General features: G+C 44.4%; 93 protein-coding genes and 2 pseudogenes (1 of these 95 running past the window's edge). 26 read left to right on the forward strand and 69 right to left on the reverse strand.

Annotation, left to right across the window (positions count from 1 at the left end; all coding sequences use genetic code 11):
• Window positions 1-390: 390 nt before the first annotated feature.
• Together BMW59_RS09960 and BMW59_RS09965 are read right to left on the reverse strand one after the other, a co-directional pair.
• Window positions 391-1,212 (reverse strand): S1C family serine protease, encoded by an 822-nt coding sequence (locus BMW59_RS09960; RefSeq protein WP_177174275.1) that lies wholly within the window; start codon window positions 1,210-1,212, stop codon window positions 391-393.
• 180 nt (window positions 1,213-1,392) lie between these two features.
• On the reverse strand, window positions 1,393-2,922 hold the full coding sequence (locus tag BMW59_RS09965) for a sodium/proline symporter (RefSeq protein ID WP_093051128.1): 1,530 nt from the start codon (window positions 2,920-2,922) through the stop codon (window positions 1,393-1,395).
• 577 nt (window positions 2,923-3,499) lie between these two features.
• Here BMW59_RS09965 and htpG point away from each other — a divergent pair.
• Window positions 3,500-5,386, forward strand: coding sequence for a molecular chaperone HtpG (htpG, locus tag BMW59_RS09970; RefSeq protein WP_093051131.1), 1,887 nt, complete (start codon window positions 3,500-3,502; stop codon window positions 5,384-5,386).
• 854 nt (window positions 5,387-6,240) lie between these two features.
• Window positions 6,241-7,257, forward strand: a complete 1,017-nt coding sequence (locus BMW59_RS09975) for a M14 family zinc carboxypeptidase (RefSeq protein ID WP_218141982.1) — start codon at window positions 6,241-6,243, stop codon at window positions 7,255-7,257.
• 345 nt (window positions 7,258-7,602) lie between these two features.
• On the opposite strand, the gene BMW59_RS09980 is transcribed toward BMW59_RS09975, so the two are convergent.
• The 3 genes from BMW59_RS09980 to BMW59_RS09990 all read right to left on the reverse strand — a co-directional run bounded on the left by BMW59_RS09980 (window position 7,603) and on the right by BMW59_RS09990 (window position 9,967).
• A complete protein-coding gene (locus BMW59_RS09980; protein WP_093051134.1) occupies window positions 7,603-8,259 on the reverse strand; it encodes a GGDEF domain-containing protein in 657 nt (218 codons plus the stop codon).
• Window positions 8,260-8,299: 40 nt separating this feature from the next.
• The gene (locus BMW59_RS09985) at window positions 8,300-8,452 is read right to left on the reverse strand and encodes an aspartyl-phosphate phosphatase Spo0E family protein (protein WP_093051137.1); all 153 of its coding nucleotides are present in this window, start codon (window positions 8,450-8,452) and stop codon (window positions 8,300-8,302) included.
• A gap of 483 nt (window positions 8,453-8,935) precedes the next feature.
• Window positions 8,936-9,967, reverse strand: a complete 1,032-nt coding sequence (locus BMW59_RS09990; protein ID WP_093051140.1) for an LLM class flavin-dependent oxidoreductase — start codon at window positions 9,965-9,967, stop codon at window positions 8,936-8,938.
• Between the two features lie 130 nt (window positions 9,968-10,097).
• On the opposite strand from BMW59_RS09990, the gene BMW59_RS09995 reads away from it, so the two are divergent.
• The 6 genes from BMW59_RS09995 (at window position 10,098) to BMW59_RS10020 (ending at window position 17,872) form a co-directional block, all read left to right on the forward strand.
• Window positions 10,098-10,688, forward strand: a complete 591-nt coding sequence (locus tag BMW59_RS09995) for a molybdopterin-dependent oxidoreductase (RefSeq protein WP_093051143.1) — start codon at window positions 10,098-10,100, stop codon at window positions 10,686-10,688.
• A gap of 480 nt (window positions 10,689-11,168) precedes the next feature.
• A complete protein-coding gene (locus tag BMW59_RS10000) occupies window positions 11,169-12,713 on the forward strand; it encodes an AbgT family transporter (protein WP_093051146.1) in 1,545 nt (514 codons plus the stop codon).
• A gap of 82 nt (window positions 12,714-12,795) precedes the next feature.
• Window positions 12,796-14,001, forward strand: a complete 1,206-nt coding sequence (locus tag BMW59_RS10005; RefSeq protein ID WP_093051149.1) for a M20 metallopeptidase family protein — start codon at window positions 12,796-12,798, stop codon at window positions 13,999-14,001.
• Window position 14,002: 1 nt separating this feature from the next.
• Entirely contained in the window at window positions 14,003-15,328 is a 1,326-nt protein-coding gene (locus BMW59_RS10010; protein ID WP_093051152.1) for an amidohydrolase, read from the forward strand.
• Window positions 15,325-16,572, forward strand: a complete 1,248-nt coding sequence (locus tag BMW59_RS10015; protein ID WP_093051155.1) for a M20 family metallo-hydrolase — start codon at window positions 15,325-15,327, stop codon at window positions 16,570-16,572. The genes BMW59_RS10010 and BMW59_RS10015 overlap by 4 nt, the downstream gene beginning before the upstream one ends.
• 1 nt (window position 16,573) lies before the next feature.
• The gene (locus BMW59_RS10020; RefSeq protein WP_093051158.1) at window positions 16,574-17,872 is read left to right on the forward strand and encodes a hypothetical protein; all 1,299 of its coding nucleotides are present in this window, start codon (window positions 16,574-16,576) and stop codon (window positions 17,870-17,872) included.
• Window positions 17,873-18,325: 453 nt separating this feature from the next.
• Here BMW59_RS10020 and BMW59_RS10025 read toward each other — a convergent pair.
• Both BMW59_RS10025 and BMW59_RS22255 read right to left on the reverse strand, forming a co-directional pair.
• A pseudogene (locus BMW59_RS10025) lies at window positions 18,326-18,579 on the reverse strand (reverse transcriptase domain-containing protein); the annotation flags it as partial.
• Between the two features lie 67 nt (window positions 18,580-18,646).
• A complete protein-coding gene (locus BMW59_RS22255; protein ID WP_255717014.1) occupies window positions 18,647-18,769 on the reverse strand; it encodes a hypothetical protein in 123 nt (40 codons plus the stop codon).
• Window positions 18,770-18,953: 184 nt separating this feature from the next.
• Here BMW59_RS22255 and BMW59_RS10030 point away from each other — a divergent pair, with 184 nt between their 5' ends.
• On the forward strand, window positions 18,954-19,838 hold the full coding sequence (locus tag BMW59_RS10030) for a helix-turn-helix domain-containing protein (RefSeq protein WP_093051164.1): 885 nt from the start codon (window positions 18,954-18,956) through the stop codon (window positions 19,836-19,838).
• A gap of 52 nt (window positions 19,839-19,890) precedes the next feature.
• On the opposite strand, the gene BMW59_RS10035 is transcribed toward BMW59_RS10030, so the two are convergent.
• From BMW59_RS10035 to BMW59_RS10040, 3 genes are all read right to left on the reverse strand, one after another.
• Window positions 19,891-20,409, reverse strand: coding sequence for a hypothetical protein (locus BMW59_RS10035; protein ID WP_093051167.1), 519 nt, complete (start codon window positions 20,407-20,409; stop codon window positions 19,891-19,893).
• Between the two features lie 59 nt (window positions 20,410-20,468).
• Window positions 20,469-20,672 carry a hypothetical protein gene (locus tag BMW59_RS21350; RefSeq protein ID WP_143051215.1) on the reverse strand — a complete coding sequence of 68 codons (204 nt, stop codon included), beginning with the start codon at window positions 20,670-20,672 and terminating at the stop codon, window positions 20,469-20,471.
• Window positions 20,673-21,094: 422 nt separating this feature from the next.
• A complete protein-coding gene (locus tag BMW59_RS10040) occupies window positions 21,095-21,658 on the reverse strand; it encodes a hypothetical protein (protein WP_093051170.1) in 564 nt (187 codons plus the stop codon).
• A 787-nt stretch (window positions 21,659-22,445) separates the two neighbouring features.
• On the opposite strand from BMW59_RS10040, the gene BMW59_RS10045 reads away from it, so the two are divergent.
• The 3 genes from BMW59_RS10045 to hcp all read left to right on the forward strand — a co-directional run bounded on the left by BMW59_RS10045 (window position 22,446) and on the right by hcp (window position 25,719).
• On the forward strand, window positions 22,446-22,865 hold the full coding sequence (locus tag BMW59_RS10045) for a hypothetical protein (RefSeq protein ID WP_093051173.1): 420 nt from the start codon (window positions 22,446-22,448) through the stop codon (window positions 22,863-22,865).
• 603 nt (window positions 22,866-23,468) lie between these two features.
• Entirely contained in the window at window positions 23,469-23,600 is a 132-nt protein-coding gene (locus BMW59_RS10050; protein WP_093051176.1) for a GapA-binding peptide SR1P, read from the forward strand.
• Between the two features lie 466 nt (window positions 23,601-24,066).
• Window positions 24,067-25,719, forward strand: a complete 1,653-nt coding sequence (hcp, locus tag BMW59_RS10055) for a hydroxylamine reductase (protein WP_093051179.1) — start codon at window positions 24,067-24,069, stop codon at window positions 25,717-25,719.
• Between the two features lie 170 nt (window positions 25,720-25,889).
• On the opposite strand, the pseudogene BMW59_RS21355 reads toward hcp, so the two are convergent.
• From BMW59_RS21355 to BMW59_RS10070, 3 genes and pseudogenes are all read right to left on the reverse strand, one after another.
• Window positions 25,890-25,976, reverse strand: a pseudogene (locus BMW59_RS21355) (SEC-C metal-binding domain-containing protein); the annotation flags it as partial.
• Between the two features lie 3,432 nt (window positions 25,977-29,408).
• Window positions 29,409-30,224 (reverse strand): S1C family serine protease, encoded by an 816-nt coding sequence (locus tag BMW59_RS10065; protein ID WP_093051181.1) that lies wholly within the window; start codon window positions 30,222-30,224, stop codon window positions 29,409-29,411.
• A gap of 191 nt (window positions 30,225-30,415) precedes the next feature.
• Window positions 30,416-31,261, reverse strand: a complete 846-nt coding sequence (locus tag BMW59_RS10070; RefSeq protein WP_177174276.1) for a GAF domain-containing protein — start codon at window positions 31,259-31,261, stop codon at window positions 30,416-30,418.
• Window positions 31,262-31,501: 240 nt separating this feature from the next.
• Between BMW59_RS10070 and BMW59_RS10075 the strand changes: the two genes are divergently transcribed.
• Entirely contained in the window at window positions 31,502-31,825 is a 324-nt protein-coding gene (locus BMW59_RS10075; RefSeq protein ID WP_093051188.1) for a rhodanese-like domain-containing protein, read from the forward strand.
• 86 nt (window positions 31,826-31,911) lie between these two features.
• Here BMW59_RS10075 and BMW59_RS10080 read toward each other — a convergent pair whose 3' ends face one another.
• Window positions 31,912-32,814, reverse strand: a complete 903-nt coding sequence (locus BMW59_RS10080; RefSeq protein ID WP_177174277.1) for a Gfo/Idh/MocA family protein — start codon at window positions 32,812-32,814, stop codon at window positions 31,912-31,914.
• A gap of 169 nt (window positions 32,815-32,983) precedes the next feature.
• On the opposite strand from BMW59_RS10080, the gene BMW59_RS10085 reads away from it, so the two are divergent.
• Window positions 32,984-33,616, forward strand: a complete 633-nt coding sequence (locus BMW59_RS10085; RefSeq protein ID WP_093051191.1) for an RraA family protein — start codon at window positions 32,984-32,986, stop codon at window positions 33,614-33,616.
• A gap of 133 nt (window positions 33,617-33,749) precedes the next feature.
• Here the strand turns inward: BMW59_RS10085 and BMW59_RS10090 are convergent, their stop codons facing one another.
• Entirely contained in the window at window positions 33,750-39,491 is a 5,742-nt protein-coding gene (locus BMW59_RS10090; protein WP_093051194.1) for a GH32 C-terminal domain-containing protein, read from the reverse strand.
• 637 nt (window positions 39,492-40,128) lie between these two features.
• On the opposite strand from BMW59_RS10090, the gene BMW59_RS10095 reads away from it, so the two are divergent.
• Both BMW59_RS10095 and BMW59_RS10100 read left to right on the forward strand, forming a co-directional pair.
• The gene (locus tag BMW59_RS10095; protein WP_093051197.1) at window positions 40,129-40,596 is read left to right on the forward strand and encodes a hypothetical protein; all 468 of its coding nucleotides are present in this window, start codon (window positions 40,129-40,131) and stop codon (window positions 40,594-40,596) included.
• 143 nt (window positions 40,597-40,739) lie between these two features.
• Window positions 40,740-41,252, forward strand: coding sequence for a VanZ family protein (locus BMW59_RS10100; protein WP_093051200.1), 513 nt, complete (start codon window positions 40,740-40,742; stop codon window positions 41,250-41,252).
• Window positions 41,253-41,430: 178 nt separating this feature from the next.
• Here BMW59_RS10100 and rbsB read toward each other — a convergent pair whose 3' ends face one another.
• From rbsB to BMW59_RS10215, 22 genes are all read right to left on the reverse strand, one after another.
• Window positions 41,431-42,357 (reverse strand): ribose ABC transporter substrate-binding protein RbsB, encoded by a 927-nt coding sequence (gene rbsB, locus BMW59_RS10105; protein ID WP_093051203.1) that lies wholly within the window; start codon window positions 42,355-42,357, stop codon window positions 41,431-41,433.
• A gap of 16 nt (window positions 42,358-42,373) precedes the next feature.
• Window positions 42,374-43,318, reverse strand: coding sequence for an ABC transporter permease subunit (locus BMW59_RS10110; protein WP_093051206.1), 945 nt, complete (start codon window positions 43,316-43,318; stop codon window positions 42,374-42,376).
• A complete protein-coding gene (locus BMW59_RS10115; protein WP_093051209.1) occupies window positions 43,305-44,804 on the reverse strand; it encodes a sugar ABC transporter ATP-binding protein in 1,500 nt (499 codons plus the stop codon). Before BMW59_RS10115 ends, BMW59_RS10110 begins: the two co-directional genes overlap by 14 nt.
• A 17-nt stretch (window positions 44,805-44,821) precedes the next feature.
• Window positions 44,822-45,211 (reverse strand): D-ribose pyranase, encoded by a 390-nt coding sequence (rbsD, locus tag BMW59_RS10120; protein ID WP_093051212.1) that lies wholly within the window; start codon window positions 45,209-45,211, stop codon window positions 44,822-44,824.
• Window positions 45,208-46,098 (reverse strand): ribokinase, encoded by an 891-nt coding sequence (rbsK, locus tag BMW59_RS10125; RefSeq protein ID WP_093051215.1) that lies wholly within the window; start codon window positions 46,096-46,098, stop codon window positions 45,208-45,210. The genes rbsD and rbsK overlap by 4 nt, the downstream gene beginning before the upstream one ends.
• A 13-nt stretch (window positions 46,099-46,111) precedes the next feature.
• Window positions 46,112-47,080 carry a LacI family DNA-binding transcriptional regulator gene (locus BMW59_RS10130; RefSeq protein ID WP_093051218.1) on the reverse strand — a complete coding sequence of 323 codons (969 nt, stop codon included), beginning with the start codon at window positions 47,078-47,080 and terminating at the stop codon, window positions 46,112-46,114.
• A 355-nt stretch (window positions 47,081-47,435) separates the two neighbouring features.
• Entirely contained in the window at window positions 47,436-48,227 is a 792-nt protein-coding gene (locus BMW59_RS10135; protein WP_093051221.1) for an endonuclease/exonuclease/phosphatase family protein, read from the reverse strand.
• Between the two features lie 150 nt (window positions 48,228-48,377).
• Window positions 48,378-49,478: an ABC transporter permease gene (locus BMW59_RS10140; RefSeq protein ID WP_093051224.1), complete on the reverse strand. Its 1,101-nt coding sequence runs from the start codon at window positions 49,476-49,478 to the stop codon at window positions 48,378-48,380.
• The gene (locus BMW59_RS10145; protein ID WP_093051228.1) at window positions 49,475-50,746 is read right to left on the reverse strand and encodes an ABC transporter permease; all 1,272 of its coding nucleotides are present in this window, start codon (window positions 50,744-50,746) and stop codon (window positions 49,475-49,477) included. Before BMW59_RS10145 ends, BMW59_RS10140 begins: the two co-directional genes overlap by 4 nt.
• Before the next feature lie 11 nt (window positions 50,747-50,757).
• Window positions 50,758-51,690: an ABC transporter ATP-binding protein gene (locus tag BMW59_RS10150; protein WP_093051231.1), complete on the reverse strand. Its 933-nt coding sequence runs from the start codon at window positions 51,688-51,690 to the stop codon at window positions 50,758-50,760.
• Window positions 51,691-51,931: 241 nt separating this feature from the next.
• A complete protein-coding gene (locus BMW59_RS10155) occupies window positions 51,932-52,567 on the reverse strand; it encodes a response regulator transcription factor (protein ID WP_093051234.1) in 636 nt (211 codons plus the stop codon).
• A complete protein-coding gene (locus BMW59_RS10160) occupies window positions 52,560-53,735 on the reverse strand; it encodes a sensor histidine kinase (RefSeq protein ID WP_245733050.1) in 1,176 nt (391 codons plus the stop codon). Before BMW59_RS10160 ends, BMW59_RS10155 begins: the two co-directional genes overlap by 8 nt.
• Before the next feature lie 358 nt (window positions 53,736-54,093).
• Window positions 54,094-55,275, reverse strand: coding sequence for a phosphopentomutase (locus BMW59_RS10165; protein WP_093051240.1), 1,182 nt, complete (start codon window positions 55,273-55,275; stop codon window positions 54,094-54,096).
• A 6-nt stretch (window positions 55,276-55,281) separates the two neighbouring features.
• Window positions 55,282-56,442, reverse strand: coding sequence for a YhfX family PLP-dependent enzyme (locus tag BMW59_RS10170; RefSeq protein WP_093051243.1), 1,161 nt, complete (start codon window positions 56,440-56,442; stop codon window positions 55,282-55,284).
• 20 nt (window positions 56,443-56,462) lie between these two features.
• Window positions 56,463-57,590: an aminotransferase class V-fold PLP-dependent enzyme gene (locus BMW59_RS10175; RefSeq protein WP_093051246.1), complete on the reverse strand. Its 1,128-nt coding sequence runs from the start codon at window positions 57,588-57,590 to the stop codon at window positions 56,463-56,465.
• A 10-nt stretch (window positions 57,591-57,600) separates the two neighbouring features.
• Window positions 57,601-58,515, reverse strand: coding sequence for a phosphotriesterase family protein (locus BMW59_RS10180; RefSeq protein ID WP_093051249.1), 915 nt, complete (start codon window positions 58,513-58,515; stop codon window positions 57,601-57,603).
• A gap of 37 nt (window positions 58,516-58,552) precedes the next feature.
• The gene (locus BMW59_RS10185) at window positions 58,553-59,836 is read right to left on the reverse strand and encodes a YhfT family protein (protein ID WP_093051252.1); all 1,284 of its coding nucleotides are present in this window, start codon (window positions 59,834-59,836) and stop codon (window positions 58,553-58,555) included.
• Window positions 59,837-59,858: 22 nt separating this feature from the next.
• The gene (locus BMW59_RS10190; protein WP_093051255.1) at window positions 59,859-60,221 is read right to left on the reverse strand and encodes a DUF2620 domain-containing protein; all 363 of its coding nucleotides are present in this window, start codon (window positions 60,219-60,221) and stop codon (window positions 59,859-59,861) included.
• Window positions 60,221-60,604, reverse strand: coding sequence for a PRD domain-containing protein (locus tag BMW59_RS10195; protein ID WP_093051257.1), 384 nt, complete (start codon window positions 60,602-60,604; stop codon window positions 60,221-60,223). Before BMW59_RS10195 ends, BMW59_RS10190 begins: the two co-directional genes overlap by 1 nt.
• A 63-nt stretch (window positions 60,605-60,667) precedes the next feature.
• Window positions 60,668-61,600: a GntR family transcriptional regulator YhfZ gene (gene yhfZ, locus BMW59_RS10200; RefSeq protein ID WP_093051260.1), complete on the reverse strand. Its 933-nt coding sequence runs from the start codon at window positions 61,598-61,600 to the stop codon at window positions 60,668-60,670.
• Between the two features lie 246 nt (window positions 61,601-61,846).
• The gene (locus BMW59_RS10205; RefSeq protein WP_245733052.1) at window positions 61,847-63,436 is read right to left on the reverse strand and encodes a serine hydrolase; all 1,590 of its coding nucleotides are present in this window, start codon (window positions 63,434-63,436) and stop codon (window positions 61,847-61,849) included.
• 855 nt (window positions 63,437-64,291) lie between these two features.
• Complete coding sequence (locus BMW59_RS10215) at window positions 64,292-64,555, reverse strand: hypothetical protein (protein ID WP_093051266.1); 264 nt, start codon at window positions 64,553-64,555, stop codon at window positions 64,292-64,294.
• 173 nt (window positions 64,556-64,728) lie between these two features.
• On the opposite strand from BMW59_RS10215, the gene BMW59_RS10220 reads away from it, so the two are divergent.
• Window positions 64,729-65,985, forward strand: a complete 1,257-nt coding sequence (locus tag BMW59_RS10220) for an Nramp family divalent metal transporter (RefSeq protein WP_093051659.1) — start codon at window positions 64,729-64,731, stop codon at window positions 65,983-65,985.
• Between the two features lie 324 nt (window positions 65,986-66,309).
• Window positions 66,310-66,666: a protein YmzB gene (gene ymzB / locus BMW59_RS10225; RefSeq protein ID WP_093051269.1), complete on the forward strand. Its 357-nt coding sequence runs from the start codon at window positions 66,310-66,312 to the stop codon at window positions 66,664-66,666.
• 78 nt (window positions 66,667-66,744) lie between these two features.
• Here the strand turns inward: ymzB and BMW59_RS10230 are convergent, their stop codons facing one another.
• The 9 genes from BMW59_RS10230 to BMW59_RS10265 form a co-directional block, all read right to left on the reverse strand.
• Window positions 66,745-68,271 carry a BCCT family transporter gene (locus BMW59_RS10230; RefSeq protein WP_093051272.1) on the reverse strand — a complete coding sequence of 509 codons (1,527 nt, stop codon included), beginning with the start codon at window positions 68,269-68,271 and terminating at the stop codon, window positions 66,745-66,747.
• 730 nt (window positions 68,272-69,001) lie between these two features.
• Window positions 69,002-69,142 (reverse strand): hypothetical protein, encoded by a 141-nt coding sequence (locus BMW59_RS21675; protein ID WP_177174279.1) that lies wholly within the window; start codon window positions 69,140-69,142, stop codon window positions 69,002-69,004.
• Window positions 69,143-69,671: 529 nt separating this feature from the next.
• A complete protein-coding gene (locus BMW59_RS10235; RefSeq protein ID WP_093051275.1) occupies window positions 69,672-71,525 on the reverse strand; it encodes a bifunctional metallophosphatase/5'-nucleotidase in 1,854 nt (617 codons plus the stop codon).
• Between the two features lie 605 nt (window positions 71,526-72,130).
• A complete protein-coding gene (locus BMW59_RS10240) occupies window positions 72,131-72,667 on the reverse strand; it encodes a GNAT family N-acetyltransferase (RefSeq protein WP_093051278.1) in 537 nt (178 codons plus the stop codon).
• Between the two features lie 234 nt (window positions 72,668-72,901).
• Entirely contained in the window at window positions 72,902-73,573 is a 672-nt protein-coding gene (locus BMW59_RS10245) for a (2Fe-2S)-binding protein (RefSeq protein ID WP_177174280.1), read from the reverse strand.
• On the reverse strand, window positions 73,542-74,363 hold the full coding sequence (locus BMW59_RS10250; protein WP_093051281.1) for an ABC transporter ATP-binding protein: 822 nt from the start codon (window positions 74,361-74,363) through the stop codon (window positions 73,542-73,544). The genes BMW59_RS10245 and BMW59_RS10250 overlap by 32 nt, the downstream gene beginning before the upstream one ends.
• Before the next feature lie 21 nt (window positions 74,364-74,384).
• Window positions 74,385-75,419, reverse strand: a complete 1,035-nt coding sequence (locus tag BMW59_RS10255) for a FecCD family ABC transporter permease (RefSeq protein ID WP_093051284.1) — start codon at window positions 75,417-75,419, stop codon at window positions 74,385-74,387.
• On the reverse strand, window positions 75,416-76,429 hold the full coding sequence (locus tag BMW59_RS10260; protein WP_093051287.1) for a FecCD family ABC transporter permease: 1,014 nt from the start codon (window positions 76,427-76,429) through the stop codon (window positions 75,416-75,418). The genes BMW59_RS10255 and BMW59_RS10260 overlap by 4 nt, the downstream gene beginning before the upstream one ends.
• 19 nt (window positions 76,430-76,448) lie before the next feature.
• Complete coding sequence (locus BMW59_RS10265; protein ID WP_093051291.1) at window positions 76,449-77,429, reverse strand: ABC transporter substrate-binding protein; 981 nt, start codon at window positions 77,427-77,429, stop codon at window positions 76,449-76,451.
• Between the two features lie 426 nt (window positions 77,430-77,855).
• On the opposite strand from BMW59_RS10265, the gene BMW59_RS10270 reads away from it, so the two are divergent.
• The 6 genes from BMW59_RS10270 to BMW59_RS21360 all read left to right on the forward strand — a co-directional run bounded on the left by BMW59_RS10270 (window position 77,856) and on the right by BMW59_RS21360 (window position 85,264).
• Complete coding sequence (locus BMW59_RS10270; RefSeq protein WP_177174281.1) at window positions 77,856-79,886, forward strand: ATP-binding protein; 2,031 nt, start codon at window positions 77,856-77,858, stop codon at window positions 79,884-79,886.
• 6 nt (window positions 79,887-79,892) lie between these two features.
• Window positions 79,893-81,248 (forward strand): sigma-54-dependent transcriptional regulator, encoded by a 1,356-nt coding sequence (locus BMW59_RS10275; RefSeq protein WP_177174282.1) that lies wholly within the window; start codon window positions 79,893-79,895, stop codon window positions 81,246-81,248.
• 167 nt (window positions 81,249-81,415) lie between these two features.
• The gene (locus BMW59_RS10280; protein WP_093051295.1) at window positions 81,416-82,456 is read left to right on the forward strand and encodes a TAXI family TRAP transporter solute-binding subunit; all 1,041 of its coding nucleotides are present in this window, start codon (window positions 81,416-81,418) and stop codon (window positions 82,454-82,456) included.
• 46 nt (window positions 82,457-82,502) lie between these two features.
• A complete protein-coding gene (locus BMW59_RS10285; protein ID WP_093051298.1) occupies window positions 82,503-82,973 on the forward strand; it encodes a DUF1850 domain-containing protein in 471 nt (156 codons plus the stop codon).
• A 4-nt stretch (window positions 82,974-82,977) separates the two neighbouring features.
• Window positions 82,978-84,948 carry a TRAP transporter permease gene (locus BMW59_RS10290; RefSeq protein WP_093051301.1) on the forward strand — a complete coding sequence of 657 codons (1,971 nt, stop codon included), beginning with the start codon at window positions 82,978-82,980 and terminating at the stop codon, window positions 84,946-84,948.
• Between the two features lie 115 nt (window positions 84,949-85,063).
• Window positions 85,064-85,264 carry a hypothetical protein gene (locus BMW59_RS21360; RefSeq protein ID WP_143051216.1) on the forward strand — a complete coding sequence of 67 codons (201 nt, stop codon included), beginning with the start codon at window positions 85,064-85,066 and terminating at the stop codon, window positions 85,262-85,264.
• A 1,142-nt stretch (window positions 85,265-86,406) separates the two neighbouring features.
• On the opposite strand, the gene BMW59_RS10300 is transcribed toward BMW59_RS21360, so the two are convergent.
• From BMW59_RS10300 to gnd, 23 genes are all read right to left on the reverse strand, one after another.
• Window positions 86,407-89,100, reverse strand: coding sequence for a glycoside hydrolase family 2 protein (locus BMW59_RS10300; protein ID WP_093051307.1), 2,694 nt, complete (start codon window positions 89,098-89,100; stop codon window positions 86,407-86,409).
• A 17-nt stretch (window positions 89,101-89,117) separates the two neighbouring features.
• Window positions 89,118-89,942, reverse strand: a complete 825-nt coding sequence (locus BMW59_RS10305; protein WP_093051310.1) for a carbohydrate ABC transporter permease — start codon at window positions 89,940-89,942, stop codon at window positions 89,118-89,120.
• A 13-nt stretch (window positions 89,943-89,955) separates the two neighbouring features.
• On the reverse strand, window positions 89,956-90,900 hold the full coding sequence (locus tag BMW59_RS10310; RefSeq protein ID WP_245733054.1) for a carbohydrate ABC transporter permease: 945 nt from the start codon (window positions 90,898-90,900) through the stop codon (window positions 89,956-89,958).
• 62 nt (window positions 90,901-90,962) lie between these two features.
• Window positions 90,963-92,243 carry an ABC transporter substrate-binding protein gene (locus BMW59_RS10315; protein WP_093051313.1) on the reverse strand — a complete coding sequence of 427 codons (1,281 nt, stop codon included), beginning with the start codon at window positions 92,241-92,243 and terminating at the stop codon, window positions 90,963-90,965.
• 132 nt (window positions 92,244-92,375) lie between these two features.
• Complete coding sequence (locus tag BMW59_RS10320; protein WP_093051316.1) at window positions 92,376-93,305, reverse strand: ArsR/SmtB family transcription factor; 930 nt, start codon at window positions 93,303-93,305, stop codon at window positions 92,376-92,378.
• Window positions 93,306-93,520: 215 nt separating this feature from the next.
• Complete coding sequence (locus BMW59_RS10325; protein WP_093051319.1) at window positions 93,521-94,795, reverse strand: TRAP transporter large permease; 1,275 nt, start codon at window positions 94,793-94,795, stop codon at window positions 93,521-93,523.
• Window positions 94,773-95,312: a TRAP transporter small permease gene (locus BMW59_RS10330; RefSeq protein WP_245733056.1), complete on the reverse strand. Its 540-nt coding sequence runs from the start codon at window positions 95,310-95,312 to the stop codon at window positions 94,773-94,775. Before BMW59_RS10330 ends, BMW59_RS10325 begins: the two co-directional genes overlap by 23 nt.
• Before the next feature lie 66 nt (window positions 95,313-95,378).
• Window positions 95,379-96,491, reverse strand: a complete 1,113-nt coding sequence (locus BMW59_RS10335; protein WP_245733058.1) for a TRAP transporter substrate-binding protein — start codon at window positions 96,489-96,491, stop codon at window positions 95,379-95,381.
• A 27-nt stretch (window positions 96,492-96,518) separates the two neighbouring features.
• A complete protein-coding gene (locus tag BMW59_RS10340; RefSeq protein ID WP_093051322.1) occupies window positions 96,519-97,802 on the reverse strand; it encodes a Zn-dependent hydrolase in 1,284 nt (427 codons plus the stop codon).
• Between the two features lie 217 nt (window positions 97,803-98,019).
• Window positions 98,020-99,798, reverse strand: a complete 1,779-nt coding sequence (locus tag BMW59_RS10345) for a helix-turn-helix domain-containing protein (protein WP_177174283.1) — start codon at window positions 99,796-99,798, stop codon at window positions 98,020-98,022.
• Window positions 99,799-99,924: 126 nt separating this feature from the next.
• A complete protein-coding gene (locus BMW59_RS10350; RefSeq protein ID WP_093051328.1) occupies window positions 99,925-100,458 on the reverse strand; it encodes a macro domain-containing protein in 534 nt (177 codons plus the stop codon).
• An 894-nt stretch (window positions 100,459-101,352) separates the two neighbouring features.
• The gene (locus BMW59_RS10360; RefSeq protein ID WP_093051334.1) at window positions 101,353-102,867 is read right to left on the reverse strand and encodes a M14 family zinc carboxypeptidase; all 1,515 of its coding nucleotides are present in this window, start codon (window positions 102,865-102,867) and stop codon (window positions 101,353-101,355) included.
• Window positions 102,868-103,356: 489 nt separating this feature from the next.
• Entirely contained in the window at window positions 103,357-104,349 is a 993-nt protein-coding gene (locus BMW59_RS10365; protein WP_093051337.1) for a C-terminal binding protein, read from the reverse strand.
• Window positions 104,350-104,367: 18 nt separating this feature from the next.
• Window positions 104,368-105,069 (reverse strand): ribose-5-phosphate isomerase RpiA, encoded by a 702-nt coding sequence (rpiA, locus tag BMW59_RS10370; protein WP_093051341.1) that lies wholly within the window; start codon window positions 105,067-105,069, stop codon window positions 104,368-104,370.
• Window positions 105,070-105,116: 47 nt separating this feature from the next.
• Window positions 105,117-105,746 (reverse strand): bifunctional 4-hydroxy-2-oxoglutarate aldolase/2-dehydro-3-deoxy-phosphogluconate aldolase, encoded by a 630-nt coding sequence (locus BMW59_RS10375; protein ID WP_093051344.1) that lies wholly within the window; start codon window positions 105,744-105,746, stop codon window positions 105,117-105,119.
• A 46-nt stretch (window positions 105,747-105,792) separates the two neighbouring features.
• On the reverse strand, window positions 105,793-106,773 hold the full coding sequence (locus tag BMW59_RS10380) for a sugar kinase (protein WP_093051347.1): 981 nt from the start codon (window positions 106,771-106,773) through the stop codon (window positions 105,793-105,795).
• Between the two features lie 59 nt (window positions 106,774-106,832).
• Window positions 106,833-107,981: a galactonate dehydratase gene (gene dgoD / locus BMW59_RS10385; RefSeq protein ID WP_093051350.1), complete on the reverse strand. Its 1,149-nt coding sequence runs from the start codon at window positions 107,979-107,981 to the stop codon at window positions 106,833-106,835.
• Window positions 107,982-107,996: 15 nt separating this feature from the next.
• The gene (locus tag BMW59_RS10390; RefSeq protein WP_093051353.1) at window positions 107,997-108,251 is read right to left on the reverse strand and encodes an HPr family phosphocarrier protein; all 255 of its coding nucleotides are present in this window, start codon (window positions 108,249-108,251) and stop codon (window positions 107,997-107,999) included.
• Between the two features lie 39 nt (window positions 108,252-108,290).
• The gene (locus BMW59_RS10395; RefSeq protein ID WP_093051356.1) at window positions 108,291-109,571 is read right to left on the reverse strand and encodes a TRAP transporter large permease; all 1,281 of its coding nucleotides are present in this window, start codon (window positions 109,569-109,571) and stop codon (window positions 108,291-108,293) included.
• A gap of 12 nt (window positions 109,572-109,583) precedes the next feature.
• Window positions 109,584-110,159 carry a TRAP transporter small permease gene (locus BMW59_RS10400; RefSeq protein ID WP_093051359.1) on the reverse strand — a complete coding sequence of 192 codons (576 nt, stop codon included), beginning with the start codon at window positions 110,157-110,159 and terminating at the stop codon, window positions 109,584-109,586.
• Window positions 110,160-110,239: 80 nt separating this feature from the next.
• Window positions 110,240-111,352 carry a TRAP transporter substrate-binding protein gene (locus tag BMW59_RS10405; RefSeq protein ID WP_093051362.1) on the reverse strand — a complete coding sequence of 371 codons (1,113 nt, stop codon included), beginning with the start codon at window positions 111,350-111,352 and terminating at the stop codon, window positions 110,240-110,242.
• A gap of 96 nt (window positions 111,353-111,448) precedes the next feature.
• Entirely contained in the window at window positions 111,449-112,345 is an 897-nt protein-coding gene (locus BMW59_RS10410; protein WP_093051365.1) for a dihydrodipicolinate synthase family protein, read from the reverse strand.
• Between the two features lie 32 nt (window positions 112,346-112,377).
• Window positions 112,378-113,280 carry a phosphogluconate dehydrogenase (NAD(+)-dependent, decarboxylating) gene (gene gnd / locus BMW59_RS10415; RefSeq protein WP_093051368.1) on the reverse strand — a complete coding sequence of 301 codons (903 nt, stop codon included), beginning with the start codon at window positions 113,278-113,280 and terminating at the stop codon, window positions 112,378-112,380.
• 292 nt (window positions 113,281-113,572) lie between these two features.
• Here gnd and BMW59_RS10420 point away from each other — a divergent pair, with 292 nt between their 5' ends.
• Both BMW59_RS10420 and BMW59_RS10425 read left to right on the forward strand, forming a co-directional pair.
• On the forward strand, window positions 113,573-114,430 hold the full coding sequence (locus tag BMW59_RS10420) for a MurR/RpiR family transcriptional regulator (protein ID WP_093051371.1): 858 nt from the start codon (window positions 113,573-113,575) through the stop codon (window positions 114,428-114,430).
• Between the two features lie 28 nt (window positions 114,431-114,458).
• Window positions 114,459-115,343 carry the 5' portion of a gluconokinase gene (locus BMW59_RS10425; RefSeq protein ID WP_245733059.1) on the forward strand. 648 nt of this gene lie beyond the right edge of the window, so the window shows 885 of its 1,533 coding nt (coding positions 1-885); the start codon lies at window positions 114,459-114,461; its stop codon lies off the right edge, out of view.

Here is a 115,343-nt window from a genome sequence, read left to right on the forward strand (position 1 = left end):
GCCTCGTCCGCCTTTTTTTAAAATTAGCCTAAAAAACACATTACATATATTAACATTAATGTATTTATTATACTTACGTGCAATCGTTATGGGTCAGACCCCCCATTATTTCCCATCCCCCTCCTTCCGGCGGCATCGTTCCTCATCTGAACCGCCTAATGCAACTTGCGAAAACGTTTGCACAAAAGGTTAAAAAAATACTTTTTCTTAACTACAGTGTATCGTCTATCTTGTGCAAGCGCTTTCTCCAATCTACTATACACGGAATTTTCTTGAAAATCATCCGACAATCAGACTATGAAATTTTTCCAATTAATCATAAAACAGCAAAAACAGGCACAGTTACCCATGCCCATTTCCTCTCTTGCGTTCAATTAAAATTTTATGTACCTAACTATTCATCAGCTCGTCAATTAACGAACTGATTTTATAGAAGGGAATACTAAACCCTATAGTAGGGTCATCGAGACTCTTTGCTGCATTTATAGCTATGAATTTCTCTTCATTTTTTGACAGCAGAGGCCCGCCGCTGTTCCCTTCAGAAATATGCGCTGAAATCTCGTAAAGGTCTTCATATCGGTAAGTCCCTATCGTCAGATCTCTATTTGTACCTGTTATATGCCCCATGGTCGCTGTATTCCTGACACCTTTGGGGCTCCCTAATGCTACTACCTCTTCTCCCGTTTTAAACTCTTTTTCTTTTTCTAGCGGAAAAGGTTCTTCCCCTTCCAATTCTTCCACATGCAGTACAGCCACGTCCATATGCTCTGAAGAGCCTTCCAGAGTCGCTGTATATTCCTCGCCTTCATTAGTAATAACAGTGGCTGTCGCACTGTTTCGCATGACGTGTGCATTAGTAATTACAATCCCCTGTTCATTATAGAGAAAAGCCGATCCCTGCTCACCGGGAGCTTCTATTGTATACACACATTCCTGTGCTTCAGCAATCACTTCTGTCAAGTCTCTCGGTGCGTCCCTTTCTTCAATAAAAGCTGGGACAGCAAATGTTTTCAGCTCTTTCACTGTGTCGGATCTCTCAGCACCAGGCGCCGTCGTTAAAGGCGGGGAAGCCACAGCTGACTGATACATAACTCCTCCCTGGATACCTGCAATCAACCCGATCACAAGCGCAAGAATCACAGCCGTAAGAAACTTTTTTCGGGAAGGAGGCTGCTTTGATCTGCAGTTAGGGCAGGCAGGATCTGATCTCATTAATTGAATTCCGCATTTATAGCAAAACATTCCTTCTCCTCTTTCTATATTATTTTAACTTCATTATATAACAATCAGAAACTATAAAACAGAGACTTTAAAATTGCAGATAATATCCAGGCAGCCTCCTTTTAGACTGCCTTTATTTCCAGTCATATCCATAATTTCCGAACCGATCTCCTAACCCGCTTTTTCCATATTATCAATCATCTGCCCTGCGTTCTCTGGCTTTTTAGTAAATAAGCTGACAACTACAGTGAAAAATGTCGCAATGAGAAAGCCAGGAACAGCCTCATAAGTAATCCCAAAGAAGTAAGTATTCAAAAATTCGTGGACATCAATAAAACGGTAAGTCCACTCCGGTTGACGCTGGACCATGACGACCGTAAAAAGCCCTGTGATCATACCTGTCAGTACACCTGCCCTGGACAGCCCTTTCCAGTAAAAAGTAAGAATGAGCGCAGGACCAAAGCATGCCCCCAGCCCGCCAAACGCAAACAGAACCATCCAGAAAACGAACTGTTCAGCTGCCATTGCCAGCCATAGAGACAGCCCCATAATAACCACAATCGTCAGCCGGCTGTACATAACAAGCTTCTGCTGTGAGAGCCTTTTATCCCTCGTAATAATTTTATCTATAATATCTCTCACAACGGCGCTCGAACCAACTAGCAGCTGGCTGTCCGCACTGCTCATAATCGCTGCAAGAACGGCCACCAGTAAGATGCCGGCAAAAAAAGGATTCATCACTTCGGCACCAAGTGACGTAAAGATCTGCTCATTATTTTCTCCAGGAAGCTGTTCCACACTCGGGAAGTAAACACGGCCGATTAAACCAGTTAATATCGCCCCCCAGCCCATAACCACATTCCAAACGGTTGCAATCATGGCAGCCTGCCTCATCTCCCGGACGTTCTTCAGACTCATGTATCGCACGACGATATGCGGGTTGCCCGGACTGCCGAATCCTATTCCTAAAAGACCGATAATTGCCCCAAATGCAAACGCAAAAGGACTCGTGAAACCGCCGCCTTCAGCAGCCATCACATCAAGAACCGGCCCGAAACCGCCAAGCTGAATAAGAGCTGTGACAGGTAAAATAATTAATGAGAAAAACATAAATAAAATTTGCAGCACGTCTGTTTTACTTACCGCATGAAAACCACCCAGAATAGTATAAATAAATATGATAGATGCCGTAAGCCACATACCCTGGGTACTCGTTATACCGAGGCTTCCCGAAAAGGCTGTCGCCCCTCCTACAAGCTGGCTGCCTACATACGCGACCATGAAAAATAAGATAATCAGAGAACTTACCAGACGGACAATTTTCCACGGGTCGCCCAGCCTGCTTTCAAAAATATCAGGAATGGTAATGCTCCCAGTCTTTTCACTGAACTGCCTGAACCTCCGCGCTACAAAAAAGAACATAAAAACTTCTACTGTTATGTAGCCGGCCACAGCCCAGACAGCATTTAATCCCGTTAAATAAGCGGTCCCTGTCACCCCTAAAATCAGCCAGGAACTCCTCCCGGAACTTACAGCTGAAAACGCCACCGTCCATTTACTTAATTTCCTTCCAGCCAGGAAGAAATCTGTTAAACCTGCCGAACTTTTTCTGGAGCTGTAAATACCAATAATTATTAGTAAAATTAAATAAGCGATTAACACACTGACTGTCACCGGATGCGCCGAAATATCCACTTTCATCCCCCCTAAGCTAATAATTTTCTTTTTCTTCCTTTTTGCCCGTTATAAAATAACAGACAACCCCTGTTAGTATAATCATTGCCGGGACAATGACCATCCCGAATAAAATGCCGAAAGTCATACTCTCCCTCCTTTACATTAGAATCAAGTTTTCACTTTTACACTATTTTAATTTTTCTGAATTATCAATACTTCTTTTCAATTAGGAAATTATCCTCCTTGAAACGTTGACATCACGTATAAAATTAGTAAAATAAAGATTGGATTAGCACTCGGCATACGAGAGTGCTAAAAATAATTTTTACATAGGCGCTTCTGTTAAAAATGAGCTGTTAATACGGCAAGCATTCCTAGGGGTTTTGAGGAAAACTAGAACGCCTCTCCTTGTCCCCGGAATTTTAAAGACCAATGTAGATTTGAATGTATACGAGACGCCTGCGGGAAAAGCAAGAGCTGAAGATCCATCGGGGTGGTTTTCCCCGATTAGCTGAAGCCTTGCCCGCGGCAAGCGAGTATATATTAAAAAATCAACAACTTTAACAGCGCCATGACATTACAAGAAAAAGGAGACATGAAGATGGCTAAGAAGGAATTTAAAGCAGAATCAAAACGGCTTCTGGAAATGATGGTTAATTCCATCTACTCCCAAAAAGAAATTTTCCTCCGTGAGTTAATTTCCAATGCCAGCGACGCCATTGACAAGATGTACTACAAAGCACTTACTGATGATTCAGTAACGTTTGACCAGGACAACTTCTACATTAAAGTATCCACAGATAAAGTGAATCGCACGCTTACTATTGCCGATACAGGAATCGGAATGACGAAAGACGAGCTGGAGAAAAATCTTGGGACAATTGCTGAAAGCGGCTCTCTCGCCTTCAAAAAAGAGAATGAAATTAAAGACGGCCACGACATTATCGGTCAATTCGGAGTGGGTTTTTATTCTGCTTTTATGGTGGCAGACTCAGTTAAAGTGATCAGTAAAGCTTTTGGAACAGATGAGGCTCATCAGTGGGAATCCAACGGAACCGACGGATACACAATTGAACCTGCTGAAAAAGACACCACTGGCACGACTATCACTATTAAGCTGAAAGAAAATGCTGAAGAGGAAAATTACGACGACTTCCTTGAAGAAAACCAGCTGAAGTCTATCATCAAAAAGTATTCCGACTTCATTCGCTATCCTATTAAAATGAACATCACTGTCCACCAGCCTAAAGAAGACTCTGAAGACAACGAAACAGAAGAGGTCCTTGAAGAACAGACAGTTAACAGCATGGTGCCGATCTGGCGTAAAAATAAGTCTGAGCTTACAGACGAAGATTATGAAAATTTCTATCAGGAGAAACGCTACGGCTTCGACAAACCGCTTAAACACATTCATATTAATGTAGACGGGACTATCCGCTACAATGCGATCCTGTTTATCCCGGAAACCATGCCTTTCGACTATTATTCTAAAGAGTTTGAAAAAGGTCTTGAACTTTATTCCAGCGGCGTTCTTATTATGGACAAAAGCCCGGATCTCCTGCCAGACTACTTCAGTTTTGTAAAAGGAATGGTCGATTCTGAAGATCTGTCTCTGAACATTTCCAGGGAAATTCTTCAGCATGACCGCCAGCTGAAGGCTATTGCCAAGAATATTAAGTCAAAAATCAAGTCCCAGCTGAAGTCACTGCTTAAAGAAGACCGTGAAAAATACGAGAAGTTTTACGACTCATTCGGACGCCAGCTGAAATACGGCGTATACAGTGATTTTGGCGCGAACAAAGGCGATCTGCAGGACCTGCTTATGTTCTATTCATCTACTGAGAAAAAACTTGTTACACTTGATGAATATGTGTCGCGTATGCCTGAAGACCAGAAGTATATTTATTATGCAACCGGCGATTCCTATGACCGTATCGAAAAGCTTCCGCAAACTGAAATGGTTGCAGATAAAGGCTACGAAATTCTTTTCTTTACAGAAGATGTAGACGAGTTTGCCATTAAAATGATGCGCGAATATAAAGAGAAAGAATTCAAGAACGTCTCAAGCGGCGACCTCGGACTCGACACAGATGACGAAAAAACCGATGAAGACGACAAAGACGCCGGTGAAAATAAAGAACTGTTCGAAGCTATGAAGGATATTCTAGGCGACAAAGTAACGGATGTGCGCATTTCCAAACGCCTGAAATCCCACCCGGTTTGCCTGACTACCGAGGGTGAGGTCACCATTGAAATGGAAAAAATCCTTCAGCAAATGCCTGACAACCAGGGCGTTAAAGCTGAGAAAGTACTTGAAATCAACCCGAACCACACCGTCTTCCAGTCACTTAAAGACGCACAAGGCGCCGACAATGACAAACTTCAGGTCTACACTAACCTGCTCTATAACCAAGCTCGCCTCATCGAAGGCCTGCCGGTAGAAGACCCTGTCGAATTCACTAACGACATGTGGAAAGCCCTTGGCTAATTAGTGTATCCCCATGGTGGCCAGCGAGCCATCGTGGGGTTTTTATATTGTATCGGAAGAGCCGTTAGCAGAAGTTGCTTTGGATTGTGGTTGAGTTTGTCGATAGTGCGGGCGGGGATGGATTGTTGCACATTCTGACGGGATTGTTGCATAATCGCAAAGGATTGTTAGGATTTTTGTCTTTATTGGGACACAAGGAAGTTGGATTGTCGCAGATCGGCCGGGGATTGTGGCAGACCACCGGGAACGTTAACAAAAGTGCCCGCTATTGTCTCATATCGCTTCTGGTTTTTCGCTAATAGCGGATGGCCTCCCAGTCCTCTTTTTACCCGCACCAAGTTATAACCTTATGCTCATCCCTAAAGTATACGGCGTACTTGGAAACCACGTATCGCTGTCCGATACGGCGTAACCTCTTATCCTACAGCCTTTTTCAGGTTGGATGTATCGCTTTCCACCCTTAAAAATACTCTTCTTTCATAAAAATTTCTGTCAAAAAGTAACACTGCTTATAATCTAGTCTCTATCAAATTAAATGCAATCGTCCTGGTTCACTTTGGCTATCTTTTCAAGATTAAATTTTCTGGTCCTAAGTCTATCCTTGTCTGTTCGTGATTCAAATGGCAGGCAATAAATAAAATTTAGGTAAAACCATCTACTTATAGCTGACTTAGAAAGCATTCGGAAGGGCTATTACAAAAGTTGTCACAAACAATTACAATGAAATTATCGCAGGAAATGACACATTTTCATCATTTTCATTGAAGGCGGGTATTACACACAATGGGCTTAGCTCGCTTATCTATTTCGCTTTGCAAAATTTTAGAGAAGGGAATGATTTTTTGAGAAAATTAATGATGTTAACTTTAGCAATGGCAATGCTGTTATCCGTATTTCTTCCGGCCCAAACGGGTGCTGTCGGAGAAGGACCGAACTACAACGGAAATGAAACAATTAAGAATGAGAGGCTGACAAGCTACGAGGACATGGCTGATTTTTTACATAAAATGGATGATAGGTCTGATCTTCTTGAAGTAGAGGTGTTTGGCCAGTCTGTTCAAGGCCGTGATCTCTTTTTAACGAAATTTGGAAACAACCCTGACAATCCGACTGTCCTTTTCTTGACCCAGCAGCATGGGAATGAAGCGCTTGTTACAGAAGCAGCGCTTGATGTGATTCGCAAACTGTCCCGAAATACGCCACAAGTTCGTGAATGGGCTGACCATGTTAACGTGATGATTATCCCTCGCCTTAATCCGGACGGTGCCATGGGAGACGTTAACTTCGATATTTCGGATTACGTCGCAGGCGGACAATCAACCCGCTTTAATGCAAACGGGGTCGACCTAAACCGTGACCACGTGGATCGCAACGAACCAGAAACTTACGCTTTGCATACAAACGTTTTGCAGGTTTACGATATTGATTACTTAGTAGATTTTCATCACCAGGGTACACAATCAGCAGTAGATGACAGATATGTTTCAGGGTCTATTCTATACCCGACTAACCCTGACGTTAACGAAACAGTTGTGGAAATGTCCAAGCAGCTTGGCTCTGTAATGTATGACGCAGTTGAAGACCGCGGCTTCGGCCATTTAGGTAAATACCGAGGCGGAGAGGCGACAACTATTTCTCGTAATGGTTTAGCTTATGAATACGATATTGCGACGCTTTTATTTGAAATGCGCGGGATGACTGACCACTCAAACCCTGACATGGTTCTTGGCCAAAAAAGCAATGGTTACCTGATTCAGCAGGGTGTCATCTCTATGGAAGCAGCTATCTCTGCGATTGCTGACCGTTCCATCGAGGAAGCAGATATTACTTTCTGGGATGAGCTCCCTTTCCAAGGCAGAAAAAGTGAATAATTAACATTGCCCCCTTTCAGACTCCGGTTACAGCAGAAGCACCTGTATCCGGGGTCTTTATTATGGTTTACAGCTGTCTCATCGGCGTCCGGCCGTGCGTCTTATAAGCAGTATTATGTATTTTTCAACGATCGGTCCAACATCCGGATTAGAAATGCACTTCTCATTTACGGAAAACTGTGTTCTATAGTCAATTTCTCCTTTTTCTCAGGGGAATTTCTCATCTCTATCAGCGATTTTTCTATTCTATCGGCGAAAACGACCTCCCTATCAGAGAACCCACTCACTTCCCACCTCCCCCCTTTTCTCCACACAAAAAAAACATGCGGACTGTGCCGCATGGCTTTACCTGTGAGCAGGATACTTTTTCGAGTTCTTGTTTTCATACATATTGTCATCGGCTTCTTTTATAAGGTCGCGTATGTCCGTTTTACCGGGTTGCTGAATACTTGAGCCGATAGAGACCGATACAGATTGTTTTATTTCCGGAATAATCAAATCTGCCAATTGCTGCTGAAGATCTCTCGTAAACCTGTCTATTTCTTCATCATTATGACATGCTCCAATGATAATAAATTCATCTCCGCCCCAACGGGCAGAGGCATAAACTTTATTATTATACTGCATCAGCATCTTTGCGATCTTTATTAATACAAGATCACCTGCGGAATGGCCCCAGGTGTCATTAATTTTCTTAAAGTTATCACAATCCAGGAGCAGAACAAACAGCTTATAATTATTTCTGTTTGCTTTTTTAATATATTTAGAGAAATTCTGTTGGATATAACGCCGGTTATAGAGGCCAGTTAAACTGTCCTTTTGAGAATAAAATCTGGCTTTGTCAAACTGGTATCCTGTCCAGTAGCCGATCGGCAACAGAATTGGGTAACCGAGCCAGCCGCCTATACTGATAAAACCGTCCCTGTAAAAATAATATAAAATATAGGCTGTCTGGATAACAATGACTAGCAGCAGACTGAATATTCTTCCGGAAATATCCATTCAAGAACGCCTCTTTTCATCTATAAAATAGGGTATGAGGTTATAGACTTGCCGACGCGAGATATTGCTTTTGGAAGATTATAATCAGTTGATCGAGTTCCTGACTGCAGTTGATCGTAACTTCTGAGTTTAACCCGTGTTTAAGAGCTAAATTCATTAGTTCTTCCCTTTTTTCTGAAATTTCCTTTAACATAAATTAGCCCCCCTAACGTTAAAGTAGATCAATTATAACATGATTTTCCCTCTATTTGTAAATTGTTTTATTAATGTCATAATTTGTTTATAGTGTAACAATTTACAACAACCTTAGTACCAATGTGTTATTCGAGTGATATCCCAGTTTTACCAGCCTATCCTTAGTTTAATTCCCTCATACAAATTCTAAAAAATCCCAGTTTTCTAACAAAGTTTCAGTGACTTTTTAATATACTGAAATAAATTCAATTTTTAACACCATGAGTCTATTCACCTATGAATTAAGATTCATGAAAATGCAAGACTGACATAATTAGAATTTAAAACAGCTTATAAAAAGTCCTGGAGGCTCCGGATTTTTCTTAGACTTGCTATCTTCAATAAAAAATCAACAGCCTCAAATTCAGCCTGTAACCACCACAGAATACTTTAACAAAAATCCGCCTGAAGGGAACCCCTCAGACGGAAAATAGTCAGTTATTTATCTATTTTTTCTTCCGGTTGCTTCTGCCACAATTTCAAAAGACTTCAATCTGGCCGCGTGGTCGAAAATTTGCGAATGGATCATCACTTCGTTAGCCCCTGTCTCATTCAAAAAGCTCTGAAGTTCCTCTTTCACTTGATCGCCTGTCCCTACAATAGCTGAACCGAATTGTTTTTTAAGAATAGACCGTTCGTAATCAGTTGCCAGTTCATCCATATTTTTTACAGGAGGCTGAAGCTTGGAAGGCTGGTTACGGATTAACCCGAGAAACTGCTGCTCCATTGAAGTAGCCAGAAACTGGGCTTTTTCCTCCGTATCAGCTGCTGCCACATTGGCTGCTACCATGGCATACGGCGCGTCCAGCACCTCTGAAGGCTTGAAATTGCTGTAATAGAGATCAAGCGCCGGCAGCGTATTTTCCGGAGAAAAATGGCTCGCAAACGCAAACGGCAAACCAAGCTGCGCAGCAAGACGGGCGCTGAATCCGCTTGAACCGAGCAGCCAGACAGGAATGTCGAGCCCTTCACCCGGTACGGCATGCACAGGGACGACTCCTCCAGCGAGATCAGGATTGAAATAAGCCCGTAATTCTTCTAGCATCTCCGGAAAATCGTCTCCCCCTGACCCATGCCCCCGCCTTAAAGCATAAGCCGTACGCTGGTCAGTGCCCGGTGCCCGTCCTAACCCAAGATCGATCCTTCCCGGGTAAAGCGACTCCAATGTGCCGAATTGTTCGGCTATCATTAATGGGGCGTGATTAGGCAGCATAATGCCTCCCGACCCGACACGGATTGCCGTGGTCGCCTCAGCCACATGCCCAATCAGCACAGATGTCGCCGCACTGGCAATTCCCGGCATATTGTGGTGTTCTGCCACCCAATAGCGGTGGTAGCCCCATTTATCTGCATGCTTTGCCAAATCCCTCGTATTTTTGAATGCCTCTGTGGCAGTTGCCCCTTCTGTAATCGGTGCAAGATCAAGCACCGACAATGGAATGTCTTCTATTTGTCTGCTACGATTAGTAGACATGGGAAACTCTCCCTTCTTTTCATCTAAAAATTAATTGTATATTCCTTACAAAGTAGTCTAACAATATCAGCCGCTGATTCACACTATTATGCTTCGCAAACCGAACTAACCTGTAAAGGAGATGGTTATTATGAAAAATCAGCTGCCGCCCGGACAATTCGAAACAGAAAAATGGCCGGTTCTGCATCAGGGGGACGTCTACGCGTTTAATAAAGAAACGTGGAAATTCAGGCTTTTTGGCGAAGTGAAGGAAGAAGTTTCACTCAGCTTTGATGACGTGATGGCGCTTCCTAAAACTGTGTCAACGATTGATATGCACTGTGTCACGACCTGGTCGAAATTCGCTACGACATTCGAAGGCATCGCTCTCCGGGAGTTCCTCTCATTAACATCTCTTAATGAAGACGTTAAATTTATAAAAATATATGGCTATTACAATGGCGACCCTTTCGGCTATTCAGCCAACCTGCCGCTTGACAGGCTCCTCGGAGATGACGCCCTGTTCGTTTACAGGTGGAAAGATAATGACCGGGATTGGGAGGATATTTCCCCGAAACACGGGTTTCCGCTCCGCTTCATCCCTCCCGCCTCCTTTTATTTATGGAAAGGGACGAAGTGGGTGTCCGGCATTAAATTCATGAAAGAAGACGAGGAAGGGTTCTGGGAAGAACTCGGCTATTCCATGACAGCCGATCCATTTAAAGAAGACCGTTACAGGTAAGCCTGTGAACCCGTCCTTCACCAGCAGACATAGAGAACATAGGTCCGCAAATTAACAGGCATATTAATTTTTTACGGCAAGGAGCCTTATTAAGCTCCTTGCTTTTTGTTTGGTCCCACATCCCCTGTCTAACTCGCCCTCCTGAGTCCTTCCCCGAATGTAATTCCTGCGAATTAAAGAAGAATCCCAAAATCACTTTTTCTATCATTGTCCGAAAATATCCGTAAATCGGAAGCTGCCCTGAAGCATTTCAATTGACTGGATAATTTGTTAAAGATTACCTATAGATCCTTTTTTTATAGGATAAATATTTTCATAATATTCCCAACTCCCTAAGTTTGGTATATTTTCTGACACAGATTTTATAATTTTCAGATAAAAGAGGGAGACAAATATGTAAAAGTGTGATAGGTTATTTATTAACGGAATAATTAAAGACATTTTCCGTAAATATGATACTATAATAAAAGGAGGATCATGATGAGTCAGTACGAATACAGTAACGAGAAAAAGGGATTTTTTCTAAAGTTTCTTGATATCGTTGAAAAAGCAGGAAACAAGCTTCCTCATCCCTTTATGATTTTTGTTTATTTAGCAGTAGCAATTATTCTCTTCTCATCCGTCATCAGTTTATTAGGTGCTTCCGTCGTCCACCCAGGTACACAGGAGGAAGTGGCGATCAGAAGCATGCTCTCAACGGACGGTCTGGAATTTATGTTGTCGTCTATGCTGACGAACTTCACGGGATTCGCTCCTCTTGGACTTGTTCTCGTCATGATGTTCGGGATAGGACTTGCACAGAAGGTCGGTCTTATTGAGACTTTCATGAAAAAAACGATTCTTAACGCGCCGAAACGGCTCGTGACGTTCGTGATTATTGGAACAGGGGTCATTGGTAACTTAGCATCTGATGCAGCGTTCGTTATTATTCCGCCCCTCGCCGCTATGGTGTTTTACGCATTAGGACGCCACCCGCTGGCAGGTATGGCAGCAGGTTTTGCCGGGGTAGGTGCAGGATTTACAGCCAACATCATCATCGCTGGAACAGATGCTCTTTTATCAGGGATCTCAACAGAAGTTGCCCAGAGCATCGATGAAAACGTTATTGTCACCCCAGTAGACAACTGGTTTTTCATGGCTGCATCTGTTTTGATGCTTATGGCAGTGGGAACATGGGTTACAGAACGGATAGTCGAACCGCGGCTTGGAAAGTTTGACAAGAAATACGCAGAGGAAGACGCTGTCGACCAGAAAGTAGAAGAGCCGTCAGCACTCGAGGTCAAAGGCCTGAAATATGCCGGGCTTGCGGGTCTCGCTTATCTTATTCTCGTTTCATTAACAATTGTGCCGCCAAACGGAATCTTGCGGGGTGAAGAAGGCACCATCGTTCCATCCCTTTTCCTGGAGAATATCATTCCAATCATTCTTTTCTTATTCCTTGTCGTCGCCATCACCTACGGGGTTGTGACACAAGTAATCAAAAAATCATCGGACGTCCCTGAATTTATGGGTAAAGCCATGAAAGATATGTCCGGCTTTATCGTCCTGATTTTTGCCGCGGCCCAGTTTATCGCCTACTTTAACTGGACAAACATCGGTGTGTACATTGCCGTTAGCGGGGCGGAAATACTCCAGAACCTGAATTTCACAGGCATGGGTGTCATCGTAGGATTCATTCTGCTTACAGCCGTCCTGAACTTGTTTATTTTCAGCGGATCTGCCCAGTGGGCACTTATGGCGCCGGTCTTTATTCCGATGTTTATGATTCTTGACTACAACCCTGCTTTTGTCCAGCTTGCTTATCGTATCGCCGATTCATCCACAAATATCATTACCCCGATGAATCCTTATGTGCCGATGGTACTGGCGTTTATGAAAAAATACGATAACCGTGCAGGATTCGGAACGTTGTTCTCAATTATGCTTCCATACGCCCTCCTGTTCCTGGGATTATGGATTCTTATGTTTATTATCTGGACATTTATCGGTCTCCCTATCGGACCGGGGGTTACTCCAGGTTTGTAAAAGTATTTAAGGAAAGAGGCTGGGGCGGATGCCGTCCCTCTGCCCTCTTTCCTTCAAGTAGTTATAAGAAGGTGTGAGGTAAATGAAAGAGATAACTATTAGAGAAGAAGCCAAAAAAATAGAAGAAGAAATTATCCGGATTCGCCGGACGCTTCACCGGAATCCTGAACTGAGCAATGAAGAATTCGAGACATCAAAGCTGATTCAGGATATTTTGGATATAGAAGATATTCCTTACTCCACAGGCTACGCAGGCACCGGAGTTCTCGGTGTGATCCGCGGTGAACTACCCGGAAAAACCATTGCGCTCAGAGCTGATATGGATGCCCTGCCGATAAACGAAAAAAATACACACGATTTCGTATCCAACTTTGAAAACAAAATGCATGCGTGCGGACATGATGCCCATGTAGCCATGCTCCTTGGTACAGGTATGCTTTTAAATAAATATAAACACGCCCTCGAAGGTACCGTCCTTCTCGTATTTCAGCCGGCGGAAGAAAATGCGCCCACTGGAGGGGCCGTCCAGATGATGATAGACGGTGTCTTTCATGAGTTTGAACCTGAAGCTATTTTTGCCCAGCATGTCTGGCCTGATTTACCTGTCGGCCAGATTGGTGTGCGGGCCGGAGCGATGATGGGGAATTCCGACAGGTTCAAAATAGTTATTAAAGGGTCATCCGGGCACGCGAGTATGCCACATCAAACGGTCGATGCTATCGTCGTTGCCAATCAGGTTATTTCGTCGTTGCAGACGATTGTAAGCCGGAACACCGATCCTCTGGAATCTGCCGTTATCACTATCGGAAAAATTGAAGGCGGTTCCCGGTACAACGTCATAGCTGAAGAAGTGACACTGGAAGGAACGGTCCGGACATACAAAGATGGTGTGAAAACAATGATTAAAAAGAAAATGGTTTCGATAGCTGAAGGTGTGAGCTCTTCTATGGGAGCCAGCGCAAAAGTGACATATATGGACGGCTACCCTGCCACAGTAAACACCGGCGAATGGGCTTCTCTCGTAAAAGAGACCGTATTGTCCACTCTCGGAAGCGAAGCGGCACCAGAGATTCAGCCAAGCATGGGCGGCGAAGATTTCGGGCAGTTTCTGCAGCATTACCCAGGTGTTTACTACTGGCTCGGCACCGCCATCCCGTCCCGGGAAGTCCAGCGCCCTCTTCACGATCCGGAATTCGATATTGACGAAAGAGCGTTAACTATCGGCGTTGAATGCATGACGGAAGTAGCTTTCTCAGCACTTGCATCTCTGAAAAATAAGGAGGAGTAAAATGGCCGGCCCAATTGATCTTCCCCCTGAGGAAAGAGAAATAACAGAACGGCAGGTAAGCAGATGGCGAAGGAAATTCCACCAGCTGGCGGAGCCTGGCTGGTGTGAATACCAGACAACTTGCGCGATTGTAAAAGAACTGGCTGATTTGTCGTTTGACATCTTTACCGGAGAAGACGTGACGTGGGAGGAGGCAAGAATGGGCCTCCCCCCGGAGATCATCGACGACTATTTTTTTAAAAAAGCCGAAGAGAATCAAGTTCCTGAAGAGTTGCTTGAAAAATTGAAAGGTGGTCGGACAGGTGTTATTGCTGTGATGGACACAAAGAAACCTGGCCCGCATACCGCCTTGCGGTTTGATATTGATGCTCTCCCGATTACTGAAAGCGCAGAGGATGACCACTTGCCGGCAAGGGAGCAGTTCCGGTCCCGCCAGGAAGGGTCGATGCATGCGTGCGCCCATGACGGCCATACAGCCATCGGTATCGCTTTAGCTCACTTGCTGCATGCCCTCCGTGACCGCTTGTCCGGTAAATTCACGTTAATTTTTCAGCCGGCTGAGGAAGGGAGCCGCGGGGCAAAGTCTATCGTTGATAAAGGGTGGCTTAATGGTGTTGATTATTTTCTAAGCGGACACATCGGCATCCAGCCGATGGAGGTTGGGTCAGTTGCGGCTACAGTCTCCGGACTTTTGGCCACTACTAAAATTGACTGCCGGTTCGAAGGGAAATCCGCTCATGCGGGCCTTAACCCTCATGAAGGAAAAAACGCTCTTCTGGCAGGCGCTGCTGCTGCTCTCCATTTAGAGGCGATCCCACCCCACCCGGAAGGAACGACCAGGCTAAATGTCGGAACCTTTCACGCGGGCCGGGGCAGAAACATCGTAGCTGATGAAGCCGTCCTTGAAATTGAGACGAGGGGAAGTACGAACAAACTGAACGAGTATGTCGTCGATCAAGCGGTTAACATTTTAAAATCATCGGCAGCAATGTACGGAGTGAAAGAACACATCACCATCACTGGAGAAGGCGTATCTGCGGTGTGTGATACCGAATGGATCGAAATTGCCAAACGAGCGGCCGGGAGATCTAGCCGGGAAATAAAAATTATAGATTCTCTTCCATTTGGAGCGTCTGAGGATGCGGCCCATATGATGAACCGCGTCCAGGAACAAGGCGGAAAAGCGACGTACATGCTTTATGGAACCCCCCTCCCCTACAGCCATCACCATACGAAATTTGATTTTGATGAAAAGACGCTGCCTTCAGCTGTCGACACACTTATCCATATGATTCTGGACATAAACGCACAGGAGGACCTGATATGAAGACTTGGCTTGAACACAATTTATTAAAATTGAATTTTACTGATACAATGGACCAGCCGGACGGTTTCACAAGGCTTTCATTCAGCCCGGAAGAATGGGAAGCGAGAGACGAATTTATTCAAATTGCTAAAGAGATGGACCTCACTATCCGTGAAGATGAAGCGGGCAACGTCATTGCCAGGTGGATACCCGGCAGTGCAACGGAAGAAAAGCCGGCTATTGCTCTCGGCTCGCACGTTGATACCGTGACTAATGGCGGCGGTTATGATGGTGTAGCCGGTGTGCTTTGCGGATTAGGAACGGTCTATCAGCTTAAAAAAGAAGGTTTTACTCCAGACCGTCCTATTGAAGTTATCTGTTTTGCTTCAGAAGAATCAGCCAGGTTCGGTGTTTCAACGATTGGCAGTAAAGCGATGAGCGGCATGCTTGATACAGAAGCTCTCGCAGAAGTGCCCGACAAAGACGGCGTGACGATTAAACAGGCTATGGAAGAACGGGGCCTGAATTATGAAGAAAGCCCCAAAGCTGAAAGGGATGCAGGTGACCTTTCCTCGTTTGTTGAACTCCACATCGAACAAGGCACCCGTATAGAAAAAGCAGGGGGCGAGGTTGGTGCTGTGACAGCGATTGCCTGTCCGATCCGCCTCAACATCGACATTTTCGGCAAAGCCGGACACACCGGCACTACGCCTATGGCAGACCGGCAAGACGCACTTGTGAGCGCAGCCGAGCTGATCAGTTTTATTTACAACCGGGCACTTGCATTTAATGAAGAAAATGACACTCCTCTTGTGGCAACAGCCAGTACAATAAGCAATGAACCGAACGTTATGAATGTTATTCCCGGCAAAGTAACTGTAGGCGTAGACATACGCAGTGTGTCGGACGGACTGAAAGAGAAGATGGCAGAAGAAATCCGGAAGAAAACAGCTGAAATTGAGGACACGTTCCGTGCTACAATAAACATACAGACACTCGTGAACAATCCTTCAATCTTTTTAGACGCATCCGTCCATAAAGATTTGACCCTCGCAGCGGAACAAGCAGGCTTGAATAATTTCACCCTGGAAAGCGGAGCCGGCCACGATGTGATGAATATGGCCCGCAAATGGCCCTCAGGACTCGTATTTATTCCTTGTAAAGACGGGCTGAGCCACCACCCTGAAGAACATGCCTCCCTCGATGACCTCGAAAAAGGAGTGAAACTGCTTGCTGCGTATATAAAAAATAAAGCAGGTGACTGAAGTGAAAATACGTTTAGGAATCATCGGCCCTGAAGATTCAATTAATACCATCGCGCCTATTGCCAGAAAGTACGAGGAGTTTGAAATCCACCAATTTTCCTATGAAAAAACCGAAGAAACGGAAACTATTATTTCGGAAAACTCAAGCCAAATTGACCAGTGGCTGTTTTCAGGGCAAGCTCCTTATGCGTTTGCCATGGAAAAAAAGCTAGTCACTGAAGATACCGCCCTCTTCCCTCCTCTGCACGGTTCCAGTTTATTAGGAAAATTACTGGAAGCACAGTACCATAAACCGGAGAAAATGACAGCGGTCAGTCTTGATACGATTCATACAGGGGAAATTGACTGGGTTAAATCAACCTACAATCTCGACTCGTTGAACGTCCATACGTTTCCTTACACCGGCTACAAACCGGCTGAAGATATCATTGAATTCCACAGGAAGAAATATCATTCAGGTGAAGCAGAGATTGCTTTCACATGTATCCGTTCCGTCTATCAGCAGCTTAAGTCAGAAGGTATTCCTGTTTATAGGATTACGGTGACGGATGTAACGACCCAAGTCACTCTTGAACTTCTGAAAGAACGGGGAAACGCCGACTGGTACAGAAAAAGTCAGATCGCCATCGTCGGGCTGGAAGTTTTCGAGGCAAATAACGAATCCGAAGGCCAGCTGTATTCCTACAAACGAAAACACCAGGAACTTGAATTGAAACGCCTTCTTCTTGACTACACCGAAGAATTAAAAGGGTCACTCGTTCAAATGGGAGACGGTTTGTTCTTTATTTATACAACACGGGGCGAAATTGAAACCCACCCATGGCCGTTTTATTTATTGGAGTCGGCAAGACTGCAGGCGAAACTCACCATCCGCCTCGGGGTCGGCTACGGATTAACTTCCCTTGAGGCAGAACAGCACGTCCGCCTCGCTTTCCGGGACGCACGTAAACACGAAAAACCGGTCATTATTAAAGTGGATGAGAACAAACAAATTACTGAAGTATTCCATACCGACAAGTCATTTACGTACAACCAGCGCCGGCTGAACGAACAATGGAAAACCAAATTGGGCACCCGGAATTTAAGTCCCGCCGTTGTGTCAAAGCTCGCCTCGTTTCTTAAACACTACAAAAAGAACCGGGTCACCTCCCAGGAAGTTTCACAGTGGCTCGCCAACTCAGAAAGGAACGCCCGGCGCATCCTTCATGAACTTGAAGAAGCCGGCCTCGCCACGATCGTCGGCGAAGAACAGTCAGGCGGCCGGGGCCGCCCGCGGAAAATATATGAATTGAATATTTAAGTATACGCAGAGTTAGGGTGCGGCAGCCGGTTGAAGGGTTGCCGCACCCATTTTTGTACTGGGAAGGAAATTACTGGGGATACCAATTACTGGGGGGTCTGTCCCCCCACTTTATGGGAATAGGGGGTGCGTGAAGGGGGCTGGCGCGGGTCTTGCAGACGGGCGCAGGGCGGGGATGGGAGAGCGCAGGACGATGGTTGCACTTTAGGGGAGGATTGTTGCACTTTGAGGTGGAATTGTGGCACTTTGAAACTTATTGTGATATTCTTTGTCACTATTGTTGCAGAACGGCCGGGGACTGTGGCAAAACAGCTTGAGAGATGATATCACCGGGTGAATGTTGGTACGAAGTAGGGCAACTCCCTCCTAGTTATGTTGGCTTCAACCTGGATTTGATGCACTCCCTCCAAGCCATGCAGGCATGTTCGATGACCTGATTTACAAAAAGTCAGCCTTTGGCTGCCTCACTTTGTCGAAGAATTTCTCCAGATCAATATCTACCACCCATGTGTACCCTTCGTTGATATACTGTTTCGCTTTCAACACGGCATCATGGGCTCGCCGCTTTGGGCGAAAACCATAATTATTTTCGGAAAATGTTGGGTCGTAAATACGTTGAAGATAGAGGTTAATGGATTGTTGGATGAGACGGTCCATGACAGTCGGGATCCTAACTTCCGTTCACCTCCGTCCGGTTTCTGGATTTCGAAAAAATACCCGGCAGCAAGCCAGGTATTTAGCCGGTTCTTGACCGATCCGTTGGTAACACGTATCTTATAAGTGAATATATGGAATGTCTTTGAGCGGTTGGATGACGGCACTTGGCTCCCCACTACCCATTGTCGCAAATACCATAAGTGTGACTGCCATTGTTGTAATCAAAAGACCTTTTTTCATCTTCTGTTCCCCCTTATATGTTTTTCTCAGCCTTATCTTGTCACATTGTGTATTTTTGTGTAGTTGGACTGTGGGCATATATGAGGAGGTCATCTGGCAGATTTCCGTTATTTTTTCCATTTTTCGAGTAGTGTTAAAAAAATAGTTATATTCAGAAAAACTTTTTGAGAGAGGAGGGAGCCGGATGGAATTCAACATTGGCGGGAGAATCAAAGATTTAAGAGTGTATAGAAATTTATCACAGAAAGAGTTGGCGATAGGTATTTGTTCTCAAGCAATGATTAGTAAAATTGAAAAGGGAGGAAACCAGCCAAGTGCCGATGTCCTTTACCAAATCGCCGACCGGCTTGGGGTGGACATTAATTACTTCTTTGGGATGTCGGAATCGCCTACCCACGATTATGTGGATATGGTGCTAAAAGAATTGGATAAAGCCATCCGTCAAACAAACTACAAAGAGGCATTGGACTTAGTCGCTATCGAAAAGCACAATCCGTTGTTTAAAACACCGCACCTTCAGCAAATCCTTTTATGGCGAGAAGGTATCTGTACCCTACATCTGTCGGGAAAAAGCGATCGGGCGCTCCGAAAAATTAACCAAGCGCTTAATTTATCAACGACCGCAGCTAACCTCCACTCAGAAGTTGAGCTTAAAATTCTAAACACAAAAGCGATTTTACTGGCTATCAATCACCAATTAGACGACTCAGAGAACGTGGTAACTGATCTGATTAACTATATCGAAACCGCACCTAATACCATTGACCCGAAAATCATGATAAATATTTACTTTAACGCCAGTAAGAATTCAATCAATAAAAAGGCGTATGAGGAAGCCATGACCCGGTCGGCAAGAGGCATAGCGATTTGTATAAATAATGAATTACTATACTTATTAGGGGAGCTTTACTTCCAAAAAGGGAAAAGTCTTTATTTACTATCGGACAACAACTTAAAAGAGGCTTTAGCCTACATGACGACAGCCATCAGCGTGTTTGACATGACCGGAAATGAGAGATTCAAAGAGTATGTGCAGGATGAAATTTCGCTCATGGAATCCAGCTCTTAGATATAGAAAAAAGCGCACCGATGATGTGCGCTTTTTTAATAGATGGTTTTTATTAAATGACGATCCGGTAAGTCACCTGGACCTGGTTGCTGCGATCCTCGTACGCCAGATAATCCAGGCGCACATACGGAACGAGCATCCCAATGTTGGCCAGAGCGATCCGGGCAAGGAGCGACTCTTTGCGCCGGTAAGGGTGCATCCGGATGTAAAGCATCAGATAGTCTCCCCGGTTGACATATAGCTTGCCGTGTTTCACCACGCGGTTATCTCCATACAGATCGATCGTGTAATCGAGCTGTTCGCTCTCCGGATCGTAGGCGCGCTCGATACTGATACACGGCTTCAGCAGAGGATAATTTCTGTGGGCGATGTTCCACCTGAGAAGATTTTCAAATTGGCGGCGGTCTGCCGGCGATTCGTCTTCATCCACCCAATTTCTGTATCCCATATCATCCAGTCGTTTCGAATATTTCCCGTTTGTGACCCGCAATCCCCGCTTGACCGATGTCTTCGTAAGTTTACTATTAAACGGCTCGATCAGGTTCTCTTCCTTTTCTTTAACTGTCGGCATTTAAGCGCCCTCCTCTTACTGTCTTTTTTAGTTATCTTAACGGCATTTGTCCCGTGACCTTAACTCGCGTCGTCATACAAGCGCACCATTTTCCAGACGGAAGCCGGCTCGTACATCATGGCGTAGATGACACGCAGCGATGACTCGGACAAAAAGAGATAGGCCTGCTGCGCCTGGCTCGAGTAGGTCTTAACCGGCCGGATCAGCTCGCTTAAAGGCGGCATGTACGGCTCCGACGTCACCCGGCTCACATAGTGACGCATAGGCATCGGTACCTTATGATAAAAGGTTTCCAGCTCCGCTTCGGTTAAATGCCACGTCCTCTCAAGGATGGTGTCTATAGTTCCCGGCCCGATAAACGCCTCGCCGTTCTCCCTTGCCCGGTCTTCAAAGTCCTCAAACCCCTTGGTGTGACTGCGTTTCTACAAAAAACCGTCTATTTTCTTCATTTTTTCTTCCTTTCAGAAAAGAATCAAAAAAGGTACCACTCTTAATCTTTGCAGTCATTAACAAAAAAAAAGAGGAAAACACCTTTTAAAAGTGCTTTCCTCTCTCTATCAATCTTATTTTAAGACGGCCCTTTTATAGTTGTATATACTAACATACTTATACTCACTATAATTACCCCTATAATTACAAGTAAAAAAACATCCCCTAAGTCGATAAATAACACCTCATTTATCTTTTATTTAACACATTCGAAACTGTACGTGTTAGACATTTTCCACCATGCTTTTTTTGGTGCGCCATGTAAACCACCAGTATCTCCAGAATCTATTGATGGCGTGCCACCCATATCATAACATCTATTAATTAAGTTTTGCTTCTCTACATGATTCATATATTTTGAAGAGAAGTATAATGCGGCGCCTGTAAAGATTCCTAAAACAGCTATTCCTCCCCAAACAATAGCAGGGGCAACTAATGGTTGCATCTCATCTTCAGAATTAGCAGTGGCATGATCTATCATGGCTTGTATTTGATAATCATTTAGATTATCTAACTCATTTTGAATTAGCTCTAATTCATCATTGGTAAACTCATAATAATTTAAAGCTCTCTCATTATCCACATGAGCTGTTCTAGTTAGTGTGTTTACATACACGCTCTTTTCTAACGCTTCCAGAGCTTCACTGCTAAAATTTAAAGTAGCATTATTATTTGCTAATGTTGTACCTCCTGGAATGAACGCGAGCGACAACATCATTACAGCACAAAATAGTGTAAAAGCTTTTTTAATATTTTTCATTATATCATCTCCTTATAATTTTAAGTATTTTTGGAAAATAAATCAATATAGCAATTCGTCTTTCAGTATTCTACTAGTCTCCGCAACCTCCTTCTTATGTAGGGTTAAATCAAAGATTCGAAATCCAAATTCTTCCGCCTCTTGACCTTTTTAAGTATATATACTGGTCTTAATTACCACAAAATTCAATTAAAAGGATGATGCCTCCTCTCATAACATGTCACTCAATAGCGCCGAACCATCCTCTACCTATCTTTGAATCCTTTCTTTCAGTATAACTATTGTTATAAACGGAAAAAATCCATTTACGCTTTCGCCCACATTCCCTCGCGTCCCAGGGCGCCCGACCGGTCGATGGCCAGGATCAAAAACGATATCAGGGACTACCCGTCGACCCATAAATAACAAGAAAAGAAAAAAAAGAGACTAAGATGAGAGAGGTATGAAAAAGAATAAAAGACTTAAAGAGACCGGAGAAGTTCACAAGAAAGGAGGACAAATAATGACTGACGTGCTGACTGTTTTCTAAACAAATGTACGGAATACTATTCATTAATGTGATTACGTATTATGTAATACTAAGTATTAATGTATTAATATGTTACTAGTTATAACTATACTTATAACGCGGCGATCAATTTAAAGGGAATGCGAGCTTATGGTTCTTTTACTAAGAGTCATCTCGTGAGAAGAGACCTTAACCTTTAATTTGAATATTGTTGTAATTTTTTCCACCTTTAAACTGTATATGCGGTCAAAGTTAGGTGAAGAAAGGGGGCGAAAAAATTTGAAGAAGAAAAACATAATAGTATGTTTAATATTATTTTTATTATTGGGAGCTGGACTAGCCGCTTATAGTATGGAAAATAAATATCTATCTTCCTCCCCTAATGATAGCGAAGCTGACGATGTGTTAGAAGAATACATAACACATATTGAGACAGAGGCTAACATGGACGAATTCCTAGAGATATTAGACACGTCTGCTTGGACAGATGAGTTTTATTCAGACTTTGAGGATCATGTGAATGAGGAAGACCGTGAAAAGTTAATTGCCTATGACATTAATGAACCTGAATGTAACATAGAAGAGACTGAATGTACGATCCCAACTTACATCAGGTGGGAAAACCTTGTAGGGGAAATCACGCATTTTAAAATTATTGAATTTGAGGATGGATGGAAGATTCAGCTCGACCCTGTTTAATATAAGAACGCCTCACCCACCAAGCCCCCATCGACTTGGTGTTATTTTTATTTGTAATGATACGGCATACTGATTTCTGAAAAGTATTACATATTACGTAACACTAACTCTTAATATTTTTTATAAAAAGGTACTGTATTTCTTACGCTCTTTCATACTGCGTGCCGCATGCAGCAGCTGTTAGGATGCCCCGCATGGGCATTCGGGGCAGAAGGAGAGGCTGAACCCCCGCGCGCACGGCGCACCGATTAATGGCATAAAGACAATGAAATTAAAGGAGCGACTCTCATTGAAAATAACTCTGTACCTAATCACACTCATACATCTAAAGCGCCGGCGCGTCTCAACGAAGGGGGTTACTCCCGGATTTGATGCACTTCCATCAATATTTGATGCACTTCCACTCTTTTACAAAATACTTCTTCAGCCCCCCCATTTATAATATGATACTCCAATCAAATCACAAAACTTAATAGTATGACATATTATATAAAATATTATACAATTATTTTCGTTAAAACCATTGACTTTCTAATTGTGACATACTAAAATGCTATTTAGTAAGCGTTACCAAAAAGAGTAAATCAAAGGGAGTGGAGTTGAATGGGTACGATTATTTGTCAAAACTGTGAGTCTGTCATCGATCATTTTGATTGTGAAAAGGTTTCTGTTTTATACGGAAAGTGCTGCGAGTCTTGTACCGATGAGGCCTCACTGCAACATACGGAGAGTTAATTACAAATTAAAGCCATAAGACTGCTTGTTATTTAACAGGCAGTTATTTTTTTGCCTATTTTTCACCCGGCTCCCCTTTTAGTCGGCACCTCCTGAAATTTTCCTATTTCCCCCGTCACCCCTTCCCTCAATCGATTAAGAATTAGGCCACCTTCGTATATGCAAGGCCCCCTGAAATTCTCTCGTCTCCGTTCCCCCATCTATAAATCCATTTTTCACGCCTAAGTGCTTAACCCTTTATAAAACGGTACCGTCCACTTACACACCTTCTCCATCTGTTTCCAGATTCTACCTGAATCACCCCCCCTTCCTAGCCAATTTGTCCACCTGTTCCCTCACTTGCCGCTTTTTGACTTTTTTGTGACCATCCGTTCAGTTGTGATTTAGGTCACCTCTATTAAACGCTGTGTGCGTTATCCTTAACATGTGAAGAGATAAGCAAACGAGCTAAGGGGAGGCATATATAATGAGTATGTTTTGTTTTCAATGTCAGGAAGCTTTAAAAAATGTTGGCTGCAGTGCGATGGCAGGGGTTTGCGGTAAAACGAGTGAGGTATCAAATCTTCAGGATTTGCTCATTTACACAGTTAAAGGGGTAGCTCTAGTTAATCAGCAGGCGCGCGAAGCAGGGATTAACCGGCCGGAAACAGACAGGTTAATTATGGACGGATTATTTGCTACGATTACAAACGCAAATTTTGACGATGAATCAATTATCAGACGAATTGAGAAGGCACTTCATGAACGGGAGACTATTAAAGAATCATTGAAAGAGGCAGGTGTTTACAAGGAGAGCCTTTACCCGGATTACGCGACATGGTCCGGCCACCGTTATTCGTTTATAAGTAAATCTGAAGAGAAACAGGTTGGAATTTTAGCCACAGACAACGAAGATATGAGAAGCTTGCGTTCCCTAGTCTTATTCGGATTAAAAGGCATGGCGGCTTATGCTGAGCACGCTTTAAATCTGGGACATAAGAGTGATGACATCTGTGATTTTACCGAAAAAGCGCTTGTTGCGACTGAGGATGATACGTTAAGTGTCGATGACCTTGTCGCTCTTGTGATGGAAACGGGTAAATTCGGTGTTGACGTGATGGCGCTGCTCGATAACGCAAACACATCCACTTACGGGCATCCTGAAATGACTGAAGTGGAAATTGGCGTCAGAGACAACCCGGCAATTTTAGTAAGCGGACATGATTTAAAAGATTTCGAAGAGCTTCTTGAACAGACGGCAGGGACCGGGGTTGATGTATACACCCACTCTGAAATGCTTCCGGCTAACTACTACCCGGCATTTAAAAAATACGATCATTTTGTTGGGAACTACGGAAACGCCTGGTGGAAGCAGAAAGAGGAATTTGAAAGCTTTAATGGGCCTGTCCTCTTTACGACAAACTGTATTGTCCCGCCGAAAGCAAGCTATTCCGACCGCATCTATACGACAGGAGCAACCGGATATCCTGGATTTAAACACATCCCCGACCGTACAGAAGGCGGTAAAAAAGATTTTTCTGAAATCGTTGCTCATGCGAAAAAGTTACCGGCACCGACTGGCATAGAAGAAGGCACAATCATTGGAGGGTTCGCTCATAATCAGGTGACACAACTCGCTGATAAAGTCGTTGATGCAGTAAAAACAGGGGCCATCCGAAAGTTCTTTGTGATGGCAGGCTGTGACGGGCGCATGAAATCCCGTGACTACTATACTGAATTTGCCAAAACCCTTCCAGAGGATACAGTTATCCTGACAGCAGGCTGTGCTAAATACCGTTACAATAAGCTTCCACTTGGTGATATCGGCGGCATCCCGCGTGTCCTTGACGCCGGCCAATGTAACGACTCTTATTCTTTAGCGGTGGTGGCCATGAAACTTAAGGAAATTTTTGAGTTAAATGATATTAATGAGCTGCCGATTGAATATAACCTGGCATGGTACGAGCAAAAAGCGGTCATTGTTCTGCTGGCACTGCTTCATCTCGGTGTGAAAGACATTAAGCTTGGACCAACACTTCCAGCATTCCTGTCACCAAACGTGGCTAAAGTGCTCGTTGAAAAATTCGGCATCAGCGGCATGACGAATGTAGAAGAAGATATGGCAGCTCTTATGGGGTAATAAGTAAATGACTTGATTAAGGCTGGCGTCTTGTGAAAAACACAGGCGCCGGCTTTTTTAATGGAGGGACTTAAATAGTCTTGAAGCCACCCTCATCCTTTTTTTTCAATATTTACAAAAAACCACACCCGGCGTTACGGGTGTGGTCTTGAAATGACTATTCAGCCTGTTTATACTCTCATACAGCATTTCTTGTATTTCTTGCCGCTGCCGCACGGACATGGTTCGTTACGTCCCACTTTAATTTCTTTCCGGCGGGACTGGCTATCCATTCCAGCCTGATACAGCCGCATCACGGCTGCTTTTATCTCGTCATAGGACACTTGAGGCTCATTAGTAGGATACCTGACTCGTGACTTGGTTTGGCCGCTTTCTGTCTGACCAGATGCCTCATCATCTGAGGGAGCTTCTTTCTCCACAGAAGTATGTTCGTCTAAGGTTTCCTGTGTGCTTTCACTCCCATTTAAGCTCTCAACTGCATAGGCCAGGTTCTCTTCCAGGAAACTATCCTCTGCCATGGTATCAGAAATTGTTTCTTCCACTTCTGCGGCTTCCTGCTCCAGTGACAAGCTGCCTGAATCTGTTTTTTCAGTCTCTTCATAATAAGAAACGTCTTCAGCTTCATTTAAATTGTCTGCCGAATCGACAGTTTCCGGCGTTTCAAGAGAACTTTCCACTTCCGCCTGATCTGCCGGTTTATCAACAGAAACGGCCATCTCTATGGCGGAGGCGACCTCTTCAGTTTGTATGGACTCACTCTCAGTCATAGTTTCAGACGGAGACTCTGTCCTTTGAGCGGATTCAGGAGGAGTGTCCTCTTTTTCCTCATTTGCTTCCTTTAGTTCTGAAGCCGCTTTTACTGCTTGACCCTCATCATTGCCGACATCTGTCTCAGCCTTATCAGTGGTCGTGGTTCTTCCATCCGGTTCCGGGGTGCCCGCGTCCGCTTCACTTTCAATTTGAGCGTCATTTTCCGCAAGGGTGCTGCTCTTTCTGTCCGGTTCCGTTTTAGCGGCGATTCCGGTCTGAACCGGTCCTTCAGTTTTCAAGGAAGACCCGCCTTCTCGGCTGTTTTTGTCCGGCTTTTCCTCATCCGCTTCCGTTTCTTGGCCGGAAGCCCGTTCGGAAGCCGGTTCATTTGCTTCTGGCTCCTCTTTCGTTTCTTTTTCTGGAGCTTCTTCATCTATCGGTTGTTCTCTGCGGTCAGTCAGGTTATTGTCCGCGGCTTTATCTTTCTGTTCAGCTTTATTGTCAGTTAAATCTGTTTCCTCTTTAATTAAAGTTTCTTTTTCGGCCAATTCCTTATTTTCTTCTTTGAGTTCTTCATTTAATGTTTCAATCTTGTCTTCAGAGTCGCTGACAGGTTCACTTGTATGAGCCTCTGTTGCCTTGTCTTTAGTCCGAATGCTTTCTTCTTCGCGTGTGTCTGATTGGGAGTGCTCCACAGGCACGTCACTTTGCAGTCCAGCATCCCCAGATGGGATAATAGCCGATTGGTGGTCATCCTGATCGTCATTAGCCATTTCATCTGGATCTGCCTGTTCCCTTGCCGGCTCCTCTTCTTCTGCAAAAGATAAAGATGATTTATTTTTGGAAGCGGAACTTAACAGCCTTCTGTAATAGCTGGCGTCATCCTTTTTAACCGAACCAGCACTTTTTTCAAGTTTGGCGGAATCCGTGCTTTCCCCTCCATCAGATGATTCATCGGAGAGTTCGTCAGCCCCTCGTTCGAACGCCGGTTCAGAACGGGAATCACCCTCAGGCACAAGTTTGGTTTCGGGCTTGAGATCCGATTTGGCTTCGTGATCTTCAGGGCTGTGATTAGCTGCAGGCGCCGTCCTGCCTTCAAAATCACGGCCTGTTTCTTCAGCGGTGTATTGTTCTTCGCCATGGTCGGCTTCCTCTCGGTCAGCCGGCTTCGTCATCTCTTCAGATTTAGAGGTTTCTTCCAGCTTAGAAGTTTCCTCAGACTCAGAAATTTCTTCTGGCTCAGAGGGTTCCTCAGGTGAAGTGCCTTCAGATTCGGTGTTATCGTCAGTTGCTGTGTTTTCCTCAGGTTCTTCACTATCCCCAGACTCAGCTGTATCTTCAAACTTGTCGCTATCCCCAGGTTCAGAGACATCCTCAGGTTTCCCACCGGTCTCAGGTTCAGCGGTTCCTCCAGCTTGTGAGAACTCCTCAGGTTCAGCAGATGCCTCGTCAGCCGGTGCGTCCGTCCCTGCCTGCAGATCAACGCCTTCAACCGTTGAGCGCCATTGCCTCAGTTTCGGATGGTCGATCCCGTTAATGACACAGTTGCAGTACAACGCTTCTTCCAGGTTAAGAAGCATCGTTTCATAGCCTTCCTCCATAAACGACTCGATCAGCGGAATGGCCTCATCGGACAACTGTTCACATAAGCCGGCTGCCAGCATTGTTTTAATGGAACGCTTTTCTTCCTGCTCAAACGCCTCAAACAGGACGGTTCTCGCATATTCGGTTTTGATGTTAGCTACGATGTCCACCGCATAAAGGCCGACACGCGCGTCATCAAACCACATTCTAACTGCATTAACCACCTGCTTTGTTCCAATTTTGACAAGAGCCTCGCTGAATTCCTCTAAAAACAAATCGTTTTTCTTATGTAAATCCACAAGAGCCATGATATGCGGAAGTGCTGCTTCCAGCCTTAATTCACCAGCCATCGTAATATCGTAGAGGTCTCTTACTGCCAGCTTTCTTTTCCCCTTCATTTTGTATAAACGGTGCATGAGCTCGGTTCTCCCGACAAGTTCCCGCCTTGCCATTAATTCGACCATCTGCTTGCCGAATACATAATATTTCTCGTTAAATTCTTCTCTTGAACCGATTCTGTTAATAACCGTGTGAAGCTTCTGCAATACCACGTGGGTCGGGTCCGTACAGAGGTCTGTATAAAAACTCAGATTCTGAACCTTTTTTCCCCTGGCTTTATAAGCAGAGGCTATGTCTTCTTTAAACTTTCCGACGATACAGGGATCGGCATGATTCAACAAGTCCCCGTAGTACGTCAGCTCCTCATCAGGAATCGTTTCGTCCCTTAGGTCGGCCAGAAGACGCCTCATCCCTTCGTCCGGCATCGGCAATTTCTTCAAATAGGTCAGTTTTTCGCTCGTCTTTCTTTCATTCCAGTTCTTTTTGTTCGCGTCGAGGCCCAGCATAAACGTTTTCTCTGTGCCTAAGTAACTAGTTTCCATTATATGTAGAACAAAATCTCTTACTATATAATCATCTGAAATTAGATGTTCTTCCATCTTTCTTAAAAACTTTTGTTGATCCATCGGCGATCACCTCATTTACCAGTACTGTAAAGTGCTGTTATCTATTATACAGGTTATAGGCGGTCAACCATATAAGAAAGACGACACAACTCTCACTTTTTGACCTGTTTTTTTTGTGAGAAATATGGTACTGCAGTCACCTGTTTAAATAACCAGTCTTTAAAAAAACAACATTTGTTAATTATTTCCTATTAAAAGAGCCTGATCTATCGACAAGTTGTGATGAAAGCGGCAGACCATTTTTACTTCAATCAGCTAACACAATTAAATATTCATAAAGCAAAGACTCTGTTAAGCTTTGTTGTTGAAAAATCAACATTTACCTTTATCAGAGCCAAAACAAAAAGAAGGCAAAATAGTCATTTTACCTTCTCCTGTATGTTTAACAGTTTAATAGCCGTCAAGCAAGTCATTAATTAAGTCTTCAATATCATTTAAAGGCACACTGTAGCCGATTGACGGATTTTCCAGATCCGTGGCTGCATTGATTGCCACAAAACTTTCTTCCTCTATGGATAATAACGGACCGCCGCTGTTCCCTTCTTCAACTTCAGCAGAAATCTGGTAAATACTCTCATAGAGATAATTGCTAATAACTAACTGTTTGTTATTGTCTACGATTTCCCCGTAGGTTACCGTGTTTTCTACACCTTCCGGGCTGCCAAGAGCGGCCACGTGATCGCCTGGCTCAAGCTTTTCATTTTTTTCAATCGAAAAAGGCTCTTGTCCTTCAAATTCCGGAACATGCAGAAGAGCAACATCCATATATTTAGAAGACCCCAGCAAGGCCGCTTCATAGAACTCCCCTTCTTCAGGCATGACGGTAATCAGGCCGACCCCTTCAGGAACAACATGAGCACTCGTTATGACAACCCCATCCCTGTTATATAAAAAACCGGAGCCCTGCTCTTCAGGTGTAATGACGGTATAGACTGATTCATGCGCTTCCTCAACCAGCGCTTCCACTTCCGCTGCCTCTCTTTCTTCAACAAAAAGAGGAAGCTGAAATTCGCCGTATTTATCAGTGGCTTCCGCCCGCTCAGGTAAATTGGAAACCTCCTTTGAGGCCGAAGCTTCCGTGACACCCATCCAGCTGCCGGCAATCAGGAGGCTGAAAAGAGAAACGGCAAAAATCCGCGGGTCTGTCTGTGTGAGTAATGAAGCCGGATTTCCCCCGTAACTCTTCCTGCTTTTATGAAAAACCATAAATAGCCTCCTTAATATAATTTTTATCTATTATACATATTAAAAGGTGACAGTTAAAATAATAGGGCTGCGGCGTCTCGGTCTTTAATGAAAAGAGATGGGTTGCTTATTAAGAGAAAAATAAAAGGCTGGTTTCCTGCCCGATACTAGTTTAATTCTCTGCTGGAAAATCAACCTTGCTCTTCTGGCAATTATTCAGGTTTCACTAATTGAAAACCGATCCATTTCAATGCTTCTTTTAAGTTTGACTTAGAAGTAAGACGGTTAATTGGTGATTCACTTTGGTGAAAGAAAATGGCCTGATCAGGTCTGACACCTGTTAAAATAGGAGTCGCTCCAAGTAACTGGATTGACATAGTAAGCTTGCAGATATTATCGCTGACATTATGATTTTCTATAGCCAGGCCTGACACATCTATAATTAAATACTCAATCCCGTCCTGATAACTTCGTTGAAGCACCTGCTCCATAATGATTTCCGACCGTCTCTCATCCACCTCCCCTGTCAGAGGGAGAATGGCTACGCCGTCGTCCACTGGCACCACGGGGGTTCCTATATTTTGAACCCGGCAGTTCACTTCATCTAAATCTATGACATAACCTAGAAGACTCGCCATCGTCTTAAATAGTTCAATCTCTTCTATCTTGTAAGACTTCGGGTTTACATCCAGTCCGCAAAGAGTGCCATACACCCTTCCGTCTTTATAATGAATGGGGACGCCAAGCAGAGAACCCTGAGTTAATTCCTGTGACAACTCCAGTTCTCCAGTCGAAGGATGGCTTGTAATATCTTCTATAACTACAGACTCCCGGTCACTGTCTATAATAACTTGACAGTAGGACTCTTTAGCATCAATTATTAAACCTTTTTCAATAATTAATTTGTTTCGGTTAAAGGAGTGCATGACTTCTACTTTTTCTTCCTCATACCTGGTGACGAAGACTGTATTTATGTTAATAAATTGGCTTAACCGCTTAAGCACATCAATCGCAGCACGCTCCAATTCTTTTAAACTACCATTTCCTAAAGCCTGCACGTTTGCTTCCTCTCCCTTTATTAAATTTTATAGCAGGTTATACTCCGCCATACGGTAGATTATACCACGCCAGTAGTGCAATTTCTATTTTTTAGGTGATCATTTCCTGGGTGTCCAATACGGGGTGATTCACATAGGGGTCAGACCCCCCAGTTTATGGAAAAGCAATGCCTCTTGACTTTATATACCCTATAGGGTATATTATATTTAAAGTTTATTACTATGAAGGAGAGAGACGCAATGAACCAACTATCAGCTAAACACGTTGAACAACAAATAAAAAATAATAAAAAGGTGACTCTTATAGATGTGAGAGAGCCGGAAGAAGTAGCTGCAGGTAAAATACCGGGCGTAATTAATATTCCCCTTGGCCTGCTCGAATACCGACTGCATGAACTGAAGAAATCAGAAGAATACATTATCGTCTGCCGTTCCGGTTCAAGAAGCGGCCTTGCCACGAGCTTCCTGGAAAGCCGAGGTTATAATGCCACAAATATGTCCGGCGGCATGATCAGCTGGGAAGGGGCTGTTGAAATAGCAGGCCAGTACCAGCCTGCACGATAAACCAGCTTACTATGACAGCAAGAACACACCGGGCCCTGGGGGGCTCCGGTGTGTTCTTTTTGCACATAGGGGTCAGACCCCCCATTTTATTCCAGCTCTGATACGACTCTTTCGCATATTTCGTGGGTAAGGAGACTGTCCTGGTTTGTCACTGATGGCTGTTTTCCTGTCTGTACGGCTTGGAGAAAGTCTGCGACCATTTGAACGAACCCCCTTTTATGCAAGGTTGGTTCCCAGTCACTTGTCTCAGGCTTTGTCTCTTCTCTTCCTCGCCGGATCACCAGATCCGCTACATTATAAACAACCCCTTTTTCTTCAGGTCCCATGACTTCTGCTTTCTCCTCGGTTGTCCCGCTGTCTCTGTTCATAATGCCTATTGCTGTCCCTTCAGCAGACTCAAACTGCAGCATCACATGATGAAGAAGCCCGTCTTTTTTTCTTCCGGTAACTGTTAACTTTTCGATGGCATACGGGAAAAGGTATCTCATTGAATCAACAACATGAATAAAGTCATCAAACACAAATTGGCGCACTTCCCCGGGCAGTGCTCTTCTGTTTTTCTGTATGACTGCCATGTTGGGCTGGCTGATCTCTTTCAGCCTCTGATAACTCGGAGCAAATCTTCGATTAAATCCGGTCATCAGCAGCAGGCCACGGCTGTCTGCCAGTTCAACGAGCGCTTTCGCTGTTTCGTAATAATAAGTTATTGGCTTGTCTACAAACACATGAATGTCAGCCTCCAGCAATGCTCGTACAATCTCCTCATGCGACTCAGTAGAAGAATGAACAAAAGCGGCTGCAACTCCGCTTTTGATTAGAGATTCTAAACTGTCATGCAAATTAGAATAACGGTACCTCTCCCCCAGCTTTTTTAATTTGGCTTGATTTCTTGTAAATAAATGAGTTTCTACACCCTCAACTTCACTTAACACAGGTAAATAAGCTTTCTCCGCAATATCCCCGAGCCCGATCACACCAACTTTAATCATGTTTTCCCCTGCCCTTCCGCTTTTTTTATTTCACTCGTTTTAGTTGCAACTGTTCATATATCTACTATTAAACACATGAAGCCCATATCCCTCTCTGACTCTATTATTGCAAATAGTCAAAAAACTATTATAATTACCTGTAGATTATCATTTTAGGAGGAATCAGGAAATGACGGACGCTGTGATTAACGAATTTCAATCTATTCCAACGACTGCTGCCTCAGATGCGATGGACGGTTTGAACAATTTAGATCCTTCGATCAAACCACTAAAGGAAGACTATCATATGGTTGGCCGCGCTTTAACAGTAAAAACATCTCCCGGAGATAACTCAGCTGTTTTAAAAGCGATCCATGCGGCTCAACCGGGTGACGTGTTAGTCATTGACGCAAAAGGGGACACCTATCGGGGAGTCGCTGGAGATTTTGTATTAGGAATGGCTCAAACTTTAGGAATTAACGGGTTTGTCGTGGACGGTGCGATCAGGGACCTGGTCGACTGTAAAGCGCTGGACTTCCCTGTTTTTTGCAAAGCTACCACCATCGCTGCCAGCGAAAAAAACGGTCTTGGCCATATTAATGTCCCTGTCACATGCGGCGGTGTGTCAGTTCAACCGGGCGATTTAGTCATTGGCGATGCCGACGGAGTGACAGTCGTACCTAAAGACTTGGAAAACGACGTACTAAGTAAAGCACGTAAAAAATTAGATAAAGACCAGGCCCGGGACGAGAAAATCTCTGGAAATAAAGAAGCTATTAAAACATACCTTGAAGACATGATTTCGAAGGCCTACAAAAAATAGTTTCTAAATAAATCTTTTAAAAGTGAAGACTTACAAAACCATACTAATTTTCGCCAAAAAGAGAGCAGAAGGGTTTCTCCCTCTGCTCTTCTTCGTTTTCTCTATCATTTCAACTTAACGTGAGATCTGCTTGTTACCTTTGAGCAGATTTTCCTTGATTCCCGGGCCTGCCAGGTACTTCCGGTTTCCCATGTTTTCCTGATTTTCCAACTTCTCCCGGCTTACCGTTCAACCCCGGCGGGCCTTCTCCCCCCGGAGGTCCGGCATGTCCTGGCGGTCCTGGATTATCAGGCGGGCCGCCTTGCCCTGGAGAACCCGGTCTGCCCGGTTCTTCATCATCAGGCTCTTCTTCCAACCCGTAATAAGTGACCAAGTGATCATTTTCAAACTCTGTGTCAAGATCGACGGACACATTCACATTATCAAGGTTAATATGGCCGAAGCCGTCCGTTTTCCGGTCGACCACTTTTAAATATAGCTCTTCTCCAATATAGTCTGACGCATCCCAGCGAACCCGGCGGTACTGCTCAGACTGGTGCCCTGTGGCCTTCATAAGGTATTCATCATCAGCAGCCCGGACTAATGCCACATACAGCTCTTCAGGCGCATTGCCTCCTGCAACAAGAAAGTCAATACTGCCGTCAGCTCCTAAAATAAATGACTCTGAACGCATGGCGCCTGTTAACGAATCGCCACCCAGGTCCGGATTAAAGCCCCAATAATGGTAATGATTTGGATCAACCCCGGTATGAGCCTGGTTAAAAGGACCTCCCCAGCCCCAGCCGTCAGCATTTGTGACGTGTTCATCCTGGAAAGCATCTCCTTCAAGTACCTTCCATCCAGACAGATCGCCCGTCTGAAAATCATGGTTCGGAAGAGACTTATGAGGGATAACTTCTTTTACATCGGCCTCCATTGGCGGAACAGTTTCACCGTAAGCCGACGTCATTTCCCATACCTCAAAGGATAAAACCTGCACGTCGCCGCCTTCACTCCAGATATCAAGGCCCATCGCATCCATCGTCGGGTACACTCTTGACGTGATGCTCCGTTTCCCATTCGCATAAGCTTCAACCATCGAACGGTCAAGGAAAATCTGCAGCTGAAGCGTCTCATCATTTAAAGAAAGTTCCCCTTCATGAATGCCTTTCCTTACATCCGGGTCAAGACTCGACCGGTTACGGTCAATGCCTAATTTTTCATCTGAAAAATCATAGTAAAGAAGCGTCTTCTCTCTCAGATCATCACTTTGTCTGAGGTTTAACCCGAAGGCTTCAGCATCCGCATTTTCAACTTCCACATTTATTTCAAGCATATCTCCCTGTACCTGACTTAATGTTTCTTGCAGTTCAGACACAGACACGTTATTTTTTGAAATTAACTGCTCTCCTCGTAAATTCTTAACTTCTTCAATAGGTTCAATCCCGAGCTCATTCTCACCCGTGAGCGACAAACTGAGAGGCAGTCCGGCATTGTGAGCCCAACCTGCATCATAATGTGCCTGCTCGGAACGGCGGTCCTGCGCGATGCTGTAAAGAACAGAGCGGCCATCATGGTCTTCAAACCCGCTTGGCCCAGTGAAATGCTCACCATAATCAAACAGCCGCGGCTCTTCATGATCCGGGACAAATTTGTGATTTTCCCGGTCCCATTCCCCAATCCAGTGCCACACATACTTAACGTCGTGCTCACTGTAGCCGTCATACCAAGGATTAATAAAGAAAGCGTATTTCCCTGTCTCTTCGCCATCTTCGTCAGTTAAAGGCAGGAAAACAGGCAGTTCCCATACGTGTCCTGTAGCAGGATACTGCTGGACGTCTCCTGTAAAGAAAGGCCCTTCATACTCCCACTCATATAAATCGTCAGACGTGTAAAGGAGCGCTGTCCCTCCTACATGCTCGCCGCCGTCCATAATACCCGAACTTACCAGCTGATACCAGGTGCCGTCTTCTTCCCAGACGTAAGGGTCACGGAACTGGCCGAACATAACCTCTCCTTCGTCTGCATGAAGATTTTCCTCCTGAACATTAACCGGCTCATCGTGCATGTTCCATTGAGGCAGATTCACATCGCCATCTTCAGGAAACGTACTTTCAGCGAGGCCGACCATCTGATTAGGCGTTTTACTGTCATCTCCAGCTGTAAACAGGAGAACTGGATTGCCATCCGCATCAAATGTTGCGTCTCCTGACCAGACACCGTCCGGCGAGACCGAGCCTCCCTCAGGAGCAAGCGCAATTGGCATATCCTCCCAGTGAATCATATCGTCACTGACAGCATGTCCCCAGTGAATGTGGTTCCAGTAAGGACCTTGAGGGTTATGCTGGTAAAAAATATGGTATTTCCCTTCAAAATAAAATGGCGCATGAGGTTCGTTCATCCAGTGTTCCGGCGAAATTAAATGATACTGAGGCCGGTGGCGGTCTTCGTCATAACGGCTTCGCTCGTAATCGAGGTAAGGCTCAGGATGTTCACCGTTTTCGAAGCCATCAGCATAAGCGGCGTACTTTTCGCTCACTTCCTCTTCATCTAAAGCTGCACCGTGGACTTTTATTTCATCCATCATGCCGTTAAACATATTCGCTGTAAAAACACCGTTAATTATCGCAGGTTCATTATGTTTCCCAATCCTCAACGGTTCAGAAGCTGGAACAAATGTGCTGTTCCGCGGAAGATCAGTCTCCCCGACTTTTTCTCCGTTCAAATATAACTCCATTACATTTCTGCTGCCATCTAATGTAGCAACGATATGGGACCATTCGAACTTTTCGAGCGGTGCATCTTCATCGGCCCATACTTCGAACCACTCCCCGTTCACTCCGGCTTCAAAAGACCAGCTGCCATGGCGCCCCATTCCAAGTATGAAGCCTTGAGCGTTATTTGCATTTTGCTGGTTAATTATCGCTGATTTTTTACCTTCATTGCCCCACTCATAAGCTCTCGGTGCCACCCATGCTTCGAGGCTGAAGGTGTTATCAAGCTTAACGAAATCTTCTGCATCCCGCTCAACCCAAGTAGAGTAACCGTCAAATAACAAACCGTGATTCACAATGCCCTCTCTCCAAAGTGGGTCTGTCGATGGTTTGTCTACGGCATTATTAAACACATAATGAATAGTGTCTGTATAATCCATTTCTTCATCCGCCGTTTTGTTCCCATCTCCTTCGTCAAGCGGCCAGTGCGACACAAGTTCAGGTAAATCAGAAGGAGTATCACCTTCACCGTCTTTTTCATTATAAACATTGAAATCATCGACATTGATGTGGCCGAATCCACCGGAGTGGTAATCTGCCACCTTAATATAAAGCTGTTCGCCCAGGTAATCAGAAGCATCCCAGTAAACCCGGCGATACTGCTCAGAATTACGCCCTGTCGCACGGAAGAGCTCTTCGCCATCAGTTGCACGAATTAATGACACGTAAGTCCGGTCACGATCTTCGCCGCCTCCGATAAGGAAGTTGATTGTTCCGTTCCCGCCAAGCTCAAAAGTGCTGGAAGTGAGCACCCCTGTCCTGAGATCCGACCGTCCGTCCTCTTCAGCTCCTTTAAATCCCCACAAATGATACTCACCTTCGTGGTTAAACGGAATTTCTTCATCCCAAAAATGAGGCTGATCAGTAACGACTCCGTTAAACGCTTTTCCATTACCAATCACATTCCAGCCAGATAAGTCGCCTGTTTCAAAACCAGGATTCTCAATATCATTAGGCAGGCTGCTGTCGAGATCCTCTCTGATCCACTGGTCATTTGCTTTGTATTCCGCTTTTTTCATTTCATAAACTTCCAGTTTAGACAGCTCAACGGTTCCATTGTCAGCGAAGAGCTGCAAACCCTGGCTGTAAGGATCAGGAAATATTTGATTTGTAAAAACAGTTTTTCCTTCATTAAAGAACACTTCGACTGACGACCTGTCTACAAGAAGGGTCATCGTCACTTTATCACCTTGTACTGAGAAGTCAGCCACATGCTTAGCTGCAAAATTTTCATTAAAACTCGTATCTCTGGATTCTGTCCGGTCCACGAATAATTCATCATTAGCGAGGTCATATCCGACACTTGTATACTCGCCATCTCCTGTTCGGACATTAAATCCGAAGGCATCAGCAGACGTTTGGTCATCAAGGGCGAATTCCGCCTGGATTTCAAACGTATCTCCTGTAATATCACTTAGAAGATCACTGGCCCCTTCAATGACTTCATTTTCAAACGCATAGTGTTCTCCCCGCAATTGTGCCAGTTCATCTGCCGGTTCCTGCATAAGATGAATTTCTCCACCCTCTTCATGGAGAGACAGCTTTCTCGGAACTGACATAGCACTGCGCCAAGGATCTGTCGGGGTATCATTTCCATACTCCACCGGATTGCTCATCCAGCCAACCCAAATTGGATATTCCTGGGGGGTCTGACCCCAAGTGACGGCGGCATAAAAGTCTGCGCCGTAATCAACCCAGCGGACATCGTCATGATCTGCCTTAAACGTCTCTCCGTCAAATTCTCCGATAAAGTAAGCCATTCCGCTTCCACCGGCCGGAGCATTATGAACACTTAAAGTTAACACCCATTTTTCAGTATCTTCCTCGCCATCTCCTGTAGTATCAACCGCCATTTGAAAAAGGTCCGGGCACTCCCAAATGTCAAAGTCATGGGACGTAGTGTTTTCAAATGACCCTGATTTTTCCCAATTCAGAAGATCGACTGAGGTATAAAAATCAATGACTTCTCCAGCGGCAATGGAGAAGATCCACTGACTCGTTTCTTCATGCCAGAAAACATTCGGGTCCCGGAATACGCCCGCTCCCCCATTACTTGCTTTTAACTCTTCAGGCATACGGACCACCGGGTTCTCTTCTGCCTTCTCCCATGTCCGGCCCTTGTCATTGCTGTAAGCAATTCCGACGTGCTGGTCATCATTGCCTAGTTCATACGTGAAGACAGCAACAAAAGGCGGGTGATCACCATTTCCTAAACCTGATGTATTGTCTTCATCAATCACTACACTTCCGGACCATATAAATCCATTTTCATCCGGATATAAGGCAAGCGGCTGATGATCCCAGTTTACTAAATCTTCACTGATCGCATGCCCCCAGTACATCGAACCCCAGACATTGTCTACCGGGTTATGCTGGTAAAATAGATGATATTCCCCATCATAGTAAACAAGCCCGTTTGGATCGTTCATCCAGTTCTCTTCAGGGGTGAAGTGAAACTGAGGTCTGTAAACTTCATTGTAATACCCTTGACCTATCTCTTCCTCACCCGTTTCTTCTTCCGGGTAAAAAGTTCTGAAGTCATCTACGTTAATATGGCCCCAACCGCCTTCAAGATTGTTGACCACTTTAAAGAAGAGTTCTTCTCCCTTATATTCCGAAGCATCCCACGTGACCCGGTTATAAGACTCACCGGTTTCATCATTAAAGTTATCATTTGTGGCCCGCATCAGTTCTTTACCAGTTTCCGCATGAACAAGTGCCACATAAAGATTCTTACTATCATTTCCACCACCTATTAAAAACGAGACAGTACCAGAACCAGCCAGCTCAAAGTGGGAAGATTTCAGCTTGCCTGTTTTATCATCCCCTCCATTTTCTGCTCCCCATAGATGGTAATCACCTTTATGATTGAACGGAACACCGTCCCAATAAGTAGTTGAAGGGGATACATTTGCATCACTGAACGCATCGCCTTCGAGCACTTCCCACCCGGATAAATCACCTGTTTCAAAACCAGGGTTTTCAATTTCATAAGACAGCGTGCCCTCATTTCCTGAGTCATTAGCAGCTGCTTCCCTTTCGGATAATGGAATAATTAACGATTGAAATGCGAGCATAAAAACTAAAAAGATAAACACACTTTTCCTTTTCTTTAACGGCACTAAGCATTCCCCTTTCAATGGTTAATTTAATTTGAACTGACCTGCTTTATCTCCACGTCCTCCTCCCCTTAAACTTTAGAAAATCGATTACGTAATCGATTACGTAATAATCAAAAATAAAAAGCAGAAAAATTGCTGAAAATGTAAACGGTTACGTAATCGTTTACATAGAATTATAGATATAAATTACTTTCATGTCAATTCTATTTTAAAAGAGTTTTATCTAATATTTCTCCCTGGCAGTCTCCCCTGATCCCCCTCCATTTGTAAAATAAGAGTAAGTAATCCGAACAGAGATCTTCACCGAATCCCCATAAATTAAGCCAGCCATATAATGACAGACTCCCGGAAATCTGCTATTCTATACTTAAACAAAACCTCGCCGTTTAATGCTAAGCAACGAATTGCAAACTCATTAACTTTACCGCGTTTTTCATTAATACTCTGCACTTGTACCTTAATTTCTCACCGATAATTAACCCTGTTTTTGTTTTACCTTATTAAATTTTACCCTTAAATAGATACTTATTTCACTTTAAACTACCTGCATCTCACCATTATGCTCACCCATTCACAAAAACTTCATCACACCCTGACCGGAAAGCCGCTTGAAATGATTAAAAGGGAGTTGATCTGCATGCGTAAGGAAGAATTTAACGAGTTGCTTCTAGCTGATGAAAAAATCTGCCCATCGTCCCCTATCAAACAAGTATTGGAGAGATACGGGAAATCCTCGATCTTTTACAACCTGTGCCGGACATTCTACTTACTTGTTTATAATGCAAACATAATTAAACGCGACCATCTGCAATTCGAATGTTATATCAGTGATGATGATCTTATTCCAGCAGCCTGTGAATTTAACGAAACAGTGAAACTCCTTTCAACTCAATACCAAGCACCCGCTGAAGAAATTAAAGAAGAACTGTTTAACCTTATCAAAAGATATTACACCTGTGCTGCCACACCCGAAGAACTGGACTGTAAGTTCCGTATCGTCGGCGGCGATCCGGACCGCTTCCCGAAAGAATTCATTATGGTATATGACATGAATGAATTCCCGAACTGGGACCATTTCGAAGAACGCATCCGCTCGTTTGTATAAACCTTCCCGCAAACTGAACAACCTCCCTCACTGTCTCCTGAAGCGGATCGTGAGGGAGGTTGTTTTGTTTCCGCCCTCATCCTCCCCCTGGTATATTTCACCTGTCGATGGAAAAGATAGATTACTAGACAGGAGGGATATTTATGCGTATGGCTGCTGTAATAGTTGTGAGCATTCTGCTGGTCATTTCTATGAGCACTTTAGCCGAAATGGCTGCTTCAACCGATGGTTTATCGGTGCAGGCGGTTTATAAAAAAGAAGCTTCACTAAGCTTTCTCACTGACCTTGAAAGCTCCTTTTATTCTGCCTATTCCTTACATAATAACCTTGACCTGCAAATAAGAAAGGCAGGCCATTTTGTAATCTACGGAGTAATAGCCCTCTTAATCTTTTTCACAACTCCCGTAAAAAAATTATGGGAACGCGGTTTATCAGGGGCCGCTTCATCAACGCTCATTGGACTGATCGATGAAATCCACCAGTATTTTTTAATCAGCCGCTCAGGCAGAATTTTAGATGTCTATATAAACGCGGCAGGCAGCCTCACTTTCGCGACGGCTGCCTGTGTTGGTTACCTGATTTTCAGGAAATTAGAAATTAAAAAGACTGCGGAGGCTGGGGCTCATAGAGAGAAGGCCCTTCCAAAGAGCATGTGAGGGGGAAGAGCAAGGCGTTCACATACCGGGTGAAGAGCCTCAAATAGGAGCGCGGCATCAGTTACCCACAACTGTACTGCATTTCATCCCCACTCCTTATCATCAATAAACACTTTATTAATAAAACCTCCCTCGTGAGTGAGGGAGGTTTGCCTGACTTATAAGGCCTGAGATAAAATTATTCTGTCACTAGTTCCAAATCTACTGGAATAAATTCTTCTATATCTTCTCCATTTAATACTGCTTCGGCTGCTTCGAGAGCTTCTTCACCAATAAGGACTGGCTGTTGTGCTACCGTACCAGCTAATCGGCCATTTTCAACTGCGTTTACTGCATCGTCAGTAGCATCAAAGCCCACAACTACTACGTCTTCATTTCCTGAACCTTCTATGGCTTCCAATGCTCCTAGAGCCATTTCATCATTATGGGCAAAAACACCTTTGATATCAGGGTGACCTTGCAGGATATTCTCCATTACTGATAGACCTTCTGCCCTGTCGAAATTAGCAGTCTGCGAGGTTACAACATCTAACGATTCATCTGCTACATTATTAAAACCTTCTCCTCTTTCTCTCGCTGCTGATGATCCAGGAATACCCTCCAATTCAGCAACTTCTGCATCTTCGCCAACCAGATCTACAAGGAGTTCCCCAGCCATTTCTCCGCCAGCTACATTATCTGAGGCTATATGAGAAACAACTTCGCCACCGTCTGAACCACGATCTACTGTAATTACAGGAATACCTTCTGCATTCGCCAATTCAATTGCTGTGATAACTGATGACGAATCTGTTGGGTTGATTAATAACAGATCTATTCCCTGTTGTATCAGGTCTTCCACGTCGTTGACCTGTTTAGAGTCATCATCCTGAGCATCTACAACATTTAGCTCAATTCCAAGTTCTTCTGCTTTTTCTTCCGCACCTTCCTGTAATGTCACAAAGAAAGGGTTGTTTAAGGTTGAGATAGAAAAACCAACGGTATAATCGCCGTTTTCTTCTCCACTCGCTTCATTGTTTGAATCATTTGCAGGAGATTCAGTAGTACATGCAATCATTAAAGCACTGATTAAAGCTACTATTACCCACAGACCTGTTTTCTTCATGTTCAATCGCCCCTTTTTAAGCATTTTTTTTGCGGTCTAATAGTACCGCCAGCAGAATAACACTGCCTTTAACTACTTGCTGGAAGAAAGAACTCACTCCCAACAGATTCAGGCCATTATTTAAGACCCCTATGATCAAGGCACCGATCAAAGTGCCGACGATCCAACCTCTTCCACCAGTTAAACTGGTACCTCCAAGTACCACAGCTGCTATCGCATCAAGTTCGTACATTGTTCCAGCTGTCGGCTGGGCAGAATTTAATCTGGAAGTCAGGATAATCCCAGCTAAAGCTGAGAAAAAACCGGTTAATGAATAAACATAAACTTTAATCCGATCTGCTTTTATTCCAGATAAAATGGAGGCTTCTTCGTTCCCGCCCACGGCATAAACTCTGCGGCCGAATGTAGTTTTTTTCAAGATTAAATAGAGAATAAGAAAACTAATCATCATAGTCATAGCAGGTACCGGGACACCCAGGAAATAACCTCTGCCGAGCATTTCAAATACCGCCGAATCCCCTAGGCCTGAAACCGGCCGACCATCTGTAAACACAAGAGTTAATCCTCTGTAGATAGTCATCGTAGCAAGGGTTGCAATAAATGGAGCAACCTTCCCTTTAGCAATGATTACACCGTTTATTGCTCCAAGAATCACTCCTGCTAACAATCCGATAAGCATAGATAATATTGGATCCACGCCTGAAGCCATTAAAGTTGCTGTCACAGCACTGGATAATGCCAGCATGGAACCGACAGATAAATCAATTCCTCCTGTAAGAATAACGAAAGTCATTCCGAATGCGATTAAAGCATTAATGGAAACCTGGCGGAGAATATTCAGTATATTTGTTAATGACAAAAAGCTGGGATTTAAGACTGAAATAATTATTACAATAAGCAGTAACCCTATAAAAGGGCCCAGCAGCGCCAGCATAGATTTCAATTTATTATTGGCGAACATATTTATCTCCTCCTGTGGCGTAATGCATGATCTTTTCCTCGGTCAGTTCATCGCGCTCGAGGACAGTCATCCAGCGTCCTTCGCTCATTACGCCTACCCTCGTACTTAAACCAATAACCTCTGGCAATTCAGATGAAATCATAATAATTGCAACACCTTGTTTAGCAAGCTCGTTCATAATGTTATATATTTCTTTTTTCGCTCCCACATCTACACCGCGTGTCGGTTCATCCAAAATAAGAATTCTGGTTTTCTCACTAAGCCACTTAGCTATAACGACTTTCTGTTGATTCCCTCCGCTCAGCGATTTAGCAGCCTGTGAAGGCCCAGCAGTTTTGACACTCAACTTTTTTACCAGATTACTGTAAAGTTCCTGTTCTTTCCGGGGAATGATCCAGTTAGACTGTGAAATATCTGAAAGATGCGTCAAACTTAAATTGTCTTTCACAGAAAAATCGACTATCAGTCCTTTTGATTTCCGGTCTTCAGATACAAATCCTAAACCATAATCAATAGCAGCTTTTGGGTCTTGTATCACTGCTTTTTTCCCATCGATAAAAATATCGCCGCTATCTGCTCTTCTAAAACCAAAAAGCGTTTCTGCTACTTCTGATCTCCCTGCTCCCATAAGACCTGAAATCCCGAATATTTCACCAGATCTCACTTTAAACGAAACCTTCTCAAACTCGCCTTTCCGTGATAAGTTTTTAATTTCTAATCTCGTATCTCCAGGAACTAACTCATACTCTGGAAATCTCCCGCCTATTTCTCGCCCTACCATCATTTTCACAATTGCGTCAAATTCAGTTTCATTTACTTTTTTAGTCCCTGCATACTCGCCGTCTCTCAGTACAGTGATGCTGTCACACAATGAGAATATCTCCTCCATACGATGTGAAATATAAATAAAAGAGACTCCTTTTCGTTTTAACTCCCTGATCGTTTTAAACAGAGTATCAATTTCCCTGTCTGTTAACGCCGCAGTGGGCTCATCCATCACAATAACATCTGCGTTTGTCATCAACGCCCGGGCAATTTCAATGATTTGCTGCTTACCGACAGATAAACTTCCAGTACGCTGTGAAGCCTTAACATTTAACCCCAGATCAGCTAAAATCTCCTCAGTTTCTCTGTTCATCTCCCTATTCTTGAGAATCCCAGTTCTTCCATACGTCTGTTCATTTCCTAAAAATAAGTTTTCTGCTACTGTTAATTCCGGAAGGATATTTAATTCCTGGTGAATAACAGCAAGGCCGTCTTTCTCCGCATCTTTTGGATGTTTGTAATTGACCTCTCTGCCTTTAACTTCAACTGTGCCTTTATCCATAGAATAAATGCCAGTCAAGATTTTCATGAGCGTCGATTTTCCTGCCCCGTTCTCCCCCATAAGTGCGTGGATTTCACCTTTTTTGAGAGAAAAATTAACGTTTTTCAGGACTTTATTGCCGCTGAAAGATTTTTCTATACCTTCCATCTGGATAATCATCCCGTTAGCACTTCCTTTCAGAAAATAACATTTGACTGAAGAATCACATTCGCATAGGGGGTCGCTTCACCTGTTCTGATAATCGCTTTGACCTTATTCAATTCCTTCTTCAGTAAATCGTGGGAGGTAAAGTCTGCCGGGAGCCCTGTCTCCTGTAAAAAAGAGTAAACCTTTTCATTTTTAGATTTAATTTCTTCAGCGAGTATTATTTTTTCGACTGCCATATCGTTTAAAATTTCTGTGACCACTTCATCAAAAGAGGGGGAGCCTATCCGAATACTTAAATCTATACAGGGTACATGATCAGGAACAGGAAGCCCGCAATCCGCAATAGCTATCCGATCAGTATGTCCCAACCGGGCTAACACAGCTGCAATTTCTCTATTTATAACGCCTTGTTTTTTCATAGTATCTCCCTTTCATTTAAAAAATGGTCAAGCTCCGGTCTATTCGGCATACCGCCCTGCGCTCCTCTTTTTAAAACCGAGATGGCTGCAGCGGCATTAGCAAACGTTACGGCTTTCTTTAAATCCTGCCCTTCGGCAAAGGCAACAGCCAAGGCACCATTAAATGTATCGCCTGCACCGGTTGTGTCCACCGGCTGTACCGGAAATCCTTTAATGCGGTAACTTTTATCGCTTTTAAAATAAGTGGCTCCTCTTTTTCCTTCAGTGATAATAAGCTTTTCTCTAAGAGCTTGATTTAAATTGTTACCGAACAAAACTTCTTTTTCTGTTTCATTAGGAGTCAGATAAGTAACTTTGTGCCAAATACCCTCATCTAATTTCTGGGCGGGTGCCGGGTTTAAAATGACTGGCACATTATTGGCATGACAGAGTTCTACAACATAGATGATGGTCGCAAGGGGAATTTCCATTTGCAGAAGAACCATATCACTTGAAAGAATAACCTCTTTATAGGACTCGACGTATTCTTTTGTTACAAAGTTATTTGCACCGGGTGTGACAATAATTCTGTTATCACTTTCAGATAGAATAATTGTAGCTACACCAGATGCTACATCTGTAACCGGTTTCACATCAGTTAAAAAAACACCGTTCTTTTCCATCGTTTCTTTTAAAACTTCTCCAAATGGATCATTACCTATCCTGCCTACTAGCTTTACTTCAGCCCCCAATCTGGAGGCAGCTACCGCCTGGTTTGCTCCTTTACCGCCGGGGACTGTAAAAAATTCCTTACCCAAAACAGTTTCTCCCTGTTCAGGAAAACGGTCCGTCAACGTAACCAAATCCATATTTAAACTGCCTACTACTGTAATAGCCGGCTTTTTCATACAATCACCTTCCTTACGTTGTGCCCCTAATAACAAGTTTTGTCGGTAAGTCATAATACATCGCATCAATGGGTTTTTTCTCTATCTGTTTAATTAATAACCTTGAAGAAAGGGCCCCCATTTTATAAATGGACTGTTCAATTGTAGATAATGGAGGCACAAGCATACTGCCTAATGGAATCCCGTCAAACCCAATAACTTTTAATTGATCTGGAATAGAAAAATTGAGCGTATGAGCTGCTTTCATGACTCCAGCTGCCGTCACATCGCTTCCTGCAAATACCCCATCAATCAGAGGGGTGTTTGTAAGTAATTCATTTGCAGCAGATTCTGCTTTATCAATATGGAAGTCTGCGTTGACAACTTTATATGGAATCTCATGCTGTTCAGCAACTTCCTTAAATCCTAAATACCTTTCATCAGCAGGTGCGACGCCCACTGGCCCTCTGAAATGAGCAAGGTAGCGGCATCCTCTGTGAATCAGATGTTCTGTTGCCTCCCGTGCCCCCTGCCGGTTATTCGATACGACAGTTGGAATATTATCACCTAATTCCCGGTCGAGGGCGACTATAGGTAACTCGAGACGGTCATAATCTTCGGTACTTAAACTACTCGTAGTCAAAATAATTCCGTCCACATATTTCTGCTTTAAAGCTTCAAAATACTTCTTCTCTTTTTCAACCATTTCATCTGTGTTACACAGAACAACGGTATACCCGTAAGTTAAAGCTACATCTTCCACAGCCCGGGCCAGTTCCGGGAAGAAAGGGTTAGTAATATCAGGAACAACCAGCCCAATCATACCTGAAGACTTATTATATAAAGTTCTCGCGACAGAATTGGGACGATAATCTAACATTTTGATCGCCTTTAGAACAGCTTCTTCCGCTTCTTTACTCACATAACCCTTTTTATTCAAAACTCTTGACACTGTCGCTACAGAAACTTTTGCCTGCTTAGCAACATCACGTATAGTAGCCATAACTTATTCCGCCTATCTGTTATCAGTCAGGTATAAATATTTGTATCTCTTAGTATTTAGTATTCCTATTTTTATGTGTAACCGGTTACACACATTGTATTAAGTTATAATGGCGTTGTCAACCGAGGATGTCAATGAAATTATTGGGAATTGTTTTTATTTAGCAGTCGGAAGGTAAGGAATGCAGCAAACTGGTGAGAAGAGGAGGCATTAGTTTTGCTGCCACCCTCTTTTCTCCCCGTGCGCCGTAACCGCCTCTATTTTTTATACAAAACCTCAAACCCTGCTGCCTGCCTCTTAAACCAGCAAACAACAGGGTTTAATTAAATGAAAGCTGACCGGCCGCCGAAGAAGATTACTCCAGTTCGGTTTCTATCCCGAAATGGTCTGAGATGACCGGTTCGTCTTTTCCGTCAAAAATGATTTTTGAGTACGTTACTTTAGACGGCCAGTTAGTAAAAATATAATCAATCTTTAAACCATTTAAATTTTCAGACCAGCCGGCAATTTCTCCTTCAATTGTAGCGTGTCCTTCTTGTTTTTCAGCAGTGCGGTGAGTATCATGAAGACCCTTGCCAAGAAGATAGTCGTAACCTTCTCCTTGTTTGATGTCCGGGCTGTTAAAATCCCCCATTAGGACAAAACGTTCACAGTTTTCTGCTTTTTCAATGAGCTGGTCTACCTGGTTTTCGTATGGTTCTTCCTGATCTCCCCACCAGCCGAGGTGGCAGGAAAATAGGCCGACCGGCTGGCCGTCAATAATAAATTCGCCGCCTGTAATTTTTCTCGTTTTCCAGAAATCCATCGAGCGGGAGGAAGTGAGATAAAACGATTCAATTTGATTTGCAGGATGGCGCACGAGGAGAGCCACACCTTCCTCATACCACACGTAGCCGTAATGAGACGCGTCCCAGTAAAGTTCGTAGTCTGTGCTTCCAAGCTTCCCCAGTTCATTTTTTAACAATAGCCCGTAATTATCAGCCCGAAGTCTGCCATCTTCCTCGAGGGGCGCTTTCTTATGCTGGCTTACTTCCTGAAGGGCTACAGCGTCGTATCTTTTGTTATGAATGGTCTCAGCAAGCAGCCTGATTTTCTCCACTTGGTTTTCTTCCTGCCAAGAGTGGACATTTAATGTGAGCAGCTTCAAACGTTAGCCTCCTAACCGATCGTTTATTTATGATTTTAGCATATCTGCTTTTTAGTTCATAAATCGCATGAATACTCTCCCCGCAACCATGCTCACTCGATCATCCGCCCGGTGAGAAGACCATATATTCGTTTTATCGACTTTCTTTTTCTAACCCCTTCGTTCCATTAAATTAACTCCTACGCCCATGCATACGACACCGAAGATGATTAAGATGCTGAGAGGCTGGGCTAAGTCGGCAAGACCGCGGCCGTATATGGCGATGCTTTTTAAAGCGTCCAGCGCGTAGAGGATCGGCATGCCCTGTGACAGGAACAGTACGATGTTATTTGTGACGATTTCTATCGGCCAGAATGCGCCGCCAAGCATAGCCATGGCTGTGGCCACGATCGGTATGACGGCCTGGAGCTGTTGCGATGATTTGACGAGTCCCATCAGCAGTGTGCCGAGAGCGACAATAGCAAACGCGTAGCAGCCGACAACGATAAGAATAGCAGGGAAATTCCCGCCAAGGTCAAATCCCAGGCCGTATTTAAAAAGAAGAAATATGACCACTATTTGGGCACAGCCCACTGTGAAACAATAGAGAAAATGCCCAATATACATCTGTGATTTTTTTAATGGAGAGACAATTAATCTGTCCCATGTACCCGTCCGCTTTTCTTCAGTGACATTCATGAGGCTGAAAATCATCGTATAGATGGAGAAGAAAAGGGTCATTCCAAAGAGTGTCTGAATTTGATTGTCATAAACAAAGGTTCCCTCAGCGCCCTCGATCGTTTCAGTGGTCACGGTGAGCACCGGGTCTTCGAGGGATGACTGAATGTCTTCACGGATGTTTTCTCCCCCGGCTTCTTCTGCCTGCATTAGACGGAATTCTTCCCGGAACACCTGAGCCGTGTAGCTCTCTACTCTCATGAGATTCGCGTCCTCCGCAGCCACCACCATGCGGTAATCCGAATCACCGACGGCAAGAGCAAAATTCCTACGGCCGTCCCGCATCATCTCACGGACCTCTTCTTCTTCTCTCAGATCAAAGAACATCCCTTCAGATTCGTTTAAACGGTCGATCCACTCTTCGGCGGCTTGATCTGAGGAGCCCTCTTTTACTAAAGCAAGCACGGTGAATTTATCATCCGACTGAAACCCGGCAAGTGTAAAAACAAAAACGACTGTTAATAAGAAGAAGGACACCACGAGCATCGGCGCCCTGCGAAACCGTTGCCACTGGTGCAGATAGATTGATTTCATACGATCGTCGACCTCCTTCTTGGAAAAATTAACAGACTGACCACTATAATAATAACTGTAGCCACAGCAATACGGAGAAGTGAGCCCATAATTACCGACGTCTCGTAGCCCTGAAGCCATTGCACATATGCCGCAAGGCCTGCCCCGTTAGGCGTCCAGCTTCCAATGAATTTAAAGAAAGCAGGCATGTTATCCGTCGGGAAAAAGCTGCCGCCAACGAAGGCGAACAAGGAAACAACCCCACCTGAAAATATACTTGAAATAGCGTCGTTATTATACCTGACTACAAGAGCTGTCAATAATGCTGCGAGCGCCCCCACGCATAGTGAGAGTGCAGCTGAAATTCCCGCCATGCCAAGCCAGAAATCAATGGAATGAAATGTAAAGGCCTGGAAAACGATTGCCGAGAGGGAAAATAATATGGCAAGCTGAAGGAACGCAATCAGCGACGCAGATATAAATTTTCCGCTTAAATAGGTCACGGGGTGGGTTCCCGTCAACAGGATCCGGTAAAAGACGTGCTGCTTTTTTTCCACAAAAGCTTTACTCGACAAAGTGGAACTCACATAAAGAACAAACATGACGGCCATGCCGAGAGCGTAATACTGCATTGAACTGACCGGATCGGCAGCTGTGGCCGATTCCCTCCCGCCAACCGCTGCCTCTTCTCCGGGCGGCAATTCTCCGCCGTATGCCTGAGCAATTGCCGTTTCAAAATTAAGTTCTCTTACAAACTGACTAATCACATCGTTAAAAATACTTGCCCGGAGAGAGCCATACTCCGTTACAGTTAAGGCAAGCGAACTGCCTTCCCCTTCATCAAGCATCATTTTTCTCAGTGAATCGTATGTGAAATGCTCGGGAATGGTTAAAACTGCCGCCACTTCTTCATTTCGTACATAGGACTCAGCTGTTTCCTGATCCGTCTCAACAATTGCAATGATTTCTTCAAGCTCATCATTTTCAAACATTGCCATTAGAAGACGGGACGGGCTGATGTCGCTAGCAGCATTTTCTAGAGCCTGAACCTGCTCATCCGGTGCCCCGCTCTCTTCAAGATCTTCAATAAACGCCTCAATGCCAACCTCCTCATCATCCAGCTGCACGAGAGCCACTTGCATCTCAAGAGCTTCCGTGTTTCCTTCAAACATGCCGCGCAAGGCGAAACCGAGGATCCCAATCAGGATGAGCGGCATTAAGAGCAGGACAATCAGTTCTGTCCTGTCACGCGCCATAATTTTTAAATCTTTAAGAATAAATGATAGCATGCCACTCCCCCCTAGTCCCTGAGTTTCCGGCCGGTCAGGTGCAAAAAGACATCCTCAAGCGTCGGCACTTGAACGGTAATGTTTGATATTTGGGCGCCGTGACGTTCTGCTGCCTGAAAGATTTTTCCGAGCAGCCGGCTTCCTTTCGGCACGATAAGCTTCAGCCCCTTGTCAGTTTCTATCGTCTGCAAAATCGCCTCATCCGCATCCAGTTCTTTTACAAGTTCCGGATAATCCCGGTCCATCTCGACTAAAATTGCTTCTTCACCTGAAAGAATGCTTTTCAGCTCATCCTTTGTTCCAGAGGCTATGACTTTTCCGTGATCCATAATATAGACCCGGTCGCAAAGCCGTTCAACTTCCTCCATATAATGGCTCGTGTACAGCACCGTCATCCCTTTCTCTTCATTCAGCTTTCTGACTGTATCCAGAATATAGCTCCGGGACTGGGGATCGATGCCGACGGTTGGTTCATCCATAATAAGAATTTCAGGCTCATGCAGAAGAGCGGCGCCAATATTAATTCGCCGTTTCATTCCCCCGGAATACGTTTTGACAAGATCTTTCTGGCGGTCTTCCAGGCCAAGAAGCTCAAGCACTTCCTGGACCCGTCTGCTGAGAGCCTCTCCCTTCAGCCCGTAAATCCGCCCGAAAAATTTAAGATTTTCATAAGCTGTGAGTTCCGGATACAGGGCAATTTCCTGAGGGACAATCCCAAGCACTTTACGAATCTCATTCGGATGCTTAAGCACACTTTTTCCATTAAGGCGGACGTCTCCTGCCGAAGGTGCTATGAGAGAAGCAATCATAGATATCGTCGTCGACTTCCCTGCACCGTTTGGCCCCAACAGGCCGACTGACTCTCCTTTTTCCAAAAATAAATTGACGCTGTCCACAGCTGCCGTCCCTTTGTACACTTTACGAAGCTCTTCCGTTTCCAACATCGTCCACCACTCCATTCTTTTTCTTCTATCTGAATTGATTATATAAAGAAAGAGACAGTGCTCCCACTGTCTCCCGTCACTTGTTTAATTAAAAGACATGACTTTAGTCATTTTTGATTAGAAAGGTGGCGTTTTCTGCCGTCCCCTTAGAAATATAAGAGACGCAGCGAAAAGACTGAGATCTTAATTTATTGCCAGGTCGTTGCTGTCTCATCAAAAGTCTGCGTCTGTTTTTTAAAAATTATACGAGGTGATGGCGAATCGCGTAAATGGCGATCTGAGTACGGTCGCGGAGCGTTAGCTTATCTAATATGACACTGATATGATTTTTTACGGTGCCGACAGACAAACAAAGCTCGTTCGCAATTTCCTGGTTGTTTTTGCCGTTTCCAATCAGTTTAATGACTGCAATTTCCCGCGGAGTTAAACTCGGGTCGAGCTCCTGTTTCTCATGGACCTGGTTTAAGAGACGGGGCATGACTTTGGCAGCGACATGGTCCTGAAGGGTGAGCCCGCCTGATAAGCAGCTTCTTATCGCCCGAATCAGTTCTTCTGCATCGGCGTCTTTCAGCATATAGCCGCTCGCACCGCATTTTAAGGCTTCGAGAGCATAATCATCATCATTAAAAGTCGTCAAAATTAGCATTTTCTGATCGGGCCAGCGCCGGTGGATTTCCCTCGCAGCCTCAAGCCCGTCCATAACGGGCATACGTATATCGAGAATCACCAGGTCGACAGCATGGCTTTCGCAAATAGCCACTGCTTCTTTCCCATTCTGGGCCTCTTTTAACACTCTCATTTCCGGGTCTGTTTCGATCATCATTTTCAGCCCTTGGCGGACCATGCTCTGGTCTTCAGCGAGTAAAATATTAATCATTGCTGCCACCTTCCTTTTTGTACAGAGGTAAAGTGCCCCGAACGATAAAACTTCCCGAATGCTTTAAGACATCCAGTTCTCCCCCAGCCTGCTCAACCCGTTCGCGCATGGCTTTAATTCCAAATCCTTCTTTTAGAGGTTCATCGTTGGTTGTTCTGTGGCTGACTTCAAAACGGAAAACCGACCCTCCCGGCACTTCAAAAATAACTTCCGCTTCCTTCGTTCCGCTGTGCCTCATCATGTTTGTTAATGCTTCCTGGACAGCCCTGTAAACAGCGATCGCCTGGTCGTTCCTTAAAGGAGCCGTCAGCGCGCCGTGTTTTATGCCGAAATGCACTCTCAGGAAACTCTCCGCTTCAAGCTTGCGGATAAGACGGATGATAGCCGGCAATCCTCCGGTCTCTTCTTTATTCAACGTTTTAACCGCCCGCCGTGTTTCCTCAAGACTGTCTTTTGCGAGACGTTTTAACTCGGAGACACCCTCCTTATGAGTGTCACTTGCCTGCAGACGAAAGACTTCGAGCTGCATAAGAAGGGCTGTCAATTTATGGCCGACAGAGTCATGGATATCACGGGCAATCTGTGTCCGTTCTTCCCGCCTAACCGCTGCTTCTCCTGCCGCAGCTGAACGTTTCAGTTTTCTGAATTCGATCAGCAGGGCTTCATGCTGCTCACTCATTTGCCGCTCCCGGGACAAATGCTGGTAAAAGTAGACACTTCCTGCTGTTATAAGGAGTGTTAAAAGCAAAAGAAAAGCCGGTGGATGTGCCGGCAGACCTGCGGCCACAGGCAGCGCCAGTCCGGCAGCAAATACTCCTCCCACGGCAGCCATTTGCCATGGCCGCAGCCGGTACACCGCCTCTCCCATAATCATGATAACCAAAATGAGTTGATAAGGATTAGCCTCCCATCCCGTTTCAGGCCAGTACGCCCATGTAAGCGCCACTGCCCCAACGGAGAAGAGAACAGTTTGCCCTATTTTATGATTATTAAAAATAGGAAGTAAGAAATACAAACTGAAAAAGAGCGCACTTCCCGCTAACCGAAACGGGTCATCTATCAGTGTCCCTCCGCCATGCATTAACCCTAATCCCCACGTGATTAACAGCAATCCGATCCACACCCAGAACCGCATCTGATACTCACCCCGCTCCGATACATTTACCATGCTTTTATCATAGCAAAAAAGTCCGGGGATAATTAGTGGTTATTTAGTTTACGGAGGAGCTGCGTCGGGAGATTAGGGGGACCGTGAAGTACAGGGTTAAGAGCGCTCAGGAATTAAGGGGATCCGGAGTATTGGGGTTTGGTGCCGGAATCGGCGGAGTGCTGATTTGTTAAGTTTCGGTAAGTGCCGCAATCTTTCGGTGGTGTGCCACAATATTTACTAAATCTGCAACAATCCCTCTCAGTTCTGCAACAATCCCTGCCGTATCCTCTGCAACAATCTAATTTAGCCATACTTTCGTTAACATCCTTCCTAATCTCTGCGCACAAAAAAAGGGAGCTTCTCCTCCCTTTTCCGCTTATAGAAAACTTATTCCTTTCTCTGTTGGTTCAAGGCTGAAGTACCTGGAAAGCGTGGCACCTACATCGGCCATTGTTTCGCGTTCCCCTAAATACCCAGGGATTACTTGCTTTCCTGTCACAATGATGGGAACTTGTTCACGCGTGTGGTTTGAGTGGCCTATTGTCGGGTCATTACCGTGGTCAGCCATAATAATAAGAATATCATTGTTCTCAAGAGCCGGTATGAAGCCTTCTAAAAAGCTGTCGACTTCTTCCAGGATTTCACCGTACCAATTAACATCTTCTTTGTGGCCAGCCAGATCAGTTTCCTGGACGTTTACTAAATAGGCGGCATCACCCGTTTCTTTCATGTATTCTTCTTCAAGCTTTTTTAGGACGTCGGCAGTCTTCACAATCGGATAGGCGGGCCCCTCCCCGTGAAGGACATCGGCGGTTTTACCGATTCGGTATACTGGAAGGCCGACGCGGGCTGCTATCATTGGAAACTGTCCGTAAATATTAACGCCATATCCTAAATGAAAGACTTCATAACCTTCCCCGTATACGCCGGATTTAGGGCTGTCGACTCCCCATTGGCCTGCCTTCCCTTCACGTACGGCGCCCAGAATGTCATTCAGTGAAGCCTTCCTTGCGTTCCCGAAAGCAATTACCCTGCTTGTATCAACAAATTCTCTTACGGTTTCTGCTAGTTTTTTAACATCCTGAAAAGGCATTTTATTTAGATCTGCTGTCATATTAATAATATTTCCGACAGCTGACTCCAAATTGTCCCCAATAACGAGTGCCTCGTTAATAAGCAGAAGAGGCTTGTTATTCCAAGGGTATTCCACCTTATAGCCAGCAGCTTTAATTTGATTACCTAGAGCAGAATGAATATCCCTCATGAGCCGCTTAGCTGGAGCTTTTGGGAAACTGCCCGCTATTTCCTGGTGCCCCATGTACGTATCGGCCCCTGCGTGTGCAAGGTTTGCTTTTCCGCAAGCAGCTTCTTTGAATTCTTTTTTCCCTTCAACAAGCCCGGCGAGCCCTAGCTTATCCAAAACTGGTATGTCCAAAGGATAATGCTGACGTATATGATTTAAAGTATGGGCGTTTATATCTTCAGGCTTGACTTCTTTACAATCGTTCATGGCACCAATCCCGAGTCCGTCCAACACAAGTAGAATTGCTTTTCCCATTAGCGATCACCTGCTCCTTTCCAAATGATAAAGTCTCGGAGCACCTGACTGGATACCTGTCACAAGGGCTACATTTGCTCTGGTTACAAAAATCTGGGTTCGAAAACTGTAAACCACGCTCTGGCCGGTCAGCCTTTCTGCCTCGCTGTTTTTCTTTAACATTCCGTAATAATCAATATTTTCAAGGGAAGGCGATACAGCATCCAGCCTGTTGTCAAAGATGGTCTCTGGCCGGCTCCCGACAAATGCGCCTGTCATCTGCCCGCGTGCGTAAAAACCTCCACCGATCACGTAAGCATGTTCCTTATCTTCGTGGGATATCTCGCTCACATAAATTATCGCCGGCTTTTCAGGAAGTGTAACTTTGCTGTGAAGAGGGGTTGTCCCTGTCAGCGCATGACCGGGTTCCCCGTGTGTCACTCCTTGCTCCTCTAGTAAAGGCATGGTTTCAGAACAAGTCGCACTCGGACCGTTCACATGCCTTACCTTTATTCCTTCTTGTTCAAGTAAAGCCTTTGCTTTTAAAAGAGTTGAAAAATTATGCGTCGATGAAAAACCAGTTTGCTCATCATTTAACATAAAGTTGGGAAATGAAGTCACTCCGACTACTTCTATACCTTCCAGTGCGATAAGTTCTTTAAGCTCATCCAGAAGCCCCTTAAGTTGAAACCCCCCTTCCTGACCAGGAAAAACCATATCTCCTTCATCTATTACCCTGAGAATAACTGGCTGGCGCATATTAGCATTCAAAGCCGCCTCAGATAATTGTTTTGCCCGAACAACAGAAAATAAAGTCACAACTTCCGGCTTCCAGCGGAGGACTTCTTCCCATTCATGTTTTCCCGGTTGGACAAGGTGACCAATATTCCCTATCTTAATCCCTGCTTCGTGAAGGATTTTTCCTTCGTTGAACTCCACTGCGACCGCTTTTTCAATACCATTGTCACGAATCCACCTGGCAATCTGAGGCAACCGGCCAATTTGTTTGCTCATAAAATAGAGTTCAAGATTATTCTTTTCAGCATCTGATGCCAGGGAGCGGACATTACTAGCCAGCATATCCAGATCAATAACGTAAGTGTTTGGTGGAATAGTTCCGTTTTGATGCATAGCTGCCCCTGTTTCTGCAAGGCCGGGGTTCAGCTCTCTGACTTTATCTAAAAACACATTCATCCACCTCCTGACTTTTATCGTTTAACATTCGCTAATGCTTTTTCAAGAATCGACAGGATATGATCCGCATCGGATTTCATTGGATTAATTCTAATCCCGTGATCTTTTAATCGGGGATCGCTTTCAATAAAGCTCCCGGACGGCTTGTAAATGAGAGGCAAAATCTCATATTTTGATTCAGCTCCAATGGGTTTGTTAGCCGCGCCAAACGCTACACTCGCTTCAATCACCTCTTTAGCAACAGGTTCCTTAAGTGTAAGCAGAACATTTTTTGATTGGGCATTTGTCAGCTGAACACTCTCGACACCGGAGAGCCCCCCTTCTTTAAGCTTTTCATATAACTCAGTAACCTGAGCATTCTGAACTGCCAGAGAAACAGGCGCTAGCGTCATCATTCTCAGAAGATCAAGCGCTTCAAACCCTTGTACTTGGCCGCCTCCGGAGTAATTTCTCTCACGTACAGTTTTTATTCCCTTCTCTAAACCTGCAATGACTCCGACACCTTCAGGCCCCAGCACTTTAAACCCTGAAAAAGTAGCATAATCTGCCCCGTACTCAACGCCAATCCCTGGTGTTTTCATAGCACAATAGTTATCATCAGTGACTATCGTCAGATCAGGGCGATGGTCTTTTACCAGCTGAATCACCCGCTTGATATCATAATTATCAGACTGCTGCTGTCTGGCGTGCTGAATATAAAAAACTTTTGCCTCTTTTGAAGTCTTATCGTTTTTTAGAAAATCGGTTAAACGATTTAAATTATTAAAATCTGTTTTTATCGTTTTCAAGCCGAGCATCCTGATTGTTTCTTTCGTAGTGTTATAGGCAGGGGCTTCATGAATAATCATTGTATCTCCCGGGTGAAGCAGAACACTGAGCAGCGTCCTTATACCTCCGGTTCCCGAACCGCGGACAAGAACGGCGGCTTCTGCTTCAAAGAAATCCGCCAGCACTTGTTCAGCTTTAGCGGTTGTTTCAGGCCGTTTATATTGAGGGTGTAATCCTAAATCACCATATGACATAAATGAATTTCCATCAAAATACCTGCTGATAGACTTAACAAATTTAAACTGTTTCTTCATAGCTTCTTCCATAGACATTACTGGAAGAAGCGATTGGTTTTCTGGTTGATGGCTGCTCATCCTGTTCACCTCATTTATTTATTGAAAAAGCACGGGCAGGGTTTTTCACCAGCAGTTTATGAATAAGGGTGTCATCTGCCCCTTTCTTCTTAAATTCAGGGATAAAATAGTCGAGGACAAGTCCGTACCCTGGACCGTTATACTTTTTCCAGTGGGATTTCCTTGTCAGGTCTGCTGAAAGAAGAATCTGATCTTCGCAGCCTGCCTCGACAAACTTAATTAAAGAAGCCATTCTATCACTATCAGGCCGGTAATTGGTTTTACCAATGGTATCGAAACCTATATAAGTCCCGGTTTCCAGTACTTCAAGAACTTCTTCGTCATCAGGATTAAGATCCTGGTGACCGATGATAATCTGTTCAGGCGGGAGACCGAGCTTATCAAATAACATCATTTGTTCTTTTCCTAAAGTTCCAAGAGTAGTGTGAGTAGTAACCGGCAATCCTGTCACCAGCCCTGCTTTGGCTGCCCCAGTCAGAAGCTCTTTCTCCACAGGTTTCATTTCATTTTTGCTCGTTCCTACTTCCCCTATAATACCTGGATAGATAGATGTTCCTTCAATGCCTTCTTCCGCTTCTTTAATGAAATGTTCAGCAAAACGTTCAGCTTCCCATCCCTGTGCAAAAGAAGGGATGAACGGGTCCTTATAGAACCCGGTACACGCGACTATATGGACATCGGCTGCTTCGCTTATTCTTTTAAGTCTTTCTGCATCCCTGCCCATTCCATCATTTGTCACTTCAATGATAGCTTCGCCCCCGGACTTAGCAAAAGCTTTAACTTCTTCGATCGCGCCCTCTTCATCATCAAGAATAGTATCCGGATCTTTTTTTATTCGCGACAGATCAATGGACAGATGTTCATGAGCGGCACAAATGCCCAATTCTTTACTGTCAATCCTTCCTCTGACTGTTTGTATAAACATGGTGTCCCCTCCAGAATTCATAGTTTTGCTATATGAGTTACATTAAGCCTATTAACGCCAGAATGTTCGCAATGATACCAACTGCAATAGCACCTACCGGACCTACAGCCACACGGACAACTGGACGCCCTGCAGCTTCGTTAAGCAAATAGAAGCCTGCGATAATAAAGAAGCCCAATCCCGGTGCAATAGCATTCGCTGCGTTAGCTCCGCCGATTAGCAGCGCAACTTCCAGCAAACGGGTCATAGCACTTCTAATGTTTTCTCCAGAGTTTCGTATTCCAGGGTAACGGTCAAGGAAACGCGCAATTGAACTGAGCAGCAATACTTCCAGAATAATGACGACAAACCCTAATCCAAGTGCCAGCCATACGTTTGGTACAAAGAATCCGACTACAAAGACGAGAGTAAACCCAACCGGGCTGTAGACACCTGTAGCTATTGCCGTACTGGCCACAAGCGGAATAAAGCCGATCGCTCTTGCAGCTGCTGCAAAGCCTGCATCATTAATTTGGCCTTCCGACAGCAACGTTAATGATATAGGGTCACCGGCCATAATAAAGGCGTTAGTTCCAGCAGCAATCAGAGCCCCTAGAGCTGCGAGTACAAACATATTCTTCCTGATATTTTTCACCTTTTCACTGAACATACTGGCGAGATCCACCCCGCTGCTGTCCTCATCCCTTTTTTCGTTCATCGCAAAAATCAACAGGAAAACCATACCGACAATAAGGGCCATCCCTTCCTGGTTTAAAACTACTTCTGTCCCTCCAATGGTTAATAGACCCGTTTCATTAAACCAGACAGCAATTTGCCGGACGAGTGCGGCTATCAGAAAAGTGATTACACCTTTTTTCACACTGAACTGAAACGCTATCGCCAAGGCGGGGAAAGCCATAAAGGTGACAATAACAGGCGCCCCTATCATTTCCATTTCTTCAAGGAAATTGATTGGCAAATACTCGAACATGTTCACAAAACCTTCGAGACCGATAAGAAGACCCGCGCCGTATAAGCCGCCCACAGCTGCGGCCACTGGCGTTCCCCATTTATTTTTAGGAGTCATCAGGCCGATAATATCTGTCCCAAGTAAAATACTATGAACAAGAATAATAGCTGCGGTGAGTGTAAATGGAATACCAAAACCTATAACCAGACCAAAACTCATGGCAAAGGCTGTAAGTCCTAAATCCCGCCGGCTGAGACGCCCTTCTATGTGTTCTCCCACAATAGGACGCAGACCGTCATTAAATACTGCAATATTTCTGTTAGCTAAAACAGCTGCGAGCGCACCAATTAAAACTATTAAGATCATTTCCATTATTATCCGCTCCCTTTAATAATTAGGACTGCTTGTTTTTTAAAGCTTCAATAATCATAGGGACAGCTGTATCTTTATGATCCGAAGTAAATCCGAACGCCTTCTTTCCATTAGCCACAGCTTTATCAATTATTTCCTTCTTTGGAGGACGTCCAGGCATTGAGACTGTTTCACACTGGTCCCCACCAAGCATTGCCATAGCCATAGCCAGCGCACCTCCCCCGCCTGTGTGGCAAGCACCGATATAATAATCTGCCTGTCCGCTTTTAACCGCCATAGCCGCCTCTAAATCTGATTTTACAGTAGTCGTGATACCGCCATCCTGCTCCTTAACCAGCTTTTCAATGTCCTTCTTTTCTACTTGGCCGCCAATTACAATTTTCATTAGTTATCCCCTCCTAAATAATGTGTAAAAATAGTCGTATAGTGAAGCTGTAAATATTCCTTTTCTTCCTGCGGGAGCGGGCGCCCCCAGTCTTTCTCCACTTCGGATACTGCAGCAGCCGCTTCAGAAAAGAAGGGCGACGTTTGCACTTCTTCAAACGATTCTTGTGGAGGCGCTTCCAATTTTTCTTTCTTGTCAACCCTCGTTAATGCCATTGGCAAATGAGTAAAAAGCATTTGAGACTGTTCGATTTCATCAGCAGATAAGTCCAGTGTCTGTACCAGCCGGTCAAACGCTTTGACAGTAACCCTTACAGCTTCAGTGTTGACTGTGCCGCTCTCCTCTAAAAGCTTAAGTCTCGTGGTCAACTCTTCTTTTTTCATTTGAAACACCCCTTTATAAGGATAATCAATATACAGTATTTTGTATATTTTAGGTAAAAAACTTTAATATTGCGGAAACATGTCTTCATTTTCAACTTTCTTCTGAATATCACAAATAAGCTGAGAAGGAATTTTTCCAAAGATTGATTTAATATCCTCACGGCTTGATTCAATGACGATGGATGCTTCACTGACTTTTTTAGAATGTTTAATTGAAGCCTGCGCCTTAACGGGAACGGAAGGATAAAGGTCAAATGACAGATTCTCATCACTGTTCCACACTGCAGCATCTATCTTTTTGCTTTTTAGCATTTTAAACATTTGCATATAATTAACGTCTTTCAACTCAACATCAAGTCCCTGGCATTCATATTCAGTAATAATAGCCTGGTCCATGGAAGAATAATCGATCCCCACTTTCATACCTGATCTTAATTCTTTTTCCTCAGGTGAAGCGAAAAAAACCCGGTGGCTTGTAACATAGGTCTTCTCCCCTAATGACATGACAATCTCCAGGTTGTCTGACTGAGCACATGCTTTCTCAGCTGCCATTTTTGATACAATAGCAAAATCATAGCGGTTAGCAAGCACAGCCTGCAAACGGTGATTAGCCCCCCGCATAAATGCAAGATTTCCCCGGTACCCTGACTGGTCAAGAGCTTTTAAAACTCCTGTCGCTAATCCCTCATATTTCTTTGAATATGGTAAGGGCATCGCCCCGATTATCGGTCCTATTCCGGCAATATCCATAAGCATATCAGCATCGCGCCTGATCAAGTAAGTACCTTGATAACCTTTAGTTTCAAGAGTAATCGCCCCCATCTCCTGAAGAAGCTTTAACGCGCCTTGAACTGTTCCTCTTCCAAGAGAAAGATCTTCTACGAAATCACTGACCCTTGGAATCCGCGACGGTACTTCCAGTTTAAGTAATGCCTCGGCAATATGTTTGGCAGCAAGACCATTTTTAGAGTATAATTTTTCGTGTTTTCCAGCCATAACTTAAACTCCTTCAACGTGTGTCGTCTTTGCAGCTTGATGCGTTTATTAAATGCCCAAAGAGAGGGTCACCCAAACCTTGTACAAAATATTGTATATTATATATCGTACACTATTTAAGCTGGCCCCGCAAGCTTATAAACCGTTTTCATTTATTTGGCAGGCGGCAAACAGCTGCTTACGCTGCAGTCAACCGCCTGGTCTCATAAACGTACTTAAAGCTGCATTTGCCAATCAGCCAATCATTTACTCTTTAATAGATTGGTAGACAGTATCAGTTATGTTTCTGCTGAGAGGGCCGGTACTGAAATAAGAACCAGAGGAAGTTGTCCCCACATTTTGCTTATTAGTAAGGATAATAACCTGGAGCTGCTCTATAGGGTCAAAAATAACCTGGGTTCCGGTAAAACCAGTATGTCCAAATGCCTCATAGTTTCTTTCGTCACCCATATACCAGCGTGAATCCACTTCCCAGCCGTACCCGTGTCCTAACCTCTGCGGTGAAGTGAATTGCTCTACTACTGGATGAGAATAGAGTTTATTGGTACCATACCCTCCTCCATTAAGCATTAATTGACCGAGTACTGATAAATCTCTGGCCGTCGAAAACAGCCCTGCATGCCCTGCCACTCCTTCATTCACATAGAAACTGTTTCCATCATTTACTTCGCCGGTCAGAGTATAGTCTCTCCAGCTGTCGAAAGCCTCTAAATCTACGTCTACCTTATAACCAAAATCAGGGTCGTGAACCATTTTGTATTCATATGGATTCCCCCAAGAAGTAGACGCAATCCGGTCCTTGAAATTAGACGAAGGTGTAAATTGAGTATCTTCCAACTCTAACGTTTTATAAATGTCCTCCTCGAGGTACTGATTCAGCTTCTGCCCTGAAACTTCTTCAATTATAAAACCCAGCATCATAAAGCTGAAGTCGCTGTAAGCCCGGTTTGTCCCCGTCTCATAATCCAGCGGCATGCGATTAATATAATCCAGCACACCTTCTGAGTTGTTCGCGTAATAATAAGTCGGTGCCCATGGAGTTAAACCTGAAGTATGGGTTAATAAATCTTCAATTGTTATGTCCTCTTTCCCTTCCTGTCCAAAGGCAGGAATGATATCTGCTACTTTATCTTCTACACTGAGTTTACCATCGCTCACTAACTTCATTATCCCCTGAGTAGTTCCCAGCACTTTAGTCACAGAGGCTAAATCAAAAATTGTATCAGTTTCCATTAGGCGCGGTTCTTCCAGTAACTGCCCCATATCATATTTCTGGGCATCACCATAACTGGATTCTTTAACAATCACGCCATCCTTGGCGACTAATACCACTCCCCCTGGGATAATACCATCATCAATCGACTGCTGAACAATTCCATCAATTTTATCCAATTTTTCCAAAGACATCCCTGCGTCCTCTGGAGCACCTTCTTTAAGGGTTAGATAGGGTATAATCAGCTTAGGACTGAGGGCGTTATTCCTTTGAACGACTTTGAGTTCATTATCACCTTGTTTCATATACTCACTAATGTCAATTTCTACAGTGTTCTGCTGTCGAAGGTTACTTGGATGAATAGCCACATCTTTTCCATTGATAATAATGTCAAGATTATTTTTAATACGCTTACCTCTGTTTTGAAGAATCAACTTGCCTTCACCCTCATGCCCTGCAAACTCACCTGAATAAGTATCTCCTCTGCCCTCTAACTCAATTTCAACTTGTCCGCTTAACTCCTGGCTCTCAGGTTCCTGCGCTTTACCTGCTGATGACAAAAAAAACGGCGTAAACACTATGCTTTGAAGTAATACGATGATCATTAGCTTTTTAATTAACACATACATTACCTCCAGTTAAAGTATTAAAAAAACTCTTTACTCCTCCTTCCTATAGTATTTTAGGAATAAAAATTTATCTTGAGTATAATCATGAAGTACACATTGAGGTAAATTTATTAGACTCGGGGTGGTTAATATAACAAATATTTTATGGTACTGATGCAACCCGGACTTTTTGGATACTTGCAGAAGTGAGTAGAAAAACTGTAGTTTAATATTGTATTTTACCCTTAGCCATTATACAGAATACTGTATATTATAAATGTAACATATTATTAAAGCGCTTTCAATAGACTTCCCACTGTCTATGTATTATTGTAAATAAGCCTCTGAAAATAATCAGGAGAGTTGTGGCTACTACTACTGGTGGGAAGGTATTACGTAAATTAAAAAGTTCAGGGAGAGGCACATGCCCATTGTGCGGCCGGACACGAATAAAATTGCTTTATGATCACATAAAGGAGGAAGGCGAAACGATTAAAGTATGTAAGATTTGCCGCCCTAAAAAGATATGTGAAAGCTGCTCATTTCTATACACTAAACTCTGTTAAACTGGAGTATTGCCTCCTAAAAACTTTAATAAACTAAAGATCTGGCTTTTAGTTTATAATCCAGCTGACTAAAACTTCTGAGTGTAAATGTTAGTCATTTTCCCGGTTCTCACAAGTATGTTTGCAAGGCATGAGTAACGATGTTTTCGCGGTATCATGCCAAAAACTGCATACAATAAAAGTTAAAGGTATAAAACTAAAGCACCGTAATGAAAGACATTTAACTCTTGTAAAATGTCTTATGTAATTATATTATCATACACAATATTTTCCTTGAAATATTGAAACTGAATAGGATGAACTATTATTTTTTAAGCTCCTGTTTCTCGTTAACCTGATTTAAGAGTCGGGGTATAACTTTCGCAGCCGCTTTGTCCGAATGGCGAGGCCGCCTGACCGCTGCTTCTCCTGCCGCAGCTGAACGTTTCAGTTTTCTGAATTCAATCAGCAGGGCTTCATGCATGAAGAAGTACAGATTGAATATAGTGAGTGCATCAAATATCTGGTTAACTGCATCAAATATCCCCGCCACTGCATCAAATAATTTTGGATGTTGTCGCTCCCACAATTACTGACAGCGGCCCCAGTTTCATCAGCCTCTCCTATCCATACTTCAAGGGATCCCAACTCCCTTGCCTTCTTATTTCCCAAGTTTAATCGGCTTCTCCCAGGGAATTGGTTAGTACAGAAGTAAATTACTTAAATCAAATCAAATTTTTTAGAAGATATGAGGTGATTGATGTGGCCCAGGCACAGCGGCAGCCACAAGAGGAAACAAAGAGGAACATAGTTATAGAGAAACTTAAGGTGGTCGGGCCGGGGGCTATTATTTCCGCCTCGTTCGTCGGGCCCGGAACAATTACAACCGCCACTGAGGCGGGGGCATCTTTCGGGTACGCTTTGTTGTGGGCGCTCGTGTTCTCTGTGATTACGACGATCGTCCTCCAGATGATGGTCGCAAGGCTTGGGATTGTGGCCAGAAAGGGGCTTGGAGCCGCTATAAGGGACCAATTTGCCCAGCCCGCAATTAAATACACCATTATGGGATTTGTCATCTTTTCAATATTCACCGGATCGGCGGCTTATATGAGCGGGGATTTAAACGGAACGTCGCTCGGTCTGTCGACGTTAACAGGCTGGAATATTAATGCGATTGGCCCGTTTGTCGGGCTGGTTGTACTGCTCATTGGACTGACCGGAAGCTACAAGCTTATTGAAAAACTGATGATTGTGCTGGTTATTATAATGAGTACTGTTTTTATTACGACTATGGTGATTGCCCAGCCTAATCTTGGAGGTATTTTCACCGGTATTTTTGCGCCTTCAGTGCCGGCAGGCTCAATTATTACGATTGCCGCCCTTGTCGGGACAACGGTTGTGCCTTATAACTTGTTTATCCATTCCAATTCGGTACAGGAGCGGTGGAACGATTCTTCCCACTTAAATGATTCCAAATGGGATATTGTCATATCAATCGGAATGGGCGGGTTGATTTCAGGATCCATATTGATTACTTCCGGGACGTTAATGCGCGGGGTGGAAGTCGAGACAGTCGCCGACCTGGCCATCCAGCTGGAACCGCTGCTTGGTGGCTGGGCTGAAACGTTTCTGGCGATCGGGATTTTCTCAGCTGGGTTTTCTTCGATGACCGCAGCGGCGCTCGGTGCTTCCATTACGGTCAGCAGTGTACTTAAGTGGAAAAACGGCATGAAAAACTGGCGTTTCAGGGCGATTTTCGCGACAGTTATTCTGATTGGAGTTTTCAGTTTTATCCTTAATTTTGAGCCGTTGGCCATTATTCTTTTTGCGCAGGCTCTGAATGGGATCCTGCTGCCGGGAATAGCTTTGCTCATTCTTATCATCATGAATAATAAGAACCTGCTTGGAAAATATACGAACTCAATGAAAGTGAATGTGATTGGGATTATCGTTGTTATTGTCTGCTTTGGCATCGGCGGCTACAGTGTCTTCTCTGCGCTCACTGCCTTCTTTAATTAATATGACTGCGGTATAGGGTGAAGGACCCCCGTACCTTTGACGTACCAAACAGCCATGCTTTCCCGGCTTTCACGCCGGGATGATTCGTCCGGGGCGCTTTTCCAAGGACACCTTCCCCATAATTCCTGCGGAAAAAGAACTAAATAGATAAATCACACTTTAAAAACAACTAACTCTGTTTAGAAAATCTAAAACTCCGGGTAAGGTAATATAACTTGTAAAAAAAGGAACCACACAATTTTTCCATAAATGGCTGTTGAAAGGGTTGAATGATTTCCCTTCACAGGGGTCACATTAAAAGCATATTAAAAGGAGGCAAGACTGATGAGCGAGCAGAATGAACAGGTTGTTGAGTGGCTGGAAGAGTTAAAAGGCCAGACGCTTTTTATTCAAAAAGATGAATTTGAAACCGGTAAAAGTGACGTTCTTGCGACCGATAAAGTCCGTTTCCAGCTTGATTCTGTCGGCCTTAAAAACAACAGGAATGCGTCTATCGACGATTATGTAGCGAATGAAGAGATCGTGCTTTACGGTTCAGGGACGATTGAAACAGCTCAAGGAGAAACGGATTTGCCTGAGAATGTGTATGAGATCCCTTTAACAGGAGAGGTTAAGGCCAATAAGCAGGATCCAAGCATCAGGCTGAGAACAGACGATGCGATGTATACCATTTTCACTTAAACACAGAGGCAGTACGAAACTTTAATAATTATAAAAGGAGGGAAATGCCTGGCGGGCGTTTCCCTCCTTTTCATATTGCTACCAGTCTTCTTTTTTCTCGACTTTATGGGTGGTGTAGCCTTCAATTCTTAATGAGCGGTAAATCGCAAAGAGCATAGCCAGCATGATAAAGGTAAATGGAAATGCGGTTACCGTAGCGACCGCCTGCATGCCTTCAAGCCCTCCGCTGAGAAGAAGAACGGTTGCGATGGCCGATATTAAGAGCCCCCAGATGAGCAGCACCCGGCCCTTCGGATTTAAATTACCGGAAGAGGAAAAGACACCGAGAACGTATGTCGCTGAATTAGCGGATGTAATAAAGAAGATGGAAATCAGAATAAGCGCGCCAATACTGAATATCATTGAACCAGGAAGCTGTTCGAGCACGAGGAAGAAGCCTGCTTCCGGTTCTGCGGCAGTCTCTTCTGCTATAGCTGTTCCTTCGTTTAGATCATAATAAATGCCTGAACCTCCAAATGTCACGACCCACACAAGCGTCAACAGTGCCGGCACGAACAACACACCGAATATAAAACCCCTTAAGGAACGGCCTTTCGATACTCTCGCTATAAACGTCCCGACGAACGGGCTCCAGGAAATTACCCACGCCCAATAAAACAGCGTCCACTCTCCCATCCAGTCATTCTCTGAGTAAGGGGTGGTCGTGAAGCTCATTTGAGGCAATTGTGAAAAATATTGGCCAAAAGTCAGTGTAATGTGTTCCATTATATAGACAGTCGGCCCGAGGGCAAGCGCAATAATAAGCAGCGCACCGGCAAGCCATAAATTTGAAATGCTTAAGTAACGCATCCCTTTATTTAAACCTGAAAGAACAGATATAAGAAAAATAATTGTGACCACTAAAAGAATAATTAAATACACTAAATTATCAGGTTCTATAGCAAATACCTGGGAAAGTCCGCTGCCGACTTGCAAGGTGCTCATTCCGAGTGAAGTAGCGATTCCTATTGTCGTTGCCACTATGACCACCACATCAATCGCCTTTCCCGGCCAGCGGTAGATCCCGTCCCCGATCAACGGGAAAAATGCTGAACTGACTAAGCCAGGAAGATTTTTACGAAACTTTGCAAAAGCAAGCCCTAAAGCCACGATCGCATAAATGCTCCAAGGGTGAAGGCCCCAGTGAAACATACTGTAAATAAGACTCTGTTCTGCTGCAGCCTGAGATTCGGCTTCTACGCCTCCGGTTGGTGAGTGAAAATGGGAAAGAGGTTCCCCAACCCCCCAAAAGACAAGGCCTACCCCCATACCGGCTGCAAAAAGCATACCGAGCCATGTAAAAAACGAATATTCAGGCTCATCATTCTTATAGCCCAATTTCATATGCCTGTAGGGACCGAAGCCGAGAAAGAGACAGAACCCCAGAAAAATACCTGTTGAGATCACATAAAACCAGCCGAACTGTTCAATCATCTGGTCCATGATCGTCTGTGTGACCGCGGTCATATTCTCCGGTGTGACTGCTCCCCATATCACGATAGATAAAATAATTATGGCTGAGATAATAAATACTATTTTTTCTTTAAATTGCTGCTTAACTTCCACGGGGCATTCCTCCTTCACTAGTAGTCTCTACCACGAAGGAAAATAGCGGAAACAGAATATACGAAAAAAGAGCAATTACCTATAAAGGTATTGCCCTTTCAACCCGTTTTGACAGATTAACAGACTTAGAACGGAATAGTTTATCGTTTTTCAGCCCATACTGTCACTAAGTACACGCAGCGTGAAGAACAGTTGGCAGTGCCACCGGCTCCCTGAATATTGGCATTATTACTGGGCGGGTCAATTTACAATAGTTTAGGAGGTTGTCTGGTATGAATAGAGAAGGTAATTTTTTTGTCGGGTTAATTTATGGAATTGGTTTTAGCATTCCGTTGTGGATGTCATTTTTCGGCTGGATTAAGCTAATCAGCAGGCTAGTTTCTTAAGAGCATTTTCAGGCGAATTAGTATATCGCTTTGTATCGTCTCGTATCGCATCGTGTTGCGGTGTATCGTGATGGATCGCGGTGTCGTATCGTCAAGTATCCCCTTATATCGCAGTGTATCGTCAAGTATCGCTTTGCGGCGGCGAGCCTTCCCCGTTGTTTATGTAAGCATTATTCTGTGCGTCCCAGAACATTGGTCGCATGCTTCAAGCATAGGTCCTGGACCTTTGCGCCAGGTACATTAAAATATGGCGTTGCGTTCAGGTATGCCCTGTTAAACATAAAGTTCCTGGCGTCGAATCGCACAGTAAAAAGCCTCCGTATCTGCGGCTCTCATATCCCTTCCTATTCTGTTTCCTCTTTCTTTAAAACTTCTTTTAACCGGTTTTCAATAAAAACCATCAGTTCCCGGGTTTCTCCAGACGTGCTGCTTGAACCCCGTCCTTTAATTTCTTCCATGATCTGTTTAAGCTCCTCTACTCGCATTTTATCCCCTCCCAAAACTTTAATAGCCCTAATTATGACTAGTACTTTAACACGGGCATTGTACAAATGCCGTCGGAATCTGTCGAATTCTTAAATTATAACCAATTTTTCTACTAAATGTCAGATTGTACATATTTAGCGATGGTGATTGTTGCACTTCGGAAGGAGATTGTTGCAATTTGGCTAAGGATTGTGGCACTTCGGGCGAGGATTGTGACACCTCAGGAAGATTGTTGCACTTTCGCAAATGATTGTTATGCACTCTAAGAGATTGTTGCACTTTTGCCATAGATTGTTGCATTTTGCGCGGGGATTGTTGCACTTTATCAAAGGATTGTGGAATTCTGTTACTGCCGGGATTAATCCCCTTCCATTCCCCCCTGATGTAATCTAAGTTTACGACAAATTTCCCGGGAAATTGTCTTTTTTCTAAAACGGGAGGCAGCCCCTAAATATCTCTCCTTCCCAATTAACGCCAACAAAAAAAGCAAGGGGACCCATCCCCTTGCTCTAAAAAGCTATTAAAACATTACTCTGCTTCTTCTATTGTAATTCTGCCTTCGCCGTCTTCATAGTCGACAGCGCCTTCTGATTCCATCAGATAATCCATCCACTGGAACATCGCATTTGTGATGTAGCCGGCTTCCATTTGAATGATGTCAGCTGCGGAGAAGTCATACCCGCTTCCGCCTGCTGCCATGAAGTTGTTCGTTACAAGAGTATAAGTCTCATTATAATCGACCGGCTCACCGTCAATATATAAGTCAGCGTCAGTAAATGCGCCATCTTCATCCGTATAAATTGTATAAGATAAGCCGGATGTTTGGAGGTCAATACTGTTGCTTCGTGAGAAAGAATACTCAATGACATCTTTTAAGTCTTCGCCTGTAATCTCAATTTCAGTAAGTTCATTTCCGAAAGGCTCAACAGTGTAAATGTCCGCAGCTGTAATATCACCTTCGTCAATATTAGCGCGAATACCGCCGTTGTTTGTGAGCGCCAAATCCGCTCCTAACGCATCTTTCATAGCATCTGTAATGAAGTTGCCTAAAGACGTATCGCGCTGATATCGTGCATCACGGAACAAGCCAGTATTCGTATACCCTACGACTTCTTGCAGAAGCTCTTCCGCTTCAGCGTTGTAGGCGTCAATCATGTCCTGGACGTCCTGATTGACTTCTGTCAGTTCTTCCACATCCTGAAGATAATAGTCATTAAAAGTGACATCTGTTCCATCAAATTCAAGGTTGAAGTGTCCTACGAATAAGGAGTCAGCGCCAGCCTGAACAACAGGTGTCCCATTCACAATATCCGCTTCAAAAATTCTGCTGTGGGAGTGTCCTCCGATAATAACATCGAAGAAATCAACATTTTCAGCAAGGTGTTTATCAGCTCTGTTTCCAATATGTGTTAAAGCAATCAGAATATCTGTTTCGTCCTGTAAATATGAATACTGCTCAGCCGTTTCTACATAATCATGAAAATCAATTCCGACAATGCCGGTAGGATTCGTAGCCGGCGGGTTTTGCGTTAAACCGAAAATCCCAACGTCCACACCATCGATTTCATAAATTTCATAAGGCTTTGGCTGCTGGATCGCAATGTCAGGGTCGACGACTTCCATGTTGGCACTTAACCAGTCAAACTCCGCCTGCTCTTCTCTCGCAGCAAAAGCTTCCTGGCCATAATCGAATTCGTGGTTTCCGATAGCCATAGCGTCAAGCCCCATTTCATTTAACAAAGCAACGATAGGCTCGCCATCCTGCAAGTCAACAACAGCATTTCCGCTGAATATGTCCCCTGCATCAAGGTAAAGATAGTTGTCGGCTCCCGCCCCTTTTTCGTTAATAAAGGCTGAAATTTTTCCTAAAGGATCAATCTTAGAATGAATATCATTTGTATGGAAAATATCCAGAACAAACGGCTCTTCGTCTGCTTCGCTGTAATCAAAGTCAATTTCAAAATCATTAACGGTAAGCGTGCCTGACAGGCCATCAAGATCATCGTTCCCGTGCTCAACCGTTACAAGTGACCGGTTCTCTGAAGAAACCTCGTAATCTGTTAAAGCAGGTTCAAGCACAGTCGCGTCATCCAGTTCGACTGTAACGTCTACCATTCTGTTAATATCCAGACCTTTAGGATATGTCTTGTCAAAATCAATGACAAAGCTGGTAGAATCAAGTGCAGAGACATCTTCAACCGTACGTTCCGGACCATGAGGGGCGTTTTCACTGTTTCCCCGCTGTTCACTTACCTTGCCGTTTCCATTGCCGTTACCCTGGTGCCCGTCAGCAAACGCCGCCGGAGCCACCGTGCCGGCTGTGAGCAATCCCGCAAGTACTGCCACTGAAATTTTGCGAGTCATTTTTGAACCGTTCTTCATTCGATTTCCTCCCTTAAATTATGTAGTCGATAACCTATCAACCTAGCTATGATGGTCATACTCTGTAAGTATAAAGTCGCCCAGGAAATGTTGTAAACGTTTTATTATCAGACGTCAGACCAATTTGAGTACTTTTTCACGGGACAGGAGGTTGAGATTCCGGTCATGATTTTCATCCTCTCTTTTCCATCTTTTCTTCCCGCAAAAATTAATTCAATAGACTATTAGTATAAAAGGGGAGAAAAACAGCTGTATCAATAAATCGCTTCTTTTATCTAAGGTATTGTATGGAAACTTCTATAAAGATTTATTAAGAAATCATTGTCAAAAAATATATAATTTTGGCTCTTTTTATGGTAATAAATGGTTTTAAATCATGGTAAATACGCTTTATTTTTCAACTGCTCCCGTTAGTGTAGGCTAAAAGTCATCAAATTTATGACTATTTATTTATAAAGTAATTGAGATTTGTCACTTATACGCATTAGACCTACTTCTTTTTATAGGCAAAAATTTAAACCGCGGAAGAACCTCCACGGCTTTAAATGCGTCTGGCTATTTATTTGCGGAACTCTCCTTTAAAGGCGCCCATGGCTGGCTGCCCCTTACCCTTGATCTCCCTTAAGTTTGGAATACATTTTCAGGTCTACATACCGCCCTTTCGACAGCTCGGCTTCTCTAAGGGTTCCTTCATATTGAAAGCTGAGTTTTTCAAGCATTTTAACGGAATTGTGATTTTCTGCCTCAACTCTAGCTTCGATCCGGTTCATATTCATCGATTCGAAAGCATAGCGGACCAGACCGGATACCGTTTCTGACCCGTAGCCTTTTCCCCAGTGCCTCGAAGAAAGTTCGTAGCCTATTTCTGTTTTGGCATTTACTTTGTCAATAAGATTGTAGCCGCAGGATCCAAGGAGTCCGCCGGATGCTTTTTCAATAATTGCAAAGCGAACGGCTTCCTTTTTTTCTGAAAGGCTGTTAAATAAACTGATCATTTCCTCTGCCTGGCTTTTATCTGAAAAAGGAGTAATATTCATATATTTTGTCACTTCAGGATCAGACCAGATACTGCATAAAGCGGATGTATCATCAAGCGTTACTTCTCTTAATATAAGCCTTTCAGTGTGGATTGGTAAAAACAAAGCGATCCCTCCTTCTCTGCTTAATCATATATAAGCAGAAAAACAATGTCTACCTGAACCAGCGGGCACTTTAAATCTCTTTTAAAAATTTTTCGCCATCAAAGTATTATCACCGCATCAGCCTGAACTGTAGGAGTAAGCTGCGGTCCCCCTCCTACCCATTAAGTGTGACACGGGCTGGTTACAGGGCGACCATCATTCTTCACCATGAAAAAAAGCTGAGTCTGTGAGACGTCAGCTTTTTTCGCATACTTTAGGACAGGCAGTACAATAGTTACCCTCACCTGTTTTGTAATAAAAGCAGCATGTCTTCCGCCGCCGCGTACCAGCATCGCCCGTATAGAACGGGTAGAGAGGGTTGCTCGTTTCTCCAAACAGTTCTCCGGATGCTTCATATACAAGATAATGAAGGTCTTTGTTTAATTGATCTCTAAATTTCATATCCGCATTCTTTGCAAAAGCTTTTTCGTAAAGGGAGAATACACGGACCGCTGTATTTTCCCATAATGTTGGCATAGGTATCTTCGTGATTTCATTAAGAGTCCGCCAGATTGGTGTCAGGTGATCGCAAAACACCTTATAAATCGTCTCATCCCATGAGGCAGTGATGGGCTTCCTGGAGAGAAGTTCTATTTCCTGCTTCCATTTATCCCCTGCGCTGTCAATATGAATGATCGTCTTTTCTAAAGAGACGTCTATACATTTCCCATCAGTCGTTTGCAGTTTTAGCGCACGACAGGCAAATGCACGGGCATACCACTTTGAGAACTGGGACGCAGATACGAGTAAAGAAGGAGAATCAATCGCTTTTCCCAGTTTATGAATATAAGCCTCACACGTCTCAGGAAGGATCAGATTTGTCGCCTCGATCTGTTCACTTTGCTTTTGCACGAATGGAAGACTCATCAGCCATGCGCCCCTTTCCATGCGGAATGACCATTGGCGAACCAAAAATTGGATCATTCGTAATCATACATTCCATATTAAACACATCGCGGACCATTTTCTTCGTCATAATATCATCAGGAGCGCCTGCATCATAAATTGTTTTATTCCGCATCGCTACCAGATGATGGGCATAACGGCAGGCTAAGTTCATATCGTGCAGCACCATAACAACCGTCCGTTGTTCTTTCTCATTTAACTCATATAACAGATCAAGGACGTCAATTTGGTGACTCATATCTAAATAAGTAGTCGGCTCGTCAAGCAACAACGTGTCTGACCCTTGTGCCAGTGTCATCGCAATCCAGGCACGCTGCCGTTGACCTCCGGAAAGCTCATCTACAGCAGATAAAGCATGCTCTGTCATTCCCGTAGCCCGGAGCGCTTTGGAGACCATTTTTTCATCTTCTAAAGACCACTGTTTCAAAAAGCTTTGATGCGGATACCGTCCCTGTTTAACGAGCTGCTCAACGGACAGCCCTTCAGGTGCAGAGGGTCCTTGAGGCAGAATGGACATTTGTTTAGCAATATCTTTCGTCTTTCGAGTAGAAATGTCTTCCCCATCCAGAAGAATCATCCCTTTTTCTGTTTTCAGCAACCTTGCCATCGTACGGAGAAGAGTGGATTTTCCGCAGCCGTTCCCACCGATAAAGACGGTAATTTTGCCTTTTGGAATGGTCACCGTTAAATCGTTTAATATCAGCTTATCGTCATAAGAAAAACGGACGTCTTTAGCTTCAAGGCTTTTCATAACAAATCACATTCCTCTCTTTTACATATGGTGGCGGTTCCTGAATAGCAAATACAGAAAAAATGGGGCGCCCACTCCGGCAGTAAAGACACCGGCAGGGATATCAACAGGGTAAAATAAGGTACGGGCAGCTAAGTCTGCCCCGAAGAGCAAAAGCGCACCTGAACTGGCTGAGGCCAAAGTTAATGCACCGTGAGTTTTTCCCACTAGTGTCCTTGCAATATGGGGAGCAATCAATCCCACAAAGCCTACTGCGCCGACAAGAGCGACAGCTGAACCGGCCAGAATCACACTAAACAATAACAGAATGAGACGATCAAGCTGCAGCCGGACACCAAGCCCTAAAGCTGTATCGTTACCCAGCTGCTGGGTATTGAGACTGCGTGAAAATACCATCGTAACAGGGATCGTAAGAAACACTACCGTAACTAATATACCTACGTCATTCCATGAGGCGCCATACACACTTCCGGTCAGCCATAAATAAGCCTGAGAGGCTGTAACAGCTGAACTTACCACAATCATAAAAGTCGTACCAGCACTCATGATGGCAGAAATACCGATCCCAATCAGCACAAGGCGAATCGGGGTAATCCCCCGCTGCCATGCAAGAAAATAGGTCAGGACAGCCACGAGCAAAGAGCCAGTAACCGCAGCCAGAGGAAGAAACTGGATACTTAAACCGGCACCGTATGTGAGGAAAATAACTGCTGCAACAGCTCCTCCGCCAGTGACGCCAATGATATCCGGTGCGGCTAATGGATTACGGACAATCCCTTGCAAAATCATACCGGACACACCAAGTGCTGCACCTGCCACTAAAGAAAGCAGCGTTCTCGGCAAGCGGGATTGCATCACGATGAATTCATTTGCTCCACTGCCATTTCCAAACAATGCAGTGACGACCTCGTACGGTGATAGTAATGTATGACCCAGCATTGGCCCAATTACACAGGCAAACACTGCCAGGAAAAACAAAATAAGATTAATGATAACCGTTCTTTTTTCAAAAATAAATGAAAAGCGGCTGCTGCGAACCGTAATGGCCGGTTTCATAATGACTTCAGCCCCCTTCTTGCAATATATATGAAGAAGGGGCCGCCGATAATAGCTGTCATGACGCCAATAGGCACTTCCTGAGGCCTGATGACCAGTCTTGCGGCAACATCTGCCCCGACTAAAAGGAAGGCGCCCAGTATGGCCGAATAAGGTAATATCCAACGGTAATCAGTGCCCGCAAAAAAGCGGGCAATATGCGGTATGACAAGGCCTATGAATCCGACAGCTCCAACAATGGCAACTGAACTTCCCGCAAGCACAACCACAATGGCCCCCATCGCCGCTTTTATGAGCAAAATATTCTGACCCATTCCCTTTGCAATATCGTCACCGGTGACAAGCAGGTTAATCGCTCTTCCCATTAATAATGCGGTGATCATAGCGGTTACGATAAATGGGAGTACAGGTATCAGCATATCAAGTGTTCTGCCGCTGACGGATCCCGCAAGCCAGAACAGAACATCCTGTAAGCCAGCTTCATCAAACACAAGAATACCTTGTGTGTATGACTGAAACAGAGCACTGATTGCGGCCCCGGCGAGTACAATCTTTACAGGGGTTAACCCGTCCCTGCCAAGAGAGCCAAGAATGTAGACAATCAAAGCGGCTAAAGCTGCCCCTGCAAAGGCCAGCCACATTAGGGAAACCAGCGAGGAAACTGAAAAGAAGACCATGCCAACGACAATAAAGAAGATCGCTCCATTGTTAATGCCGAAAATACTAGGGGAAGCCATTGGATTTCTCGTCATTGCCTGCATGAGCGTCCCGGAAACAGCCAGCCCGGCTCCAACGACGGTACCGATAACGGCTCTTGGCAGCCGGTCATAGCGAACCACAATATGAGATGTTAAATTCTGATCAAAGGAAGTAAATGAACGCACCGCCTCTTCCGCTGAAATAGGCGTCTGGCCAAAAATAATACTCGAAGCGAAGGCCATCACCAGTAAAAGAGAGAGAAGGATAAAAGTCGTCACTTTCTTCTGTTGAAATACGTTTGCCACTTTCATCCAATCTCCCTTTCCGGTGTTATTCTTCTTCTACGTCAAAAATGTCATACAAGTCATCTAACATCAGGTTAGCTGCCAGTACTCCTCCTCCGGCATTCCACGTTTCCTCTTCGACCATATAGACATTATCAGACTTTACAGCTTCAAGCTCCTGCCAGAGCGGATGACTCGTCCATTCTTCGTAAGTGGCTTCGATCTGTTCAGTTTCTGTACCAGAGTTAAAGTTAAAAATAATGTCAGCATCTGCTTCCGGAATACTCTCCTTGGAAGACAGCTTTATGCCCCACTCATCCGGATCATCGTGGCCTTCCGGACGGTCAAACCCTGTATCGGCAAGAATCTGTCCGGCAAATCCCATGTAGAAAATACGGGCATGGTCGGCACGAAAGTTTGTGATCGCCGCTTCAATTGGCAGTTCGTCACTCATCTGCTCCTGGAAATGCTCTGTTCTTGCTTCATAGTCAGCAAGGAGCTGATCTGCTTCTTCCTCTTTATTCAGCGCCTGTCCCATTATGTTCAATGTATCTTTCCATAAGTAAACTTCTTCACCCACTACAGTCGGTGCAATATTTGAAAGCTGATCGTAAATGTCTTCGTGGCGTGTTTTCGATGCGATAATAACATCAGGATCAAGCTCGGCAATGGCTTCAAGGTTAGGCTGAGTTTCTTCACCGAGCATCTCTGCCCCTTCCAAGTCATCACGTAAGTATTCATAAATAGGCTGCTGCGTCCAGGATTCGACAATTCCATCAGGCTGTACGCCAAGAGCGGCTGCAGTGTCGTTCGCCCCCTGATACAAGGTTACGACCGTTTCCGGTGTACCTTCTATATCAGTTTCACCCATCGCATGTTCTACCGTACGCGTCTCGCTCTGCTCAGAGGAGTTATTATTATTTGATTCCCCGGAATTCACGCTTGCTTCATCATCGGAACCGCAGCCTCCCAGCAGTAAAGCAGCTGATAAGCTGATTGTTATGTATGTACTTTTTGAAACAGACATAAGTCAAAACCCCTTTAGTGAGAATGATTTTCATTACCAATGACAATATTACAACTGATCATCATTCTCGTCAACGACTAATTAGGAAACTTTTTTCATAATTTTTTATAAAATGACTGGCTGTAAGTAATGTTCGCCAGCCCAATTAGATCTCTCTATTGTAAGTGTTTATCATCCTCTCACTCCGGCTCCAGGCACCCCAGCGGCTCATATATTACTTTTATCATCCGCTCACCTCGGCCCACGTCACATGAGCGGCTCAATTTGCTGCCCTGCTCCCCTCACTCAAACCTGAAACGACAAAAATATACTTTTTTTTCAAGTAGGATGCCTTGCCCATTACTGCTAAAATTATGGATGAACCGGCTCGCACAAATTAGTTCGAATATTCGAAAATTCCCGTTCACTAAAGGAGGTGCCCCACAGGTGAAACATATCTTGATTATTGCCTTGCTTACCGGAATGCTCATTAGCCCGCCACATACCGCTGCAATAGTTGCCGACCACCATGCTCAAACTGAAACAGACACGCAGTCCGAACCTCTCATTGTGGCTTATGATCCTGAGCTTGTTCCTCTCCATATGGATGACGGTGAAAACCGCGGCTTTTCCCTTGAATTAATGGACCGCATATCGGAGGCTGCCGGCTTAGATATCGTTTATGAACCGATGACAAAATCGGAAGCGATTGCAAAGATTACTGACCAGGAAATCGATATTATTTTAAGTATTCCTTTCTCTGAAAAGCATTCCACTATGATGGAATTTACAGATGCTGTTTTTTCTACTTCGGTCGGAGTTTTGACACGGGTGGATGATGAGGACATAGACGTTGTGACAGACCTGTCCGAGTCACTCGTCGCCTTGCAAAATGAGACGGTCGAATACGAGTTTTTAAGAAATATAAGGCGCATTCAATTTCAAGTTACGAGCAGCCAGCGGCGTGCGCTTGATATATTCATAGAAGGCCGGGCCGATGCTTTTGCAGGAAATGTCGTCACTGCAAACACCCTGCTGGAACAGTATGGCCTGGAAGATGAGTATACGTTCGCCGATTCCCATCTGCTGCATGTTGATTATTCGTTCGCTGTTCAAAGAGAGAACTATTCCCTCTTAAATCAGTTAAACTCTGAAATCCGCCGGATGAAAGCCTCGGGAGCATACAGCGAATTGTATGACCAATACTTTCAGGACGACGATCCATTTGCCAGGTGGCTGTTAATTTCCGTCCAGGTCGCAGCGGGCCTACTAATCATCCTGCTCTTATTATTTCTTATCAGTGTTCGCTGGAACCGCCAGCTGCAGACGAAAGTAGAAAAGAAAACAGCTGATTTAAACGAATTGAACCACTCCCTTTTGCAGCAAATAGAGTTGAAACGGAATAACAACGAATTTTTAAATCAGATATTGGACAGCAGTCCCCGCGGAATTGTGACGCTCGACAAAGGCGGTAAGATTACAAAGTTTAATCCGCAGGCGACTCAAGTGTCAGGTATTGCAGTTCCTCCTGTTCATACCCCTTACGAAGAAGTAAACCTTGTTCGTGAACTGCTGAAAGAAAAAGCTGAACGTGTCCTTAAAGGAGAAAAAGTGCGTTTTTTAGGTGAACATATGAACTGGACAAGAAGCGATGGCCACTTTTTTCAGTTGCGGTATTTCGTTTACCCGCTTTATAACTACGACCAGCAGATCAACGGACTAATTTTGACTTTTGAAGACGTGACAGAAGAATTCACGTTAAGAAAAAAGCTGTTTGAACAGGAAAAAAACCAGGCATTAAGCCGTGTAGTCGCAGGAATTGCCCATGAAATCAGGAACCCTCTCAGTTCAATTAAAACTTTTGTGGAGCTGATTCCGACTAAAATGCACAATGAAAAATTCCAGCAGCAAATCTCCACTTATGTGCCAAAAGAAATTGTCCGGGTCAGCGAGCTGATCGAGGGGCTGATAAACTACGCACGGCCCCGGCATCAGACGATCGAAGTGATTCATGTCAAAAAACTGCTTCACGAATGCTTTATTTTGTTTGAACCCACAGCTGCGAATAAAGGCTTCGAGTTCCATTTTGACGTTCCGGAAGAGTTATTTATTGAAGCCGATCCTCACCAGCTGAAACAGATTGTTATTAATTTAATTATTAACTCGCTGGACGCCCTTGAGGAAAAGCAGGCAGCAGACCCGGCCGAAGAACGGAATCCATTAAGCCTGACCCTTGCCGCTCGCAAAAACCAGCACACCATTTCTATTGAGGTCACTGATAATGGCATCGGTATGACCGGTGATGAGCGCAAAAAAATTCTGGAACCTTTTTATACAACAAAATCGAAAGGGACAGGACTCGGGCTTGCAATCGCTGGGCAGATGATTGAAGAAAATGACGGGGAATTAAAGATAACGAGCCGAAAAAATGCTGGGACAAAAATGACGCTTATTTTTAAGGCTTCAGGAAAGGAATGATACAGCATGATCAACATTTTAATTTTGGATGATGAACAGGCCATCTGCTCGTCGTTAACCTTCGCGCTCGAAGACGACTACAATGTTACAGCGACGACAGAGCCTCAGGAAGCTTTAAGTCTTGTGGAGCACAGTGTTTACCAGATCTGCCTGCTCGATCTGAAAATAGGAAATACCGACGGAGTCGACGTACTAAAGCAGTTTAAACAGCTTCAGCCGGCGATGGAAGTCATCATGATTACCGCTTACGGAACAATTGAAACGTCTGTCGCCGCTTTGCAAAACGGCGCTTTTTCCTACGTCACAAAACCAGTTAATATGGATGAACTTAAGGCCAACATTGAAAAGGCGCTCAAATATAAAGAACTGAACCAGCAAGTTGAATACTTATCCAAAGAACTGCAAAAGAAATACCGCTATGAGGAAATGGTAGGTCAGAGCGAGGAGATGCAGAAAGTGTTCAGCCTTGTAGACAAAGTCAAGGAAGTAGACACTAATGTCCTCATCACCGGTGAGAGCGGAACAGGCAAAGAGCTGATTGCGAGAGCGATTCACTATTCAGGCAAGCGAGCAAAAGGCCCTTTAGAGATTGTTAATTGCGCAGCCATTCCAGAACAGCTTCTTGAAAGCGAATTATTCGGTTACGAAAAAGGGGCTTTTACTGGAGCTGTCAGTCCCAAGCCGGGAAAGTTTGAGCTGGCAAACAAAGGGACACTATTTCTTGACGAAATCGGGGACATGCCCCATTCCCTCCAGGCAAAACTGTTGAGAATCCTGCAGACAAAAGAGGTGACACGTTTAGGCTCGAATGAAACGAAAACGCTCGATGTGAGAGTCATCGCGGCGACAAACCTGGATCTGGAAAAAGAAATGGAGGAAGGGAACTTCAGAGAAGACCTTTATTTCAGGCTTAACGTCATTGAGATTCATACGCCTCCACTCCGGGACAGGAAAAGTGATCTGCCATTCCTGATTAATTATTTAATTGATAAAAACCATCGGGAGCTTGGGCTGCCCCGCAAAACGTTGACTAAAGAAGCAGAAGCAAGAATGACCGCCTATGATTATCCCGGCAACATCAGGGAACTGGCAAATATCATTGAAGCCTCAATGGTGTTTGCCGAAGGGGATGAAATAGGCGTCTCAGACTTACCCGGTTCAATGAAACGCTCCGGTAAACAGAGAGCAAACCCTTCCGCCTCCTTGCAGCCTTTTATCGGCCTCACCGTCAAGGAACTGGAGAAACAGTTTATATTAACTAACTTAGAACACCAGGGCGGCCATAAAAAGAATACGGCACTCGCGTTAGGCATCAGCGAACGCAGCCTCAGAGATAAGCTGAAACAATACGAACAGGATTAATCCATTTCAGGACAACCGGCATTTCTTTCACACCCGGCAGAAAATGCCGGTATTTCCTGACGAGTAAATGTATGCGTTTTCATTAAAATCGCATGAGACCAACGATTCTGAAAATTGGCATGATTATTGCAACTTATATTAATAACACATCTTAAGGGGGATTTCACATGAAAAAATCACTATCGGTACTGTTAGGCGGACTATTGTCAGTTGGGTTAGTTGCATGCGGAGATGAAGGTAATGGGGGTAACAACGCAGACGGGGATGATACCGCTGCGGCAAACAATAACAATAATAACGCTGGAGAAGAGTCAGCAGGTCTTGATGAAGATTTATTTGTAACCGTTGCCACGGGTGGTACATCAGGGGTCTACTATCCGATCGGCGGCGCCATCGCTAATATTCTCGAAGGAGATCTTGGCATAGATACATCAGTCCAGTCCACTGGAGCGTCTGTGGAAAATATTAATTTGCTCGATACAAACCGTACAGAACTTGCAATCACAATGGCTGATGCCGTGGCCCAGGCATATGAAGGAACGGGCCCTTTTGAGGACGAAGCACCGAAGGAAAACTTAACGGGATTAGCCGCCTTGTATCCTAACTTTGTTCAAGTGGTGACAACCGAGGACACAGGCATTGAATCCATAGAAGATTTAGAAGGCCGAAGCGTTGGTGTTGGGGCACCGGGGTCCGGTGTCGAACTTAACGCCCGTATGATTTTAGACGCTCACGGCATGAGCTACGATGATATTGATGAAGATTTCCTTTCATACAGCGAAGCCATCGATCAGATCAAAAATGGAATGGTTGAGGCTGCCTTTGTGACAAGCGGGGTTCCAAATGCGACCGTTATTGATTTATCTACTACACATGATGCGAAAGTCCTTCCTATTGAAGGAGAAGCGATGGACAGCCTGATGGAAGAGTATCCGTTCTTCTCCACCGGAACAATTGAAGGAGGCACATACGATCAGGAAGAGGATGTCAACACAGCGACTATTACAAACCTTTTGCTTGTAAACAGCGAATTATCAGAAGATACAGTGTATGAAATAACGAAATCTCTGTTTGATAACCTGGATAGTATCCACAGTTCCCATAATGCGGCTCAGGATATTACACTTGAAACGATCCAGGAAGGAATGCCTGTCCCATTACACCCGGGCGCCGAGCGTTATTTTGAAGAAGAAGGTGTACTTGACTAAATGAGGAGGGAAGCAGGGGAAACATCCGTTTCCTCTGCACTTTGCCATGACGGGAAAACTGTTAGCAGCTGCAATGATGATTTTGGCCGGCACCTTTACGGCATCTTTATTTCAGTCTGACGAAGAACACGTCCGGCTCATTTTTGAAGAGGCGAGAACGGGAGAAGTGCTTCTTGAAGCTGAGGCAAACAAGGGAGACCGCCTCACATTCTCATGGATTCACTCCGTGGAGAAAACACCGTGGAATGAAACGTACGAGATTCAGGAAGATAACAGCCTTCTTTTAAAAAGCACGAGCTTTGCCTCTTATGGAGCCGGCGTTCCCCATCAAAAAGGGGAGATGAAAATAGAAAACGGATTGATTACTTATGACAACATTGACGAACATATCGATAACCTATCGTGGATTCACTCGCACGAGGCCAACCATGAAATGAACCTGAATAACGAAATCATCTTGTCAGTTAACGACCTTCCACACCACGAAGCAATTAGACTGACTGTTAAAAAGAGGTGACCCAATGAGCAAAGAAAAACCGATCGGGGAAAAAGAGAAAAAAGTTTTAGAAAAATATGATAACGAATCGCGGTTCAGGGACTTCCGTTTCAGGCCGGCCGCTCTCATTGTTTCAGGGATGGCGATCGCTTTATCGCTTTACCACTTGTATACGTCTTATTTCGGCACCCCTGTCACTTTACAGCACCGTTCCCTGCATGTGGCAGTGGTTCTGGCTTTAATCTTTCTTATTTACCCGGCTTTTAAAAAGCTCGACAGGAGCAAACTGCACTGGTACGACGTGATATTTGCTTTACTCGCGTTGTCTACGACGGTTTATATTTTTGCCGACTATGATGGCATTATCAGACGCGGCGGTATGCCGAATGACATGGACCTCGTATTCGGGGCCATTCTGGTCGTTCTCACGCTGGAAGCCGCCCGAAGAGTAGCAGGGTGGGCCCTTCCTGCACTGGCTGTCCTCTTTTTACTTTACGGCCTGTACGGCAATTCGTTAGCAGGCATCTTCCGCCACCGGGGATATGAATGGGACGAAATCGTCAGTTTTATGTATACGACAACTGAGGGTGTGTACGGGACAGCGATCAGTGTATCCGCCACCTACATCTTCCTGTTTATTCTGTTTGGAGCTTTTCTGTCCAAATCAGGAATGGGCCAGTTTTTCAATGATTTAGCCATGGCCATCGCAGGGCAGACAAAAGGCGGGCCGGCTAAAGTATCGGTTATTGCCAGCGGCTTTCTCGGAAGTATTAACGGGGCTGCCGTCGCCAACGTCGTGACCACCGGATCATTTACGATCCCTTTGATGAAAAAAATTGGCTATAAGAAAAACTTTGCCGGTGCCGTTGAAGCTTCAGCCAGTGTCGGCGGGCAGATTCTGCCGCCTATTATGGGGGCCGCTGCCTTCATTATGGCTGAAATACTGGGCATCCCTTACCGGGACATTGCTTTAGCAGCCCTTCTTCCAGCTTTGCTGTTTTATCTTGGAGTCATCGTGCAAATTCACCTGAGGGCAACCAAAGAAGGACTTAAAGGAATCTCCAGGGACAATCTGCCTCGCATTATGGATGTCATGAAAGAACGGGGCCATTTATTGATTCCGCTGTTATTTTTAATGTATATGCTGTTCTTCAGCGGACGGACGATTATTTACTCTGCATTCCTGACGATTCTTGTGACCGTGGCAATTGCTATGCTTCGCAAAACGACACGGATGACGATTAAAGATATCGTCCAGGCATTGGAAAACGGGGCGCGGACGGCGCTCACTGTTGCGATTGCCTGTGCTTCTGTCGGCCTGATTGTCGGGATTGCGACACTCACTGGCTTCGGTCTGAAGTTAGCAAACAGTATTGTCACATTAGGCGGGGAATCACTTCTGCTTACGCTGATGTTTACGATGGTAGCCTGCATTGTACTTGGAATGGGGCTTCCGAGTATTCCGACCTACATCATCACAGCGACGATGGCCGCCCCTGCACTTGTGGAACTCGGCATTGAGCCGCTCGTGGCCCACTTGTTTGTTTTCTACTTTGGTATTTTCGCTAACATTACGCCTCCGGTGGCTCTAGCCTCCTTTGCGGCTGCGGGAATATCGGGGGGCGAACAGATGCGGACCGGGTTTATATCGATGAAACTCGCCATCGCAGGTTTCATCGTCCCTTATATCTTTGTTTATAATAATAACTTGCTTCTGATCAATACGACTTTCCTGGAAGGAGTCCTGGTCGTCGTTACTTCAGTAACAGGCGTCGTAATGCTCGGCATTGCGGCTGAAGGCTACTTCTTAACAAGAATAAATCCGATCATACGGGTTCTCTTGTTTGGCGGAGCGTTATTATTTATGAATCCGAACTGGATTCAGGACATCATTGCCGTTTCCATTATCGCCGTAGTGGTCGTCGTGCAATGGATGCGAGCTAAAAAAGAAGGCGGATTTAACCTGCCGATTACAGATTCACCTAAAGTGAGTTAAAGAGTTTTCGGGAACCTGGAAGTTTCAAGAGATGATTCTCTTGCTTCCAGGTTTTTTTGGAGGGAGGGGGGGTTCGGGGAATGGAGAAGTGCTGGCATAGGGAAGCGTTGAATTATTGGGAGAAGGATATGAGCCGCTCATACTCGTTTTAGCCACCTGGACGGCTGATATATTGCTTTTATTAGCCACTCAGGGTGGCGCTCTTCATGCGAGCGGCTCATATATTACTTATATCATCCTCTCGCATCGACTCGTGGCACTCGAGCGGCTCTTATATCCCTTTTATCACCCGCTCGCACCGGCTTACGACGCATGAGCGGCTCTTTTATTGCTTTTATCATCCGCTCACACCGGCTCACGGCACATGAGCGGCTCTTATATCCCTTTTATCACCCGCTCGCACCGGCTCACGGCACTTGAGCGGCTCTTTTATTGCTTTTATCATCCGCTCACGACGGCTCACAGCACCTGAGCGGCTCTTATATCCCTTTTATCACCCACTCACACCGGCTCCCGCCCCATGAGCGGCTCTTTTATTGCTTTTATCATCCGCTCACGACGACTCACAGCACTTGAGCGGCTCTTTTATTGCTTTTATCATCCGCTCACATCGGCTCCCGACACCTGAGCGGCTCTTATATCCCTTTTATCACCCGCTCACAACGGCTCACAGCACTTGAGCGGCTCTTTTATTGCTTTTATCATCCGCTCACAACGGCTCACAGCACTTGAGCGGCTCTTTTACCCCTTTTATCATCCGCTCACAACGGCTCCAACCCCATGAGCGGCTCTTTTATTGCTTTTATCATCCGCTCACGACGGCTCACAGCACCTGAGCGGCTCTTTTACCCCTTTTATCATCCGCTCACTTCGGCTCCCGACTCTTGAGCAGCTCTTTTATTGCTTTTATCATCCGCTCACACCGGCGCCCGTCCCCTGAGCGGCTCATATTTCTCGATTATCACCCACTTACCAAAATTTCAAAAAGCCCCGCCCCTTCCCCTCGTCAAAGAAACAAATAATTTAACAAACCTTTACACGATCTATAAATTCTCTAAACAATTACCTGATAACATACTAATTGTAAGAGGAGATCTCAAACGTTTCCCCCCCCTTTGCATGAAGTTATCCCCCCCTGATAACTTCATAAATTTACCGGCCTTAAGCGCTGCATCCGCCTAAGGCCGGTTATTTTTCCTTTTTTCACACCTGCTTTTTTAATAAATCTCCAGCACCCACTGCCCCATTTTTATAGACTGCTGAACTGAAAAGAAGCAAAGAGCGATGCTCCCTGCTTCTCCCGTTGCTGCCCCCAGATTGTGGTGCACTCATATTAACCTGGGCCACTCCATACTTCCCCAGGTCACATCCAGTTTGCAGCCTACCCTCTATTCTCTCATTTTCCGCCCGGCTCAATTAGTTCCTCTCGATTTTTTCAACATTCTCATGCTCTCAGGCTTAATCAATGACTTGTTTAATAATATGGCCGGCTAACGGCTGACTTGTTAAATTTTCGAGCAGCTTCCATGTTGTGACGTAAACCGTACCTGTGCCTACACTCTGCTTAATAAAGGAACCGCCGACCTGGCCGATCCACCCTTCAAAATACACGCCAAGAATGTCACTTGTCTCGGCATAATGCGGATTACCGAAGAGGTAAACGGTTCTGCCGCCTTCTTTACTGTAATCAGTAAACGGAATAATGCAGTCAGGGTAAAGACCTTCCATTTCCCATCCCAGCTCTTTTCTTATAGGCACTTCACCAAAAAATGTCTTATTTACAGCCTGCATAGAGGAAGAGCGCTGCCAGCTTTCCCCCGGAGGGAGCTGTTTGAACGAATAATAGCCTTTATTCGGTATCTCATCGCCTTGTTCGGCAAAAAACACAACTGTCTTTCCTTCTCTCGTCCCTTGGGCCGCTTCAGGAGTCCATTCTGCTGCCAGAATGACCTCAGCCTCGCTAACAGAATCAACAGCTGTTCCTCCCATTTGTTCGAAAGCCTGAACAGTTTCCGATGACAAAGCTGCCGGATAAAAACGGCACGACAGATTTTTAACCTTTGGAGCAAACATCAATTCTTCTGTTACTTCACAGTTGTTCCCCCCGTTCTCAACAAACTGAAGACGAAGATCTTTTAATTCAGGTCCTGTTACTTCCGGAACCGAAAAACGAATGGCTTCCTTAAGTTCAGTGACTGGCTCCGCGTTAAGGTGAACAGGGAAAGATCCCTTCAAATCTGTTCCCGGAATCCCCCAATGCACGTCTCCTTTCAAGGAATGATGACTGTGGTTGGAAAAATAGAGGTCGATGACCAGCGTATCACCGCACCAGGCATTTCTTTTAGAAACCTCCGGCACCACGATCACTTCCCCATTAAATGTGCGCATCTCTTCCGGCTTAAATTTCGGTTGGCGCAAATAGTCCAGCCAGCCGTTTGTTTCCCACTCCACATCGGTAAATTCGGTAACGACATACCCGCTCAGATCTTTTCGTTTTCTCATTTCCTGAATCAAAGATTTAATGCCACGGAACATCCGCTTTCGGGACACATCAGTTAGTTCATTGAAATCCTTGAACATATGATCAAATTGAAACCTTTGAAAATTCACTTCTGCTGTTTTCGGAGATTTATAGTCTTCATTATGCGTCTCATCACCCTGGTTTTGAAACCACCATGGCTCTCCTCCATAATGTTTAAATAATTTTTCTACATCCGGCAGGCCCCACATGCCAAATTCTGAAACGATGACCGGTTCCTGCCTCGACTCAAACCCATCCACGAAATTTAATGTTTTGTCTCCGACTATAAATGTATCGAGGTCTTTCTCCCATTCTTCTTTTTGTTCAGGCATCGTAAAGTAGCGATGATAGTCATTTATATCTGTCTTTACGTGAATCCACCCTGAATTATCACAAATTAAACGGGACGGATCCATTTGTTTAACCCGGTCAAACAGTTCCTCTACGTGAGTTTGTTTTTCTTCATCCTTTGACAAAGTCCATTCCAGGCCCCATTCTTCGTTATACAGAGACCAGATAATAATGGAAGGGTGATTGTAATCCCTTTGGATCATGGCTTCCAGATCCTGTTCAAACCGTTTCGTTCCCTGCTTCGTCCATTTAATATAATTCGGTGGCTCGGCCCAGATAAGCATTCCCAGGCGGTCTGCCCAGTAAAGATAGCGCGGCAGTTCAATTTTAATGTGTTTCCGGAGCATATTAAGGCCCATTTTTTTGGCTTGTTTAATTTCGTTAATAATGTACTCATCCGACGGGGCCGAATAAATCGTATCAGGATAGTAAGCCTGGTCAAGCGCTCCCCGTAGGTACAATGGCTTACCGTTTAAATAGAGCGTCCCTTCACTGAATGAAATATGGCGCATGCCAAAGACCGCTGAGTCTTCCTCTCCATTCTTAATCCCGGCTTTAATCTCGTACAGGGCGGGATGATCGGGCGACCACTGTTCCGCGCCTTTCATTGAAAAAGCAAAAGTATTCTTTTTTTCCGGCAGAGTCACTTCCAGCCGTGTGGCCTGGTCCTTATCGCTGTCATCCGGATATGGCGTACAGCTGATATGTGCCAAAACAGGCTCCAGCGGTTTTTCGGACAAAGTGACGGTCACTTTCGCTTCTTCGTTATCGCAATCAGGTGTTACATGAATGCTTTCAATAAACAGTTCCTCATTTATTTCGAGCCAGACGTCCTGCCAGATTCCGCTCACTCTTGTATACCAGCTGCCTTGTTTTCCGATTGGAATCTCTGCATTATCCTGAGGATCATATACTCGGACGACGATTCGCTGCTGGCCGGTTTCATTTAACTTATCCGTGATATCAATTGAAAAAGGGGTAAACCCTCCCTCATGGCTTCCTGCATATTTCCCGTTGATCCATACCATCGCTTCATAATCGACAGCTGCAAAATGGAGGTGAATTTTTTTTCCTGTCCCGGGCTGATCGATACTCACTTCCTTTTCGTACCACGCCATACCTGTATAATGAAGCAGGCTGCCGCCCTCAGTCTGCCAAATATGCGGGACAGTTACTTCCATTCCCTGCGGCAGGCCCTCCTGCCAGGACTCCCTTTCCCCGGTTTGAGCCGGGTCTTTATTAAATTTCCAAACACCGTTAAGGTCTATTTTTTTTTCCATAATGGTCCCTCCGTCATTTACTTGATCCCGGTCATGGCAATTCCTTTAATAATCTGTTTCTGGAATATCAGAAAGAAGATTAACGCAGGAATACTCGCCAGCACATTGGCAGCCATAGGTACAGTTAAGTCAGTTGTGAAACTGCTTTGAAAGGTAGGGATGGCTACCGGCAGCGTCATCATACTCTGGTCATTGGCTACGAGAAGCGGCCAGAGAAAGTTGTTCCATGATTGCACGAATATAAATATGGCCAGCGCTGCCATTGAGGTGCGGGACAGCGGTAAAAAGATACTCCACCAGATTCTCAGCAAGTTAGCCCCATCAATTTTAGCGGCTTCCATGAGATCATTCGGGATGCCGTCATAAAACTGCTTGAGTATTAATACACCAAGAGGCAGAGCGATTCCCGGAAGAATAAGAGCAGGATAGCTGTTCACCCATCCTAACTGGACAATCATTTCATATAAAGGGACAATCGTCGCTTCCACCGGAACCATTAACCCGGCCAGAATTAACAGAAATATAAAAGTTTTTCCCTTAAAAGGAATCCGTGAAATGGCAAATGCCGCAAGTGAGCTTAATAAAAGCGTCCCTGCTGTTTGAATAACGCCAACAATGACGCTGTTAATCGTCCACCTCCAAATCATTGATGACTCCTGAACTCTCACATAACTTTCCATTGTGTAAGGCGGGGTAAGCAGTTCTCCAATGACAGTAACAATTGAGTTGATCGGCTTAAAAGACACCCAAAACATCCAAATGATCGGAATCAGCATAATGGCTACAAGCCCGTAAGCCGCAATATATGCCGGTAAACGAGTTGATCTGACTTTGTTTTTCATCCAGCTTCCCCCCTTAATCTTCTTTTTTGATTAACAATTTGTATTGGATAAAAGCAAAAATCATCATCACAAGAAAAAGAACGTAGGATACCGCGGAGGCATATCCGGGGTTCCAGTTCCTGAAACCGAGTTCATAAATATACTGAACAAGCGGACGGGTCGACGTGCCGGGGCCCCCGCCAGTCATAAGCCACGGCTGCCCAAATAGTTTAAAAGAGGCGACCGACTGCAGGATCACGACTAATGTGAGAACACCGCGCAGCGAAGGGAGGGTAATGTGCCAAAATTTCTGCCAGGCATTGGCACCGTCCATATCCGCTGCTTCATACCACTCTTCTGAAATATCCTGGAGGCCTGCTAAAAACAGGACCATATTAAAACCAACTGTCCACCAAAGTGTCGCTATTAAAATAGACATCCAGGCCAGTGCGGTTTCTCCGAGCCAGAAAATCTCGCCGTCAATCAGCCCAATGGATCTGAGTATTTCATTTAACAGCCCGGTATACGGCTGAAAAATAAACACGAAAATACTCGCCATAACTGAAATTGACAGCATGTATGGAACGAAAAAGGCCGCCCGTATAAATGTTGTTCCTTTTAATCCCATGTTAACGAGCAAGGCCATCAAAAGCCCAAGTACAACAATAGAAGGGGTGGAAATAAGTACAAAGAGGACTGTGTTCCACAATGCCTCCCAAAAGTAAACATCGGTTAACATCGTCATATAATTGCTTAACCCTACAAATTCCCTGTCCCCGCCAAATCCGCCCGTTGTCAAGCTTATAATAAACCCTTCAACGATCGGGTAGACCATAAAAATGAGATATAAAAGGACAAACGGCAGAAGAAACAACCATGCGGTTAAGTTTGTTTTCCAGATCTCACGTTTCTTTATTTTGCTGAGTCTCATTTCCTTCTTCTGAATATCGTTTGCTTCCACATCTGTTAATTTTTGCAATTTTCTGTCACCCCCTGTTAATAAAGAGGAGGGGTGCAAATGAATTGCATCCCCTCATTAAATTAATTTTGCTCAATTGCGTTCTGAGCATTCCTCTCCGCTGTCTCAAGTCCTTCTTCCGGCGTCATATCGCTGTTTAATACTTGAGAGAACTGCTGGATCATGACATCATTAACAGCTCCTAAAGCGGGGTGGTTAGGCATATACTCAACGTCTGCCAAAACATCCGCATATCCCGGGCGGTAGTCAAGCTCCAGATAGTCTTCTGATTCAAGTATGGCCGGCTTGGATGGCACATGGCCTGCCTGTGCCCAGTACGCCCCATTATCAGCTAACCAGTCCGCAAATATAAGCGCGGCTTTTTTCTGTTCTTCACTATCCTGGGAAGGTAAAATCAGCGTATGGGAATCTCCCCATGCTTTGCTGTCGTCAAACAGCTGAGGAATAGGGCTGGCACCAAACTCCAGTCCTTCTTCCTGCTCGTAGTTACCCGTTGCCCAGACACCCGCAAAGTTAAAAGCGGCTCTTCCCGAACGGAATAAATCATAACCGTTAGTGACATTTTTCGGCCATAAATCTTCTTCAACCATATTTTTCATTGTTGTTAAAGCTTCTATCCCTTCAGGACTGTTCATGACGGCTTCATCACCTTCAATATACGAGCCGCCAAGCTGGGCGTTCATCGTATACCAGATCCAGAAAGGGTAAACTTCATTTGTATTAGAAACAAACGGAAACACGTCATCAGCTACGTTTTCTTCAATAGTTTTTAAGTCTTCAATAAACTGGCCTATTCCTCCGTCAAGTGCATATTCGCCGTCTTCGTTGAGAAGCCCGGCCTCTTCCAGGTACGCTTTGTTGTAGTACATAATAAGCGCATGAGCATCCAAAGGAACTGCATAATGCGCATCATCAAAGATGGTCGCGTCTATCTGGTTTTCACTATACTCTGACCAGTCGACATCTGCTTCGCCAGCTAACTCATCCAATGCTTCCACATTACCGCCAGGGACTAATTCAATAAGACGCGACGCATGGGCAATCGCTACATCCGGGCCAGTTTGTGAATTCATCGCCGTTCTGAGTTTTGTGTAATATTCTTCCCATTCAATATTGAGCATGCTAACCTCGATATCTTCGTGCTCGTCATTAAACTGACCTACGAGATTTTCCATATACTCTCCGTCACCGCCGCTGAAAGGAACCCAGTAATTAAGGTCCACTTGTGAAGCGCTTTCATTTTCTTCCGCGCTTGAACCTTCTCCTTCACCTTCTGCGCCACATCCAACAAGACTGATTACAACTATTAATGAGACCGACAATGCCAACAAATAATTTCTCACGTTTTAATACCCCCTTAGTAATGTGGTCTTGCTCATGGGATTATTGTAACACCTTTTCTTGTTTTATTCAAACTTTTTTGAAAATAAAAATCAAAGAAAATACTGCCATTTATGGCAGCAGCGATTCAGGCCTCACTCTTCATAATGTTGACTGTGACGCACTCTCACAAGCAAATCCTGGTCGTAATTCCCAAATTTAGCTCCGAATAAATTTAATCCTCCCCGGTTAACAGCATCTTTTTTTATACCAAGTTTTATGGAAATAAAAGGCATCTCGTGTATGTTTAAATCTTTTATAGTTGTGTCACGGTTTAAATGCATGCCATCGAGAAAGCAGCCTTGCTCTGTTATTTTAAAGTTCTTCAGCATGCCGTACTGGGTGTAGTTTATCAGCCACCAATCCGGCGTCAGGAACCCTCTTTCACCGCCAAAGTCACTGGGGGACGTCCATGTCCCTGCTTCAACCCCGTTAACCCATAACGTGATATCCGACGGCCAGTCCATTTTATGATAAGGCGCTTCTGAACATAATTCCGCTGTGAATTCGAACTCCGTCGCACGGGAGCCCCGGGGCAGTCGGTTAGGGAAACGGTATTCCACATAGCCATCCCTGAAAAAAATTAATTGCGCTTTTTTCCTGTCAGGCTCATAAAACGAGCGCGGATCGTCCTGAATGCCAATATAATCGTCTTCCCCTACAATCCCGCAGCTCGGTTTTACTTGGCAGTCAACAAATTCTCCAATAGGCATTTCCATTATGATTTCATTTTTCTCTTCATTATGTTCCTTTTGGAAAAGCTCCACCATGATCCTGTCATAATTGATGGAATTTACTTTCTGTGTTCCACGCCCAGGCACCATTTCAGTTGAAATCAAATTCACATCTTCAAGCTTTTTAACGTTTGCCGCTGTCGTTGAAAAAGGCAGATTTAACTTTTCAGCCAGTTCATTTACGTTGTGAGGTTTTTCACTTAAAATCTTTAAAATTTCCATTCTATGTTTATTAGCTATCGCTTTACTTATATCGAGTGCGTTATCGAAATTCAGGTAAAGTGTTTTCATAGTCCCCATCCTTTTGTTACTTGTTTTCTTATAATAAGTATAGCTTGATTAAAAGGCTCTGTCACATGCTTTGAAAGGACCAGTTTATGGAATAGGGATTTTCCCACGCGGTTATTACATAAGCGTCCCCTCTTCAGCGAGTTTGAACACTCATTTTTATTACCACCTTAAGCGTAAGAAAACCCGCCTTTTTTTAAAAGACGGATTTAACAAAGCTAATCAAACAGCCCCGGCAGCCATAGAACGCTTGCCGGCAAAAATGAAATAACGAGAATAACAACGATTCCTGCCAGAAAATAAGGCAAAACGTCTTTGACTGTCTGTTCTATTTTTACTTTGGCAATAAAGCAGGAAATGAAAAGCGTCGCTCCCACCGGAGGAGTGAACATTCCTAAAGCCAGTGTCACAAGCATGATCATAGCAAAGTGCATCGCATCCATGCCGACAATATCTGTCGCTATCGGCATAAAAATCGGGATGAACAAAAATAAGTTCGGCACAAGTTCCATAATCATTCCTGCGACAAGCATAATTCCTACCATAACAAGCAAGAGGCCCCATGGAGGCAGGCCGAAACCTTCCAAACTATCAGCGATCATCGCAGGGATTCCCTCGGAAATGAGCACCCAGGTAAAAATCATAGAGGCGCAGATAGTCACCATGACGATGCTCGTCCCTCTCGCAGTATCTTTCAGCGAAATTAAAATATTTCTCCAGTTAAGCGTTCTGTAAACAAACAAGCCGATTATCAAAGCATATACAACAGCAAGTGAGGCAGCTTCTGTCGCAGTCGCAACCCCTGAGATAATTGCCCAAATCAGCAGAATAGGCAAAACAAGCGCTAATGCCGCATGCCGGAAGTTCCGTATGAATTCCTTGAATGTCGGCTTTGTTTCACTCGGATACCCCCGTTTTAAGGCAATTAAGACGGTGGTCCCCAAATAAGCAAGACCGACCAGCACCCCCGGAATAATCCCGGCAATAAACATTTCGCCAACCGATAAATTAGCAAGCCAGGCAATAATGATCATTGTAGAACTGGGCGGGATAATAATTCCCACCACAGAACTTGACGCATTAATAGAAGCAGCAAACTTTGCGCTGTAGCCTTTCCGCTTCATCTCCGGAATGAGCACGCTTCCTGTTGAAGCCGCATCGGCAACCGACGAGCCGGAGACCCCGGCCATGCCCATACTTGTCACGACAGACACGCACCCTAACCCGCCGGGAAGCTGGCGGACCATAGAGTCTGCCACTTTAATGATCCGCTGGGCGATGTTCCCGTGAATCATTAAATTTCCCGCAAGAATGAAAAACGGTATAGCCAGAAAAGCGAATGACTGTGTATTTGAGAAGAAACGCTGAGCGAGCATTTCAAGCGGAATGCCTGCTGTAAGAATATAGATAAGCGCTGACGTTCCCATAGCGAAAGCGATCGGAACTCCCAGGACGAGCAGAAGAAAAAAACTAGCGATCATGACCCAAATCATCCAGGGCATCCTCCTCTCGCGGCACATCTAATTTGTTCAAAAGAATCATCACGATCTGATAAATAAGAATAATACTGATAAAAATGAAAGCGACTGTCACTGAGGCTGAAAGCCACCCTCTCGATATTCTCATCACCGGCATAATCTGGTTTGACACATTATCCACATAACGGAAGCTGGCAACCGCCATATAAACTGAAAAGAACAGCATAACCACTTTTGAAAAGAGAAAGAGTATTTTCTGCAGTCTGTAAGGCAGCTGGTCGCGGAAATAAGAGACGGCCAGATGGCCATCCTGTTTCGTCACACTGATTGCCGCCACAAAAATCAGCCATGGAAATAAAAGCTGGGTCAATTCGTTAGAAAAGACAAGCGGTGCACGAAAGACATACCGGCTGAGCACTTCTCCGAATACGGTAATCGTTAATCCGATCAGCAGTACAGAAGCGGCAAGTTCTGTCCAGTCAATTATATATTCAAACCAGTTCTTCTTTTTCTGCGTATTCGTCTGAGCCAAACCAACTACCTCCTTAAGAACAGAAGGGGCCCGTCGAAACAGGCCCCACGTGTTTGAATCACCATTTTAGTTATTGCGGTATTCCTCGAGGAAGTCTCGCATATCCTGAATCATTTCTTCACCCATCACATCTGCGACCTCGTCATACACCGGCAGAACAGCTTCCTGGAACGGCTCAAGGTCCGGGTATGTTACAACCTCAAATTCATCCTCGGCGCGCTCCAATGCTGCTTCCTCTTCGGAGGCAATAAACTCACGCGCAGCATCACGGGCACGTTCAGAACCTTCACGGATAATCTCCTGGAGCTCGTCATCAAGGCTGTTAAATAGATCTGCGTTCATAATGAAATACGAGTAGTAGTAAGTGTGGTTCGTCACGGCCAGGTAGTCCTGGACTTCCTGCATGTTCTGGTCGTAAATGCTTAGAAGCGGGTTAAACTGGCCATCGATGACGCCTTGGGATAAGCCGCTGTAAATCTCCGTATAGGCCATCGTCGACACAGATGAACCAAGAGCATTGAACGTCTCGATTAAACTCACGTCATTAGGGGAGCGGATCGTCATTCCTTCAAGGTCTGACGGCTCTTCTATCGGCCTCACATTATTAGTAATCTGCGCAAAGCCGAGTTCCACATCATTCAGAGTCACAAAACCCTGCTCCTCGCCTAATGCTTTCAAGTCATCTCCGACCGGGCCGTCAAGAACCGCATGGGCTTCTTCAGCTCCTTCCGTCAAAAATGGCAGGGATAACGCTGCGTATTCAGGAATGAGCCCGGCAAGTTCATTGGCTCCCGGAAGTGCCATATCCAGCGCGCCAACTTGCACCGCATCGATCATTTCCGGAGAGGTCGCATATGTTTCATTTGGAAAAAATTCAATGTCCACTCTGCCATCAGAAGCTTCCACCACATACTCGGCGAATGCTTTTGCCGCTTCCCCTTTTGAGTCATCGTCCAGCCCGGAGTTCCAGCCCATCTGCCACTCGTATTCGGCTTCCACTGCTTCATTATTTGCATTTTCCTCAGTTTCCTCTGCCTCGGCGTTTCCGTTGTTATCAGCTTCTGCTTCCACGCCGTCGTTTTCGTCGTTACCGCTGTTCCCGCTCTCTACTCCGCAACCGGCCAGAAACAGGACAGCTGCTAAAAATCCCGATGCTTTAAAGACATATTTTTTCATCATTCCTTCACTCCTCAAATGTATTGGTGGTTATGATGGTGAACATAAATCTTCTAAAAGTTTCTTCAGGACATGAACAGTCTGGACACAGTCATTAAGAGAAGACCATTCAGCAGGATTATGGCTAATTCCGTCCTTGCTTCTCGTAAACAGCATCGCGATCTCTGTTTTTTCGCCTATTACCATGGCATCATGGCCGGCTCCGCTCGGAAGAAAGTAAGGTTCTGTGTGTAAAGTATCTTTCATTGCCCTGGCTGCTTTTTGTTGCATCGTGTCATTAACCTTAACTGGCGGCGTGGACATAATTTCTTTTACCTCAACTTCGAGGTGCCGCTCAGAAGCAATCTGTTTCGCCTTGGAAAAAACCTCTTCCCGCAGCTGATCTCTCGTGTCCTCATGAATGTCACGAATATCTACGGTTAACTGGACTTCACCCGGTATCACATTAATGCCGTTCGGCTTAACGTGCAGTTTGCCAACTGTCGCTACTGCTGACGGGCTGATTTTGGGCGGAAGTTTTTCTACCTCTGCTATAAAGCGGCCTGTTGCAATTAAAGCGTCCTGCCGGTCGTCCATCGGCGTGTTTCCGGCGTGTCCGGCTGCCCCTTTAAAGCGGATATCCACCCACGATGGACCGGCAATTCCCTGAACGACACCGACTGGGAGATTTTCTTTTTCAAGCCGCTTCCCCTGCTCAATGTGTACTTCAACGAAAGCTTCAATTGAACTGAAATCCCGTTTAGCTTCCTTTATAGTAGCGAAGCTGAGTCCGTTTTCAGCAAGGATGTCTTCAAATGAACGGCCGTCCGAATCGGTAAGCGTCTTTTTTTTCGATTCGTTAAACGCACCGGTCATCGCCTGGCTCCCGGTAAGGCCGCTTTCAAAACGGGCGCCTTCTTCATCGGTGAACACCACGACTTCATATGATTTCTCAGGTTTGTAGCCGGTGTCCTTCCATGCCTGGGCGACCTCAAGAGCAGACAGAACGCCAAGTGGCCCGTCAAAATGCCCGCCGTTCGGCACACTGTCCACATGGGAGCCCGACATAATGACGGCAGAGGAAGAGGTCCCTTCCAGACGCCCAATCACATTTCCTGCCCCATCCTGAGAGACTTTCAGCCCGGCTTCTTCCATCCATTTTTTCACAAGGTCTTTAGCCTGCTGTTCTTCTTTCGAGAAAGAGATACGGTAACTTCCCCCCTCGTCGGTACAGCCAATTTGAGACAGCTCATGCAGCCGGTTAGCCAGCCGGCTGCCGTCTACCCCTGAATGGGATAATTCTGACTGGTATGTTTCTGTAAGTTTTTCGTACATAGGTGCCCCCTGTGACTTGTAATGAAATTGTTTGTAATGAAATTGTAATCAAAATTATATGATAATTTAGCAAATTCAGATATGTCGTGAGAGCACAAACATTTGTGTCGGTTTTTGTCGGTTACAGACAAAAAACCCGCCGAAACGTCCAGCGGGTAAGAAACAGGGATATGAAAGAGAGGGAGCTGAATGAGGATGGCAATTAATGGGAGGAGCCTCAGTCTTTATTTAAATAATGATAAATATAAATACCGAGCTGAAGTTCAAAAGCTCTGGCTCCGCTTATTTGCTCCATATTAAGGAGGTCAGTCATTTGCTGAAGCCGGTATTTAATCGTGTTCACGTGTACAAACATTTTTTTCGCTGTCATAGACATATTATTATTAGATTCAAGATACGTATGAAGCGTTTCGAGAAGCCTCGCATTGGTCTCTTTATCATAAGTAATCAGCGGGCCTACCGTATCCTTAACGTAATCCTCCAGTTCACTCCACTCCGTATTAAGAAGAAGCCGCTGGATGCCTAACTGATGGAAGCTCAGAATGTTTCCTTCCTGAGGGTGTTTCCGGATATATTCAATACATTTTTTTGCATCACGATGGCTCGTTCGCACCTCCTGCACAGAAGAAACGGGGCGCCCTATGCCAATGGCTATGTTAAGATCAAGACCTTTTAAGGAGTGTTCTATCATTCCTTCATACATCTTTTTTATATCCTTGTATAATGTGTCTTCCGATATATTATTAGGGACTGTCATCATAAACGTAGTGTCCAGATTTCTATCCAGTACAAATGTTTTATAATGGTAGTTTGAGACTCCACGGTAAACAAGGCGAAGAAGCCTGTTTTTTTCTGCCGTTAAATGTTTCACAGAAAGCATAGGATTAACAATAGACAGCTGGGCTATCACATAGCTCACATCCGACGAATTAAACTCCGGAAGTTTAACAATCTGATTAACCGCTAGCTCATTCCATTCACTGAAAAGCAGCTGATCGAGCAAATAACCGGAATGTTTCAAGTCATTAAGAGCTGTCCGTTCCTGCCTAGCCATTTCCAGGGCAAAAATAATGCTCGTCTGTTCAACCGCGAAACGATCGAGCGGGTCGAGGTCTGCCCCGTCATGGACAAGAATAGCTAAATAGCCGATAGTATAAGTATCTGATTTAACAGGAAAAAATACAGCCTCAATATCCGTGTGATCCAAAGGTATCCGAACAGTAGAGGTCGTTTGCCCGTCCACTTTTTCATGGGCAGCGTCCCCCAGATAACGTCTCATCTCTTCTGCTTCCTCAACCGTTTGAGAGGAAGATCCTTCAAGCAAATCAAAAAATTCATTAAACACAGCCACACCGTGCTGCATTAATTCACCGAGACTCTTAGTAATTTCGCTGATCCCACCCTGGGAAATGGCTACTTTTGACAGCTCTTCGTGAATTTTATTCGTACGCTCATTTCTTGAAAAAAGAGTGGCATTTTCAATGGCAATGGCTGCCTGGGCAGCAAAGGTTTCAAGGAGCTTTAAATGTCCCTCACCGAACTGGTAATGTTTATCATAAATATCTATCATGAGTACACCGATCTTCTCCCCTTTGGAGATAAGCGGCACACATAACGCGCTGGTAGGATATTTATTGTCCCCCAGCGCTTTCATATGAAACTGTTTCGCCTCTTCGCTGATATTAGCCATCTTTTGTTTCGTTTCATTCTGCGTGTGAAAAATTTGCCCTTTCCCGGCCGAAAAGGTACTTCCGCTCATCCCTTCTCCAGGCGCAAGACGTGCATGACGCAAATACGTCATATCAAAACCGACCGCCGCTTTAGGGTACAAATAATTATGCTTTTTATCATATAAAAAAAGGATACTTGCATTCGCCCCTTCAATGACAGTCATAACTTCCTTAATCAACTGGTGAAGCACCTCATCCAAATCAAGGGTCGATGACATTACCCGCGCAGAACTGATTAAACTCATGAGCTTCTTTTCCGTATCCAATGTTCCGCCCCCTTTCATGTTAGTGTTAAGTACTTATTATAAGGGATTCAGGGTGAAAATACAGATCAAAGGAACTATACAAATTTTACCTGCTGATTGCGGGAGAAAGACGATCAGGGGTGATGTTTAGTTAATCCTGTGATCCATATACTCCCGGTACTTCTCAGCTTCCTGTTCACTGAATAAGACGAACCTCACTGTGTTGACGTGTTTAAGTCCGCCCAGCTTATTCAGGACAGCGGAAACCGCCATGTCGAGCGCGTCATCAAACGGATAACCGAACACTCCTGTGGAAATGGCCGGAAAAGCGACACTTCCCAGTTCTTCCTGTTCGGCCAGGTAAAGGGCTCTTTCGTAGCAGCTTGCGAGCAGCCGGTCTTCCGGCTTGTCTTTACCGTAAACCGGTCCGAGACAATGAATAACCGCGTCATTAGGCAAGTTAAATGCCAGAGTGAGCACCGCTTCACCCGGCTTAATTGGCGCGTATTTCTGTCCCGCTTCCGCAAGTTCAGGTCCTGCAGCCGTGTGCAGCGCCCCGGCGACACCCCCGCCTGTCACAAGCTGGGCGTTAGCCGCATTGACCACCGCTGCCATATCTTCCTGAGCCGCAATGTTTCCTTGAGTAACTTCAATCGTTTTTCCGTTCACTGTCCATTGCATCCGTGATTCCTCCTTATTTTAATTTTTCTCGCGCAGTTTAGTTTAATAGGGCGTATTCTGTTATATAACTACAGGAGATGAATATCTGTTTTAGTAAAGCCGGCAAGTCATCTGTTAATTTATGGGTCGCTGTGTCCCCGCTGAATTATAATTAGTCTAAATAGCTGATTGAATGGGTGAAATAGCTGATAGAATTGAATTTTCGCTGATTGAGCAAAAATATCGCCGATAGAAGTAAAAATTTGCTGATAGGGATATTTATTGTTCCAGGGTTCAAAGACTAAAAACCCTGGTTTTCCACTTTCTTGACAATCAATTTGGTTAGTTCTAAAATTATTGTATAGTTTTCATGATTTTTAAATATCGTGAAATGAGGTATACTAATAGTAAATAATAAATAAGATAAATAAAAGAGCCAAAGTGCTGGTAACACTTTGACTCACGCAAATGCAGGTCGCTGAAATAGCGGTCGGCGTGAAAAGCACAAGTAACCCACCTAGCCGCCAAGCACAGGATGGGTTACTTTTTTGCGATTTTATCTATAAGCAAGACTACAAAAGTGAACATTGCTATAAAGAAAATTCCCGCATTAAAAAGTAACTGTAACAGCTCCATCGGCCTTTAACCACCTCCCTTCCGAGAGGCTCGACCGCCACCCTGTTCCCTGTACATTTGCTAGTGATAGTATACCAGATATTGAGAAGTCTCCCAATATATTCTCCATCAAATCCAGCCCTAACGTGTCTCAGGTATTTCTCCCATACTCGGCTTATATCAAGAAATAATTGTTTACGTCGAGACTTCAATTTTTAAGACGGAAGATGCTTCTCAGCCTGCCCTTTTTTCATAAATAAACGGCCGCCTTTATAAGGCAGCCGTTTAAGCGTCTTAGATTTATTCCACTTCTTCTTCCTCTTCGTACTCTCTTGGTACTGATTCTTCAGCTTCTTCTTCACTAGGAAGATCTTTACGGTATCTGTCTCTCACCGTTGGTAAATCCGTGTCGGCACGCGTGGCATCCGCTTCGTATAGACTGCCGTCTGCCGCCGCGCGGATCACACTCATCACCTGCTCCTGAGCATGCCGGGTAAGCATGCCGTTAGATGTCTGGCCAACTTCACTCTGTGTCTGGCCGCGAATCTCAATCAGCAGATTACCGGATCCGGCAAGTCCATACGCGTTTCGCGCAATTTCAGGCGCGTCCCCGCCAGGGAATTTATTTACATTGGCGTACCCATACTGTTCCATATGATCCATAACTACCACTGCCATTTGTTTTGACATTTCCAGAGCGTCATCCGGAACATGCGGGTTTGTCGGCCACAGGATTGAGCTGGTCACAGCCCTCTCATCCTCATCAACGTAGCTGAATTGATTGTGAAGATCAAGCATCAGTTTCGGCTCATATTTTTTGTAGGCATCAACAACCGCCTGAGCTTCAGGGACCGGATTTTCCGGGTAGCTGTTCTGGAAGTCCACATAAATATCTTCGCCGTCTTCGAGTGCTTCAACAAGCTGCTCGCCAAATTTCTGGAACGTGTACATGACTGGAATGTCGCTTGAGATAGCAAAGCTTGAAAGCTCCGGCTCATCATTATAAGCTACGACACCAAGGGCTCCGGCTTCATACGCATTAGCCGCTTTATTTGTAAAGCTGTTCTGGCCGCGGGAGACGAGCGCAATATTCCCTTCAACTTTTTCTTTAACCTCATCGGTATACTCCTCACTTGTACCGAAACCGACATCGACAAGATAGCCTTCGACACCATCGTATTCACGCGGTGTACCAGTTAAACTCCGTCCATTAATCAACCCAAACTCTTCAGAGTAAATACCCGCATGGTTATATTGGAATAATGTGGAGTCTTCCCAGTCAAACCAGTGGTAACGGTTAATATCCCACCCCGGCACAGAGCTGGTAAAGAAGCCGTGCGATGTAAAGTGGTTCGGAGCTCTCCAATCGCCATTCGTTCTAATGCCTAACTCAGCCCCGTCAGGATTCACACGCGGAAGCATGTAAACCGTAATTTGTTCACGAAGCTCTTTTGCTTCCTGACGCTCAGAAGTCAGGAAGCGTAAAATATTGATTGCAGCTTCAGCCCCGTGCGGTTCATTACCGTGCTGCTGATTCTGAATCATAATGGATTCAGAACCATTACCCACTTTAGCCATAAAAATTTCAGTACCTGTGCCGCTATGACCGATGACATCCAATTCCATCGTCCCTTTTGAATTTGCTTCAATCTGGTTTAAAGCTTTTTCAAGCTGCTCATTACTCATGAACCCTTCTGTGTTATGGTTAGCCTTTCCTGGCAGAAACGGTCCGCCCGGTGTACTTGAACCGACAACCGGCAGAGCGAAAACAAGTAGTAATAATAATGTCAAAGCTGCAGTAAGTATTTTTTTCATCTAACTCCTCCTTAGTTTAAAAATTCGGTGTCCAGCCATCATTTCGTAAACTCGAAACAGGCCTGTCCACAAAAAAACGCCTTGCGTTATGATATAAACTGCTAATCTTAACCTTCTCCCCTCCTCCACTTTAAAAAGTCTTAATATTAAAAATATTATAGGAAAAATAACTCTTTAGCAATGCGAACAAAATGGCGCATCGCCTTCCATACCAGTAATAAAGTCCTTCAAAAGCAGGCTGCAACTACCCGCTTCTATTCACAGCGCTCTTTCAGGTTACTAAATGGAGGAAAATTGAAAATAAATCATTCATTTATATATTTTTACAATTAATGTTTCCAAAGAACGCCCCCCACCATCTACAAACAAAAAAAGAGAGGAGATGATCCTCTCTGAATTAAATAAAAAACTCACTTTAACAGGGCTATAGTATCCTTCAGAATGCCGAATCTCTAACTTCAAATACCGTCTTCCGTATACTACCCCAGCCTATTTCTCTTTTAGATCAAGTTTATCTTTCAATTCGCTATTGACCATGTACGTTGGGAAATACCCGCTTAAAACGTCGGTAATATTTTGGGCAGCTTTGCGTTTCAATTCAGCTTCTGCTTCCTGAGAATAAAAAGCTGCATGCGGATTTAAAATGACATTGTCCATCGACAACAGCGGGTTTGATTTTTCTATTGGTTCTTTCTCTAATACATCCAGCCCCGCCCCGGCTATTTTACCTTCCTGCAGCGCCTCGATTAAAGCTGTTTCATCAATCACGCCTCCTCGGGCGGTATTGATAATGAAGGACGTTTGCTTCATCTTATTGAACTCAGGATAACTGATCATTTTTTCGGTCTTCTTATTTAACGGCAGATGGATGGATATGTAATCGGATGCTTCACACACGTCTTCTAAACTGGCCAGGTTCACATTTAATTCCTCAGCGATTGCAGGAGAAACAAAAGGATCATAAGCGATGACATTCAAGCCAAAAGCCTGGGCTTTTTTTGCAAGAGTTTGGGGAATATTACCAAAACCTATCAGTCCAAGGGTCGTGCCACGAATCCGAAAGATGGGAGCTGCTTCATTAAAATTCCAGATTCCTTCTTTAACCCTATTATTAAGTAAGACTGTTTTTCTCACACATGACAGCAGGAGAGCCATCGCGTGATCGGACACTTCGTCCAAACAGTAATCTGTCACGTTGCCTACCACAATCCCCTTCTCATTTGCTGCCTCAATATCCACTGTATTTACCCCAATTCCGTAACGGGAAATGACCTTACACTGATCTAATTGGTCAATAACCTCTTTCGTAATCGGAGCATACTGATTAAGTAAGGCATCTGCATCCTTACATTTGTCTATGACATCTCTTTCTGTCTTACATTGTTCAAACGTTAATTCGATGCCTAAGTTATCAAATACTTCTTTTTCAGGAAGAAACGTGTCATATTCAAAATCTGTGACAACAACTTTTACATTGTTCATGTTCATTTCACCCTTCCCTTAATAATTGACTATTTTCACAGGTTCTGTTCCATCATAGATTTTAATTCCTGTCTCTTCTCCAACGATGAGAGTATCCGTCATATTAATAAATAAACCTGTTTCAACAACTCCCAGCAGACTTTTCAGCTGGTTTTGAAGACTATCTGGGGAGCTGAAATTTTCAAACTGGCAATCTAAAATATAGTTTCCGTTATCTGAAACAAAAGGCTCGTTATTTAACATTCGCAGGTTTACCTGACTCGCAAATGCTGATAATTTTCGTGCCGTGTTTTCCCATCCGAACGGCACCACTTCAACCGGAAGAGGCACCTTATTAAGTGTATCTACCCGCTTCTGTTCATCTATGATAATAAACTTCTTCCTGGCTGCGTCCAGGACAATTTTTTCGCGGAGTAAAGAGCCCCCCCCGCCTTTTATCAGATTAAAATGTCTGTCAGCCTGGTCTGCCCCATCTATTGCTACATCCAGGACCGGATTTTGAGTAAGGTCTGTTAAAGGTATGCCCAGGTCTTTTGCTAATTTTTCTGTTTTAAGAGATGACGGCACACCGGATACTTTTAAACCGCTTTCAACTTTTTCCGCAAGCTTTTTTATCATCCAATTAACGGTCGTCCCTGACCCTAAGCCGACAGTCATACCGTCTTCAAGGAAGTTTACAGCGTATTCGCCTGCCGCTCTCTTTTTCTGTTCGGTTTCCATAGAGACCCCTTCCTTTCAGCAAATTTGACATAAAGCCGTCCGATATTTTATCTAACAGCCTTCATAATACGCACAGCACGATTTGTGAGTTCCTCATAGTAACCATTCTCAATTGACTGTTTATCGATAAGGGAACTTCCCATACCGCAGGCAATCACTCCTGCTTTCATATACTCGGCAATATTTTCTTCGCTAATGCCGCCTGTCGGAATCATAGGAATGTCAGGAAATGGCCCTTTTAGTTCTTTAATATACCGCGGGCCGAATGCGGAAGCCGGGAATATTTTTACTGCATCTGCCCCTGCTTCAACTGCTGTCACCATCTCTGTCGGGGTAAGTATCCCTGGTATTGAAATCACCTGATGTCTTTTAGCCGTTTTTATAACGTCAGGGCTGCAGTTTGGCGAAAAAATAAAAGAGGCACCGGCAATTATGGCGCTTGCAGCTGTACTCTCGTCAATCACTGTGCCGGCACCAATCCAAGCGTCACTGGAATAACGTTTATTAATTTCTTCCAGGAGTCTTAATGACTCCGGTCCTTGCATAGTCAGTTCCAAATTAGTAATACCGCCTTGAATAAGAGCCTCTGTAATGTGAAAAATTTTCTCTTCTGGAGGCTTACGTAAAACAGCAATGACAGGAGAACTTTCTAAATGCTCAAGAGTTGAACGATTCATTACACACACTCCTCTTTTTTTATATCTTAAGAACTATAACCGCAGACTACCGGTTCACATCATCGGTATAGTTTTCCTTTTCTGCGGATTGAAGCATTTTTTCAAGCTCAAACGATCTCGGGAAACCTTCGATATCTCCAGAAACCTGAACGGTGATTGCTCCAGCAGCATTTCCCATACGAACCGATGAATACAAATCCAGCCCCCGCAATTGAGCACTAATAAACCCGGCAGCAAAACTGTCTCCGGCGCCGATTGGATCAACTACTTTTGAAACCGGAAAGCCGGAAACAAAGGCACTTTCTTCCCCGTTAGAATAGTAAGCTCCTTCAGCGCCAAGTTTTACCACAACTGTTGTACCCGGAGCCAGTCTCTTGTAAAAATCAGCGATCTCTGCAGGTTCATTCGTCCCGGTTAACAAATGCCCTTCAGCATCACCTATTAAGATGACATCCGACTGTGCGGCTATATCATTTAACACAGAGGCGGCCTCGTCTTTATCTTTCCATAACTTCATTCTGACGTTAGGATCAAAGACGATCGGAATGGTTAAGTCTTTGGCAATTTGGATGACTTTATCTGTCGTCTTCCGGCAGCTGGCACTTAAAGCAGGCAAAATACCTGATACCACGACGTACTCAGCGTTCTTAAAGTAGTCACGATCCAAGTCTTCTTCAGTCATTTGACTGGCTGCTGAATGAGCCCTGTAATAATAGACATTGACTGAATCACCCGTTTTTCTTTCTTTAAAGAACACACCTGTTGGCGCTTTATCGTCCATAGTGACGAGAGAAGTATCTACACCTTCGCCCCGGATGACTTGCTGAATATAATACCCGAACGGGTCACTGCCCACCCTGCTTATCCAGCCCGCTTTATGACCTAAACGGCTTAGCCCGACGGCCACATTCGATTCTGCCCCGCCGATCTGTTTCGTAAATGAATGGGCGTATTCCAGGGGCAAGGACTGATCCGGGTTAAAAATGACCATCGTTTCACCGATTGTTATAACTTCCGGTGCCGTCATTAGTATCTACTCCCTTATAAGTTAGTTAATCTCAAATTTTTTATATCTAATCTATCCTCTTACCATTCTGCAATACTGCCATCATCATGGCGCCACACCGGGTTCTTCCACTTATGTCCTGCTTCAGCCGCTTTTCTTACCTTGTCCTCGTCAATTTCGATCCCTAAGCCTGGACCTTTTGGAAATTCAACAAATCCATTTTCATAGGAAAAGACTGATTTATTAATCAGGTAATCATAAATATCGTTCCCCACGTTGTAATGAATCCCCAGGCTCTGTTCCTGAATAAAAGCATTATGGGAAACAGCATCCACGTGTAAGCAGGATGCTAGCGCGATTGGGCCAAGCGGACAGTGAGGAGCAAGGGCAACATCATAGGCTTCAGCCATTGAAGCAATTTTGCAGCACTCCGTAATTCCCCCGGCATGGGAAAGGTCGGGTTGTATGATATCGACGTGGCCTTTTTGCAATACCTCTTTGAAATCCCACCTCGAATACATTCTTTCTCCTGTAGCAATTGGAGTGGATGTATGAGCTGCTATTTCTGCCAGGGCTTCATTGTTTTCTGGAAGCACCGGTTCCTCAATAAACATAGGTCTGTAAGGTTCTAAAGCTTTAACCAGTATTTTAGCCATCGGTTTATGGACACGGCCGTGGAAATCAATTCCTACCTCTATATCATCCTTTACCGCATCACGTATAGCTGCAAGCCGGTCAACAACCGCATCCACTTTTTTATAAGAATCGATATACTGCAATTCGTCACTGGCATTCATCTTAACTGCCGTAAAACCAGCTTCCCGCTGTTTTTTAACTTCATTAACCACATCATCCGGCCGGTCTCCGCCGATCCATGAATACACCCTGATTTTATCCCGGCACAGCCCGCCCAGCATTTCATATACAGGCACGTTTAACCATTTCCCTTTAATATCCCATAAAGCCTGGTCAATTCCGGCAATGGCACTCATCAGAATGGGGCCGCCCCGGTAAAAACCGCTGCGGTAGAGCGTATTCCAAATATCCTGAATGCCCCGCGGATCTTTTCCAATTAAGTAATCGGCTAACTCTTCAACTGCAGCCTTCACTGTGTTCGCCCGGCCTTCAATGACCGGCTCCCCCCAGCCTGTCACGCCTTCATCTGTGTCAATTTTTAAGAAGCACCAGCGTGGAGGGATTATAAATGTTTCTAATGCGGTTATTTTCATATTTTTCCTCCTAAACTATGAAAAATACTGGATCACTTTATCCAACGCTTCCTCGGCATCTGACCCTTTTGCTCTGACAGTAACGACATCCCCATTTTTTATTTGAAGGCTCACTAAACCTAGGAGACTCTTTACATTTGCTTCTACCACATTTCCTCCTGAGCGGTTGATGATATAAACCTCCGCTTTAAAAGGAGTGAGCAACTGACTTAATTCAATAATGGTCTGTTTTTCGCTAAGGTTTATAACAATATCTTTTTTATGTTCCATCTCAAACTACCTCCTGCCTAATCGGTTTGTTACAGGTAATTATCTAAACGATGTGAGATACAGGGAAATTTCAGGAATAAACGTAATAATGATTAAAGCTAGTAACATAGCAAAGAAGTACGGAATTACCGCTTTAGCGATAGCAAGAATTGATAATCCTGAAATACCTGAACTTACAAACAGATTCACTCCTAAAGGAGGAGTAATAAAGCCAATTGCCAGACTGACAACCATAATAATTCCAAAGTGTACCGGGTCGTATCCAAAGTTTACGGCTACCGGCAGCAGCAATGGAGTTAAGATAATAATTGCTGCGAGAGTATCCATGAAACAACCTACGATAAGAAGCAGCAATATGATGAGGAGCATAATAATAAACGGATTTTCAGAGATAGTTAACATCTGATCGGCAATTCGCGTTGGGACTTGCTGACGTGTTAACAGCTGGCCAAACGCTGTCGCAGACCCAACAACAATTAATACAGTCGCCGTTGTCAAGGCTCCGGATGAGAAGACTACAGGCAATTGTCTGATTGGAAGCTCACGGTAAACGAACACACTGATGAACAACCCATAAACCACAGCTACTACAGCGGCCTCCGTCGGAGTGAAAATCCCTCCGTAAATCCCCCCTAAAATGATGATAGGAATAAGGAGGGCCCATTTGGCGTTCCAGCATTCTTTTCCGAATTTTTTAAAGGAAAAAGGTTCATCCGATGTTCCTTTATATCCCATTTTCTTCGAATAGTAATACGCATAAATAATTAAACCTCCGGCGACGATAAACCCTGGGAGTATACCAGCAATAAATAAGTCACCAATAGAGGTCGACCCGGTAACCCCGTACATAACCATTGGAATACTCGGGGGGATCATGACACCGAGTGATCCGGCTGCAGCTACAGTCGCTGTCGCAAATCTTTTATCATAACCGAGATTAACCATAGCAGGAATCATCATCCCGCCAATTGCAGCTACCGTTGCCGGGGCAGAACCTGAAATGGCTGCGAAAAATAATGATGTAATAATGGTAGCTATAGCGAATCCGCCTGTTTTATTTCCAACCAGAGCATTCGCTACGCCAAACAGTCTCTCAGTGATCCCGCCTCTTCCCATAATTTCTCCTGCAAGAATGAAGAACGGTACCGCCATGAGAGGAAAAGAATCTATTGAAGTGACTAATGCCTGTGCCAGAAACTCAATTGACAAAACATCAGCAAATACAATTGTAAGCAACGTTGCTACTCCGAGAGCAATACCAACTGGTACGCTTAAAAACAAGAGAATAGCAAAACTAATAAACAATATGGCTTCTGTCATCGTTCACCCACCCTATCTGTCTGAGATTGGATCTTCCTTCTCATTGTCTTCAATTAAATCTGATTGGTTGTCAAGTGCTTTCTCATGCTCCAGCTCAACTTCAAAATCTGCCTTGCCGGACAAAGCCCTTCCTTGCTGTATTAACTGCTGAATAAGGCGGATGATCGTTAATCCCATGCCTACTGGAGTCGCAAGATATACCAGTCCCATAGGGATTCTGAGCCCAGGGGACCTTTGTCCAAGTTCGAGTATCCGTAAAGCAATTTCCTGTCCGAAATAAATAATAACTACAGCAAATCCGAGAAAAATGACATTTGAAATCATGTTCAGAATAATTTTTGCTTTTCCTTTCAGGGCGATCAGCACCACATCAACTTTAATGTGTCTTTGCTTTTTGACCCCGTAACTAATTCCGATATATACAAGCCAGATAAAACTGAACCTGGCAAGTTCTTCAGACCATGCAAGTGATGACCCAATGACAAAGCGCATAAAAACCTGCAGTGCAATAATAAAAACCATAATACTTGTGAATACCACCAGAAGAACTTCCTCAGTATGTTCATCCAGCCATTTGATAACCCGCATAACTGCACCTGCCCCTCTTTGCTAACGTTATGTTTGTAAGCTATTGAAGGAACTGCCGACTAAGCAGTTCCTTCATAATCTTATTCTGCGTTTTGCTGCGCCTCTTCAATAGCTGAATAGACTTCTTCTGCAAAGTCCGGATCAATTTGTTCTGCAAAGCGTTCATTTACCGGCTGAACAATCTCTGCCATTTCTTCTCGCGCTTCAGGAGTCACTTCAGTATATTCCACTCCTTCGTCGACGAGAGCATCGAGCAATTCATTGTTTTGTTTCCTGTTTTCTTCAATTTGGTATTCCCCGGCTTCCTGTGCAGCATTTCTTACAATTTCCTGATAATCATCCGGAAGTTGATCATAGAACTGTTTACTCATCAAGAATACAAATGGGCTGTAAACGTGATTTGTATCGGAATAATGATCCTGCACTTCATAGAAGCCTTCAAGATAAATAGTCGCCAGTGGATTTTCCTGTCCATCAACCGTTCCCTGCTGCATGGCAGTAAACAATTCACCGAAAGCCATTGGTGTTGGATTGGCCCCTAATTCCTGGAATGCGGCCAGATGAACTTCATTTTCCATCGTACGGATTGTCAGACCTTGAAAATCCTCTGCTGTTGCTACTGCTTGAACACTATTTGTCAGATCACGGTAACCATTTTCCCACCATGCTAACCCGACCATTTCCTGGTCTTCAAGAGCGTCAAGCAGCTGGTCTCCAATATCTCCATTTAACACGTCCATCGCTATTTCTTCATCCGGGAATAGAAACGGAAAATCCAGGATAGCGTACTGTTCTACAAAATTTGCAATAGGAGCAGTAGAAGGAATCGTGACTTCCTGGCTGCCTAGCTGTAAAGCTTCCATCATTTGACGGTCGTCACCAAGCTGACTGCTGTGGTAAGTTTCTACATAAACATCACCATCAGTTTCACTTTCAACGATTTCTTTAAATCTTAATAGACCATGGTACTGCGGATGCTGGTTATTAAGTCCGATCCCTGCTTCAATGACATGCGTTGCTTCACTGCTGTTGTACTCTGAGGCTGCTTCTTCACCATTTCCATTATTTGAAGCGTTTTCATTTTCGTTATCAGTTTGATCTGCGTCTCCGTTCACTCCGTTATCTCCACAAGCTGCTAATGTAAACACCAACGACAATGACAATGCTCCTGTTACTAAACTGCTTTTTTTCATTTTTCTTCCACCCCTTTAGTTTATTTTTTTATGCAAAAGCCAGGTTAGCCCTGAGGTTTGACAGAGCGTTCCTGAAAATCTTGTGATCGAATAAAATTAAAGCTCACACTCTTGTAAAATAATTTTAATCCGCTCAATCTGTTTTTCATCTGCTTTGATAAGCGGCGGCAACGTTTGGGAACTGACAGCCATACCGGTTTGTTTCATAGCCTCTTTAATAATTCCCACAAATGGTGTATCGAGTGCGTATAATCTGCAAAGTTTCGATATTTTCTGCTGGTTTTTTATAGCCTTCTCATAATTTTTGGATATATAAGCTTCATATAACAATACCGAGAGCGCGGGAGCAATATTGGCCGTGCCAGTAATAGCCCCTCTGCAGCCTATATGGAGGCCAGCCAAAATATAATCGTCGAAACCGGCTAAAACACTGAATCTGTGTATGAACTCCTCTGTAGCATAAAGAAGTTCTTTAGTGTTTGATAAGCTGTCTACCGTATTTTTGATTCCTACCAGATTTTCGTGCTTTCCCACCAGTTCTTTTACTAGCCCTGCCGGAATTTCCTGGCCTGTTAATCCAGGGAAGTTATAGAGTAAAACCGGCAGTTCTGTATGATCTAAAACCGTATTATAGTGATTCAGCAGATGCTCCTCACTAAAAGAGAAATAATAAGGATTAATAACAACAACGCCGTCTGCCCCTGTTTTGTAAGCGTGCTCATTCAGCTCCATAGTCTGCCGGGTATCAGGTGTCCCGGTTCCAATTAATACCGGCACCCGGCCATTCACATACTGGACTGCAAACTCGCCAACTTCCTTCCGTTCCTTTTTACTCATGTGGGTAAACTCCCCGCCCGTCCCAAGAAAAAACAGTCCATTTACGCCCTCACCAATCAAATGATCGATCGCCGTTTTCATACTTTCTGTATCCAGTTTGAAATCTTCGGTTACAAAGGTAGGCACCGGCGGGATAATCCCTTCAGGTAAATACATCGTCACCCTCCAACTCCCTGAAATTTTGAGTTTTATTTTTCTGCTTTTACTACTGCATGTCCTCCGAACTCATTTCTTAATGCAGCGAGCAGTTTGCCGGTGAAGGTGTCTTGTTCTAAGGAACGGTATCTCATCATGAGCGATAAAGCGATAACCGGAGCAGCCACCTGCTGTTCAAGTGCTGTTTCCACAGTCCATTTTCCTTCTCCTGAGGAATTAACAATACCAGCAATCTCATCTAACTTTGGATCTTTAGAAAAGGCATTTTCAGTTAGTTCCATCAGCCATGATCGTATGACAGAACCGTGATTCCACACTTTAGCTACTTTCTCATAGTCATAATCAAACGGGCTTTTTTCGAGAACATCGAATCCTTCAGCAATGGCCTGCATCATGCCATATTCAATGCCATTGTGGATCATTTTCAAGTAATGGCCGCTTCCAACGTCCCCTGCATGCAAATAACCATTTTCAACAGCTACGTCCTGAAAGACCTTTTCATGGCGAGAGATTGCTTCTTCCGGTCCCCCAACCATAAAACACGCGCCGTATCTTGCACCGTCAACACCGCCGCTGGTGCCCGCATCCATTAGATGAATATTTTTTTCTTTTAGAACGTCAGCAATTCTTAACGTATCCTTATAATTTGAATTTCCGCCATCAATAATTGTATCGCCTGGAGACATCATTTCTGCTAATTCGTCTATGACACGTTCTGTTACTTCGCCCGCCGGCACCATCAGCCAAATCGACCTTGGAGCGTCAAGCTTTTCTACCACTTCACGAATTGAATAAGCAGGAATACCACCCTCTTCTGCAATTTTGTCGACTTGTTTGTGATCCGAATCATTCACCACAACTTCATGCTCGTGGCTTAAAAGATTAAGCACAAGATTGTATCCCATTTTACCTAAACCGATCATCCCTAATTTCATATATCAGCTCTCCTTAAAACTCATTGACGTCCTTATTTAGAAAATATTTTTCTTATGTGTGCAATTATATGATTTATTTTTTCTTTTTTCAACCTAATTAAGAAAATTATTTTCTTTCGGAGCCATTTTCATTTATAATGAAGAATAGATAAAGAAACTTTCTGACTTTCAAAACACTAACATACCGGGTTTTTCCCAAATAATTAAGCTTTCCCGCTCAACCAATACCATTAACGAAAAAAAAATTTCTTTTCGTCTATAAAGGAACAATTCTACTACAGGAGGTATTCAAATGATTGAAATATCGACCGGCCAGGTTAAATACCGCATTAAAGCGGCCTACCCGAATTTACGTGAAAAGGAAAAAACTGTTGCTGATTATATTCTTGAAAACCCTGAAGAAATTATTCACTCAACGATCAGCCAGGTGGCGGACAATATAAAAGTAGCCGATGCGACCGTTTTTCGTTTTTGTAAAAAAATCGGTTTTAAAGGGTATCAGGCGATGAAGATTGCCCTGGCCTCAGAACATGTTACCGGCATGCAAAATATCCATGAGATGATTCAGGAAGATGATGACGAGAAGCAAATTTCTGAAAAAGTGTTTAAATCCAATATCCGAACTTTGGAAGAAACGTTGGAAGTGCTTAACCTGGATGCCATTAAAGAGGCAATTGACCTGATATTGAAAGCTAACAAGGTTGAGTTTTACGGCAATGGCGGTTCAGGCATTATCGCCGCTGATGCCCACCATAAATTTATGCGAATCGGCATCCAGTCTGCGGCTTACAGTGACTCTCACCTGCAGCTTATGTCCGTATCGCAGCTGACAGAAAACGATGTGGCCGTGTTAATTTCACACACAGGAGCCAACCGGGACATTCTTGATGCTCTTGAGGTAGCAAAAGAAAATAATGTCAAAACGATCGGTATCACATCCCTTGCCAAATCGCCGCTCAGCCAGAGCGTTGATATTCCGCTCTATACCGTGTCGGATGAAACAGAATACAGATCCGAAGCGCTCGCCTCACGTTTAGCTCAGCTAAGTATTATTGATGCTATTTATGTGAACGTAAGTATTGCCAGAAAAACCGAGATGACAAGTGCTCTCGAGAAAATGAGAAAAGCGATATCCACTAAACGGATATAACAAGTCACTTTATGGAAGGAAGATATATTTGGTTAACAAAAATTTTGTAATGGGACTGGATATAGGAACGACGAGTGCAAAAGCTGTCATCTTTACTAAAAGCGGTCAAGTGATTGCAGACTCAGAAATCGGGTATTCGTTTTTGCCTTCTTTAGAAGATCATGCTGAACAGGATCCATTAATTATTGAACAAGCCGCTATTAAAGTAATCAACCATTCTCTTAAAACAGGCAATATCTCAGGAGACCAGTTAACTTCGGTAGGATTATCTTCCGCTATGCATTCACTCATCTGCAGTGATAAAACGAATCAGCCACTTTCTCCATCAATTACATGGGCAGACAGGAGAAGCGCTCTGCAGGCGGAGAAACTGAAGTCAGGAGGTGAAACGCGCGACATTTACAGCCGCTCAGGCACACCGATCCATTCCATGTCACCGTTCGTGAAATTGGTATGGATGAAGGAAACTGATTATGATCCTTACTTAAAGGCTAGTAAATTCTTATCAATTAAAGAATTTTTAACGTCCAGATGGTTTGGTGAAGATGCAGTGGACTTTTCCGTTGCATCAGCCACGGGGTTATTCGATATTCATACGCTTGATTGGAATGACCACGCCCTTTTGACGGCTGGTATTAAGCGCAGCCAGCTCTCAAGACCGGTGCTGCCGACTTATATTTTTCAAGGGTTAGACCCGGAGACCGCTTCGAAAATGGGAGTACCGGAAGACCTTCCGTTTGTTGCAGGAGGCAGTGACGGTCCGATGGCTAATTTAGGTATCGGCGCCATCAATCCAGGGGACACAGCCCTTACCATTGGCACGAGTGGAGCTATCAGACAGATGGCCAGCTGTCCCAAAACAGATGAGAACCAGAATATCTTCTGTTACGGCGTATCAGAAGACCTATGGATT

Source organism: Salipaludibacillus aurantiacus, from assembly GCF_900111295.1.
Lineage (GTDB): Bacteria > Bacillota > Bacilli > Bacillales > Salisediminibacteriaceae > Salipaludibacillus > Salipaludibacillus aurantiacus.

Excerpts from the sequence above, each read along its gene's own strand:
- BMW59_RS10300 (WP_093051307.1), bottom strand. The coding sequence starts at position 89,100 with ATGGAAAAAAAAATAGACCTTAACGGTGTTTGGAAATTTAATAAAGAC.
- BMW59_RS10405 (WP_093051362.1), bottom strand. The coding sequence starts at position 111,352 with ATGAAAAAAAGCAGTTTAGTAACAGGAGCATTGTCATTGTCGTTGGTG.
- BMW59_RS10030 (WP_093051164.1), top strand. The coding sequence starts at position 18,954 with ATGGAATTCAACATTGGCGGGAGAATCAAAGATTTAAGAGTGTATAGA.
- BMW59_RS10275 (WP_177174282.1), top strand. The coding sequence starts at position 79,893 with ATGATCAACATTTTAATTTTGGATGATGAACAGGCCATCTGCTCGTCG.
- BMW59_RS10410 (WP_093051365.1), bottom strand. The coding sequence starts at position 112,345 with ATGTATTTACCTGAAGGGATTATCCCGCCGGTGCCTACCTTTGTAACC.
- BMW59_RS10380 (WP_093051347.1), bottom strand. The coding sequence starts at position 106,773 with ATGACGGCACCGGAAGTTATAACAATCGGTGAAACGATGGTCATTTTT.
- BMW59_RS10010 (WP_093051152.1), top strand. The coding sequence starts at position 14,003 with ATGGCCGGCCCAATTGATCTTCCCCCTGAGGAAAGAGAAATAACAGAA.
- BMW59_RS10085 (WP_093051191.1), top strand. The coding sequence starts at position 32,984 with ATGACGGACGCTGTGATTAACGAATTTCAATCTATTCCAACGACTGCT.
- BMW59_RS10155 (WP_093051234.1), bottom strand. The coding sequence starts at position 52,567 with ATGATTAATATTTTACTCGCTGAAGACCAGAGCATGGTCCGCCAAGGG.
- BMW59_RS10420 (WP_093051371.1), top strand. The coding sequence starts at position 113,573 with ATGATTGAAATATCGACCGGCCAGGTTAAATACCGCATTAAAGCGGCC.
- BMW59_RS10050 (WP_093051176.1), top strand. The coding sequence starts at position 23,469 with ATGGGTACGATTATTTGTCAAAACTGTGAGTCTGTCATCGATCATTTT.
- BMW59_RS10255 (WP_093051284.1), bottom strand. The coding sequence starts at position 75,419 with ATGAAACCGGCCATTACGGTTCGCAGCAGCCGCTTTTCATTTATTTTT.
- BMW59_RS21675 (WP_177174279.1), bottom strand. The coding sequence starts at position 69,142 with ATGCGAGTAGAGGAGCTTAAACAGATCATGGAAGAAATTAAAGGACGG.
- rpiA (WP_093051341.1), bottom strand. The coding sequence starts at position 105,069 with ATGGAAACCGAACAGAAAAAGAGAGCGGCAGGCGAATACGCTGTAAAC.
- BMW59_RS10280 (WP_093051295.1), top strand. The coding sequence starts at position 81,416 with ATGAAAAAATCACTATCGGTACTGTTAGGCGGACTATTGTCAGTTGGG.
- BMW59_RS09995 (WP_093051143.1), top strand. The coding sequence starts at position 10,098 with ATGAAAAATCAGCTGCCGCCCGGACAATTCGAAACAGAAAAATGGCCG.
- rbsD (WP_093051212.1), bottom strand. The coding sequence starts at position 45,211 with ATGAAAAAACAAGGCGTTATAAATAGAGAAATTGCAGCTGTGTTAGCC.
- BMW59_RS10075 (WP_093051188.1), top strand. The coding sequence starts at position 31,502 with ATGAACCAACTATCAGCTAAACACGTTGAACAACAAATAAAAAATAAT.
- BMW59_RS10165 (WP_093051240.1), bottom strand. The coding sequence starts at position 55,275 with ATGGGAAAAGCAATTCTACTTGTGTTGGACGGACTCGGGATTGGTGCC.
- hcp (WP_093051179.1), top strand. The coding sequence starts at position 24,067 with ATGAGTATGTTTTGTTTTCAATGTCAGGAAGCTTTAAAAAATGTTGGC.
- BMW59_RS10150 (WP_093051231.1), bottom strand. The coding sequence starts at position 51,690 with ATGTTGGAAACGGAAGAGCTTCGTAAAGTGTACAAAGGGACGGCAGCT.
- BMW59_RS10110 (WP_093051206.1), bottom strand. The coding sequence starts at position 43,318 with ATGTTCGCCAATAATAAATTGAAATCTATGCTGGCGCTGCTGGGCCCT.
- BMW59_RS10390 (WP_093051353.1), bottom strand. The coding sequence starts at position 108,251 with ATGGAACATAAAAAAGATATTGTTATAAACCTTAGCGAAAAACAGACC.
- yhfZ (WP_093051260.1), bottom strand. The coding sequence starts at position 61,600 with ATGGCTGGAAAACACGAAAAATTATACTCTAAAAATGGTCTTGCTGCC.
- BMW59_RS10000 (WP_093051146.1), top strand. The coding sequence starts at position 11,169 with ATGAGTCAGTACGAATACAGTAACGAGAAAAAGGGATTTTTTCTAAAG.
- rbsB (WP_093051203.1), bottom strand. The coding sequence starts at position 42,357 with ATGAAGAAAACAGGTCTGTGGGTAATAGTAGCTTTAATCAGTGCTTTA.
- BMW59_RS10065 (WP_093051181.1), bottom strand. The coding sequence starts at position 30,224 with ATGGTTTTTCATAAAAGCAGGAAGAGTTACGGGGGAAATCCGGCTTCA.
- gnd (WP_093051368.1), bottom strand. The coding sequence starts at position 113,280 with ATGAAATTAGGGATGATCGGTTTAGGTAAAATGGGATACAATCTTGTG.
- BMW59_RS10325 (WP_093051319.1), bottom strand. The coding sequence starts at position 94,795 with ATGATTTGGGTCATGATCGCTAGTTTTTTTCTTCTGCTCGTCCTGGGA.
- BMW59_RS09985 (WP_093051137.1), bottom strand. The coding sequence starts at position 8,452 with ATGTTAAAGGAAATTTCAGAAAAAAGGGAAGAACTAATGAATTTAGCT.
- BMW59_RS10320 (WP_093051316.1), bottom strand. The coding sequence starts at position 93,305 with ATGAAAACACTTTACCTGAATTTCGATAACGCACTCGATATAAGTAAA.
- BMW59_RS10040 (WP_093051170.1), bottom strand. The coding sequence starts at position 21,658 with ATGAAAAATATTAAAAAAGCTTTTACACTATTTTGTGCTGTAATGATG.
- BMW59_RS10175 (WP_093051246.1), bottom strand. The coding sequence starts at position 57,590 with ATGAGCAGCCATCAACCAGAAAACCAATCGCTTCTTCCAGTAATGTCT.
- BMW59_RS09960 (WP_177174275.1), bottom strand. The coding sequence starts at position 1,212 with ATGAGATCAGATCCTGCCTGCCCTAACTGCAGATCAAAGCAGCCTCCT.
- ymzB (WP_093051269.1), top strand. The coding sequence starts at position 66,310 with ATGAGCGAGCAGAATGAACAGGTTGTTGAGTGGCTGGAAGAGTTAAAA.
- BMW59_RS10340 (WP_093051322.1), bottom strand. The coding sequence starts at position 97,802 with ATGTACGAAAAACTTACAGAAACATACCAGTCAGAATTATCCCATTCA.
- BMW59_RS10400 (WP_093051359.1), bottom strand. The coding sequence starts at position 110,159 with ATGCGGGTTATCAAATGGCTGGATGAACATACTGAGGAAGTTCTTCTG.
- BMW59_RS10100 (WP_093051200.1), top strand. The coding sequence starts at position 40,740 with ATGCGTATGGCTGCTGTAATAGTTGTGAGCATTCTGCTGGTCATTTCT.
- BMW59_RS10130 (WP_093051218.1), bottom strand. The coding sequence starts at position 47,080 with ATGGCTACTATACGTGATGTTGCTAAGCAGGCAAAAGTTTCTGTAGCG.
- BMW59_RS10250 (WP_093051281.1), bottom strand. The coding sequence starts at position 74,363 with ATGAAAAGCCTTGAAGCTAAAGACGTCCGTTTTTCTTATGACGATAAG.
- BMW59_RS10140 (WP_093051224.1), bottom strand. The coding sequence starts at position 49,478 with ATGAAATCAATCTATCTGCACCAGTGGCAACGGTTTCGCAGGGCGCCG.
- BMW59_RS10285 (WP_093051298.1), top strand. The coding sequence starts at position 82,503 with ATGACGGGAAAACTGTTAGCAGCTGCAATGATGATTTTGGCCGGCACC.
- BMW59_RS10305 (WP_093051310.1), bottom strand. The coding sequence starts at position 89,942 with ATGAAAAACAAAGTCAGATCAACTCGTTTACCGGCATATATTGCGGCT.
- BMW59_RS09975 (WP_218141982.1), top strand. The coding sequence starts at position 6,241 with ATGATGTTAACTTTAGCAATGGCAATGCTGTTATCCGTATTTCTTCCG.
- BMW59_RS10195 (WP_093051257.1), bottom strand. The coding sequence starts at position 60,604 with ATGAAAAAAGAAGAGTTGACCACGAGACTTAAGCTTTTAGAGGAGAGC.
- BMW59_RS10290 (WP_093051301.1), top strand. The coding sequence starts at position 82,978 with ATGAGCAAAGAAAAACCGATCGGGGAAAAAGAGAAAAAAGTTTTAGAA.
- BMW59_RS10395 (WP_093051356.1), bottom strand. The coding sequence starts at position 109,571 with ATGACAGAAGCCATATTGTTTATTAGTTTTGCTATTCTCTTGTTTTTA.
- BMW59_RS21350 (WP_143051215.1), bottom strand. The coding sequence starts at position 20,672 with ATGCGTCACTATGTGAGCCGGGTGACGTCGGAGCCGTACATGCCGCCT.
- BMW59_RS10365 (WP_093051337.1), bottom strand. The coding sequence starts at position 104,349 with ATGAACAATGTAAAAGTTGTTGTCACAGATTTTGAATATGACACGTTT.
- dgoD (WP_093051350.1), bottom strand. The coding sequence starts at position 107,981 with ATGAAAATAACCGCATTAGAAACATTTATAATCCCTCCACGCTGGTGC.
- BMW59_RS10245 (WP_177174280.1), bottom strand. The coding sequence starts at position 73,573 with ATGAGTCTTCCATTCGTGCAAAAGCAAAGTGAACAGATCGAGGCGACA.
- BMW59_RS10095 (WP_093051197.1), top strand. The coding sequence starts at position 40,129 with ATGCGTAAGGAAGAATTTAACGAGTTGCTTCTAGCTGATGAAAAAATC.
- BMW59_RS10145 (WP_093051228.1), bottom strand. The coding sequence starts at position 50,746 with ATGCTATCATTTATTCTTAAAGATTTAAAAATTATGGCGCGTGACAGG.
- BMW59_RS10115 (WP_093051209.1), bottom strand. The coding sequence starts at position 44,804 with ATGATTATCCAGATGGAAGGTATAGAAAAATCTTTCAGCGGCAATAAA.
- BMW59_RS10185 (WP_093051252.1), bottom strand. The coding sequence starts at position 59,836 with ATGGAAATGATCTTAATAGTTTTAATTGGTGCGCTCGCAGCTGTTTTA.
- BMW59_RS10265 (WP_093051291.1), bottom strand. The coding sequence starts at position 77,429 with ATGTCTGTTTCAAAAAGTACATACATAACAATCAGCTTATCAGCTGCT.
- BMW59_RS10190 (WP_093051255.1), bottom strand. The coding sequence starts at position 60,221 with ATGAAAATTGTAATTGGCGGCCAAGTAGAAAAGAAGGACATTGAAAAG.
- BMW59_RS10350 (WP_093051328.1), bottom strand. The coding sequence starts at position 100,458 with ATGCAATGGACAGTGAACGGAAAAACGATTGAAGTTACTCAAGGAAAC.
- BMW59_RS10160 (WP_245733050.1), bottom strand. The coding sequence starts at position 53,735 with ATGGTAAATGTATCGGAGCGGGGTGAGTATCAGATGCGGTTCTGGGTG.
- BMW59_RS10235 (WP_093051275.1), bottom strand. The coding sequence starts at position 71,525 with ATGAAGAACGGTTCAAAAATGACTCGCAAAATTTCAGTGGCAGTACTT.
- BMW59_RS10375 (WP_093051344.1), bottom strand. The coding sequence starts at position 105,746 with ATGAATCGTTCAACTCTTGAGCATTTAGAAAGTTCTCCTGTCATTGCT.
- BMW59_RS22255 (WP_255717014.1), bottom strand. The coding sequence starts at position 18,769 with ATGAAAAAAGGTCTTTTGATTACAACAATGGCAGTCACACTTATGGTA.
- BMW59_RS10080 (WP_177174277.1), bottom strand. The coding sequence starts at position 32,814 with ATGATTAAAGTTGGTGTGATCGGGCTCGGGGATATTGCGGAGAAAGCT.
- BMW59_RS10005 (WP_093051149.1), top strand. The coding sequence starts at position 12,796 with ATGAAAGAGATAACTATTAGAGAAGAAGCCAAAAAAATAGAAGAAGAA.
- BMW59_RS10035 (WP_093051167.1), bottom strand. The coding sequence starts at position 20,409 with ATGCCGACAGTTAAAGAAAAGGAAGAGAACCTGATCGAGCCGTTTAAT.
- BMW59_RS09965 (WP_093051128.1), bottom strand. The coding sequence starts at position 2,922 with ATGAAAGTGGATATTTCGGCGCATCCGGTGACAGTCAGTGTGTTAATC.
- BMW59_RS09980 (WP_093051134.1), bottom strand. The coding sequence starts at position 8,259 with ATGGATATTTCCGGAAGAATATTCAGTCTGCTGCTAGTCATTGTTATC.
- BMW59_RS10360 (WP_093051334.1), bottom strand. The coding sequence starts at position 102,867 with ATGAAAAAAATACTTACTGCAGCTTTGACATTATTATTACTACTTGTT.
- BMW59_RS10335 (WP_245733058.1), bottom strand. The coding sequence starts at position 96,491 with ATGATGAAAAAATATGTCTTTAAAGCATCGGGATTTTTAGCAGCTGTC.
- BMW59_RS09990 (WP_093051140.1), bottom strand. The coding sequence starts at position 9,967 with ATGTCTACTAATCGTAGCAGACAAATAGAAGACATTCCATTGTCGGTG.
- BMW59_RS10015 (WP_093051155.1), top strand. The coding sequence starts at position 15,325 with ATGAAGACTTGGCTTGAACACAATTTATTAAAATTGAATTTTACTGAT.
- rbsK (WP_093051215.1), bottom strand. The coding sequence starts at position 46,098 with ATGAAAAAGCCGGCTATTACAGTAGTAGGCAGTTTAAATATGGATTTG.
- BMW59_RS10260 (WP_093051287.1), bottom strand. The coding sequence starts at position 76,429 with ATGAAAGTGGCAAACGTATTTCAACAGAAGAAAGTGACGACTTTTATC.
- BMW59_RS10180 (WP_093051249.1), bottom strand. The coding sequence starts at position 58,515 with ATGTTTATACAAACAGTCAGAGGAAGGATTGACAGTAAAGAATTGGGC.
- htpG (WP_093051131.1), top strand. The coding sequence starts at position 3,500 with ATGGCTAAGAAGGAATTTAAAGCAGAATCAAAACGGCTTCTGGAAATG.